Origin of the sequence: Pseudoxanthomonas sp. LH2527 (assembly GCF_022539275.1) — a bacterium.
Classification (GTDB): domain Bacteria; phylum Pseudomonadota; class Gammaproteobacteria; order Xanthomonadales; family Xanthomonadaceae; genus Pseudoxanthomonas_A.
The window spans coordinates 1-113,987 of record NZ_JAKZBW010000005.1; the positions used below are offsets into that span (position 1 = coordinate 1).

Sequence of the window (113,987 nt, forward strand, 5' to 3'; positions counted from 1 at the left end):
TCCGGCGCCCCCGCCCTCCCGCCGCCGCGGCCTGCCGCCGCTGGCATGGGCGGCGGTCGTGCTGCTGCTGGGCCTGGCGTGCACGGCGGTCGTCGCCCACCGCGAGTGGCGCGACCTGCAGCAACGCACCGAAGACGACCGCCGCGCCCTGGCCGACGCCGGCGCCGCACGGCTGCGCGTGCCGCTGGAGCAGGCCGCGTCGATGCTGCGCGCCATGCAGACCGTGTTCCTGGCCAACGACCAGATGGACCAGGCGCGCTTCAGCCAGTACCACGCCAGCCTGCGCAGCCCGCTTGCCCCCGGCACCTACACCTCGGTGGCCTTCGCACGGCGCTCGCCGGCGGACCAGCCGCTGGCCGACCAGGTGTCGTACCGCTACGAATTCGTCGCCCCCTACCAGCACAACACCTCACTGGTCGGCTTCGACATGGTCACCCAGAAGGCCAATCTAGCGGCCCTGCTGCGTGCCCGCGACACCGATACCGTGGTGATCTCCGCGCCCTTCGCGCTGCGCCAGACCACGCCCGCCGGGCAGAATCCGCTGGGCGTGACGCTGCGCCTGCCGGTGTATTCCGACGGCCCCACGCCCACCTCGCCCAACCAGCGCCGCGCGCGAGAGATCGGCGCGCTGGCCATCGGCATCCGCGTGCAGCCGCTGGTCGAGGCCGCCATGGCCGGCACGGTGCTGGACGCCTTCCGGGTACGCGTCTACGACGCCACCGCCGGCGCGCATCCGTTCTACGACTCGTCCAGTCCGGTCGCGGCCGACCTGCCGTTGCAGGTGCGCCGGCTCGACTTCGGCGGCCGGCAGTGGCGCATCGAAATGCAGCCGCGCCCGCAGCCGCTGGACACCGGCCGCCTGCAGGCCGTGATTGCAGGCGGTGGCGTCATCAGCCTGCTGCTGGCGGCGCTGGCGTGGTCGCTGGCGACCACGCGCCGACGCGCGGTGGCGCTGGGCGAACAGATGAGCCAGCGCTACCGCGAGAGCGAACTGCGCTTCCGCGCGCTCAACGAACTGCTGCCTGCACTGGTGCTGCTGGCCGATGCCCGCGACGGCCGCATCGTCTACGCCAACCAGGCGGCCCGCCTGCGCCTGGGCGACCCCACCGGCCTGCCGCTGTCCACGCTGTTCTCCGACCCGCAGCTGCAGGCGCGCGCCCGCGATGCGGCGGCCATCGGCAACGACTGGGGCAACCTGGAAGCGGTGCTGCTGAGTCCGGAAGGCGGCGCGTTCTGGGCCAGCGCCTCGATCGCGCAGGTCGACATGGAAGGCGCGCCGCACCTGTTGATGGTGGCGACCGACATCTCCGAGCAGCGCGAGCTGACCGAACGCCTCAGCTACCAGGCCACCCACGATGCGCTGACCGAGCTGTGCAACCGGCGCGAGTTCGAGCGCCGCGTCGAGGAAGCCCTGAGCGAACGCAAGGGCCGCGCGGTCTGCGATCCGTGCGCGCTGCTGTACATCGACCTGGACCAGTTCAAGCTGATCAACGACATCTCCGGCCACATGGCCGGCGACCAGTTGCTCGCGCAGCTGGCGCTGGCGATGCGCCAGCAGCTGCGCGGCGGCGACGTGCTGGCGCGGCTGGGCGGCGACGAGTTCGGCCTGATGGCCTTCCACGTGGATGCCGAAGGCGCGCAGGCGCTGGCCGAACGTCTGCGCGAACGCATCGAAGCGCTGATGTTCGTCTGGCAGGACCGCACCTACACCGTCAGCGCCAGCATCGGCGTGGTGGTGGTCGACCAGCAGGAACCCACGCTCAAGGATCTGCTGGCGTGGGCGGACACCGCCTGCTACCTGGCCAAGGAGAACGGCCGCAACCGCGTGCACCTGTACCGCGAGGACAACGAGACCACGCGCCGGCACGGCGAGATGGAATGGGCCAACCGCCTGCGCTGGGCGATGGAACAGGACCGCCTGCTGCTGGACTACCAGGAGATCGTGCCGCTCGACGGACGCGACACCGCCACCAGCATCGAACTGCTGCTGCGGCTGCGCGACGAAGACGGCGGCATCGTGCTGCCGGGGGCGTTCCTGCCGGCCGCCGAGCGCTACGGCCTGATGCCGGCGATCGACCGCTGGGTGATCCGCAATGCGCTGGCGCACTTCAGTCACCTGCACCACTCGGGCATGCGCCTGGGTACCTGCGCCATCAACCTGTCCGGCGCCAGCATCGAAGACGAAGGCCTGGCCGACTTCATCCTCGCCCGCATCACCGAATACGCGGTGCCGCCGCACGCGCTGTGCTTCGAAATCACCGAGACGGTCGCGGTGCGCAACCTGCTGAAGGTGGTGAGCGTGATCGAGCGCCTGCGCCGGGTGGGCTGCCGCATCGCGCTGGACGATTTCGGTGCCGGCATGTCCTCGTTCGGCTATCTGAAGAACCTGCCGGCGGACCTCATCAAGATCGACGGCAGTTTCATCCGCGATCTCGAAACCGACCCGATGAGCCGCACCATCGTCAGCGCCATCGCGCAGATCGGCCACCAGCGTGGCCTGAAGGTGGTCGCCGAATGGGTCGCCAGCCCGAAGATCTGCGATGCGCTGCGTTCGCTGGGCGTGGACTACGGCCAGGGCTACGCCCTGCACCGCCCGGAACGCGTGCTGTTCCAGCGCGAGGAACCGCCGCCGCGGCGCTTGGCGGTGGTGCGCTGAGACGCGCGCGGACGGTGCCGCACCTCGGCGCGCGGCGGACCTACTCCCGTTCCACCCGGTTGCGGCCACCGTGCTTGGCGCGGTACAGCGCTTCGTCGGCGAGCAGGAACGCCTGCGCGTAATCGGCGCCCGGGTCGGCGCGCACCCAGCCCACGCTGACGGTCAGCACGCCCCATGGCGAATCCGCGTGCGCGATCGCCAGCGCCTGCACGGCCGAGCGGAGGTGTTCGGCGATCGCGGCGACCTCGCCGGCCTCGGCCTGCGACACCAGGATCAGGAACTCCTCGCCGCCGGTGCGTGCGGCGGCGTCCTGCGGCCGGCGCGGCGCACCGGCGACCACCGCCGCGACCCGGCGCAGCGCGCTATCGCCGGCCGCATGGCCATAGCGGTCGTTGAAGGCCTTGAAGTGGTCCACGTCCAGCGCGATCACCGCCAACGGTGCGAGCAGCTCGCCGGCCTCGTCGCCGAGCGGCGCCAGCGCATGCTGCAGGCCGCGCCGGTTGAGGCAACCGGTCAGCGGATCGATGCGGTTGAGCCGGTCCAGTTCGGCGTTGGCCATGCGCAGTTCGGCGGTGCGGCGCTCGACGTCCTGCTCGCGCCGTTCGAGCGTGCGCTGCAATGACAGCGACAGCTCGCTCTGTTCGTCCAGCGCGCGCTGCAGGTCCGCGTGCGCGGCTTCGAGCTGCTCCGACAGCTCGCCGACCGCGCGTCCCATCGGCTCGAACTCCTCCGGCAGCCGCGCCGTCGCGCTGGGACGCCGGTGCACCGCCAGCGCCTGCAACGCCTCCGCCAGTTGCGCGAGCGCGCCGTCCAGGCGCCGCATCTGCCACGCGTACGCGAGCCAGACGCCGGCGGCGATCAACATCAGCAGGCCCGCCGTCGCCAACGCCCGGCGGCCCACCGCCCCCATCAGCTGGGTGTCCGGTACCAGCAGCACCAGGGTCCAGCCGGAGGACAGCGTGGCCTGCGACACCCAGGCCGCCCGGCCATCGGCCATCGCGTCGTGCAGCCGGCGCGATTCGGTCTCGCGCACGCCCTGTCCGGCACCGGCCAGCAGCGGGCTGCCCGCCAGCGATTGCTGGAAGCGGTAAGGCAATCCTTCGGTCGCACGGATCACGCGCCGTTCGCGGTCGAGCAGCAGCATCTCCACGCCACGGCGCCGGATGGCGGCGACACGCGAATCGGTGAAGGTGTCGACGCGGATGGAGCCTTGCACCACCCCCGCGAACGCGCCCTCCGCCTGCCACGGAGCGGCGACCGCCACCAGCGGATCGTTGCTGAGGCGGCGGCCGCGGAACGCATCGGACACGAACGGCGCAGCCGTCTGGCGGGACATGCGGAAATAATCGCGGTCGGCCACGTTGATGGCCGGCCCGCGCGGCGGTACCGGCTGCGATGCCTGCACCGTACCGTTGGCATCGGTGACCAGCACGCTGCTGAAGCCGGGATAGCGTCGCCGCAGTTCCGCCAGCCGCGCAGGCCAGTCGGTGTCCTGGCCGCTCATCGACGCCACCAGCGCCACGCCGGCCTGGTGCATGCCGACGAAATCCTCCACCGCCGTGGCGCTGAGGATGGTGATCACTTCCAGGCGTTCGCCGACATGGCGCTGCTCGGCCTGGTAGAAGCGCACCTGCTCCACGACGCCCAGCACGGCGGCGGGCAACAGCGCCGCCAGCACCACCGCGCGCGCGAACTGTCGTCTCAGCGATGAGGGACGCGGCACGCGGCCGGTGGGCGGATCAGGATCGGTCATGCGTTGAGGCAGCGTCGCAGTCGGAGAACTGCGACGCACTATCCCGCATTTCCGCGTGGAATTCTGCGCCCGGGTCGGCGCTATCCAACCCGTCAGGGCGTTGCCGCGCCCGCCTCGCCGATCCCGGCGCGCGGCCGCACGTGCTGCAACAGGCTGACCAGGGTCTTGCCCGGCTCCTCCCACGGGATCATGTGCGCGGAGTGCTCGAACCACACGCCCTGCTTGTACGGCGCGCGCACCTTCGCCAGCCACGTTGCGGTCGGTTCCGATGGCGTGGTGTAGTCGTGGCGGCCCATGAACATCACCACCGGAATGGGGAAATCCTCCACGCCGGTGAAGTCGACCTGCAGGAATTCGTCCAGCAACCGACCCAGGGTGAACACGCTGCCCGCGTTGATCGCGCAGCGCGCGGCATCGTCATAGTCGGGCGAGAGGCGCGGGCCCTGGAAGAAGTAGGTCGACTCGGCCCTGTACGCCGTCAGCCCGCCGTAGAACTGCGGCCACTTGCGTGCGATCACGATGCGCTCGCGGGTGATGGGCTGGTCGCCGGGATACGGCGCGATCGCTTCCATCTCGCGCACGGCCTCGGTATTGCCCTTCGCGCGCGCCGTCCGCAGGCCGTAGTCGAAGCTGACCTGTTCATTGGTGCGCACGTTGATCACCTGGCCGATGCCGACATAGGCATGGAACAGGTCCGGCCGCTGCAGCGCCGCGTGCATGGCCACCACCGTGCCCCAGCTGTGCGCCATCAGCACCAGCTTGCGCTGGTGGTAGCGCGTGCGCAGGTATTCGGCCAGCGCGATGGCGTCGTCGACATAGCGCTGGATGTGCAGGGTATCGGCGACGGCGTCCTGCGGATTCAGCAGCAGCGTCCTGCCCGCACCGCGCTGGTCGTAGTTCACCACCGTGAAGTATTCCTCCAGCGGACGCTGGAACTGCCACAGCGTGGGAATGACCGGCGAGGCCGGACCGCCGTGGACGAACAGGATCATCGGATTGTCGCGATCCTGTCCGCGCACGTTCACCCACTGGCGGATGCCGCCGATCTCGACCGCGTACTCCTCCTGCACGCCCTCGGGCGCGGTGATGCGCTGCAGGTCGGCGACGATCTCCCGCGCCGGCGCGTAGGCGCTGCGGTCGGGGCAGGCGTCCTGCGCGCGGGCCGGATGCGGCGCGCACCACAGCGCGAGCAGCAGCAACGAGGAGAGGGCGGTTTTCATCGGCGCGGCTCCGGTGGGGGACACCAGTGTCGCCGCCACGATCGTCGCGGGCGTGTGTCGATGGTCGTGGCGCGTGTGGCACCGGTCACGCCCTGCGCGCGCCAGGCCCGGCGTCAGGCGTGCGCCATCCATTGTCGTAGCAGCGCCTGCAAGGCGGCGCCGTGCGTCGCCACGTCCTGCACACCGCTGAACGACCACGTCGCGCGATCGGCACCCAGCCAGTCCAGTTGCCCGCCCGGATCCACGATCGCACCGGCCGGCATGGTCCGCTTGCCCGCGCCCAGGTGCAGCACCAGCAGCATGCGGTCGGCACGCCGCAGCTGCATCGTCGCGAAGTGGCGGCCCTCGACATGGAAGCTCGGCGCATTCCACTTGATGCCCTCGCCGATGCGCGGGTCGGCGGCGAGGATCACCCCGCGCAGGCGGCGGGCCGCGGCTTCCTGTGCTGGCGCAAGCGTGGCCAGGAACGTCTCCACGTCGGTCGATGGCGTGCGTGCGGCCATGGAACGGCTCCTGTGCTGCGTGCGGGGATGTCGTTGACGGTAACCGGAGCCGCTGCCGATCTCCATGCCGCCCTCGACCGACCGACGGTACCCCGTTTCCACGCCGGATTGATCGCAATCAACGTGGGCCTCATCCGGTTCGACGTACGGTGGACTCCCAGCCACACGAGGATGTCGCGAATGGACAGCACCATGAAAGCCGCCGTCGTGCGTGCGTTCGGCACGCCGCTGGTGATCGAGGACGTGCCGGTGCCGCGTCCCGCGGCCGGCGACATCCTGGTCAAGATCGAAGCCTGCGGCGTCTGCCACACCGACCTGCACGCCGCCGAAGGCGACTGGCCGGTGAAGCCCAGCCCGCCCTTCATTCCCGGCCACGAAGGCGTGGGCCATGTGGTTGCGGTCGGCGCCGGCGTCCGCCATGTGAAGGAAGGCGACCGTGTCGGCGTGCCGTGGCTGTATTCGGCCTGCGGCCATTGCGAACACTGCCTGGGCGGCTGGGAAACGCTGTGCGAAACGCAGCAGAACACCGGCTATTCGGTCAACGGCGGCTTCGCCGAGTACGCGCTGGCCAACGCGGACTACGTCGGCCACCTGCCGGACAACATCGGCTTCGTCGAGATCGCACCCATCCTGTGCGCCGGCGTGACCGTCTACAAGGGCCTGAAGGTCACCAATACGAAGCCCGGCGACTGGGTGGTGATTTCCGGCATCGGCGGGCTCGGTCACATGGCCGTGCAGTATGCGAAGGCGATGGGACTGAACGTGGCGGCGGTCGATGTGGACGATGGCAAGCTCGACCTCGCCCGCCGCCTCGGCGCCACGGTGACCGTCAACGCGACGACCACCGATCCGGCGGCCTGGCTCAAGCGGGAGATCGGCGGCGCGCATGGCGCGCTGGTCACCGCGGTGTCGCCGAAGGCGTTCGAGCAGGCCATCGGCATGGTCCGCCGCGGCGGCACGGTCTCGCTCAACGGCCTGCCGCCGGGGCAGTTCCCGCTGGACATCTTCGGCATGGTCCTCAACGGCATCACCGTGCGCGGCTCCATCGTCGGCACCCGACTGGACCTGCAGGAATCGCTGGCGTTCGCGGCGATGGGCAAGGTGGCGGCGACGGTGGCGACGGAGCGGCTGGAGAACATCAACGACGTGTTCGCGCGCATGCGCGCCGGCACGATCGAAGGCCGCATCGTGCTGGACTTCGCTGGCTGAGGCAGCCGGTACCGGCGCAGCCTCAGTCCTCCCGGGGCAGTACGCCAGCGCCCGTATCGCGCTGCGCGGCCACTACCGCCTTCGTCTCCCTCGACGGCAGCGGTTGGATGCGCAGCCCGCGGTGCCGGCACAGGTCGAGCGCGGGATACAGCGCACGCCGGCCGTTGGCGAATTCCACCTTCACGTCGTGCAGGCACTGGTCGCTGGCGAGCTGCACCGTGGCGGTATCGCCGCCGCCGGCGAGGGTGCCACCGTGCAGCAGCTCCTTCCACGACGTGCCCCCGGCGGGCGCGGCCGCGACAGAAACGATCCGGTCGTGGGCGCGGTTGACGAGATCCAGGTAGTGCGTGCGCTCGCCCGCGTGGGCGTGGGCGATCGGGGCGACGGCGACGAACAGGGCGAGGGCGGACAGACGGCGCATGGCGTGATCTCCGGTGGGAAGGGCGCCCTGGCGACGCGGGATTGCGTGCGGGGCCATCGCATCTCGCGCCCGCACGGACCGCCCGGCAACGGATCCGGGACGAATCGTCGTGCCACCGTGACCAATCGTAGTGGGTGCCTTCTGCGCCTTCCCGCGACTGCCGCGGCGACCTACGATGCGGTCGCTGATCAGGAGCCGCGCATGAAAATCCGTCTGGGCACGCTGGAGGTCCGCCTGTCCCGTTACCTGGGCCTGTGGTCGCTGGTGGTGCTGGTGTTCGCCATGCAGGGCTGCGTCAACGACGCGGTCAACGCGCACCTGTGGTCACCGGGCACTTACCTCCGCTGGTCGGCGGTGCAGTGGCTCACTTGGGCGGCGCTGGCGCCGCTGGTGTTCCGGCTGGGCGAGCGTCACCCCATTCCGTTCCCGCTGCGGCTGCGCGCACTGCTGCGGCACGTCGGCTACAGCCTCGGCGTCACCCTGCTCGCGATGGTGATCGGCGCATTCGTATCGTCGCTGTTCGAGCCTGGCGGCATCGGCGACCAGTTCACCCAGTTCGTCAGCAAGCATTTCGCCACCGGCCTGCTCGCCTACTGGGCGCTGCTGGCGGTGCAGCAGCTGCTGCATTTCCAGGCGGAAAAGGCCCGCCGCGAACTGGAAGCCACCCGCCTGGCGACCGAACTCGCGCAATCGCGCCTGCAGGTGCTGAAGACCCAACTGCAGCCGCACTTCCTGTTCAACACGCTGCACGCCATCATCACCCTGCTGGACGAGGACAAACTGTCCGCCGAAGACATGCTGCTGCGCCTGAGCGAACTGCTGCGCGCGTTCCTGGAGGACTACGACGGCCAGGAGATCCCGCTGCGGCGCGAGCTGGAACTGCTGGAGCTGTACCTCGGTATCCAGCGGCACCGCTTCAAGGACCGCCTGACCACGCGCATCCATGTCGCCCCCGACGTGCTGGACGCCGCCGTGCCCAGCCTGGTGCTGCAGCCGATCGTCGAGAACGCGATCCGCTACGGCATCGGCCAGCACGTCGGCGACGACTGCATCGAGGTCGACTGCCGGCGCGAAGGCGGCGTGCTGTGCATCGACGTGCGCAACCACAACAGCACGCTGGATGAAGGCGGCCATGCCGGCGGCCATGGCATCGGCCTGTCCAACACGCGCCTGCGCATGCGCGAGCTCTATGGCGACGACGCCAGCCTGCGGCTGGACCTGATGGTGCCGCGCGGTGTCGCCTGCCGGCTGCGCCTGCCGTTCCACGAACTCGACGACGACGTGCTGCCCGAGCACGTGCCGGCATGAGCCTCACCGCGCTGGTGGTCGACGACGAACCGATCGCGCGGCATGCGGTGGTGCGGCTGTTGCGCGACGATCCCGACATCGCGCTGGCCGGCGAATGCGGCGACGGCGTGTCCGCGGTGACGGCCATCCGCGACCTGTCGCCCGACCTGGTGTTCCTGGACATCCAGATGCCGGCCATCACCGGCCTGGACGTGGTGGCGACGATCGGCGCCGCACGCATGCCGGCCACCATCTTCGTCACCGCCTACGAGCAGTTCGCCGTGCGCGCGTTCGAGGCGAACGCGGTGGACTACCTGGTGAAGCCGTTCAGCCGCGAGCGCTTCGCCGAAACGCTGCGCCGCGCGAAGCAGCGACTCGCCACCGCGCGTGGCACCGATGCGGACACCTCCGCGCGCATCCTGCAGGCGCTGGCCTCGCTGCAGCAGCGCGACGCCTACCTGGAACGCGTTCCGGTGCGCGAGGACGAGCGCGTGGTGCTGGTCGACGTGGACGACATCGTCTGGATCAAGGCCAGCGGCAACACCGTGCGCCTGCACCTGGCCGACCGCGTGCACGACCTGCGCGAGACCATGTCGGCGCTGGCCGCGCGGCTGGATCCGCGCCGCTTCGCCCGCGTGCACCGCTCGGCGATCATCAACGTCCGCCGGGTCAAGGAGATCCATCCCTGGTTCAACGGCTACCACGTGGTGACCATGGACACCGGCCAGCAGCTGCGCATGAGCCGCTACCAGCACGAGGCCTTCCTGAAGCTGGCGACGCTGCGACGCGATGATTAGCCGGTGCCGGTCTGCCGTTGCGCGTCGATCACGCGCTGCGCCTGCGCCTTGCAGGCGGCCAGCGCGTCGTAGCAGGTGAAGTAGTCGCGCTGGTCGGCCACCCACAGATCCTCGCTCCAGCCGCCGCCCGCGGCCGGGCGCACGCGCACCGCGGGCGACCACGGCTGGCGCTCGTCGACGCGCTCCAGCACCACTTCCACCAGATGATCCCGGTAGCTCGACAGGTCGACCTTCTTCTGCATGCGTCCGCTACTCCGCGTCCACGCCGGCCAGCGCCAGCACCCAGCCCGGCACCACCGGTTCGCCGGCGTAGAAGTCCTTTGGCTTCTTCTCCGCCATCGCCCAGCGATGCAGCCAGCTGGGACCGTAGCGGCCGTTGTAGCCCTCTTCGCCACGCGCGTAGGCGGAGTCGCGCAACGCCTCGTCCAGCGTCACCACGCGGTAGCCGCGCCGCTGCACGCCGGCGACCAGGTCGGCATAGGCGACGGCGTTGAGTTCGTTGGCATGCAGCAGCCACACCTGCGGCAGTGCGTAACCCAGCAGCGCCTGCGACTGCGCTTCGTAGTAGTCGACCTTGTTGAGCATGTACGGGATGTACCCGCGCCGCAGCCGCGCCAGCGTGGCCGCGCGTGCAGGCGTATCGGGCTGGCCATCCAGCACGTTGGCGTAGGCGAACGCCCACACCCATTCGCCGTTGTCGACGGTCACCGGCGCGATGCGGTAACCGTGCCCGCCGAGGAAGGCCGACAGCACCGCGCGATCCTCCGGCGTGCGGCCGGCGCGCAGGTAGGGATGACGGAACCAGCGCGGCACCTGCCCGCGCTCGGCCAGCAGCGGCCGCAGCACGCGCTCGCCGTCCAGGATGTCCTGCTGGAACGCCGGCAGTCCCACCGCATGCAGGTCGAGATGGCCATGCGTGTGGTTGCCCAGTTCATGGCCGGCATCCCGCCAGTCGCGCAGCATCGCCACGCGGGCCGGCTGCGCCTGGCCGTCGATCTCCAGCTTGCCTTCGTTGACGAATCCGACCACCGGCACGCCGGCCTGTTCCAGCTGCGCCATCAGCTGCGCATGGCGCGCGCCCAGTTCCGCCGGCGGCGTCTTGTCCATCCGCTGCCACGGCAGGTCGTCGATGGTGATGGCGATGCGGCGGTCGGGAGGCGATGCCTGCGCGGCCAGCGCCAGCGTCGACAGCAGCAGGACTCGCAGGAAGAAGCGCACGCGCGATCCCGGGCGATGGAGGGGAGCCGCGAGCTTACCGCCCGCATCCCGCACGCCGCCACTGCGCCCGACCATGTCCATACCTTCAAACCGCGTGACGACGCCCTGTCCTGCCGATGCGGCATGATGCGTATGAACGAACACCGCCCTCCAAGGATCTGCCGATGCGTGCATGGCTGTTGCTGCCCCTCCTGCTGCTGACCTCCGCTGCCGCCCACGCGGCCGATGCCTGCCCGCAGTTGTCGCAACAGACGCCGTCCGACGTCGCCACCCGCATCGCCGCGGTCGCCTGCCGCGAGCACCTGATGTGGTATCGCCCCTTCATCGACCGCAACGGCCGGCTGGCCAACGCGCCGGTGATGGAAGCCGAGGCGTCGCTGCTGTCGATCGGCGACGACCGCGCCTGGCAGCGCGTCGCGCGCTACTGGCGCGACAGCGGCCTGCTCGCCGCGATCGGCCATCGCCGCGGCGCCACCGACTGCCTGTACGCGTCGGCGACCGGGCCGCAGGCCGAGGCCTGCCGCGGTTTCGTGGTGGACACGCCGTGGTCGGCCGCCTTCATCTCGTGGGTGATGCGCGAAGCCCGGGTGCCGGGCTTCCGCGGTTCGGCCCGCCACTTCACCTACGTGCAGGCGGCCTACCAGCAGCCGACGACGAATGCCTTCGATGTCATCGACGTGGCGAAGGCCAAGCCGGTGGTCGGCGACCTGATCTGCTACGTGCGCCAGTCCGGCCGCCTGTTCGGCCACGAAGGGCTGCTGCCGTTGCTGCGCAGCGGCAGCTCGCTCGACATGCATTGCGACATCGTGGTGGCGGTCAATCCGAACAACGACAGCACCGCCTACGCGATCGGCGGCAACGTGCAGCAGGCGGTGACCATGCGGATGCTGCCGCTGAACCGCAACGGCGAGTTCTGGGGCGGGCTGCCGCTGCGCATCGGCGACGGCACGCTGTGTGCGCCCGACAACGAGGCGGCCTGCAACATGAACCGCCAGGACTGGGCGGCGATCCTGCGGCTGAAGTCGCCGGAGCAGCTGGCCAGGCTGCCGGGCTTCCTGCCGCCGGCGCAGGAAACGCCGGGCAGCGAGTCGACGGAGAAGCAGGAATGCTGCATCGCCTGTGTGGTGGGCTCGGGCGTTCCGCGCTGCCCGAAGGATGCGGCCGCGCCGGCCGGGACCACGACGGAGCCGTAACGCACGCGACGGACAATGCGCCCGCCTTCCACGGAGTAGCCTGATGACCGCACGCCTGATCAATCCTGTCCCGCTGCGGAACCTCCGCGCCCTTCCCTTCGCCGCGCTGCTGGCGCTGACCGCGTGCGCGACCACGCCCTCAGCCACCAAGGCCGGTGGCGCGTTCACCGCCGGCGAGCAAGCCACGGTCAGCGGCAGCATCGTCAGCGTCGACACCACGCCGTGGACCTACGATGGCAGCGCGGTGGTGAAGATCGCCAGCGCCAACGGCCAGGTCGACGTGCACCTGCCGGCGCGCTGGAACCTGTGCAAGGCCCCGCCGCCGGACGAGGTGCAATCGCTCAAGACCGGTGATCGCGTGCAGGCTACCGGCACGGTCACCGAAGAAGGTGCTCTGGTGGTCTGCGAGAACGCGGATCACGCGCTGCGCAAGCTGCCCTGATCCGCGGCTTCCGCGCTAGTCGGCCTTCATCCATCGCCCGCGACCCTGGGGCACCACTTCGAAGCGCGCCCATGCGCGGAACTCGTCGGCGCTGCAGACGCCGGCCTGGCCGACGTGTTCGCCGGCGATCACCTGGTAGTACAGACGGTCGGCTGCGGCATCCGCCGGCCGTTCCTCCTGCGTCAGCACGCGCCGCACGCTCCACAACTTGCCCAGTTTGCCGTTGCTGTAGGCGTGGCCGGGAAGGATGTCCTGCGGGTGGGTGATGTTCTTCTCGGCGTGCTGCTTGGCCAGTTCCAGCAGTTCGGTGAGGTTCTCGGTGGTGATGTCGACGTAGGAATTGAGTTGTTCCATCGCCGCGGCGAAGTCTTCCTGGGTCAGCTCGAACTGGCGCTGCGCGGGCTGGGTGATGCGCGAGGCTTCGCGACGACGATGCAGGTGCGCCGGGTAGCGGCGCCAGGGGAACAGCGCGTTGAAGGCAATGGCCATCGCCAGGATCGCCACGACGTTGATCAGGATCGGCATCAGCACGTAGTGGTAGCCGAGCGCGTGCACGTCCGGGCCGCCGATCACCGCCGCCAGCGCGGTGGCGCCGCCGGGCGGGTGGATGCAGCGCAGGTAGTACATGCCCAGCACGGCGAGGCCGACCGCGAGGGCGGCGGTCCAGGCGTGGCCGGGAAACAGTTTCTGGCAGCTCACGCCGATGACGGCGGACAGCAGGTGGCCGCCCACCACGGCCCACGGCTGCGACAGCGCGCCCTGCGGCACGGCGAACAGCAGCACGGCGGAGGCGCCCATCGAGGTGACCATCAGTGCGCCGCCGACGGCGCCGGCGGCGTGTTCGGGGAACGTCCAGCGGGTCAGCGCGTACACGGCCATGATGCCCAGCAGTGCGCCGAGGCCGGAGATCCACTTCTCGCCGTGGCGGGTGGTGTTGCGCTCGATGCCCAGCAGCAGGCGCAACTCGGTCAGACGGGAAGGCGGGCTCATGGATGGTCGACCGATGGGGGCGGCGACGCAGTCTATGCGAAGGACGCGCCCCATCCGCATCGTAGGGCGGGCCTCGGCCCGCCACCTCGCGATATCAACCACGCACGCCGAGCAACCCGATACGCCGCAACCACTTCTCCAGCGGCACGGTCACCAGTGGCCGCTTGGTAGTTCGTCTGCTGTCGCTGCAATCCCAGGCCAATGACGGGTACAAACGGATCCACTATCCTGGAAAGCGGGGCCGGGAGTGGACGCATGGCAATCGAAGACGGGGTAGCGGGGGAGTCATGGTCGGCGGCTGAGGTCGAGGTCACGGTCCTTGCCTACTTGCGCATGCTCCGGATGCAGGAACTGGGACAGACCTTCGTCAAGGCCGAGATCATTCGACAGCTCGCCAGCCAGATCCCGGCGCGGAACATGGGCGCCATCGAGTAAAAGTTCCGCAACATCAGCGCCGTCCTTCACGCGCTGGGTGTGCAGGCCGTGTCGGGTTACAAGCCGCTCGCCAACGTTCAGAAGCTTCTGATCGATGTTGTCGGCGAACTGTTGCCGCGGGATGCGGCGCTAGACCAAGCTGCCATCCGCAGTGTTGAAACCGCAGCCGAACCGCCCTTGATCATTGATTTCTCCGATTTCGTGGTCGGGGTTCCGGCGCCGAAGTATCGCGTCAACGATGCAGCCGCCGCAGCCATTCAGCGCATTGCGATCAAGCGGGATTACCTGGAGCGTGAGGCCCGGAATCGCTCACTTGGGCATGCAGGCGAACTGCTCGTCATGGAATTTGAAGCCCGCAGGCTCTTTGACGAAGGCGCCAAGCAACTCGTCGATCGGATTGAACATTCGTCCAAGGTGAAGGGCGACGGGCTCGGCTTCGACATACTTTCATACGATGCCGACGGCCGCGAAAGGTTCATCGAGGTAAAGACCACGTCCTATGACCCGGAGACGCCCTTCTTCGTGAGTTCAAACGAGGTTGGCTTCTCGGAAGAGGCTGTTGACCAGTTCCACCTCTATCGCCTGTTCAACTTCCGCAAGAGTCCACGCATGTTCTCGCTCAACGGCCCGATTGCAGCAAGTTGCCTGCTCGATCCTGTGAGCTACCGCGCAACGCTCTTAGGCAGTTGAGCAGGGCAGCGACGTAGGGCGGGCCCAGGCCCGCCACCACCTCCGGATGTCAGGCGCGTGCGCTGAGCAACCCGATCCGCCGAAACCATATCTCTAGCGGCACGGTTACCAGCGGCGGCACGGCGGCGATGACCGCCAGCAGCGTGGCCCACCACGGCCAGCGCAGGCGCAGGGCCGACAACACGGTGACCACGACGTAGAACATGAAGCCGCCACCATGCAGCGGCCCGAAGATCTTCACGCCCAGCTCGTTGCCCACCGGCCCGTACTTGAGCCACTGCCGATCAGCAACCCGGCCCAGGTGAAGCCTTCGATGAAAGCGGCGACAGCGAACAGGCGCCCGGCGGGCGCGAGGGGACGGGACATGTAGGAACTCGAGTGAGGGGATGCCGCGACGCGATAGCGGCGCCTGCCGAAGTCCCACCAACGAAGCATCTAGTGAGGCGTCAAGCGTTAGCGAGGTTTCGTCTTGCTCGGTGCGGCGAACACACCACTTTGCGCGAGCCTACGATCCACAGCTTGGCTATGGGGATCTCGAACCGAAAATGTCGCTTTAACAACCTTTCCATTGTCGCTTGGCTCTTTGAGAGCTAATGACACTTGACGACTGTCTTTGCGATTAGAGTTCATGACTTCCCCGTTTGGCTCTAATTCTACGCGAACTCAACGACATCGTGCACCACCTTATCTTCGTATAGCGTGAAGCTATCGAGATGTCTCCGATAGATTGGAGACGCTGTCTTGCTGTCAATTTTTATGACTCGCCCGGCGCTCTTCCGCTCTCTTTTCCCTGAGAAAAGATCGAGAATGTGGCGGGGCGCAAACCCTTGAAACTGCTTGAAGTGCACTCTGTCCAAGTCACGCTCATCCTCAGACACCGCATCAGGATGGAGGTGGATGGCCAAGCTCTTCTCGTAAGGTTCTAAGTAGATGACAGACACGACCCCCGCAGCGACGATGTGTCGAGCACAGTTGTGGCAGGGATAAGTGGTCACAACCATTGAGCTACCCTTCAGACTATGCCGCTTGTCTCGGGCAACCGACAGAATTGCTGCCATCTCAGCATGGATTGCTCGCGAAAACTCGATCAATGACGATATTCCAGAGCTTTCCAAAGCCCTTTTGATATCGGCATCATCCAATTGAACGGGAACTTGTTTCTTGCCGCCGACTAGAGGCGCCTGGGCAGCCTTCTTCGCAATTTCCGCTTTTATGCCGTAGATGATGCGATCTTCGATTCGACGCTTCTCTAAGTCATTGTGGCAGTCCTTCTCTCGCCACATGTAGCAGCGGTTGTCCCCGTCGCTGCTTGCTTCCCCATAGAGCCCCCCTCCGAATCGTGGCACATCGTTCCACCCTACGGAGATCAGCTCCCCTTCCGCATTGATCAAGGCAGCACCCACTTGCCTCGATAGGCATGCAGACTTTGCGGCAGCGGACGTCGCATTGAACATTGCAGATTCTTCGGAAGTTGGATTCCTTATCTCAACTCCAAAGAGAATCTCCAGGAATCTGTCGACGCTCTTCTCAATATTCCCAGTGTTCTCCCCGTCATTTCGGATGAAGAAATCTGATGAAGCGAAAGCTTTTCTGACCTTCTGACCAAATTCCGCTGACTCGCCCATATCCCGCCTGAGCAGAGAGATCGCTTCGCCTCGCTCAACACCAGCACTAATCAGTCGACGCTCCCGAACATGATCAGCGGCGGATACACCAATCGTCCAGAAAATGTCCCCGTAAACTTCGCGGAGTTGCGCTAGCTCTTCCGGATGCTTCAAGGATTCCACAATGTAGATGCGTCGCCTAGGCATGGGTACTTCTTTCAGATCATCACCAACCTTGACCTTGGCGAATCCGTCCTTCTGCCTGATTGATGAAATGCTTCTGATAGCCAGCTTGGCAAGGATGGCGTTACCAAAGGTCTGCCTGAGCTTATTTCCCACTTCCTGATACGAACTTATTCGCTTAGAGAGCGGAGCATCGGTTATCGTCGCTTCGACTTTGTTCGCATTTGACTTGATAAAGCTACTTAGCTTAATTACCTCTGGAACATCATATTTGTAGATGTCCTCAAGCTTCCTCTTGAGAATCCCAGCCGCCGTGGAGACACCTGATCCGACTGGACCAATGAAGGCGATCACTAACTCCTCTGACAGCCTATCCTTGATCTCTGTGGCGACAGCGCCATCCGTCTCGTCCAGGGCGTCTTGTCCTATTCCTTGCACAATCACCGGCTTCATAGCTTCCCCTTGAGCACCCCAGCGCAGAACCGGAGATTAGCCAAAATTTGCTGCTCGAAACGAAGCCCCTGACTGACAGAGCTTCGCACCTCATTCAAATCCCCAACGAGTTTGGCTCCTCCAAGTCGGTGCCGCGCTGCCTGGGCGCGCGATACGCGCTCACTGCTGGACAGAGTCGCCTTGGTCAGCCAGATCATCCGCCTAAGCCCAGGAACGTGTGGACACGACCCAACTCCCGCTCAAGCTCAGTCCGAAATAAGGCATTCCGCGCCCCACGCCCATCCACATACCCAAACGTCGACCGCAACCCCCCATCGACCACACTAAGATTCGCCCACCCAACCACGCGATCCTGCCACAACACCGGCAGCGCGTAATACCCCAGCTTCCGCTTCGGCGCCGGCGTATACGCCTCGAACCGATACGTCCATCCCCAGAACATCTCGAACCGCCGCCGGTCCCACACCACCGGATCGAACGGCGTCAGCAGGCGCACCTGGTCATCCGGCTTCCAGCGCCGCGAGCGCGGCTGCTCGTCCGCCGGCCAGTACCAGTCCACCCCCTCGACCCTTGCCGTACCCAACCGCTGGCGCGCCCGCTTCAGCACCCCCGCCCGCAGGCCTTCCCACTGCGGCACCCCGCGACGCAGATAGCCCAGCAACTGTCCCAGGCTCGCCGCCGGCAACGGCGCGTACTTGCGCACGATGATGTCGAGCAGCGCATCCATGCGCGCCTCCGCCTCGGACATCGCGACAGGTACCGCATCACCGATGCGCGGCGCATAGACCCGCGTGCCACCCTCGCGGCGTGCCACCCGCAGCAGGCCGCGGTAATGCATCCCATCCAGCAACTGCGTGCTCGCGTTCGACGAACCGCCGAACCAGTTGGTCGTCTTGCCATGCCCGAAATGCGCATCCACCTCGCGCGGATGCGCCGTGCTGCGCTCGCTGACGAAGGCCAGCACCGCCTGCGCCTGCTTCCGGCGCGCGGGCGTCCACGCCTCGCGCGCCGTGCGCGGATGCATCAGCTGGTGATGCTCGCGCGGCAGGAAGCCGTAGTTGACGAAGAAGTCTTCTTCCAGCGGCAGGCGCGGATACCGCCGTTCTAGGTCACCAGCCCGATAGCCGGCGACACGGTGGCGCAGCGTCAGGTCCTGCGCACGTGCCGGCGCCCGGATCGGGTCCGCCTGCACGAAGCCCAGCCGCTGGATCGCACGCGGCAGCGTGGTCGGCTTGAACAGGCTGCGCGCGATGGCGTAGCGGCGCAGGTGGTCGAGGGTCAGCGTCATGCCGAAAGGGCACGCGGCCGGACGGTGTTGGCCCTCATCCCTGCTTGGCCTGCGCGGCACGCCGCCTGCCTGCACTGGTCGGCGTGTCCGGTGCCACGGTCCGCTTGCCCGTCCTGCGGCCCGGCTTGGCTCGCTTGCTGACCAGCGCAAAGCGGTAGCCCATTGCATCGGCCACCTTCAGCACCGTGCCGAAGCTGGGGTTGCCGCTGTGGGACAGTGCCTTGTACAGGCCTTCGCGCGTCAGTCCGGTGTCGCGCGCCAGCTGGCTCATGTTGCGTGCCCGCGCCGCCACACCCAGCGCATGCACCAGGAAGGCCGGATCATCGCCGGCCTCCTCGAAGCACGCGTCCAGATAGGCGGTGATGTCCGCCTCGGTCTTGAGGTATTCCGCCGAATCCCAGGGCGTGGTCTTCAGTGCCATGTCAGTTCTCCAACGCGTTCGCCAACGCCAACGCCGCCTTGATATCGGCACGCTGCGATGCCTTGTCGCCTCCGCACAACAGCACGACCCATGCATCACCGTGGCGGGTGAAATAAATGCGATAACCCGGACCGCAGTCGATCTTCATCTCGCACACCCCGCCGGTCAGCACACGGTGCTGCCCCGGATTGCCGAAGGCGAGCCGATCGATCCGCGCCTGTATGCGCATCCTCGCCTGTCGGTCGCGCAGCGAAACAAGCCAGTCCTCGACCACCCGCGTCTTCCTGACCTCGATCATGCAGCGTCATCCATGACGTCGACCTGGTCCGGACTGTGAACCCTGGTTCACGACCTGTCAATCGGCCGGCCAACAAAAAAGCGGCCGAGGCCGCTTGTCTGATCGTAGGCGCACTGGTCGTGCCGGTTTTCTTGCCCCGCTTCACTTCGTCAGCGCGCACTCACGCCGCGACGTCGATGTACTCCACCTGGCTCGACGGCATCGGTATCGCCAACCCATCCTCGCGCATTCCAGCGAGATGCAAGGCAATCGCGTCGTGGATCAGCGCTTCCACATCGGCCTTGGTCGCGCCGGTGGCCACGCAGCCGGGCAGGTCCGGCACATAGGCGGCATAGTTGCCGCCCGCTTGCTCGATGACGATGGCGTAGCGCATGGAAGTCACCTCTTGATGGCCCGGCTCAAGGCACGGAGTCCCTGACGTAGAGTCGAGCTTGCTCGACGCCGCGATGGCGTCCGCGACGCTGAGGGACCACGAAGCAGCGGAGCAAGCTCCGCTCTACGACAGCGAGCCGGCGGCACGTTCGCATTCCTTGCGAAGGGTTTTCATCGTCCTGACCAACCACCTTCCACGTCTCCCTCCCCCGCACGCGGGAGAGGGAGTGCGCGGACTCACACCCCGATGGGGTTCGCCTTCTCCACATCGATCTTGTACTGCTTGATCGCGCGGGATACGTCCTTGGCGGTCATCTTGCCTTCCTTCGCCAGCGCGGCGATGGCGGCGTGGGCGATGTAGTAGCGGTCCACTTCGAAGTGACGGCGCAGGTTGGCGCGGGTGTCGCTGCGGCCGAAGCCGTCCGTGCCCAGCACCGTGTACGAGGCCGGCACGAAGGCGCGGATCTGGTCGCTGTAGGCGCGCACGTAGTCGGTCGCGGCGATCACCGGGCCCTGGCGGCCTTCCAGCAGCTCGGTCACGTACGCCTTGCGCGGCGACTTGGCTTCCGGATTCAGGCGGTTCCAGCGCTCGGCGTCGAAACCGTCGCGACGCAGCTCGTTGAAGCTGGGGCAGGACCAGATGTCGGCAGTGACGCCGAAATCCTTGTCCAGCAGCTCGGCCGCCGCGATCGCCTCGCGCAGGATGGTGCCGCTGCCCAGCAGCTGCACGCGCAGCTCGCCCTTCTTCGGCTTGCCCGCGTCGGTGAGCAGGTACATGCCCTTGATGATGCCCTCGGCGGCGCCTTCCGGCATCTCCGGGTGGGTGTAGTTCTCGTTCATCAGGGTGACGTAGTAGTACTCGTCCACCTGCTCCTGCAGCATCTTCTGCATGCCGTGCTGCAGCACCACCGCCACCTCGAAACCGAAGGTCGGGTCGTAGCTGCGCACGTTGGGGATGCTGCCGGCGATGACGTGGCTGAAGCCGTCCTCGTGCTGCAGGCCTTCACCGTTGAGCGTGGTGCGGCCGGCGGTGCCGCCGAGCAGGAAGCCGCGCGTGCGCATGTCGGCCGCCTGCCAGGCGATGTCGCCGATGCGCTGGAAACCGAACATCGAGTAATAGATGTAGAACGGCAGCATCGGCACGTTGCTGACCGAATAGCTGGTGCCCGCGGCCATCCACGACGACATCGCGCCCGGCTCGCTGATGCCCTGCTGCAGCACCTGGCCGGACTGGTCCTCGCGGTAGTACATCAGCTGGTCGGCATCGACCGGCTTGTACTTCTGGCCGAACGGCGCGTAGATGCCGATCTGGCGGAACATGCCTTCCATGCCGAACGTGCGCGCCTCGTCGGCGACGATCGGCACCAGGCGCGGACCCACCTGCTTGTCGCGCAGCGCGATGTTCAGGCCCTGCACGAACGCCATGGTGGTGGAGATCTCGCGCTCACCGGTGCTCTTGAGCAGGCGGTCGAAGGCTTCCAGCTTGGGCGTCTCGAACGACTCGCTGGCTTTGCGGCGACGCTGCGGCAGGTAGCCGCCCAGCGCGGCGCGGCGCGACTTGAGGTACTGGATTTCCGGCGAATCCTCGCCCGGGTGGTAGAACGGTACCTGCGCCGATTCTTCCAGCTGCTTGTCGCTGACCGGGATGTTGAAGCGGTCGCGGAACGTGCGGATGGCCTCGTCGTCCAGCTTCTTGGTCTGGTGGGTCGGGTTGAGCGATTCGCCCGCCGAGCCCATGCCGTAGCCCTTCACCGTCTTGGCCAGGATCACCGTGGGCATGCCCTTGGTGTTCACCGCCTCGTGGTAGGCCGCGTAGACCTTGTGCGGATCGTGGCCGCCGCGGTTGAGGCGCCAGATGTCGTCGTCGGACAGGTTGGCGACCATCGCCGCCGTCTCCGGGTACTTGCCGAAGAAGTTGTCGCGCGTGTACTTGCCGCCGAACGCCTTGCAGTTCTGGTACTCGCCGTCGACGGTTTCCATCATCAGCTTCTTCAGCATGCCGGTGGTGTCGCGGGCGAGTAGCGGATCCCAGTAGCTGCCCCACAGCAGCTTGATGACATTCCAGCCGCCACCGCGGAACACGCCTTCCAGTTCCTGGATGATCTTGCCGTTGCCGCGCACCGGGCCATCCAGGCGCTGCAGGTTGCAGTTGACCACGAAGATCAGGTTGTCCAGGCCTTCGCGGCCGGCCAGCGCGATGGCGCCGAGGGTTTCCGGCTCGTCGCTCTCGCCGTCGCCGATGAAACACCACACCTTGCGGTCGGACTTCTCGATCAGGCCGCGGTGCTCCAGGTACTTCATGAACTGCGCCTGGTAGATCGCCGCCAGCGGGCCCAGGCCCATCGACACGGTCGGGGTCTGCCAGTAGTCCGGCATCAGCCACGGGTGCGGGTAGGACGAGATGCCCTGGCCATCGACTTCCATGCGGAAGTTGTCGAGCTGCTGCTCGCTGATGCGGCCTTCCAGGAACGAGCGCGCGTAGATGCCCGGCGCACTGTGGCCCTGGATGAAGAGCAGGTCGCCGGGATGGTTGTCGCTCGGCGCGCGCCAGAAGTGGTTGAAGCCGACGTCGTACAGCGTGGCACCGGAGGCGAAGCTGGCGATGTGGCCGCCCAGGTCGCCGGGCTTGCGGTTGGCGCGCACCACGGTGGCCATCGCGTTCCAGCGGATGATCGAACGGATGCGCCATTCCAGCGCGGCGTCACCGGGGCTCTTGGCCTCGTTCTGCGGCGCGATGGTGTTGACGTATTCGGTGGTGGGCGAGAACGGCAGGTAGGCACCGGCGCGGCGGGTGACTTCGACCATGCCTTCGAGCAACTGGTGAGCACGCAGGGCACCGTTCTTCTCGATCACCGCCTGCATGGAATCGATCCATTCGCGGGATTCCTGCGGGTCCGGATCGCTCTGCAACATCTCGTTCAACCAGTTCATTCCCACTCCTGTTGCGCCGCGCGTGGGCACGGCGTTGCCGTTTCTTGTAGAGCCTTGAAGTGTAACGCACGCACCCCGCGCGGGACCTGGCTACGCAGGCGTATGGAAAGGACATTGCGTGCCTGTCCCGGGACAACCACCACACCAAAATCAGACCTTTGGGTTATTGCGATGCAGCACGTCGCGCGGGCGTATGATCGGCCTCCAGGGGAAGGCAGCGATCGGGATCGGCATGCGTGATGCAGTGCCCAACGATGTCGTGCCAGTGCAGGATGCCGGTGCCGCGCACTGGCGCAGCAGCCTGCGCACGCGCATCGCCCTGTGGGCCGGCCTGGTCAACGTGGTGCTGCTGGTGCTGCTGGTGCTGGCGCTGGCCTGGTTCGCACGCCGCATGATCCTGGAGGATGCGCGCCGCGACACCCACGCGACCGCGCAGGAAGCGGCGCAGCGGCTCGACGGCGCACTGCACGTGGTGACCATCACCACGCACGGCATCTCCGACCTGGTCGGCAGCGCGCAACTGTCACCCGACGAACTGGTCACCACGCTGCGCGCCATGGTCAAGGCCACGCCCGGCTGCGTGGGCGGACTGCTGATCCTGGAACCGCGCGAACGCGGCGACGCGCCGTTCGCCCGCTACGTGGCCCGCAACGGACGCGACCGCGATTTCGTCGCCGACGGCTATCCCTTCCGCGACCAGGGCTGGTACCAGCGCACCGTCGCCTCGCCCGGCGGCTGGTGGTCCGAGCCCTACCTCAACCGGACGGCGGGCGACGTATGGATGGTCACCTACAACATGCCGCTGCGTGAGCCCGGCCGCGGCGCCCGCACGCGCGGCATGGTCAGCCTGGACCTGCCGCTGGCCGGCCTGACCGACCTGGTCGACTCGCTGGCGCACCTGCCGGGCTGGCGGCTGTCGCTGGTGGCGCCGGGCGGCACGCTGGCACTGAATCCCGACGTGGGCGTGGAACGGCTGGAAACCCTGGACGGCCTGATCGCCCGCGCCGGGCGCAGCGACCTGCTCGCCGCCGCGCAGGCGGTGCGCCTGCGCCAGCACCTGCAGTACCTGCACGAGGACGCGGTGATCGGCGAGCGCCGCTTCACCGTGGTGGAGCCGATCGGCGACACCGCCTGGACCCTGCTGGTCGCGCAGTCCTACGACCTGATCATCGATCGCCTGGCGCAGGCGCTGTGGCTGCTGGTTGCGATCGGCACGCTGCTGGCGTTGATCTGCATGCTGGTGGTGAGCCGGCTGGCGCGCCACATCAGCCAGCCGGTGGAAGGCCTGTCGTCGGCCGCGGCGCGGCTGGCGCATGGCGACTACGGCGTGCCCGTGCCGCACCTCGCCCGGCGCGACGAGGTGGGCCAGATGGCGCGCACGCTGGAACAGGCGCGCGGCTCGATCCGGCAGCAGCTGCGCGAGATCGAGGACATGACCGCGGCCCGGCAGAAGCTGGAGAGCGAACTGTCGATCGCACGCGAGATCCAGCAGGCGATGCTGCCGCCCGGCCTGGTGATCGACCGCGAACACGCGCACCTGGAAGCCTATGCGCGGCTGGAACCGGCCAAGGCGGTCGGCGGCGACTTCTACTGCTTCATCCAGACCGATCCGGACTGCCTGTGGTTCGCCATCGGCGACGTCTCCGACAAGGGTGTGCCGGCGGCGCTGTTCATGGCGCGCACCGTCACCGTGCTGGAAGTGGCGGCCAGCACCCATCCCTCGCCCGAACGCGTGCTGGCCGAAGCCTCGCGCCGGCTGGTGCAGGGCAACGACGCCTGCATGTTCGCCACCGTGCTGTGCGGTCGCGTGGACGTGCGCAGCGGGGCCTGCGTGCTGGCCAGCGCCGGCCACGACGCGCCACTGCTGCTGCATGCCGACGGCCGCCACGAACTGCTGCCGGTGCCGCCCGGTCCGCCGCTGGGCTTCGAGGTGGAGGACGCCTTCCCGCTGTGGTCGGGGCTGCTGCCGGCGGGCGCCACCCTGCTGGCCTGGACCGACGGCATCACCGAGGCCTTCGATGTCGACAACCTCGCCTTCGGCGCGGAACGCATTCCCGAGGCATTGCAGCCCGGCGTCACCGCCGGCGAACAGTGCGAGGCACTGATCGCGCGGGTTCATGCGTTTACCGATCCCGCCCCGCAATCGGACGACATCACCGCCCTGGCCATCCGTCGCCGGCTGGACAGCGGCCCCGCTTCCCCCGAAGCTCCGCCAACCCAGGAGAATGCAGATGCAGATGCGACTGTTCATCCCGCGTGAGCACGCGCGCGTGGACGACCTCAATGCCTCGCTGGAGGCCGTGCTGGCCAACAACGGGGTCAGCCGCGCGATCCAGGGCGACGTGCGGCTGATCGTCGAGGAACTGGCCAGCAACGCCATCGAGCACGGCGTGCCGCAGGGCCTGGACGAAGAGGAACGCGAGCTGCGCGTGGACATCGCCATCCGCGGGCAGGTGCTGACCCTCGAGTTCCGCGAGAGCGGCGCCCCCTTCAATCCGTTGGAACAGCCCGCACCCGACCTGGAGGCCGACATCCTGGACCGCCCGATCGGCGGCCTGGGCCTGCACATGATCCGGCAGGTGGCCGAAATGGCCACGTATCAGCGAATAGGTAACTACAACATCCTGCGTCTGTCCCTGCGTATCCCCACCGAGGAGACCTCCGCATGAGCCTGGACATCACCTTCCATCCCCCGGGCACGGGCAGCCAGCGCGTGTCGGTGCGCGGACGGCTCGACACGCACACTTACGAGGACCTGGACGAAGCCCTGGCGCCGTTGCTGAATCGCCAGATGCACTCGCTGGTGCTCGACCTGTCGGGGCTGGACTACATCAGCAGCGCCGGCATCCGCTCGATCTTCAAGGCGCGCAAGGCACTGGCCCCGCACAGCGGCAAGGTGCTGCTGGTCAATCCGCAGCCGCAGATCCAGAAGGTGCTGGACATGGTCAAGGCGGTGCCGCTGAACGAGATCTTCTCGTCCACGGCCGAAGCCGATGCCTATCTCGACCTGATGCAGCGCCGGGTACTGGATGCCGCCGAGGACGACGACTGACCCGTCCGCGCCACGCTCACCGCACTTCGCCTCACATTTGATTTACGATCCAGCGTCATGCCATGCCGCGCCGGACACCACCTCCGGCAGACCCGCGACGACGAGATGCCTGATGACGCTGGAGATTGAGGTCTACCCGCCGGTCAACGGCAACCAGTACGTGCTGCTCGGCGGCCGGCTGGACACGCAGAGCCATGCCCAGCTCGACGACGCGCTGGCGCCGATGCTCGCCGCCCGCCCGCAGGCACTGGTGCTCGACCTGGCGCACCTGGACTACATCAGCAGCGCCGGCGTGCGCAGCATCCTGAAGGCGCGCAAGGCACTGGCCCCGCACGAAGGCCGCCTGCTGGTGGTGCATCCGCAGGAACAGATCCGCAAGGTCATCGAGATCGTGCAGGCCGTGCCGATGGACGAGATCTTCGAGTCCAGCGCCGACGCCGACGCCTACCTGGACGCGCTGCAAAGGCGGATCCTGGATGGCGAGGAAGAAGCCTGACGGCGTCTGTAGGAGCGACGTCAGTCGCGACCGCACGAATCAAACGTCCATGGTGTTTCAGTGCATCCGGTCGCGACTCACGTCGCTCCTACAACGGTCACAGCGGCACTCAACAGAACACTCCGCATGCAGGGCGTTTTCTTTCACCGGCACAACCCCTCACTCCAGTCCATTGCGCCCGGCTTCGCGGCGAGATCTTCAAATCCAGCGCCGACGCCAACCTGGATGCGCTCGCGCAGCGGATCCTGGATGGCGAGGGAGAAAGCCTGACGGCTTCTGTAGGAGCGACGTCAGTCGCGACCGCATGAATCAAAGGTCCATGGTGTTCCGGGGCATCCGGTCGCGACTCACGTCGCTCCTACAACGGCCACAGCGGCGCCCAACAAAAACGCCCCGCATGCTGGGCGTTTTCTTTCGCCGGGACAAGCGCTCAACCCGGCCCGTTGCGCTCGGCTTCGCGCTGCAGGCGGATCTGCGCATCGACGGCGGCGATGGCGGTCATGTTGATCACCCGGCGCGGGGTGGCGCTGGTGGTCAGGATGTGCACCGGCTTGGAGATGCCCATCAGGATGGGGCCGATGGCCACGCCGTCGGTGACCACGCGCACCATGTTGTAGGCGATGTTGGCCGCGTCCAGGTTGGGCAGCACGAACAGGTTGGCGCGGCCGCTCAGCGTGCTGCCCGGCATGATGCGGTTGCGCAGGATCTCGTCCCACGCGGTGTCGCCCTGCATCTCGCCGTCGACGTTGAGGTCGGGCTTGCGCTTCAACAGCAGCTCGCGGACCTTGCGCATCTTCAGCGAGCCCGGTGTCTCGTGGCTGCCGAAGTTGGAGTGCGACAGCAGCGCGATGCGCGGCTCGATGCCGAACAGCTTCAGCCGGTACGCCGCCTGCAGCGTGGCCTCGGCGATCTGCTCGGCGGTCGGGTCGTCCTGCACGTGCGTGTCCAGGAAAAAGTACGCGCCCTGGTTGTTGATCACGCCGGTCATCGCCGAGGTCGACTGCACGCCCGGGTCCAGCGGGATGACGCTGCGCACGTAGCCCAGTTTCTTGTGGAAGCGGCCGACCAGGCCGGTGATCATCGCGTCGGCTTCGCCGCGCGCCACCATCACCGCGGCGATCAGCGTGGGCCGCGAACGCATCAGGTTCTTCGCCGCTGCCGGCGTCACGCCGCGGCGCGAGGTCAGCGCGTGGTAGTGCTGCCAGTAGTCGTTGAAGCGCGGATCGTCGTCCTGGTTGGTGATCTCGAAGTCGATGCCGGCGCGCATGCGCAGGCTCAGGCGCTGCAGGCGCGCCTCGATCACATCCGGACGGCCGATCAGGATGGGGAACGCCAGGCCTTCGTCGATCACCGTCTGCACGGCGCGCAGCACGGTCTCTTCCTCGCCCTCGGCGTAGACCACGCGCTTCTTGTCGGCGCGGGCGCGGTCGTAGACCGGCTTCATCATCAGGCTGGTGCGGTAGACGAACTGGCCCAGCTTCTCGCGGTACGACCACATGTCGGCGATCGGACGCAGCGCGACACCACTGTCCATCGCCGCCTGCGCCACCGCCGCCGCCACTTCCACCAGCAGGCGCGGATCGAACGGACGCGGAATCAGGTACTCGGGACCGAAGCACGGCACGTCGTCACCGTAGGCGCTGCCCAGGTCGGAGGCCTCGCGCCGCGCCAGCTTGGCGATGGCGTGCACGCAGGCGACCTTCATGTCCTCGTTGATGACCGTGGCGCCGACATCGAGCGCGCCGCGGAAGATGTACGGGAAGCAGAGCGCGTTGTTGACCTGGTTCGGATAGTCGCTGCGGCCGGTGCCGATGATGACGTCCGGACGCACGGCCTTGGCATCGGCCGGCGAGATCTCGGGATTGGGATTGGCCAGCGCGAAGATGACGGGTTTGTCCGCCATCGTGGCCACCATCTCCGGCTTGAGGATGCCGCCGGCCGACAGGCCCAGGAAGATGTCCGCGCCCTCCACGATCTCGGCCAGCGTGCGCTTGTCGGTCGGGCGAGCATAGCGCGCCTTGTCCGGGTCCAGGTTCGGGCGACCGCTGTAGATCACGCCGTCGCGGTCGAAGGCCAGGATGTTCTCCGGCTTCAGGCCCAGCGCCACCAGCATGTCGAGGCAGGCGATGCCGGCAGCACCGGCGCCGCTGGTGGCCAGCTTGACGTCGCCGATCTTCTTGCCGATCACTTCCAGCGCGTTGACCACCGCCGCGCCGACGATGATCGCCGTGCCGTGCTGGTCGTCATGAAACACCGGGATCTTCATCCGCTCGCGCAGCTTGCGCTCGACGATGAAGCACTCCGGCGCCTTGATGTCTTCCAGGTTGATGCCGCCGAAGGTCGGCTCCAGCGAGGCGATGATGTCGACCAGCTTGTCCGGGTCGGTCTCGTCGATCTCGATGTCGAACACGTCGATGCCGGCGAACTTCTGGAACAGCACGCCCTTGCCTTCCATCACCGGCTTGCCGGCGAGCGCACCGATGTTGCCCAGGCCCAGCACGGCGGTGCCGTTGGTGACCACGGCCACCAGGTTGCCGCGCGCGGTGAGTTCGCTGGCGGCCTTCGGGTCCTCGACGATCGCCTCGCAGGCGTAGGCCACGCCCGGCGAGTAGGCCAGCGCCAGGTCGCGCTGGGTCAGCATCGGCTTGGTCGGCGCGACCTTGATCTTGCCGGGCGGAGACACGCGGTGGTATTCGAGCGCGGCCTGCTTGAAATCGTCGTTCGTCATTGCGGAAACGGTGCCTGTGATGAAGGCGGGGGAGTGGCGATTCTACCCCTTCCCCGCCGAAGCCGGACCCGGCCGGTTGCGGCGCTGCATCACGCCACGCGTGCGCGGCGCGCGCTCACGGGGCGAGGAAGCGGCAGTCCTCGCGCGTGCGCGACAGCGTGCCGCAGGCGGCGCCGAACGCCTGCGCGGACGGGCGCGTGCCGGTATCCAGCCACTGTTCGAGCACCTGCAGTGCGCTGGCGTATGTCGCATCGCGCAGCCGGCTGTGGTCGCGCTCGTCGGTCAGCGCCTGCAACAGCAGATGGCCACGGCCGGCCACCTCCACCGTGGCCTTGTAGGCCGCTTCCGCCTCGTACGACACGGTCGGATCGTGGCGTGCATGCACGGTGACCGTGGGCAGCACGATCAGGCCGGACAGGTCGGCGTCGTAAGCCAGCGCCGCGACGGCGGCGGGATCGGCGCTGAAACGCTCGACGCCGGCGTTGAGCGCGGTGTCGTCGTGCGAGCCGCGATAGACGGTCTTCGCGTTGTCGAACGGATTGCGGCCGCCGAGCCGCTTCTGCACCACGTCCTGGAAGTGGAACGTGCCCCACGCGAGGTGTGCGACCAGCTGCTTTTCGGCCACGCCGGTGACCGCGAGGAGGTCGCGCAGCGTCGCCGCCTGCGCCGGCGTGCGCTTCGCGGCCGGCTGGTCGACGCCGGTGCACGCGTCCACACGCCTGCGCAGCTCGTCGCGCGTCATCTTCGTGCCGGCCGGCAGCCCCTGCCAGACCGGGTACTGCGCTTCATCGGCCGCCGGGTGGTTGCGGCAGTAATACTGGTAGACCGCACGCAGGTCGGCGCGGAAACCGTAACCGCGCGTGCCGCCGAACAGCAGGCCGTTGGTGGTCAGCACGCCGTCGTAGTTCGGGCGCCCGTCGAGGTCGAGCGCATGCAGCTCGGCCAGCTTCGCCACCACGTTGCCGCCCCACGACTGGCCATGCAGCAGCGTGCGCTGCGGGCGACCCCAGCGCGCCCAGAACGCGCGGCGGCTCGTCTCCACATCGGCCGCCGCCATCCGCACGCCATAGCCGCCGCGACGGTAGGTGCTGCCGATCCACGCATAGCCGCTGCGCACCATCACCGCGAAACGGTCCAGGTCTTCTGCCGAATCGCCGGCCTCGGGTTCGCCGAGCCGCGGCCCGCCGTGCGCGTGCACGATGAGCCGGCGGTTCCACGTCTTCGGCATCGCCACCAGCAGCCAGGCGCCGTTGCCGTCCTGCGCCTCGTGGCACTCGACCTGCGCGCCGACCGAGGCCGGACAGGCGACCGGCGCGAACGTCGCTTCCGCCTCGGCCGCCGCCACGCCGCCCGGCAATGCAGCGGCGACCAGCACGGCGAACGCGGCGATGAGGCAGTGGCGGCTCAGGCGCATTGCAACGGTGTCCTCAGAACGAGCGGCTGATGTTGACGTACCAGTAGCGGCCCCACGGATTGTGCAGCGAACCGCGGTAGCCGCCATCGGCCAGCGACGGACCCTCGTCGGTCAGGTCGCGCACGCCCAGGCGCACGGCGGTGCCGTCGGCGAAGCGGTACTGGCCGTACAGGTTGTGGGTCAGGCGCTGCTCGACCACCCACGGATCGCCCGAGATGCCCAGCAGCTGCGGCTGCTCGAACGAGCTCATGTACTGCGCCGAGTAGCCGACGCGCCAGGCGGACGTGTTCCAGGTCAGCGAGCCGCTGGCACGCCATTCCGGGCGGCCGTTCTGGCCGATCAGCTGGGTGGAGTCCGGCAGCGGAGTCAGCGGATCGATGGTGCCGGCGGCGCGCGCCGCGTACAGCGCGTTGACGATATCGCCCGGATCGCGGGTGAACTCCAGCAGGCGCGTGGCATTGAGGTTGACCGAGAACGAGCCGAAGCGCGTGCGCCGCAGCGACCAGTCCACGCCGAAGTCCAGGCCGCCGGCGGTCTGCGGCTGCAGGTTGATGAAGCGGTCGTTGATGGCGGTCACGCGACCCACCGGATCGATGCCGGTGCCGGCGAAGGCGTCGATGTCTTCCTGCGTGGGCGCCTCGCGCACGACCAGCGGATTGCTGCCGCCGCCCACGCGCGCCAGGTAGTCCACCGTCAGCGCGGTCTGCGCCCCCAGCAGACCGACGATCTGTTCCTGCTTGATCTTCCAGCGGTCGACAGTGAAGGTGAAGTTGCCGAAGCGCTCGGGGATGAAGGTCGGCTGGAACACCACGCCGAACGAGGTGTTGGTGCTCTCTTCCGGCTCCAGGTCCGGATTGCCGGCCACCAGCAGCGACGCGCCCGAGGTGCTCTGGCCGCACTCGCTGAACGAGGCGATGCGGCCGGCACGCAGGTCGGCTTCGCAGCGGATGTGGTCCACGCCGCTGGCCAGGCGCGCGTACTGGGTGGCGTTGGTCTGCTCCAGGTTGGGCGCGCGGAAGCCTTCGGAATAGGAACCGCGCAGGCGCACGCCGTCCACCAGGTCCCACGCCAGCGCCACCTTGGGCTTGGCGACCGAACCGAAGTCGGAATAGTGCTCGTAGCGTCCGGCCAGCTGCATGTCCAGGCGATGCACCAGCGGAATGCCCATCTCCTCGGACACCAGCGGCACCGCGAATTCGACATACGCCGAGCCGACGTTGCGCGAGCCGCGCGTGTCCGGGTTCGGGCTGACCGCCGCGACGTTGCTGAGGTTGGTCTCGCCGGTGACCAGGTCGGTGAAGGTGTTGGTACCGTCGAGGTTGGCGTCGCGGTCGTCGCGCTGGGTCTCGCGGCGCGCTTCCGCACCGAACGCCATGCCCACGCTGCCGGCCGGCAGCGAGAACAGGTCGCCGCGGCTCATCTTGAAGTCCGCCATGGTCAGCGTGGTCCGCGATTCGCGTACCAGGTCGAACACAATGCCGTCGATCGCCGCCTGCGAGCTCGGCGAGCAGTCGCCATAGGTCGGCGTGGACACGCAGCCGCCACTGAACGGGTTGTACGCATCCGGCGTGGCGAGCGCCAGCTGCTGCTGCAACAACGTCATGTTGATGTTGGGCGAACGGTCCTCGGCTTCGGCTTCGGAATACAGCAGCGCGGTCTCCCAGTTCCAGCCGTTCCAGTCGCCGCGCAGGCCGGCGAGGAAGCGCGCCTGGTAGTTCTCCACGCGCACGCGCTGGAAGCCGGTGTCGACGTAGCGGTAGTTGCTCATCTGCACCGGCAGGCCGGCGGCGGGGACGTTGGTCAGGCCGGGCAGGCGGTTCGGGTTGGGCGTGCCATCGGGCAGCGTGGCGGCGCCGAACGGGTTCCAGTAGTTGGTCGCGGGAATCCACAGGCTGTTGAGGTTGACCACCGGTGGCTGCGTGGCCTCGCTGACCGCGTGGTAGAAGCCGATCTCGCCGAAGGCCTCGACGTTGTCGGCCACGTCGTAATGGCCGGTCAGGAACAGGTTGATGCGCTCCACCGACGGCCGCACGCTGGTGCCATGGCGCGTGTCGTAGCGCATCTCGCGGTTGGTGGTGTTGAAGTTGTGGTTGCCGCTGGACAGACACAGGTCGTTGCCCAGGCTGACCCCGCAGCCGAAGCTCGACGGCTGGATGCGGAAGGCACCGGAACTGTTGGTCACCGCAGTGCCGTTGGAGCGGATCACCGCGCGCGGCCCCACGTTCAGGCGCGCCCACGGCGTATGCGACGAGCGGCCATCCAGCGCGGACAGGCCGGCGAAATCCGGATAGTCGGCGAACAGCGCACGCAGGTCGTCGGTCGCGGTGAAGTCCTGGTCTTCCGCCATCAGTTCGGAGCGGTCGGTGTAGTTGACGAAGGCCGACACGTTGCCGCGGTCGAAGTTGCGGCCGGCGAACAGGTTGACCTCGAACTCGTTCATGCCCGTGCCTTCGGCACCGCCGTAGCGCGTGCTGGCGCTGACGCCGTCGAAGTCGGTCTGCAGCACGGTGTTCACCACGCCGGCCACCGCGTCGGCGCCGTAGATGGCGGCCGCGCCATCCAGCAGGATCTCCATGCGGTCCAGGCCCGACACCGGCAGCGCGTTCGAGTTGAAGCTCTGCACCGGCACCGTGCCAGTGTCGGACGTGCCCTGGCTGGTCGGGTGCTGCACCAGCCGGCGGCCGTTGAGCAGCACCAGCGTGTTGCCGACGCCGAGCGAGCGCAGGTTGACCGAATTGACGTCGCCGCGCGCGGCGTTGCTGGTCTGCGGATTGTTGGACGCATCGAACAGCACGTCGCCCATCTGCGGGATGGTGCGCATCAGCTCGTCGCCGGAGATCGCGCCGGCGGCGTCGATCTGTTCGGCCCCCACCACCAGCACCGGCAGCGCGTCGGTGGTGGACGCGCCCTGGATGTGCGAGCCGACCACGACCACCGCGTCGAGGTTGGTCGCCTCCTCGGTGATCGCCGATGGCGGTACGGGTTCGGCCGGCGGCGCGGTGTCCTGCGCCGCGGCGGCGTGGATCACCGCCAGCAAGGCGAGCGTCAGGCTGCTGCGCAACGGGGCGCGGCGTGGGTTCAAGGTATGCATCGTTCAGTCCCTCCTCTGAAGACGTGGTGTGGCCGGCGTCAGTCGGCCGTGAGTCGTGTCGGGTCGCCCGGGCCCGCGGCCGGATCCGGCGCGGCGGCAATCGGGGCGGATGGTCCGCCCAGTGCGCGCGCCAAAGCATCGCGGTCCAGCGCGTTCTCCCAGCGCGCAACCACCAGCGTGGCCACCGCATTGCCGGTGAAATTGGTCAGCGAGCGGCACTCGCTCATGAAGCGGTCGATGCCCAGGATCAGCGCCATGCCGGCGACCGGCACTTCCGGCACCACCGCCAGCGTCGCCGCCAGCGTGATGAAGCCGGCGCCGGTGACGCCGGCGGCGCCCTTCGAGCTCAGCATCGCCACCAGCAGCAGCATGATCTGGTGGCCCAGGCTCAGTTCGGTATTGGTGGCCTGCGCGATGAACAGCGCGGCCAGCGTCATGTAGATGTTGGTGCCGTCGAGGTTGAACGAATAGCCGGTCGGCACGACCAGCCCGACGACGGACTTCGACGCGCCGGCGCGCTCCATCTTCTCCATCAGCGACGGCAGCGCGGATTCGGACGACGACGTACCCAGAACCAGCAGCAGTTCCGCCTTGAGGTAACGGATCAGGCGGAAGATCGAGAACCCGCACCACCACGACACCAGGCCGAGGATGACGATCACGAACAGCAGCGAGGTGAGGTAGAACGAACCGACCAGCCAGGCCAGGTTGACCAGCATGCCCACGCCGTACTTGCCGATGGTGAAGGCGATGGCGCCGAATGCGCCGATCGGCGCGGCGCGCATCAGGATGTGCACCAGCCGGAACACCGGCGTGGTCAGCGCCTCCAGCAGGGTCAGCACCGGCCGGCCCTTCTCGCCCACCAGCGCCAGCGACAGGCCGAACAGCACCGCCACGAACAGCACCTGCAGGATGTTGTCGCCCACCAGCGGGCTGACCAGCGTCTTCGGGATGATGTCCATCAGGAAGCCGACCAGCGACAGTTCGTGCGACTTCTGCACGTAGTCCTGCACCGCGGACTGGTCCAGGTCGGCCGGGTTGATGTTCATGCCGGCGCCGGGCTGCACCACGTGCGCCACCACCATGCCGATCACCAGCGCCAGCGTGGAGAAGAACAGGAAGTAGGCCATCGCCTTGGCGAACACGCGGCCCACCGTGCGCAGGTGGGTCATGCCGGCGATGCCGGTGACGATGGTCAGGAAGATCACCGGCGCGATGATCATCTTCACCAGCTTGATGAAGGCATCGCCCAGCGGCTTCATCGATTCGGCGAATGCGGGCTCGAAGTGCCCCAGCAGCGCGCCCAGCACGATCGCCACGATCACCTGGAAGTACAGCTGCTTGTACAGCGGCTGGCGCGGCGGCGGCACGAAGGGGGTATCGGCCAGATGCATGGCAGGACTCCGGGGCGGATGGCGTCGCCCACGGAACCGGGGCCGACATGTTGTAACCCCGCATCGCCGCGGCACCGATAACCTATTGGTACTAGCCGGCGCGGATGCAGCGGCAGGCCCGTAGACTTGCCCCATGCCGCGCGTCCGCCGCCACCGCCTGATCCTGCTCGTCGCACTGGCGATCCTCGGCGGTGCCGGCGTGGTCATGGCGCTGGCCTACCACTGGGCGGGCGCCCGCGCGCAGCGCGCCGAGACCGCGCAACTGGAACGCCAGCTCGACCTGCACGCGCAGGCACTGCAGCAGCGCATCGATCGCTACCGCACGCTGCCGCAGGTGCTGGCGCAGGACCCCGACCTGCGCGCGGCGCTGACCTCGCCGGTGGACGACGTGCGCCGCAACGCGCTCAACCAGCGCCTGGAAGACGCCAACAGCGTCACCCGCTCTTCCACGCTGACGCTGATCGACCGCCGCGGCATCGCGCTGGCGGCCAGCAACTGGCGCGAGCCCACCAGCAACGTCGGCGAGGACTACAGCTTCCGGCCGTACGTGAAGCAGGCGCTGCGCGACGGGCGTGGCCAGTTCTACGGCATCGGCCTGACCACCGGCGAGCCAGGCTACTTCCTTTCGCAGGCGATCACCGGCGACGACGGTGCGGTCGCCGGCCTGGTCGTCATCAAGATCGAGCTCGACGCGCTGGAACAGGAATGGCTGCAGACCCCGGACATCGTGCTGGTCAGCGACGCGCACGGGGTGATCTTCCTGGCCAGCCAGGATGCCTGGCGCTATCGCACGCTGCGGCCGCTGAGCGACGCCGACCGCCGCGAGCTCACCGCCACGCGCCAGTACGCGCGGCAGACCCTGCGTCCGCTGCAGGTGCAGGACCTGTCGGCGCCGGGCGAGGGCGCGCGGCGCGTGCAGCTGCGCGATCCGCTGCTGCCCGGCGCGGTGCTGTGGCAGTCGATCGCGCTGCCGGAAGAAGGCTGGCAGCTGCACCTGCTGCACGACGCCTCGGCGATCACCGCCGCCGGACGCAGCGCCGCGCTGGCGGCCGGCGGCGGCTGGCTGGCGCTGGCGTTCCTCGCACTCTTCATGCAGCAGCGCCGGCGCATCGCCCTGCTGCAGCGGCGCAGCCGCGAGGAACTGGAAGCGGTGCTGCAGCAGCACGCGCAGGAACTGCGCACCGCGCAGGACGGCATCGTCGAAGCCGCGCGCTCGGCCGACGCCGGTCTCAGCCGCAGCCTGGAGCACCTGCCGCAGGGCGTGGTCATCATCGACGCCGACCTGCGGCTGGTGGCGTGGAACTCGCGCTACATGGAACTGTTCCGCTTCCCGCCCGACCTGATCCACGTCGGCCGGCCGATCGAGGACGTGTTCCGCCACAACGCGCGGCGCGGCCTGCTCGGCCCCGGTCCGGTGGAAGACGCGATCCAGCGCCGCCTCGACCACCTGCGCAGCGGCAAGCCGCACATGCGCGAGAGCGAGAAGGACGATGGCGTGGTGCTGGAGATCCGCGGCAACCCGCTGCCGGATGGTGGCTTCGTCACCAGCTACGCCGACATCACCAGCTACAAGAACGCCGCGCGCGAACTGCGCTCGCTGGCCGATGCGCTGGAGCACCGGGTCGAGGAGCGCACGCGCGCCTTGGCCGACGCCACCCGCGCCGCCGAGAACGCCAACCGCTACAAGACCCGCTTCGTCGCCTCGGCGGTGCACGACCTGCTGCAACCGCTGAACGCCGCGCGCATGTTCGTCTCGGCGCTGCGCGGGCGGCTGCACGACGACGAGGCGCGGCGCATCGCCGACCATGTCGACAACGCCCTCGCCGCGCAGGACGCCATCCTCAACAGCCTGCTCGACATCGCCCGGCTGGAGTCCGGCGCGCTGCCGACCCGAGTGCGCGATTTCGCGCTGGCGCCGCTGCTGGAAACGCTGGCGCGCGAGTTCGGCATGGTCGCCGGCGAGCGCGGACTGGTGCTGGACGGCGTGCCCACCCGCGCCATCGTCCGCAGCGACGAAGCGCTGCTGCGCCGCATCCTGCAGAACTTCCTCTCCAATGCGATCCGCTACACGCCGCGCGGGCGGGTGCTGCTGGGCGTGCGCCGCAGCGCCGACCGCGTGCGCATCGAGGTGCACGACCAGGGACCGGGCATTCCCGAGAGCCTGCAGGCGGAGATCTTCGAGGAGTTCCGCCGCCTCAACGACGGCGTGGCCAACGACCGCGGCGCGGGCCTGGGCCTGGCCATCGTGGAACGGATCGGCCGCCTGCTGGGGCACCGCATCGGCCTGCGCTCGCAGCTGGGGCGCGGCAGCGTGTTCTGGGTGGAACTGCCGCGCGGCGTCGCCGGCGCCGTCATCGCCGATGCCACGCCGATGCCGGCCGAGGTCGACGACGGCTCGCCACTGCGCGGCCGCCACGTGTGGTGCGTGGACGACGACCCGCGCGTCTGCGACGCCACCCGCGCGCTGCTCGAACGCTGGGATTGCGAGGTGGACCTGGCCGCCGGTCCGGACGCCGCGATAGCCGCGGCGACCCCGGGCGCCTCGCCCGACCTGCTGCTGCTCGACGTGCGCCTGGGCGACACCGACGGACCGACGCTATATGCGAGCCTGTGCGAACGCTGGGGCACGGCGCCGCCGGTGATCCTGGTCACCGCCGAGCGCGACGAGGCCCTGCGCGCGCTGGCGCTGGAGCGCGGCTGGGGCTTCCTGGCCAAACCGGTGAAACCCGCGGCGCTGCGCGCACTGATGACCCAGCTGCACGTGCGCCGGGCGCGCTGAGGAGCCGAGGATGCGGTTGCGATGCTGAGCTACGTCATTCCCGTCCTCGCCATCATGCTGCTCGGCGCCGTGCTGCGGCGGATGCGGCGCGTGCCCGAGAGCCTGTTCCCGGCGATGGAGTGGTTTTCCTTCTATGTGGCCTTCCCCGCGCTGCTGTTCGTCGGCGCGGCGCGACTGAAACTCTCCGCCAGCGACGCGCTCGACCTGTCGCTGGCCGCGCTGTTGCCCACGCTGCTGCTGACGGCGGTGATGCTGCTGGCGCTGCGGTTCGCGCCGCGCCTGTCCGGCCCGAGCCGCTCCTCCGTGGTGCAGGGCGCGGTGCGACCGAGCAGTTACTTCGGGCTGGCGGTGGCGGCGTTGCTGTTCCCGCCGGAGACCACCGCCATGGTGATGCTGGCGCTGGCGATCTGCCTGCCGGTGGTCAACGTCATCGCGGTGGTCGCGCTGGCGGTCTGGGGCAACGGCGACGCCAGTGCGCGTGGCATCGCCCGGGCGCTGGCACGCAATCCCATCATCCTGGCGACGCTGGCCGGCCTGCTGTTCAACCTCAGCGGCCTGCCGCTGCCGGTGCCGCTGGCGGCCGCGCTCGACATCCTCGCCGATGCAGCACTGGCACTGGGCCTGCTATGCGTGGGCGGTGGCCTGCAGTTCCGTCGCGACCACCTGCGTCCGCTGCTGCTGGGCGCGACCTCCGCATTGAAGCTGCTGGCGCTGCCGTTGCTGGCGGTGCTGGTCTGCCGTTGGCTGGACGCCAGCGCGCCGGTCACCGTTGCGGCCTGCTTCTACGCGGCCCTGCCTACCGCCTCCAACGCCTACATCATGGCGCGGCAGATGGGCGGCGACGCCCCGCTGATGGCCTCACTGGTGACCTGGCAGACGCTGCTGGCCGCGGCGACCGTGCCGCTGGTGATGCAGCTGCCGGCCTGGCTGGCCTGAGCCTCACTCGACCGGCGGACCTTCCGGTTCCAGCGACTTCACCAGCACCGCCGCCTGCGTGCGGCTGTGGCATTCCAGCTTCTTCAGGATCGCGGTGACGTGCACCTTCACCGTGTTCTCGGCCAGGCCCAATTCGTGCGCGATCTGCTTGTTGAGCAAGCCGTCGGCCAGGCACAGCAGCACGCGAAACTGCTGCGGCGTCAGCTGCGCCAGGCGCGCGGCGAGCGCGGCATCCTGCTCCGAGCGTTCGACGGTCAGCGGCGGAAACCACGCGCCACCGTCGAGCACCGCCGCCACCGCCTCGCCGATGGTCTCGGCCGGCGAGGACTTGGGAATGAAGCCCGCCGCGCCGAACTGCTGCGCACGCCGGATCACCCGCGGGTGTTCGTTCGACGAGATGACCACCACCGGCACCTCGGGATGCTCGCCGCGCACATGCAGCAACGCGGAGAACCCGTGCGCGCCCGGCATGGTCAGGTCCAGCAGCACCAGGTCGGTGTCGGGCCGCGCCTCCAGCGCCTGCCCCAGGCTGGCGGCACTGGCGGCCTCGGTCACGGTCGCGCCGGGCAACGCCTCGCGCAGCGCATGGATCACCGCGGTGCGGAACAGCGGATGGTCGTCGGCAACGAGGATGGCGGGCGCGCTCATGCCGCCAGTGTGCCATCGGCGCGCGCGGCAGCGGGTAGCACTTTGTGGCTAGGGCCACGGCGGCGACCACCGCGTGTGCGGCAGTGCCCGCAACGCGCGGTGCGGCTCACGACAGCGTGGGCGCGTCTTCCGACAGCTTGTCCAGGCGGATGCGGTTGGCGAACAGCGAGAACGCCAGCATGCCGGCCAGTCCGTTGGCGCGGCTGACCCAGCGCGGCAGCCAGCGCGGCGGCGCCAGCACGCCGGCCTCGAACATCGGCTCGAACGTGGCCACGTCGTCCAGCGTCATCTTGCCGGCGAACAGGCGCCGGCACAGGCGCAACCGGTCCTGCTGCAGCGAATGGCGGAAGAACGTGTGCACGCCGATCAACCCGCGCAGGTACACGGTGTCCTTGGTGAACGCCGCACCGCCGGTGGTGGGCACGCCGCGGAACACGCGCTGCGCCGACGAAAAACTCTCGGCCGGATTCTGCCCCGCGTCGATGAAGTAGCGGAAGACCTCGATGAAGTCGGCGCCGGCCAGCGCCATCGCCACCGCCTCGATGCGCAGGCTGATCCGCTTCATCCGTTCTATGTCGATGCTGCCGGTGATCTGCTCGGCGAACGTCGCCAGTCCTTCCTGGGTGGCGGTCACGCGCGGCGAGGCCAGCGCCAGGCTGGGCAGCACGGTCTGTTCGCGTCCGTTCAACGCGGTCAGCGAATGCACCAGCGCCTCGTGCTGCAGCAGTTGCCGGCGGTCGTAGTCGCTGAAGGCGGCGCCGTGGCGCAGGCGGATGCGCGTCGCCCCGGCGGCGGCCTTGGCGATCAGCTGGCGGTCCAGTTCCACCGTGATGACGCGGCCGTCGAAGAAATCGTCCAGGTCCGCCTGCAACTGCAACTGCAGCGCGGTGGCCGACACCGGCACCTGTTCTTCCGGCGCCAGCAGCTCGTGGTCCAGTTCGTTGGCGATGGCGATGAAGTGGCCGGCGGCATCGCGCGTGGTCGGGCCGTCGCCGGGCAGGCATTCCTCGGGCGTGCCGAACAGCGCGACCGAGTGCGTGGTGACGGCTGCCGTGCCCAGCGATTCCAGCAGCTGCGCGGCGATGTCCCAGCTGTGCACGGAATCGCGCAGGTAGCCGCCCAGCGGGTGATGCTCGTCGGCTGCGGCGGCGATGGCGGCCAGTTCGCGGCGCGCATCGCCGAAGTCCAGGCGCGGATACGCGATCGCCGGCAGCTGCGCTTGTCCGCGCGCGAACCCGTCCAGGAACGGCGCCTGCACGTCCGCCGGCCAACTCGCCAGGCTGAGCAGCTTGATGCCGCGCACGGCCTTGACCAGGCGCGCATCGAGCGCGGCGTGATGGGCGATGTCAGGCTGCATGGGGCTCCTCCCTGCCGACACTCTAGCGCGCCGGTCCGCACAAGCGGTGGAAGCCAGGGCCTGCTAACGCGCATGACCCCTGTCGCACCGGTCCTGCGGGCGTGCGCAGCAAGGAAGAGCGAGGGCGCGTATGTCGATACGCAACAGAGCGATGACGCCGCCGCGTGCGTCCGCAGGGTCGGCCCGGAGGGTGTCGCACCGATGGCCGTCGGGCGGCGTCGCGCGGCTTGACCTGACGGCCATCGGAGCGGCATGCGACAGGGGGCATGCGCGTTAACAGGCCCTGGACTATGCTCGGGGCTCTTCCAACAGTTGCGGGGGCAGCATGCTGGAGCTCGATGCCGTACAGACACTGGCCTTCGCCGGCCTCGCCCTGTTCCTCGGCTATGCGCTCTGCCGCGTGGTCCCGCCGTTCTCGAAGTACAACCTGCCCGCGCCGGTGATCGGCGGCCTGGCGGTGGCATTGGTCGTGCTGGCCGCACGCAGCCGCGACATCACCCTGTTTACGCTGGACACCAGCCTGCAGTCGCCGCTGATGATCGCCTTCTTCACCACCATCGGCGTCAACGCCAGCGTGGCCCTGCTGAAACTCAGCGGCCGCCAGGTGGTGGTGTTCCTGCTGCTGGCCAGTGCGTTTGCGGTGGCACAGAACCTGCTGGGCATGGCGGTGGCGATGGGCTTCGGCCTGCATCCGCTGTTCGGCGTACTGGCCGGGTCCACCACGCTGACCGGCGGACCGGCGACCGGGCTGGCGTTCGCGCCGCTGTTCGAACAGGCCGGCGTGGCCGGCGCGGAATCCATCGCGGTCGCCTCGGCGATGGCCGGCATCCTCTGCGGTGGCCTGCTCGGCGGACCGGTGGCCACCGTGCTGATCCGCCGCCACAAGCTGTACGGCGGCGTGCGCCTGGGCGCGCCGGACGAATCCTCGGCCGAGCCCGCCGGTGCGCGCGACACGGTCGACTTCGCCTCGCGCGAACACGCCGCGCTGAAGAGCATCGTGGTGATCCTAGTGGCGATGTGGGCCGGCGCCGGCGTCAGCCAGGGCCTGGCCGCGCTCGGCCTGACCCTGCCGGCCACCGTCGGCGCGATGATGGTCGGCGCGGCGCTCCGCTATCTCGACGATCGCACCGGCTGGATCGGCCTGCCGGTCGCGACCACCGACCTGATCGGCAACGTCTGCCTGGCGCTGTTCCTGGCGGTGGCGCTGATGAATCTCAAACTGTGGGAACTGGCCGGCCTGGCCGCGCCGCTGCTGGTCAACCTCGGCTTGCAGGTCGCGCTGGTGGCGCTGTTCTGCGGCGTGGTGTTCCGGGTGATGGGCCGCGACTACGACGCCGCGGTGATGGGCGGCGGCTTCATCGGCTTCATGCTCGGCACCACGGCCAACGCGATGGCGGTGATGCGCACCCTGGTCGAACGCTACGGCATGGCCCCGCGCGCCTTCCTCGTCGCCCCGCTGGTGGGCGCGTTCTTCATCGACTTCAGCAATGCGCTGATCATCACGGGGTTCATCAATCTTTGGGATTGATCGAACGCTGGAACCTATCAGCCGTCACGATCCATCCACCGTCATCCCGGCGCAGGCCGGGACCCAGTGACTTTGATGTTTGGATGACGGTAGACGTGCAGAAAGACCCTGGGTCCCGGCCTGCGCCGGGATGACGGTACGGTGTGTTGCTAACGCTTGCCGTACTTGTCCGTCAGCCGCTTGTTCAGCGCCTTGCCCTGCACGCGGGCATTCGATTTGTCGGCCAGGCGCGAAGCGAGCTTGTCGGCCGCCGCGGCGACTTCATCGCGCAGCTTGAGGTAGTTGAGGAAGCGGCCTTCGTCCAGCGCCTCGCTGTCGATCGCCGCGCGCACCGCGCAGCCCGGCTCGCGGTCGTGCGAGCAGTCGCGGAACTTGCACTGCGCGGCCAGCGCCTCGATGTCGGCGAAGCCGCCGTCGGCCAGGTCTTCCTCGCCGGTGGGCTTCAGCTCGCGCATGCCGGGCGTGTCGATCAGGCAGGCGCCCGCCGGCAGCGGGATCAGCGCGCGGTAGGTCGTGGTGTGGCGCCCGCGCGAATCGCTCTCGCGCACTTCGCCGGTCTTCATGCGCTCGTCGCCGAGCAGCGTGTTGGTGATCGTTGACTTGCCGGCACCCGACGAGCCGACCAGCACCACGGTGTGGCCGGGTTCCAGCCAAGGTTCGAGTTGCGCGACGCTGTCCGGATCCTTCGCGTTGACGGTGAACACCGGCACGCCCTGCGCGGTGAGGTCGGCCAGCACCTCGACCGCGTCGTCGGCGTACTCGGTGCGGTCGGCCTTGGTCAGCACGATCACGGGTTCTGGAGCCGCCGTCTGCGCGCCACCGCCGCCGACCAGCAGCAGATAGCGCTCGATGCGGCGCGGATTGAAGTCGGCATCCAGGCCGCAGACGATGAACACGGTGTCGATGTTCGCCGCGATCACCTGCTGGTGGTAATGCTCGCCGGCCGCACCGCGCTTGATGCCGGTATGGCGCGGCAGCAGGGCGACGATGCGCGGCCGCTTGCCGGTGGCGTCTTCCAGCAGCACCCAATCGCCGACCGCGGGACGTTCATGTGCCGGGAACCGCGGGCGCTGCCATTCCGGCAGCGATTCGGCCTTCACGCCCACGCCGGGCGCATCGGCGACCACGTAGCCGGAGCGGTGCTGTTCGATCACCCGCGCCGGGGTGGCCTGCGGATGCGCGGCCAGCGCCTCGCGCCATGCCGCATCCGTCGGTTCCCCCGTGTACGGCCAGCCGATGGCGCGCAGAAGGGTGACGTCGGACACGCTGGGGAGGGGGGGTTCGGGCATGGCGCGCATTCTAGACGCGGGCTGGCGCCAGCGGGGCCGGGCAGGCGAAATATCCGTTAAGCTGCCCCTCCTTCCGTTTTTCCGCCCCCTGCGGTCGCCGCCATGCCCACTCCGCCCGTCAAACCGCTCGCCACGCGCGAACGCCTGTCCGAAGTCCGCTACGAGATCCGGGGCGAACTGGCACGGCGAGCCCGCGAGCTGGAAGCGCAGGGGCAGAAACTGATCAAGCTCAACATCGGCAACCCGGGCGCGTTCGGTTTCCGCGCGCCGGAACACCTGCAGCGCGCGATCGCCGACGACATGGGCCGCACCGATCCGTACACGCACCAGCAGGGCCTGCCCTCGGCGCGCGATGCCATCGCCGCGGCCTACGCCAAGCGCGGCACGCCCGATGCGCACCCGGACCGCGTGTTCGTCGGCAACGGCGTGTCGGAATTGATCGACCTGTCGCTGCGCGCCCTGCTCAACCCCGGCGACGAAGTGCTGGTGCCCTCGCCCGACTACCCGCTGTGGTCGGCGGCGACCATCCTCAACGACGGCCGCCCGGTGTACTACCGCTGCGATCCCGACAACGACTTCCTGCCCGACCCCAGCGAGATCGAGCAGCTGGTCAGCTCGCGCACCCGCGCCATCGTGCTGATCAACCCGAACAACCCGACCGGCGCCACCTATCCGCGCGAGCTGCTGGAACGCATCGTCGCCATCGCCGCCAAGCACCGCCTGCTGCTGATGGTCGACGAGATCTACGACCAGGTGCTGTACGACGGCGCCACCTTCGTCCCGGTCGCACCGCTGGCCGGCGACGTGCCGTGCATCACCTTCAGCGGCCTCAGCAAGGTGCACCGCGCCTGCGGCTGGCGCGTGGGCTGGGGTGTGGTGTCCGGCCACGGCGACGTGGTGCGCGACTTCCTGCACGCGATGGACCTGCTCAGCGCCCTGCGCCTGTGCGCCAACGTGCCCGGCCAGTACGCGATCGACGCCGCGGTGAACGGCCCCGACACGATCAGTGCTTTGTGCGAAGCGGGCGGCCGCCTGTACGAAACCCGCCGCGCGGTGATCGAGGCCTGCGAGGCCAGCACGCACCTGCAGCTGGTGAACCCGGCCGGCGCGCTGTACGCGTTCCCGGCCGTGGTCGGCGACGCGGCGAAGAACTTCGACGACCACAGCTTCGCCCTGGAACTGATGGAAACCGAAGGCGTGCTGGTCGTCCCCGGCTCCAGCTTCAACGTGCCCTACCGCCACCACTTCCGCGTCACCCTGCTGCCCGAAGCGGCGACCATGCGCGAAGTCTTCGCCCGCATCGACCGCGCCCTGACGCGCCGTGCGGAAGCGGCCACCAAGGTGGTGCCGATCAAGGGCAAGTCGCGGCCGGCGGCGGCGTAAACCGGATCGCGGTTGCTGTGCGGCTGCTGTGGGAGCGACGCAAGTCGCGAGACGGCATCCGGATGGCCCATCGCGACTTACGTCGCTCCCACAGGCAGGCTCCATCCCTCAGGCAGGCAGGGGAACGCGGATGACCTTGAACATGTATGACATCGTCCGCGTGATCGCGCCGATACCCTCCGAGCGGGTCGACGCAAGCGCATCCAGAGCGAAGGACGTCCGTGTCGGCGACGTGGGGGCGATCGTTATGGCTCTGGCCGCGTCCGAGGCGCGTACCGCGTATGAGGTCGAGTGTGTCGACCCCGACGGTCACACCCGCTGGCTGGCGACGCTGTTCGCAGACGAGATCGAGCGTGTGGCCCCTGTGGGAGCGACGTAAGTCGCGACCCCACGCTACAACGCGCCTGTTGAACCCCATCGGGGGACAACCAAGGGCAGCCGTGACCCTGCGCCTAGGATGACCGATATTTCGCTGCAGGGTTGAATTCCCGGTCGCGACTCACGTCGCTCCTACAACGGACCGGAAGGGCGCATCATGCGTCCATGACGACGCTCTCCGCCCCCCACACCACCGCCCTCACCACCGAGCTGCGCTACCTGGCGCTCGGCGACTCCTACACCATCGGCGAAGGCGTGGACGCAGCCGGCCGCTGGCCGACGCAACTGGCGCGCCTGCTGCGGATGGAGGGCGTGCTGCTCGGCGATCCGCGCATCATCGCCACCACCGGCTGGACCACCGACGAACTGGACGCCGCGATCACCGCCGCCGAGCCGCTCGGCGAGCACGACTTCGTCACCCTGCTGATCGGCGTGAACAACCAGTACCGTGGCCGCAGCGTCGAGGAGTACCGCACCCAGTTCGCCGCCCTGCTCTGGCGCGCCATCGGCTTCGCCCGCAACCGCCCCGACCGCGTGCTGGTGCTCTCCATCCCCGACTGGGGCGTCACCCCGTTCGCCGCGCAATCCGGCCGCGACGCAGCACAGATCGCGCGCGAACTGGATGCCTACAACCTGGCCGCGCGCGAGGTCTGCGCGCAGCGCGGCGTCTCTTTCGTCGACATCACCCCGGTCAGCCGTGCACGCGGCGGCGAAGCGGCGATGCTGGCCGATGACGGCCTGCACCCCTCCGCCGCGATGTACGCCGAATGGACGCGGCTGGCGTTTCCGATCGCGCATCATTTGCTCGCTTGAGCCCCTCTCCCGCCGGGAGAGGGGTTGGGGTGAGGGTACGGCGGAGTGGCGAAGGTTCGGCGGCTCGCACACCCTCATCCGGCGCTGCGCGCCACCTTCTCCCGAAGGGAGAAGGGTCCGGCGCGGTGATAGGTCCACGCGCATTGGCGACAGATCCCTGCGTCGTGCGCGCGGCGCACGCTACGTCCGCATCGCGCCTCAAGCCCCTCTCCCACCGGGAGAGGGGTTGGGGTGAGGGTCGGCGGAGTGGCGACGGTTCGGCGGCCCGCACACCCTCACCCGGCGCTTCGCGCCACCCCGTATCGGGTACGGGGCAGGCTCTTCTCCCGAAGGGAGAAGGATCCAGACCCACCAGCTGCGGGATCGCCAACGTAGCGTGCGCCATGCGCACGAAGCGCGGTGACGGATTCATGCGCAGCACTGACAGATCCATGCGTCGTGCGCGCGGCGCACGCTACATCCGCGGCGCGCTTGAAGCCCCTCTCCCACCGGGAGAGGGGTTGGGGTGAGGGTCGGCGGAGTGGCGATGGTTCGGCGGCTCGCACACCCTCATCCGGCGCTTCGCGCCACCCCGTATCGGGTACGGGGCAGGCTCTTCTCCCGAAGGGAGAAGGATCCAGACCCACCAGCTGCGGGATCGCCAACGTAGCGTGCGCCATGCGCACGACGTGCGATGCCGGATTCATGCGCAGCGTCGACAGATCCATGCGTCGTGCGCACGGCGCACGCTACGCGGCGGCGGCGACCAGCGGCGGCGCATCCGACTCGGGCAGCACGGTGCAATAGCCCTGGGCATCAAGCCATGCCAGCAGCTGCGCCAGGATGGCGACGTTGTGGCCGTGCGCGGCGCCTTCGTGCAGCAGCACGATGGCGCCGGGGGCGATGTCGCGGGTGATGCGCGCCAGTACCTGGTCGGGCTGGCAGTCGATGCCGTCGAACCCGCGCGCGCTCCATGCCACGCGCGCCAGGCCGTGGCGCTTCAGCGACAGGCCGACGAAGGGGTTGGTCATGCCCACGACGCTGCGGTACCAGCGCGGGGTGTCGCCGGTGATCGCGGTAAGGATGGACTGGTTGCGGCCGATCTCGTCTTCCATCGCACCCGGTCCCAGCCGCCAGAATCGCGTATCCGGATGACTCGCGCTGTGATTGCCGATGCCGTGGCCGCGGTCGCGGATGGCCTGCACCAGCGCCGGCTGCGCCAGCGCGCGTTCGCCGACCAGGAAGAAGGTCGCCTTCGCCCCATGGCGGTCCAGCAGGTCGAGGATCGCCGGGGTGTCGGCCGAGGGGCCGTCGTCGAGGGTCAGCCACACCACGCGCTGCTCGGTCGGCAGCCGCGACAGCGCCGGGCAGAACACGGTGGCGCGCGGATACAGCGTGGCCCACACCACCAGCAGGTGGGTGGCCATCATCGCCGGCAGGCCGACGGTCCAGCCGGACCGCCACCACAGCCAGGCCACGCCCACTTGCGACAGCGCCAGCAGGCCCAATATCAGTCCGGGATGGCGCGGCGGACGATGCAGTGTTCCTGTCGTGCTCATGCCCCATGATGCCACGGGGCGTAAAATCCCCCTCCGCTTTTCCTTCCGCATACCGGTGCCTGTCCATGTCCCTTGATCCCGCCCTGCGCTCGCGCATCGAATCCCTCCTGCAGTCCAACCGCGTGGTGCTGTTCATGAAGGGCCAGCCGACCATGCCGCAGTGCGGGTTCTCGGCCAAGGCGGTGGGCGCGCTGTCGGCGCTGGGCGTGGACTACGCGCACGTCAACGTGCTGGCCGACCAGGAAATCCGCGAAGGCATCAAGGTCTACGGCGACTGGCCGACCATCCCGCAGCTGTACATCGACGGCGAACTGGTCGGCGGCAGCGACATCATCGAGCAGATGACCAACTCCGGCGAACTGGCCACCGTGCTGGGCCTGCAGGCGCCCGACCGCACGCCGCCGGCGATCACCATCACCGCCGCCGCCGCCGAGATGCTGCAGAACGCGGTGGCCGACGCCGGCCCGGGCGCCGCGCTGGCGCTGGGCATCAACGCGCAGTTCCAGCCCAACTTCCAGCTGGCCCAGTTCGACGCCAACGCCATCGCCAGCGAATCCAATGGCGTGCGCGTGCAGTTCGACCTGGCCAGCGCGCGCCGCGCCGACGGCATCACCATCGACTGGGTGGACGACATCCGCGGCAAGGGCCTGGCCATCGACAACCCCAACGCGCCCAAGCCGGTGCAGGCGCTGTCGCCGATCGATGCCGATGCCAAGGTCCGCGCCAGCGAAGTGCTGCTGGTCGACGTGCGCCCGGCCGACGAACGCGCCATCGCCTCGGTGAAGCTGCCCTTCAAGACCTTCGACGGCAACGGCCGTGCCGAGCTGGAAGCGCTGCCGAAGGACACCGCCATCGCCTTCCTGTGCCGCAGCGGCGGCCGCAGCCAGCAGGCCGCGGAGGAATTCCGCGCGCTCGGCTTCGCCAACGTCTCCAACATCACCGGCGGCATCAACGCCTGGGCCGATGACGTGGATGGCACGCTCAGCAAGTACTGAGCCGGCACGACGCGAGCGATCCATGGTAAAGCGGGCTTCGGCCCGCTTTCTTTTTGCTTCACCTATGAGGTGTGCCGCGTAGGGTGGGCCTTGGCCCACCGCCAGGGGATGCGAACCACGCGCCATGTCATGGGGCTCGCCCCGAAAGGCAACGGTGGGCCAAGGCCCACCCTACGTCATCCCGAGAAACCCCCGCTCGCCAGGTAATCGCGCTCTTCCTGCGTGGCGACGCGCCCCATCGCCTCGTTGCGATGCGGGAAGCGGCCGAAGCGGGCGATCAGGTCGTAGTGCAGCTGGGCGTACTTGATGTAGTTCTCGTCGCCGGTGGCGTGGAACAGGTCCAGCGAGCGTTGCTGATCCTCCAGCGCCTCGGCGTGTTCGTACGGCATGTAGAAGAAGATCTTCAGCGCCGGATCGACCTGCGCGTCGAAACCGGCCTCGATGGCGCGCGCGGTGTAGTGTCGCGCCAGCCCGTCGGTGGCGTAGGAATGCGCGCTCTGGCGGAAGCAGTTGCGCGGAAACTGGTCCAGCAGCAGCACCAGCGCCAGCGCACCCTCGGCATCGCCCATCCAGCCTTCCAGTTCGCGCCGCGCTGCACGGAAATGCAGCCCGCGGAACCGCTGGTCGAACTCGGCGTCGAACGCATCGTCGTTGGCGAACCACTTCTCGTAGCCGGCGTTCTTCCAGAAGGTGATGACGTCGTTGGATTCGTTCATGCGCGTGCGTACTCCGGCATGGCGTCCCAGGTGCGGCCCAGCAGCTCGCGTCCGTTGGACTTCTTGTCGCGCTTGATGCCGTCAGCGCCAAACGCACCCCATTGCTTGAAGAAAAAGCGGACACCCTGCTCTTCACATTGCCGCTTCACGTTCAACGCCCATGCTTCTTTCATCGGCCGGGCGCCATGACCGGATTCGCCCCCCACGATCACCCAGTCGATGCCGGTCAGATCAAGTGGGCCGACATTCTCAAGCAATGGCTCAACGCTGAGGAACTTGACGCTCGCCTTGGCGGATTGGAGATGTGCGATGCGCGGCACACCGTGACGCTTGTTCTCGACGGAAACCCCGATCCAGACATTGTCCGGAATCACACGCTCCTGACTGTACTCGGATATCCGCTCCGCTCGCTTGGTGAGCACTTGGAACGTATGCTGCGGACAACGCGTCATGACGTCGAACACACGGTCAATGAAGCTTTCCGGCACCGCCGTGTGGAACAGGTCGCTCATGGAGTTGACGAAGTAGACCGTCGGCTGTTTTTTCTTCAGCGGCTCGTCAAGGCGGAACGGGAGTGTCCGCACCTCCTTGAATCCCTGCTCGTAGCCGACAACACCCATGGCCTGCAGGCGCCGCGCCATGGTCTCCGCGTAGCAGTGCTTGCAGCCTGCGCTGAGCTTGGTGCAGCCAACCACCGGATTCCACGTGCTTTCCGTCCACTCAATTCTTGATTTTGTGGTCATCAGAACTCGAATCCTCTCTGAGAGTCTCTCGCCTGAATATCATTCCAGATGTTTAGCGCAGTCTGGTTACCCGTAGCGTGGATTAGCCAGTACATATTCTTTCCCTTGTCCCTGACCATCTCTACATTGCTGGAATGGTAGCCCTTAGCAAGCAAAGCTTGATACCAGATCCCAAAAGCCGAACGCCTGTTCTCTCGCAAAGACTTGTTTTTCCGGTAAGCGAGGGAGGCTCCAGGAATGTATTGATCTATGGTCCCGGCAAGGAGCAACTTTTCATAGTTCCTCACGAAATCCATGACGCTGAAATGGATTAGGAAATCAATCTTCCTGAAGGCCGAGAGCTGATCTATTACCGAAAAAGGAAGCGCGTGAAGCGAGAAGGGGTCCAGAAAGGCGAGATGCAGGGCTCCGCGATCCATCTTCTTCACAACCTCGTGGACAGTGTCCTCTGCCTTGCCTACAAATACATCCGGACTGACTCCCAAACACTGCAGGCGCGCCTCGCATGCTCCTACGTTTTCTCGCGAGAAGTCCGAAATGTACATCGCTGTGAATGGCGCCCTAGATGACGCTTTGAATGCCGCCACAGGGCTTCCATCGGAAAAGCCACCACTTTGATTCAAACATCTGCCGGGGCCGCAGTACAGATCAATATACGTGCGTCTTGGCCAAGACTTTCTTGCTTGCGAGCTTGCTTCGATGTACTGAGTGAGCAATCGATGTTTTCGTTGCGCCCACTCCTGAACTTTCAGGCAGGGGAGTCCATCCGCAGGATCATTCTCGTACTCCGCTTTGCTTGCCATTCCCACTCCTTGGTTGTCACAGCTTGACTACTCATCAAACCGCAAATGCCGCACCGACTTCCCGTTGCGTCGGATCAGCTTCAACGCTTCGATGCCGACGGTGATGTGGTTCTCCACGAACGAGGAGCTGACCTTGGCGTCGCTGGCTTCGGTCTTGACGCCTTCGGGGATCATCGGCTGGTCGCTGACCAGCAGCAGGGCGCCCACGGGGATGCGGTTGGCGAAGCCGGCGGCGAAGACGGTGGCCGTTTCCATGTCGATGGCCATGCAGCGCATGGCGCGCAGGCGTTCCTTGAACGCGACGTCGTGTTCCCACACGCGGCGATTGGTGGTGTAGACCGTGCCGGTCCAGTAGTCGTGGCCCAGGTCGCGGATCATGGTGGAGACCGCGCGCTGCAGCGCGAACGCGGGCAGCGCCGGCACTTCCGGCAGCAGGTAATCGTTGCTGGTGCCCTCGCCGCGGATCGCCGCGATGGGCAGCACCAGGTCGCCCAGCTGGTTCTTGCGCTTCAGCCCGCCGCACTTGCCCAGGAACAGCACCGCCTTGGGCATGATGGCCGACAGCAGGTCCATCATGGTGGCGGCATTGGGGCTGCCCATGCCGAAGTTGATCATGGTGATGCCGTCGGCGGTGGCACTGGCCATCGGCCGGTCCAGGCCGACGATGGGCGCGCCGGTGAGCTGCGAAAACACGTTGAGGTAGCCGCCGAAATTTGTCAGCAGCACATGCTCGCCGAACTGGTCCAGGGGCACGCCGGTGTAGCGCGGCAGCCAGTTGTCGACGATCTCGCTCTTGTCCTTCATGGAAGCCTCTTTTTCTTGTTGTTGTGCGGCGATTCTGGCACGACTGCGACGCACGCACTTGGCAAGGCGCGCCGCGGCCGGTTAGGTTTCGGGTCTGTTCCGGGGGATACACCATGCGAATGACCTTGTTGGCCGGGCTGGTCCTGGCTGCGCTGGGCAGCGGCGCGCACGCCGCCACGCCCGCGTCCCGCTTCACGCAGGACCCTTACCCCAGCACCTACCGCGCCCTGCCGGGCGGACCGGTGCTGCTGGCCAACGCCACCGTGCTGACCGGCACCGGCGAGCGCCTGGACGGCGCCGACGTGCTGCTGGCCGACGGCAAGGTGGCGGCCGTGGGCCGCGGCCTGTCCGCACCGGAGGGCACCACCCGCATCGACGCGACCGGCAAGTGGGTGACGCCGGGGTTGATCGACGTGCATTCGCACCTGGGCGTGTATCCCAGCCCGGGGGTGAAGGCGCACAGCGACGGCAACGAGGCCACCGCGCCGGTGACGGCGAACGTGTGGGCCGAGCATTCGATCTGGACGCAGGACCCGGGCTTCCATACCGCGCTGGCCGGCGGCGTGACCTCGATGCAGATCCTGCCGGGTTCGGCCAACCTGGTGGGCGGCCGCGGGGTGACGCTGAAGAACGTGCCGTCCACCAGCTACCAGGGCATGAAGTTCCCCGGTGCGCCGTGGGGCCTGAAGATGGCCTGCGGCGAGAACCCCAAGCGCGTGTACGGCGGCAAGGCCGGTCCGGCCACGCGCATGGGCAACGTGGCCGGCTACCGCGCCGCCTTCATCGATGCCAGCGAATACCTGAAGAAGAACGCACCCAAGCCGCAGCAGCCGAAGAAGAAGCGCTGGTGGGACCGCGCCAGCGGTGGCGAAGGCACCGACAGTGGCGGTGATGCCGGCGGCAAGCGCGACCTGAAGCTGGACACGCTGGCCGGCGCGATCAACGGCGAGATCCTGGTGCACATCCACTGCTACCGCGCCGATGAAATGACCACGATGCTGGACCTGGCGAAGGAGTTCGGCTTCAAGGTCGCCGCGTTCCACCACGGCGTGGAGGCGTACAAGCTGGCCGACCGGCTGGCGCAGGACGGCGTCTGCGGCGCGCTGTGGGCCGACTGGTGGGGCTTCAAGATGGAAGCCTTCGACGGCATCCAGGAGAACATCGCCCTGGTCGACCGCCCGGCCAACGGCTGCGCGATCGTGCATTCGGATTCGGACGAGGGCATCCAGCGCCTGAACCAGGAAGCGGCGAAGGTGATGGCCAGCGCGCGCCGCGCCGGCATGGGCGAGATCGCACCGGAGCGCGCCATCCGCTGGGTGACCAGCAATGCGGCCAAGTCGCTGGGCATCGCCGAGCGCACCGGCACGTTGGAGGCCGGCAAGATGGCCGACGTGGTGCTGTGGAACCAGAACCCCTTCAGCGTGTACGCCAAGGCCGAGCAGGTCTACATCGACGGCGCCCGCATCTACGACCGCCACGACCGCAGCCGGCAACCGGTGTCGGACTTCATGCTGGGCCAGGAGGTGATGCCGTGAAGCGCGCTCGCATTCTTCTTTCCCGTCATCCCGGCGAAGGCCGGGACCCCGTGCCTCTTGCTGTCGGCCCTGCGGATCGCGCGCAAAGTCGCTGGGTCCCGGCCTTCGCCGGGATGACGGTGAAATCACTTGTCGTGGCGATCACACTGGCATCCACTTCCTTCGCTGCCCTCGCCCAGGACGTGCTCATCCGCAACGCCACCGTGCATACCGCCGGTGCGCAGGGCACGTTGCAGAACGCCGATGTGCTGGTGCGCAATGGCGTGATCCAGTCCGTCGGCAGCGGCATCGCCGCGCCCGGCGCGACGGTGGTGGAGGCCAGCGGGCGGCCGCTGACGCCGGCGTTCTTCGGTGGCATCACCGAGATCGGCATCGAGGAGGTGTCGGGTGAATCCTCGACGGTCGATGCGGCGGTGACGCTGGAAGACCAGCCGATGCGGCCGGAGTTCGACGTGACGCTGGCCTACAACCCGGCGTCGGTGCTGATTCCGGTGACGCGCGTGGAGGGCATCGGCTTCACCTTGCTGGCGGCGTCGACGGGCGGTTCCTTCATCGCCGGCCAGGGCGGGGTGATACGGCTGGACGGCAGTGCCGATCCGGTCGGGCCGCGCGCGCTGTTCGTGCGGTTGGGCAGTGGCGGTGCGGAACTGGCAGGCAAGTCGCGCGCGGCGCAGTGGATGCTGCTGGACCAGATGGTGGCCGAGGCGCGTGGTCGCGTGCCGGCCGACTCGCCGCATGCGCTGCTGACGCCGGCGGGACGCGCCACGCTGGCGCGCTACCTGGCCGGCAATGGCCGCATCGTGGTGCAGGTGCACCGGGCCGCCGACATCCGCCAGCTGCTGCGCTGGGCGCAACGCGAGAACGTGCGCATCGCCATCGTCGGCGGTGCGGAAGCGTGGAAGCTGGCGCCGCAGCTGGCGCAGGCCAAGGTGCCGGTGTTCGTCGATGCGCTGGCCGCGCTGCCGGCCGACTTCGACCAGATCGGCGCGTCGCTGGAGAACGCGGCGCGGCTTGACGGCGCCGGCGTGAGCGTCAGCTTTTCGCAGGCCGGCGATGCCTCGCACAACGCGCGCAAGATCCGCCAGCTGGCCGGCAATGCGGTGGCCAACGGCCTGCCGTGGGAAGACGGGCTGGCCGGCCTGACCCGCGTGCCGGCGGAGGCGTTCGGCGTGGGCGACCGGGTGGGCACCATCGCGCCGGGCAAGCTGGCCGACCTGGTGCTGTGGAGCGGCGATCCGCTGGACGTGGCCCACACGGCGGAACAGCTGTGGCTGGGTGGACGGGCGATCCCGATGCGCTCGCGCCAGACCGAACTGCGCGACCGCTATCTGCAACAGCCGGGTCCGTTGCCGCGCGCGTATTCGAAATAGGCGGCGCCGCGCGGCGTCATTCCACGGAGGCGCCTGCGGGCGCCTCCGTGCATTCTTCGCCATCGCACGGCGCATCTTCGGCGACGATGCGGTCGCCGCCGGCGCGCTTGGCCACGTACATCGCCCGGTCGGCGCGCGCGACCAGCGAGGCTACGGTATCGCCGTCGCGCGCCTGTGCGGCGCCGATGCTGGCGGTCACGCCCACGGCCACGCCTTCGACCTGCGCGCAGTCGTGGCGGATGCGCGCGCAGACTTCTTCGCCGATGCGCATGGCCGCATGAAGTTCGACGCCGGACAGCACCAGCACGAATTCCTCGCCGCCCAGCCGGCCGAGCTGGTCGCCGTACTGGAACTGCTGGCTGACCACGCGCGTCACCGCGCGCAGGCAGGCATCGCCGATGGCGTGGCCGTGGCGGTCGTTGACCTGCTTGAAGTGGTCCAGGTCGATGAACAGCAGCGACACCGGGATGTGTTCGCGCGGGCGTTCGATCAGCGCCCAGTCGAGGCGGTGCTCGATGGCGGCGCGATTGAGCATGCCGGTCAGGCCATCGCGCTCGGCATGCGCCTTGGCGCGGTCGCGCTCGCGGCGGAAAGTCAGCATGCGGTCGGCCAGACCCAGCGCCAGCACCACGGCGGTGAACGCCAGCACCCACGGCAATCCGTATTCCAGCCACGGCTCCGGCCGCTCGCCGCCGCTGAAGCGGAACGCGCGCATCATGGTGAACACCAGCAGCGGCACCCACGCGATCAGGACATACGCCGCGTGGCGCTGGCCGCGGCACCAGGCCACCACCAGCGTGACCAGCGCGATCGCGTTGGTCAGCAGGAACAGGGCATTGGCAATGTCGGGAAACCACGCCTTGTCGGCCGGCCAGGGCGACAGCAGCAGAACGAGGGTCGCGCCGCAGCCGTAGACGCCGACGGCGCGCATCGCCAGCGCCAGCCGTGGCGTGGTCCGGCGCAGGGCGGCGTAATCCAGCCACAGCAGGACCAGCAGGATGGTGGCCAGCGAGCCGGAGAGCCAGATGCCCTGCGCACCGAAGCGCGCCAGCACCGACAAGCCCGGCCACGCATAGGCTTCGCCGTACGAGCACAGCGCGTACAGCAGCTGGAACAGCATGGCGCCGGCGTACAGCAGGTAGACGCGGTCGCGCAGCATGGCCCAGAACAGCAGCACCGCCAATGACACGCCCAGCACCATGCCGATCGCCGGCAGCACCAGCCGCACATGCCAGAGATCGGCGGCGGCGTAGGCCGGGGCGGATTCCACCGCGACCCGCAAGGGATAACGCGCGCCCTCGACCGTCACGTCGACCGGACCATCGACGGTCAGCGGGAACACCAGTCCGCGCCGGCTGTACTGCGGCTCCAGCTCGGCGCTGAAGATGTCCTGCCGGCGTGGCGGTCCGCCGCTGCCGTCCTGCACGGTAACGCGCGCGGTGTACGGGTGGTAGAACACCAGCAGCGGCTGCGCCACGCCCGGCGCGGGGTGCACCCGCCACGTACCGTTGCCGATCACGCGCACATCACCGGCGTCGCCTTCGAAGCGACGTTCCGAAAACAGCCCCGCGCGCTGTCCGGCCTGCTGTTCCAGCGCCAGTGGCTGGAGGCGGTCGATCCGCGCGATGTTCTCCCCGTGCGCGCCCACCGGCAGCAGGGCCAGCAGCAGCAGTAACGACCACCCCCGCTGTGTCATGTTGCCCCTTCCCTATGCGGCGAGTGTCGGGCCGGGCCTAGGGCGGGACAAGCCGCAAGCGGAGCAATTTGTGACTTGGTTCACATAACTTGTGCGCACGGCACCCCGCCGTACACCTGACCGCGACCGCGTTTTGTCGGCCGAATCACGTCACAAAAGGGTGACGTGCCGCACACTTCATGCGTTTATCCAGCGACTTGCCCGCTGTTCTCCGCTAGTTTTCCGGCGTTAGCTGCACATGCGACGAATGCCGGGAGGGGCTAGATGCGCATTGGGATAGTCGTCGATTCGGCGTGCGACCTGCCGCTGGAATACCTCGAACAACACAACATCGTGATCCTGCCGATCACGGTGCGCATCGGCGAGGCCGTGCTGGCCGACCATCGCGACGAGCAGGCCACGCTGAGCTTCCTGCACGCGCACGTGGCCGAGCGCGGCCACGAGGCCGAGACCACGCCGTTCACCGTCAACCAGATCCGCGACCTGTTCCTGGGCCGCCTGGTGATCGACTACGACCACGTCTTCTGCATGACGATCACCAAGACGCGTTCGCCGATCCACGAGAACGCGATGCAGGCCAGCTTCGCCATCCTCAACGACTACAAGCCGGTGCGGCAGGCCGCGGGCCACAACTCGCCGTTCGCGTTGCGGGTGATCGACACGCAGAACCTGTTCGCCGCGCAGGGCATCACCGCCGTCGAAGCGGTGCGCATGCGCGATGCCGGCGCCAACGTGCAGCAGATCCGCGTGCGGCTGGAGGAACTGGCCAACCACACGCACGGTTACATGATCCCGCGCGACCTGTACTACCTGCGCAACCGCGCGCGCACCAAGGGCGACCGCAGCGTCGGCCTGCTCAGCGCCGCGCTGGGCAGCGCGCTGGACATCAAGCCGGTGCTGTACGGCCACGCCGGCAACACCGAGCCGGTGGCCAAGATCAAGGGGTTCGAGAACGCGGTGGAACAGATGTTCAAGTTCACCGGCAACCGGGTGATGGCCGGCCTGATGACGCCCACCGTATGCCTGAGCTACGGCGGCGAACTGGCGGAACTGCGCGCCCTGCCCGGCTACCAGCGCCTGCGCGACATCTGCGAGAACAACAAGGTCGAGGTGTTCGAGAGCGTGATGAGCCTGACCGGCATGGTCAACGTGGGCAAGGGCGCGGTGGTGGCCGCCTTCGCCGCGCCGCCGGCGCCGTTCAAGCCGGCATAACGGCGGGCTAACGCGTCGGCGATACGCTATCGCCCTGGTTTCAACCGGGGGTGCCATGGCCGTCCGTTATTACATCAGCCTGCCGGATCCGCGCCGCGCGCGCGGCGGCGATCCGGCTTTCAGCTTCGATGCGCACGGCGCGGACGAATTCGCCGCGCAGTTGCAGCACGCGCTGCGCACCAGCAGCCTGTTCGAGCGCTGGCGCGCGCGCCAGGAAGAACCCGATGAAGTCGATCCCGGCCTCGGCGTGACCGACGACGATGCCACCGTGCGCGGCCAGCAGGACGACCTGAGCATCCTGCTGGTGGCCACGTCCTCGATCCCCGGCCAGGTGCTGAAGCATCGCCTGCGCCTGCTGGCGGGCAGCGCCTGGGAACTGCGTGACGTTTCCGCGGCGTAGCCGTTCCGCGGCCCGCATCCGCGCGGCTCCCCGATGACGGCCCGCCTGCCGGTCCTGCTGGCGTGGAGCGGCGGCAAGGACGCGGCGTGGACGCTGCACGTGCTGCGCCAGCGCGATGACGTGGAGGTGGTCGGCCTGCTGACCACGATCACCCGCGAGTACGACCGCGTCTCCATGCAGGGCATCCGCCGCCGCGTGCTGCATGCGCAGGCCAGCGCTACCGGCCTGCCGCTGATCGAAGCGATGATCCCGGCCGCCTGCCGCAACGACGACTACGAACGCGCGATGGCCGACGCCTTGGCCGCGGCCGCACGACGCTGGCCCAGCCTGCGCACGGTGGCGTTCGGCGACCTGTTCCTGGAAGACATCCGCGCGTACCGCGTACGCAACCTGGCGAAGCTCGGCTGGGAAGTGCTGACGCCGCTGTTCGGTGCGGACACCGCCGCGCTGGCACGGGAGATGATCGATGGCGGTTTGCGCGCGCACCTGTGTTGCGTGGATACGCAGCAGCTCGATGCGTGCTTCGCCGGTCGTGCGTTCGATGAAGCCCTGCTCCGCGAACTGCCGCCAACCGTCGACCCCTGCGGCGAGAACGGCGAGTTCCACACCTGCGTCTCGGCCGGCCCGATGTTCGCCGCGCCACTGCCGCTGACACAGGGCGACACCGAACTGCGCGACGGACGCTTCGCCTACACCGATTACGCGTAGCGTGCGCCGTGCGCACGTGGCGCGGTGTTGGATCACTGCGGTCGTGCGCGGGGCGCACGCTACGCGATGCCGCTGGTCTGCAGCGTCGTAGGGTGGGTCCTGGCCCACCGTGGACATTCCGGCCAACCGCACACACGGCGGGCCGGGGCCCGCCCTACGGTGTCAGTTCGCGGGCCGGACGTAGCGTGCGCCGTGCGCACGTGGGCGCTGTCTTGAGATCCCTGCGGTCGTGCGCGTGGCGCACGCTACGCGATGCCGACGGTCTGCAGCGTCGTAGGGTGGGCCTTGGCCCACCGTGGACATTCCGGCCAACCCAATGCACGGCGGGCCCGGGCCCGCCCTACGGTGTCAGTTCGCGGGTCGGACGTAGCGTGCGCCGTGCGCACGTGGGCGCTGTGTTGAGATCCCTGCGGTCGTGCGCGCGGCGCACGCTACGCTTTCAATGCGTTCGCGTGGTGGGCGATGTGCTCGCCGATGAAGCTGGCGATGAAGTAGTAGCTGTGGTCGTAGCCGGGCTGCAGGCGCAGGGTCAGCGGGTGGCCTGCGGCTTCGGCGGCGGCCTGCAGCAGCTCCGGCTTCAGCTGGGTCGGCAGGAATTCGTCCGCGTCGCCCTGGTCGACCAGCAACGGCAAGCGCTCCTGCGCACCGGCGATCAGCGCGACGGTGTCGTACGCCTTCCACGTGTCGCGATCTTCGCCCAGGTAGGCGCCGAAGGCCTTCTCGCCCCAGGGCACCTGCGTCGGCGCCACGATCGGCGAGAACGCCGAGACGCTGCGGTAGCGACCGGGATTCTTCAGCGCGATCGTCAACGCACCGTGCCCGCCCATCGAATGGCCGCTGATCGCACGCGCGTCGTTGACCGGGAAATTCGCCTCGACCAGCGCCGGCAGTTCGTCGACAACGTAGTCGTACATCCGGTAGTGCGCTGCCCACGGCGCCTGCGTGGCATTGACGTAGAAGCCGGCGCCCTTGCCCAGGTCGTAGCCGTCGGCGTCGGCCACGTCGTCGCCGCGCGGACTGGTGTCGGGCGCCACCAGGATCACGCCATGTTCGGCGGCATAGCGCTGCGCGCCGGCCTTGGTGATGAAGTTCTGCTCGGTGCAGGTCAGGCCGGACAACCAGTACAGCACCGGCAGCGTCTGCGTCGCGGCCTGCGGCGGCAGGTAGACAGCGAAGCGCATGGTGCAGCCGAGCGTGCGTGAGGCGTGTTCGTAAACGTCCTGCCAGCCGCCGAAGCAGGCGCGGTGTTCGATGCGTTGGAGTGTCATGACGAGAGCCTGCTGTAGCCCCTCTCCCAGCGGGAGAGGGGTTGGGGTGAGGGTACGGCGGAGCCACTGCGGCCCGAGGCATGCGGACGTTGCCGCACCCTCATCCGCCCTACGGGCACCTTCTCCCGGAGGGAGAAGGGAACAGCATCAGTAATGCACCACGCTGCGGATCGACTTGCCTTCATGCATCAGGTCGAAGGCGTCGTTGATGCCCTCCAGCGGCATGGTGTGGGTCACGAACGGCGCGAGTTCGATGTCGCCCTTCATCGCATCCTCCACCATGCCCGGCAGCTGCGAGCGGCCCTTCACGCCGCCGAACGCGGTGCCCATCCACTTGCGCCCGGTGACCAGCTGGAACGGACGCGTGGAAATCTCCTGCCCGGCACCGGCGACGCCGATGATCACGCTCTGGCCCCAGCCGCGATGCGCGCATTCCAGCGCCGCGCGCATGACGTTGACGTTGCCGATGCACTCGAACGAGTGGTCCACGCCCCAACCCGTCATTTCGACGATCACCTGCTGGATCGGCTTGTCGAAATCCTTCGGGTTGACGCAGTCGGTGGCGCCGAACTGCCTGGCCATGTCGAACTTCGACGGGTTGGTGTCGATGGCGATGATGCGGCCGGCCTTGGCCTGGCGCGCGCCCTGGATCACCGCCAGGCCGATGCCGCCCAGGCCGAACACGGCGACCGAATCGCCCTCCTGCACCTTGGCGGTGTTGTGCACGGCGCCGATGCCGGTGGTCACGCCGCAGCCGAGCAGGCAGACGTGTTCGGGGTTCGCATCCGGGTTGATCTTCGCCAGCGACACTTCGGCGACGACGGTGTATTCGCTGAAGGTGGAGCAGCCCATGTAGTGGTACAGCGGCTGGCCTTCGTACGAGAAGCGCGAGGTGCCGTCGGGCATCACGCCCTTGCCCTGGGTCGCACGCACCGAGGTGCAGAGGTTGGTCTTGCCGCTCGTGCAGAACAGGCATTCGCCGCACTCGGCGGTGTACAGCGGAATCACGTGGTCGCCCGGCTTCACGCTGGTCACGCCTTCGCCGACCTCGACCACGATGCCGGCGCCCTCGTGACCCAGCACGACGGGGAACAGGCCTTCCGGATCTTCGCCCGACAGCGTGAACGCGTCGGTATGGCAGACGCCGGTGTGGGTGATCTTCACCAGCACTTCGCCGGCCTTCGGCGGGGCGACGTCGATCTCGACGATCTTCAGCGGTTCGCCTGCGGCGAAGGCGACGGCGGCACGGGATTTCATCGGAGGCACTCCTGCTTACTTGAGATAGGAACGGACCAGCGCGATGGCGGTATCGATACCGGTCTCGCGTTGTTCGGGGGTCGAGGCCGGATGCGCGAACTCCTCGCGCAGGTGGCTTTCCAGGATGTCCGACATCAGCCCGTTGACCGCGCCGCGCACGGCGGCGAGCTGCTGCAGCACCGGCCCGCAGTCGGCACCCTCTTCCAGCGCGCGCTCCAGCGCATCCAGCTGGCCGCGCATGCGGCGCACGCGGGTCAGGGCTTTCTTCTTGTCCTCGGGCGAGTGCGGCACGGCGACTTTCCTGATAGTGGGGGGGAGTATACGAGGGTCCGTCCGTCGGGGCAAAGCGGGACGGCGACCGGCGCGGTGTGCCCGGTGCGTGTCCGCTGTGGATGCGTTCCTTCGCATACCACCCCATCGCCTTCATCAGGAGCTTGCCGCCATGCGCCGACCGCCACTCAAACCCATCCTCGCCACCGCGCTGATCGTCGCTGTGCCCGCCAGCAGCGCGCCGCCCGCCGGTCCTGAAACGCAGGTCTGGATCGACGTCGCCACCCACTCGATGGCCGGCATGCCGGACCTGGGCGCACTGGGCGGCCTGGCCGGCCGGATGATGGGCGGCGAGAAGGGGCCGCAAGGCTATCCGCAGTCGCGCAACATCCCGGCCGGACAGGGCCGGTTGCTCGACATCGCGATGCACAACCGCCTGCAGCCCGGCACCCCCGCCGAACAGGCGGTGCCGGCCGGACTGGGCGTGGGCAAGTCGCTGTCGTTGCTGCCGCCACTGCCCGGCAGGAACGTCGAGGAAACGGAGGATCACGAGCTGCATGACATCGAGGTGACGATCCGGCAGTACTGGGGCTGCGGCGCGAGCGTGCGCGCCGGCCAGCCGAAGGTGATGACGCTGAAGATCAGGAACGGGCAGTTCCAGCAGAACGGTGCGATCGCGCCGGGCCTGTTCGTCCCCGATCGCGATATCGACGTCAATCCCAGCTACGCGCTGTGGCCGAACCAGAAGAACAGCCGCCGCGTCGGCGAGCGCGCGTCGATGGTGGGCCAGCACCGGATCACCGGCGCCGGCGTCCCCGCGTCGCTGCAGTTCGAGCTGGGCCAGAACGCCGACTTCATGCCGAAGATCGCCCTGCAGACGCGCGGCGAAATGACCGACAGCATCGGCGTGAGCTGGCAGCCGGTGGATCGCGCCAAGGCCTACTTCCTCAATGCCATGGCGATGCAGGACGAGCGCAACTTCACCGTGTGGAGCAGTGCCGAGGTCCCCGGCGCCGGTCATGAGCTGGTCAACTATCTGACGGGTTCGTACATCGACAAATGGCTGAAGCAGAAGGTGCTGCTGGCCCCCGGCACCACCAGCTGCGCGATTCCGCAAGGCATCTTCAAGTCCACCGGGAAGGGCGAACACGGCGGGATGGCCTCGCTCAACATGATCGCCTACGGGCCGGAGACCAACCTGGTGTGGCCGCCGAAGCCGACGGACCCGAAGCAGCCATGGGATCCGGAATGGAACGTGCGCGTGCGCACCAAGGCGACCACCGTGGCGATGCTCGGCATCGACCTGGGCGAGATGGGCGGCATGCCCACCGACACCGGTGACGAAGCCGGCAAGCAGGACCCCGACAAGAAGGAAGAAGGCGGCGCGAAGAAGCTGTTGCGCGGCCTGATGCGCAACTTCTGACACCCGCCAAGGCAGGCGATGCGCCTGCCTTCCGCCAAGGACGACATTCCCATGAAGCCCCTCCTGCTGCTGTTCGCTCTCATCGCACTGCTGTTCGCGCTGCCGGCCCATGCCGGTGATCCCTGTCCGCACCTGCGCACGCAGATCGCCGCCTCCGATGTCGCCACCCGCATCGCCGCCATCGCCTGCCAGGAGAACCACGCGTGGTTCCGCACGTTCATCGATGCCGATGGCCGGGCGGGTGGGCAGGCGGTGTACGAGGCCGAGAACGATGCCCTGGCCGATGGCACGCAGGCCTGGCGCAAGGTCGCCACGTACTGGCGCGGCAGCGGACTGGCGGGTGGTTGCGGCAACGCGGGCGCGGCGTGCCGCAGCTTCGTGGTCGACACGCCGTGGTCGGCGGCGTTCGTGTCGTGGGTGATGCGGCAGGCGGGGATACCGGGCTTCACCGCGTCATCCCGGCATGTGGACTACGTGCGCGCGGCAGCGCGAGCGTCCTCCGGTCCCTACCGTCTCGTCGCGCCGCAGCAGGCGCCTCCCGCAGCTGGCGACCTGCTGTGCTACGTGCGCGGGCAACCGCGTGCGATGGGTCATCCGGGACTGCTGGGCGTACTGGGCCGTGATGCCGCAGGGCTGCCGATGCACTGCGACATCGTGGTGGCCGCGCAGGACGGCATGGCCTGGCTGGTCGGCGGCAACGTGCAGCAGTCGGTCGCACTGCGGATGCTGCGGCTGGATGCGCAGGGACGCTTTGCCGACCTGCCCACGCGCGTCGCCGGCGATGCACCTTGCAGCCCGGACGTACCCGCGCATTGCAACCTCAACCGGCAGGACTGGGTGGCGCTGTTGAAGCTGTACCCCGAGGCGAGGGAGACCGCTGCCATGACCCTGGCCCGCGTTCCGTGAACCTTCATCCACTTCCCTCGGGGGACACGCCGTCATGAACCGATCCGTCGCGTTGCTCGTGTCGAGCGCCCTGATGCTGGCGGCGTGCTCGCCGTCGCCCGACCCGGCAGAGCCGGTGGAAGCGAAGCAATCCAACATCCCCACGCACGTCGACATGGACAAACTCCTCGCCGAAGGCATGGAGCCGTCGCTGCGCGAGATCGCCAGGCTGGATTACTGGCTGCACTACAAACTCATGAAGGCGACCGGCATCGAAAAGGAACTTGGTGGCGAAACGCAGGCGCTGGCAGCGCTCCAGGCGCTGGGCGATGCCTACGAAAAGCAGCTGCGCGGACCGCAGGGCGAGATCCCGAGGATGGTGCCCGCCTCGTTCACCGGGGAAGGCATGGACAGCGGCCTGACCGGCACCGCGCTGGCGCTGACGCCGGCGATGATCGCCAGCCTCGGCGCCACCAGCGCGATGTCCAACCTCAGCGCAGCGGACCTCGAAAAAGCCATCGCTGCCGGTCCCATGCCGCTGGCGGGAAAGGACGCGCCGCCTGGCGGTGGCACGGCCACCCAGCAGTACACGTCGACCGACGTGACCACCGTGGTCGAGATGGACGTCGAAGCGGCAGGGCTCAAGGGCAAGACACGGTCGAAGGTGCGCATCGACACCTGCCCGGACGCTTCAGGGACGATCACCGCCGACATCAGCATCGACTCCAGCATGCAGGTCGCAGGCAAGTCCGGCACCGGTGGCGGCGTCTCCACCCACATGCGTCTCGTGCGCCACCTGGACGACAACGCGGAATTGATGGCGGGTGAAGACAAGGATTACCGCCGCTCGACCGACATCCGCGTCGGCGGCCGCGAAGGAGGCGATGGCGGCCGCATGATCGACCTGACCCTGGATTCGGCCACGGGTGGCGACATCAACGACACCAGCGGCATCGGCCTGTTCGAGTCCGGCGAAGCCGCGCAGGTCGTCGGCTACGCGCGCCAGGTGGAAACGACGATGGCCACGATCGTGGAAGCCATGTTGACCGGCGTGGACGGCGTGCTGGGAAAGCCGCCCTGGGAAAGCGGTCACTGCGTGGACCTGCAGGTGACCAGCAGCCCGGGCAAGCGCAAGGGCGTAGCGCCGGGTACGACGTTCACGGTCGAGGCCAAGCCGCGCGCGAAGTCCGACGGCGCGCCGACCGGAGGCTCGGTCACCGCGACCCTGAGTGGTGGCGCCAGCCTGGACCCGGGCGGCAAGGTGCGCGCCGATGCCACCTACACCTACAAGGCGCCGGACGAGAAGGACAAGTCGGCCAGCATCGCCTTCGAGGCGCGCAGCAGGCGCGGCGTGGGCAGGGCCAGCGCCGAGTTCGACACCAAGACACAACGCGCGTATCGCGTGTCCGGTGGCGGCGGGCAGTTCCATGGCAGCGGCACCATCTGCGACCTGGAGAAGCCCTTCACCATCAGTGGCAGCGGCGTGACGGTCCAGTTCACGCCGTCCAGCGCGCAAGGCGGCAGCTATACCTACAGCGGCAACATGAGCGGCTTCGCCGTGTGGGGCGGCACCAGCTATACCGTGTCCGCCGACGAGAACGGCGGCAGCATGACCGGCACCGGCAACGGCTGCGTGCGGACCCCCATGGGCACGCGGTGCAGGGGCGGAACGGAGAAATACACGCTGGTGCCGACCGAGCCTTGCGGCTAGCTAGGCGCCGAGTTGCCGGGCCAGCGCCTCGGCCGCGGCGCGGCTGGTTTCCTGCGGCAGCATGGCCGCACGCAGCGGTGGCAACGCCTGCGCGAGCAGTCGGCGCGCTTGCGCCTTGTCGCCACGGGCCGCGACGTACTCGGCCAGCTGCGCGCGCACCACGGCGACATCGGTCGCGTTGGCGGCCGATGCGAGGCGCTGCAATGCGTCACGCTGGAGCCGCTCGGCGGCCACCGCATCGCCACGCTGCCAGGCGAAGCCGGCCTCGAACCGCAGGAAGTGGGCGAACTGTTCGTGCGTCTCCGGCACGCCACGCTTCGCCATCCGCGCACGCGCCTCCGCCAGCAGCGGCAGGCCCCGTGCCTGGTCGTTGCCGCGAAGCGCCAGGATGAGTTGCTGGCCCACCAGCAGCGCGTACTCCTCGGCGTCCTCGCCGTCCAGGCGGCGCGCGCGTTCGCGGAGATCCCGCAACAACGCTTCCGCCTCCGGCAGCCGCTTGTTCGCCATCAGCACGGTGGCGTGCGAACGCTCGATGGTGCGCCCGAAGAGGTCGTCGGCATCGATCTTTTCCTCTCGCAGGATGTCGATCGCCCGCTGCGACAGCGTCATGGCCGCGGCGTAGTCGCCGACCAGCGTATGCACCACCGCACGGTTGCTCGATGTCATCGCGCGGTTGCGCGGACCCTCGCCGCCACGCTCGGACTCCCGGGCACTGGCTTCCAGGGGCTCCAGCGCTTCCCGGTAGCGGCCTTGCCGGAGCAGCGTCTCGCCCAGCGTCTGCAGCAACACGCTCAGGCTGGTACCACCGAATCCGCCGGTCTTGCCGGCGGACGCCAGCGCCTGTCGCACCACGCTTTCCGCCTCGCCCGCCTTGCCTTCCATCAGCAGTCCGTTGACGAGGCCACGCAGCAGGGTCAACCGCACCGGCGAATCGGCGGGCACCTGGTGGGCATCGGCGAATGCGAGTCCCTCACGGCTCACCGCGAGCTGTCGGCGGCGGTCGTTCTGGAAGTTGGCGGCGGTGCTGAGATCGGAATAGATGTCGAGCACGATATCGACCGGCGGTTGCGGCAGGCGCTTGGCCAGCGCCAGTGCCTGTTCGGCCTGTTGCCTGCACGCTTCCAGGCCGTACTTTTCGACGTGCCCCAGGGTGAGGTGCGCCAGCGAGCGCAATTGCTGCTCGGGATCCTCCGGCGCAAAGCGTGTGCGCAGCGCGACCGCCTGTTCGGCCACCGCCAACGCCTCCGCGTTGCGCTCCAGGAAACCCAGCGCGTCCGAATACGCCACCATGTCGTCGGCCAGGGCGAGCGCGTCCTCGCGCTGCTGCGGCGCGACGCCGGACAGCCCCGCCTTCAACAACTCGACCGCCAACGGGTTGTCGCCCAGCGAAATGTAGAGGCGGCCCAGCATGCGCTGCACCGGCTGCCGCACCTGCGGATCGATGGAGGCGCGCTGCTCGAGTTGCGCGCGGGCCTTGTCGAGCAGCTCGCGCACGCTCACTTCGCGGCTCAAGGCCTGTTCCGGCGCGGCGGCCCCCAGGGTGTCGGACAGGAACGCGAGCGTCGCACGCGCGGTCGCACTCTCGCGCTCGGCGATGCGCGCCTGCGCACGGGCTTCGTGTGCCTGCCACAACGCCACGCCGGTGCCGGCGAACAGCGCCACCGCGACCATGCTGCCCGCCGCGGCCAGGCCACGGTTGCGCCGCAGCCACAGTCGCATGCGATCGGCACGCGACAGCGGCACCGCGCTGATCGGGCGATCATCGAGCCACGCGCGCAGGTCGTTCGCCAGCGCATCGGCCGAGGCATAGCGCGTGTCGGGATCGCGGCGCAGGCAGGCCTGCACGATCTGCGCCAGGCTCCCGCGCAGCGCGCGCGCCAGCGATGCCGGCGTATGCCCACCGCGTTGGGCGGCCTGTTCGCGACTGGACTGCGATGCCGCGCGGGTCAGCGGTTCGGGATCGCGCTCCAGCTGGTGCAGCTGGTGCGCCACCGGCGTTTCCCGCGTCACCCCGAACGGATGCGCGCCGGTCAGCAGCCGATGCAGCACCACGCCCAGCTGCCACAGGTCGGTGGCGGTGGTGATGGGTGCATCGAGCAGCTGTTCCGGCGAGGCGTATTCGAAGGTCAGCGCGCGATCGACGGTCAGCTCGCGGCGGGTATCGGCAAGCTCCTTGGCGATGCCGAAATCCAGCAGCTTCACCCGCCCGTCGCCGTCCACCAGCAGGTTGGAGGGCTTGAGGTCGCGGTGCACCACCAGGTTGCGGTGCGCATGGCGGACCGCATCGACCACCTGCAGGAACAGCACGATGCGCTGGCGCAGGCCCAGCTGGCGCGCATCGCACCAGCGGTCGATCGGTTGGCCGTCGACCAGTTCCATCACGAACCACGGATCGCCATCGCCGCTGATGCCGCCATCCAGCAGCGTGGCGATGTTGGGGTGCCGCAGGCGGGCGAGGATCTGCCGCTCGCGCAGGAAGCGTTCGCGCGCGGCCTGCGAATCGGTGCCGGCGCGGATCAGCTTCAGCGCGGCATGTTGCGTGTACGCGCCATCATCGCGGTCGACGCGGTACACCGCCCCCATGCCGCCATGCCCGAGAATGCCGGTGATGCGCCACGGCCCGATGCTGCGGCCAACCAGGGCGTCGCGCGCGACGTCGCCGTGTTGGTCCTGGAAGGCGCGCCCCCACGCCAGCGCATCGCCTGCGAACGGCTCGGTGCCGCTCGCATCGGCCGCCAGCAGCGCATCGACCGCCTCACGCAGCGCGTCGTCGTTGCCGCAGGCATGGTCCAACCAGGCTTCGCGCTCGGCCGGCGCGATCTCGACCGCCTCGCGGAACACGGCCAGCGCGCGCCGACGGCGCTCGATGCCGGCGTCGCTCACTTGCCCAGTTCCGCCAGCAGGAAGGCCCGCGCCGTTCGCCAGTCGCGCCGCACCGTGCGCTCGCTGAGGCCCAGCATCTGCGCGATCTCGGTTTCCTCGTAGCCGCCGAAGTAACGCAGCTCGACGATCTGCGCGGCCCGCGGGTCGGCCTGTTGAAGCGCGTCCAGCAGTTCGTCCAGCGCCAGCACTTCGACCACCGCACGCTCGTCGCCGCCCAGCCGCGCGGTCAGGGTCAGCGCGTCGACGCCGCCGCCACGCTTCTGCGCATGCGCGATGCGCGCGTGGTCCACCAGCACCTGCCGCATGGCGCGGGCCGACATCGCCAGCAGGTGCGCACGGTCGTTGGCGGCCAGGCGTTCGCCGGTGGCCATCTTCAGGTAGGTCTCGTGCACCAGCACGGTGGTGTCGAGCGGATCGTGGTGCCGGCGCAACTGCAGGTGCGCGGCCCGCTTGAGTTCGTCGTACAGGCTGGCGAACACCGCATCGGCGGCGCGCACGTCGCCTTCGCGCGCGCGTTTCAGCAACTGGGTGACCGGTACCTGATCCATGCGTTGCTCGCGAGACCCGTTGTATGCCACGGCATCCCGCCGCAGCCCCCTGTGGCCGGGCAGGCCGGGGCCTGCACGGTGGCTTTCAGGGAAACAACGCGAAAGTGCGGCGACCCGGGACAGGGTCGCCGCCGGCACCCTGCCCTAGTAGGCGAACTCGCGGAACACGCGGTCGATGTCGCCCTTCCACTCGCCGTGGAACAGGGCCAGCTTGCGCTCGGCGGGTGTCTCGTCCGCCTCGACGATCTCGACCAGCGCGTCGAGGAAGCCGCTTTCGTCCACGCCCTTGCTGTTGAGGCGCGCGCGGCGCTGCAGGCCGCCGATGGCGATCTTCACCGCCTCGCGCGCCAGGTCGCGCACGCTGCCGCCGCGGAACGGCAGCTTCAGCGCGTGCTTCGGCACGCCGTCGCGCAGCGCATGGCGTTCCTGCAGCGAGAAGTCCTTCACCAGGTCCCATGCCGCGTCGAGCGCGGCATCGTCGTACAGCAGCCCCACCCAGAACGCGGGCAGCGCGCAGATGCGGTTCCAGGGGCCGCTGTCGGCGCCGCGCATCTCCAGGAACTTCTTCATCCGCACTTCCGGGAAGGCGGTGGTCATGTGGTCGGACCAGTCGCGCAGCGTCGGCAACGCGCCGGGCAGCACGTCGAGTTCGCCGCGCAGGAAGGTGCGGAACGACTTGCCGCTGGCATCGTGGTAGATGCCGTCGCGGTAGGAGAAGTACATCGGCACGTCGAGCAGGTAGTCGACGTAGCGCTCGTAGCCGAAGCCGTCCTCGAACACGAAGTCGAGCATGCCGGTGCGGTCGCCGTCGGTATCGGTCCAGATGTGCGAGCGGTAGCTCTGGTAGCCGTTTGGCTTGCCTTCGGTGAACGGCGAATCGGCGAACAGCGCCGTGGCCACCGGCTGCAGCGCCAGCGACACGCGGAACTTCTTCACCATGTCCGCTTCGCTGGCGTAGTCCAGGTTGACCTGCACAGTGCAGGTGCGCGTCATCATGTCCAGGCCGAGCTGGCCGACCTTGGGCATGTACGCCTTCATGATCTGGTAGCGGCCCTTGGGCATCCACGGCATCTCGTCGCGCCGCCACTTGGGCTGGAAGCCCATGCCGAGGAAGCCGAGCTGCAGTTCGTCGGCGACCTGCTTCACTTCCTTCAGGTGCGTGCCGACTTCGACGCAGGTCTGGTGGAGGGTTTCCACCGCCGCGCCGGACAGTTCCAGCTGGCCCGCCGGTTCGAGCGTGACCGAGGCGCCGTCCTTGGACAGGGCGATGACGCGCCCCTTCTCCTCGATCGCCTCCCAGCCGAAGCGGGTCAGGCCCTTCAGCAGGGCCTCGATGCCGCGGTCGCCGTCGAAGGTCGGCGGGCGCAGGTCGTCGAGGCGGAAGCCGAACTTCTCGTGCTCGGTACCGATGCGCCAGTCAGCCGCGGGCTTCTCGCCCGAGGCGATGTAGTCGACCAGCTGGGTACGGTCGGTGATCAGCGTGTCGGCGACGTGGCTGGGACTGGACAAGGGCGGGACTCGCGAGGGGGAAGTGCGGTGCCGGGCCGTCGGCCCTGCGTCGCAAGGCCGGCACTATAGCGTGACCACCCGCACGCGTTCATCGCCACCGGAACGCCGCAGCATCCCATCCATGGAGGCGAAGGGGCGCGCTTGCGTCACCGAAGGCGTACGCTGCACGCATGCCTCGCCACCCCCGCAACGCCACGCCGCGCCATCGCGAACGCCACCGTACCGATCGCGTCGGCTGGTTGCGTGCCGCTGTGCTGGGCGCCAACGACGGCATCGTCTCGGTGTCGGGCCTGGTGGTGGGCGTGGCCGCCAGCGGTGCGTCGGCGTCCACGGTCCTGATCACCGGCGTCGCCGGCCTGGTCGCCGGCGCCATGTCGATGGCGGCCGGCGAGTACGTGTCCGTGCAGTCGCAGGCCGATGCCGAAGCCGCGGACCTGGCCGTGGAAACGCGCGAGCTTCAGGAGATGCCGGACAGCGAACTGGCGGAACTCACGCAGATCTATACGGAGCGCGGCCTGGAACCGGGTCTTGCACGGCAGGTGGCCGAACAACTTACCGCGCGTGATGCCCTGGCCACCCACCTGCGCGACGAGCTCGGCATCACCGAGGCCCTGCGCGCGCGGCCGTTACAGGCGGCGCTCGCGTCAGCGGCGGCCTTCACCGTGGGCGCGCTGCTGCCGATCGCCACCACCGTGCTGGCCCCGCCGGACCGCGTGGTACTGGTCACGACGGTGGCGACGCTGGCCGGCCTGCTGGCCTCCGGTGGCGTGGCCGCGTGGGTGGGCGGTGCGCCGGTGCTGCGGGGCGCCTGGCGGGTCGGCTTCTGGGGCGCCATGGCCATGGCCGCGGCGGCGCTGGTCGGCCGCCTGTTCCATGTCAGTGTCTGAGCATCCGCTCAGGACAGCTCCAGCCAGTTGCCCACGACCATGCGGGCCTCGTCCACGCCCTGCTTGGACTCGGCGGAGAAGGTCTGCACGCTGACGGTGTCGCCGAAGGCGGAGAACAGGTCCTTCTTCACCGCCTGCAGCGCGTTGCCCTGCTGGCCGCGGCCCAGCTTGTCGGCCTTGGTCAGCAGCGCGTGGGCGGGCAGGCCGCGCTGCACGGCGTAGCCCAGCATCTGGCGGTCGTAGTCCTTCAGCGGATGGCGGATGTCCATCACCACCACCAGCCCCCTGAGCGCCTCGCGGGTGCGGAAGTAGCGGTCGATGAACGCCTGCCAGTGCGCCTGCAGGTCCTGTGGCACCTTGGCGTAGCCGTAGCCGGGCAGGTCGACCAGGTAGCGCTCCGGCTGGACCTGGAAGAACACCAGCTGCTGGGTGCGGCCAGGGGTCTTGGACACCCGCGCCAGACGATTGTGGTTGACCAGCGCGTTGAGAGCGCTGGACTTGCCGGCGTTGGAACGGCCGGCGAAGGCCACCTCGAATCCCCCGTCCTCCGGCAACTGGCGCGGGGTATGGGCGGAGAGCAGGTAGGTGGCGGTATTCAGGGGGTTCGACATGGCACTAGGATCGCACGGGCCGGGCCGCCCGCAGTGCTGAATTGACCGCAAGCGGCCGCCGCGACGATAATTCGCGGGTTTCGCGGCCCCTCCGGGTGCCGCCTCAGTCAAGGGTTTCGGAGCTTCAGCATGCGCCACGCTCGCGTTATGGGACTTGCCGGACTGGCCGTGTTGGCCGTGGGCGCAGTCGCTTTTGCACAGACCACGGTCGTTCCCGTGCCCGACAACGCGCCGGTCGAAACCGCGCCGCTGGACATCAACCTGGCCAAGACCACCTGGGGCGATGCCAAGGCCGGCCAGACCAAGGCGGCCGCCTGCGCGGCCTGCCACGGCGCCGACGGCAACCCGACCGACCCGCAGTACCCGCGCATCGCCGGCCAGAGCGAGCGCTACGTCGCCCAGCAGCTGGCGCTGTTCGCCTCGGGCGAGCGCAACACCGGCATGGCGGCGGTGATGGCCCCGTTCGCCCAGACCCTCAGCGCGCAGGACATGCGTGATGTCGGCGCGTACTTCGCCACCCAGAAGTCGGGCGCCGGCCTGGCCGACGACAGTGTCGTCGCCGACGGTCCGTACAAGGGCATGAAGTTCTATGAAGTCGGCCAGCAGCTGTACCGCAACGGCGACGCCGCGCGCGGCGTGCCGGCCTGCCTGGCCTGCCACGGCCCCACCGGCGCTGGCAACCCGGGCCCGGCCTATCCGCACATCGGCGGGCAGATGCAGGACTACACCGTGCGCCGCCTGACCGAGTACAAGGCCGGCACCACCACGCTGAAGGACGCTGCGCACTTCAACATCATGGCGCAGGTCGCCGGACCGCTGACCGAGCAGGAGATCCAGGCGCTGGCCAGCTACCTGCAGGGCCTGCACGCCCGCGCCGACGACATCGCCGCCGCCAAGGCCGGCAGCAAGTAATCGCGGACGCCGGCCGCACGCGCGGCCGCACGTTCAAGCTCCTGTTCATCGCGCCGGCCCCACCATGGCCGGCGTTTCTTTTTTCCGCGAGGCCCGATCGCCGGGCACCGCACGTAGAGGAAGAGTGCCGATGGTGTCGCGTCTGCTGCCCGTGCTGATCACCCTGGTGGCCCTGCTGCCGGCCGCCACGCTCGCCGCCCCGCCGGCGCCCGCCCCGCTGGTCGAAGGCCGGGACTACGAGGTGATCCCGGACGGCAAACCGTTCGCGCCGGCCAAGGGCAGGATCGAGGTGGCCGAAGTGTTCGGCTACACCTGCATCCACTGCGCCCACCTGGAGCCCATCCTCGCCACGTGGAAGAAGACCCTGCCGCGCGACGTCAAGCTGACGCCGGTCCCGGCGGCCTTCGGGGGCTACTGGATCCCGTACGCCCGCGCCTTCTTCGCCGCGCAGCAGCTGGGCGTGCAGGAACGCACCCACCAGGCGGTGTTCGACGCCCTGCACGCGACCGGCAGCCTGCCCATCCAGAACGCGTCCGCCGACGAGATCGGCGGCTTCTATGCCAGCCAGGGCGTGGACCGGGCGAAGTTCATGGCCGCCCTGCGCGGCCCCGCGGTCGATGCGCAGCTGGCCAGGGCGCGCGACTGGGTCGCCGCCGCCGGCGTGGAAGGCACGCCGACGCTGATCGTCAACGGCAAGTACCGCGTGACCGGCGGCGGCAACTACAGCGACCGGCTGGCGATCGCCGAGCGCCTGGTGGCCCGCGAGCGCGGCCGCAAGTGACGATTCCGTCATGGCGACCGCCACGGCCGCCATGCAGAATGTGATTCAACCGGCCATGCCGGCACCTCTTTCCTCTGATCCATTGGAGTTCGCGCGATGAAATCCCGCCACGTCCTGATGCTGTCCCTGCTGCTGCCGCTGATGGCCGCCTGTGGTCCGAAGCCGGCCACCGACGCCACCCCGGCCGCCGAGACGCCCGCCGCCACGACGACCGATGCCACCGCCGCGCCGGCAACGGACGCAGCGGCCGCGCCTGCCGACGCCGGCACGGCCACGCCGGCCGAGGGCACCGACAGCGCCGCCGCCGCCAACACCAATCCGGTCGTGCCGCCGCAGGGCCCGGCACCGGTGGCCGGCACCGACTATGTGGTCATCCCGAACGGCCAGCCGTACGCGCCGCTCAACGGCCAGATCGAAGTGGTCGAGGTGTTCGGCTATGTCTGCCCGGGCTGCGCGCGCTTCGCGCCCGAAGTCTCGGCATGGAAGAAGAAGCAACCGGCGGACGTGCGCGTGAGCTACGTGCCGGTGGTGTTCCGCGACACCTGGGAACCCTACGGCAAGGCGTTCTACGCCGCGCAGGCCAAGGGCCTGGTCGACAAGACCCACGACGCCGTCTTCGCCGCCATCCACCTGCAGCGCGCGCTGCCGGGTGAGGGCCAGCCGCCGGCGGACCCGGCGCAGATCGCACAGTGGTACGCCAAGTACGGCGTGGACGCGAAGGAATTCGTGTCGCTGATGAACAGCTTCGGCACCAACTCGCAGATCGCCCGCGGCATGCAGTTCGCCAAGAGCACCGGCGTGGAAAGCACCCCGACCATCATCGTCAACGGCAAGTACCGCGTCACCGGTGGCCAGACCTACGCCGACGTGCTGCGCATCGCCGATCACCTGGTCGCGATGGAGCGCGCGCAGCGCTGAGTCGCGGCGAAGCCCCCACGTCGATGACCGACACCCCGGCCACGCGGCGCCTGCGCCTGCTCAGCGCCAACATCCAGGCCGGCTCCAGCACCCGCCGCTACAGCGACTACGTGACCCGCAGCTGGTCACATGCGCTGCCGGCGGGCAACAAGCGCGGCAGCCTGGATGCGATCGCGCAGCTGGCCGGCGGGCACGACATCGTCGGCCTGCAGGAAGCCGATCCCGGCAGCCTGCGTTCGGGCTTCACCAACCAGACGCATTACCTGGCCGAGCGCGCCGGCTTCGATTACTGGACGCACCAGCCCAATCGCAACGTGGCGCGCGTGGCGGGCAGCGCCAATGGTCTGCTCAGCAAGCTGGAACCGGTGGAAGTGACCGACCACAGCCTGCCCGGCCGCATCGGCGGCCGTGGCGTGCTGATGGCGCGCTTTGGCGACGGCGACGAGGGCCTGACCGTCGCCGTCGCGCACCTGTCGCTGGGCGCCAACTCGCGCCGCTCGCAGCTGGCCTTCATCGGCGAACTGCTGTCCGACCACCCGCATGCGGTGCTGATGGGCGACTTCAACTGCGTACCCGACACGCCGGAAATGGAGCTGCTCTACAAGCGCACGCGCCTGCGACCGCCGGCGTTCTGCGTGCCCACCTTCCCCAGCTGGCGGCCGCAGCGCGCGATCGACCACATCCTGCTCAGCGAGGGCCTGCGCGGCGACAATGCGCGCGCCATGCCTGCGGCGAACTCGGATCATCTGGCGCTGGCGATGGACATCGACGTGCCGGACAGCGCGCTGCGCTGAATTGCCGGCGCCGGCCGCCTACGGCGCCCTCATGCGCTGGCGGAACGCGGCAGCCTCCATCGGCCTTCCGAACAGGTAGCCCTGGAACAGCCGGCATCCCTGTTCTCCCAGTAGCGCGAACTGGTCGTCCTGCTCGATGCCTTCGGCGATCACGTCGATGCCCAGGTCGCGGCCCAGTTGCAGCAGGTTGCGGGTGATCGTGGCCGCGTGCGCGTCGCGGACGATCCCGCGGGTGAAGGCGCGGTCGATCTTCATCTCGGCGAACGGCAGCTCCCGCAGGTACGACAGCGAGGCGTAGCCCGCGCCGAAATCATCGAGCGACAAGCGCACGCCCATCGCGTGCAGCGCGCGCATCTTGCCGACGGCATCGTCCATGTCGTGCACCAGCACGCTTTCGGTCAGTTCAAGCGTCAGCAGGCCGGCGTCGACACCGCTGCGCGCCACCGCCTCTTCCGCCTGCTGCACGAAATCGGGTTGCCGCAGCTGCAACGCGCTGACGTTCACCGACAGCCGCAGGTGGCGCAGCGCGGGGTCCGCTCGCCAGTCGGCCAGCTGCCGGCAGGCCTCCTGCAGCACCCACTGCCCCAGCGGCAGGATGAAGCCGGTGTCCTCCGCCGCCTGCATGAAGTCGGCAGGGCGGACCAGGCCGCGTCGGGCATCCCGCCATCGCAGCAGCGCCTCGGCGCCGACGACGTGCCCCTGTGCATCGACCTGCGGCTGGTAGAACAGCTCGAAGCGGCGATGCGACAGCGCATCGCGCAACGCGCGATGCAGTGCGCGGTGTTCGGCGATATCGGTTTCGGCCAGTCGCAGGACGATCAGGAAGCTGGCCACCGCCGTGGCCAGGTTGACCCAGATGCCGACCCGCCGCACGTCGTCGGCAATGGCGAAGGGATAGGGCGCCCGCACCGGTGCCGCCGCGAACACCGCAAACGCCACCAGCAGCACCACGACCACGCCGTAGCGGAGCCATGCGTGGGTATCGCGGAAGACATGGTGCGCGCACAGCGCGAGCACCAGCAGGAAGACATGGCTGGTCCGCGGCACTGCGTCGGTCGAGACGTCGAGGAACGCCGAGAAGAAGCACAGCAGCACCGCCATGCCGACGAGCGCCAGCCACGACGCGGCGCGCGGCCGGCGCAGGCGGGCCATCACCATCACCGCTACACCCAGGGCCGCGATCGCCAGCTCCACCGCCGCCACCGTCCATGCCCCGCGCCAGGCGAAGAACGCCCCCCATCCCAGGCCCAGCGACAGCATCACCAGACCGATCGCCAACAGCAGATGGAACACGCGCCGCCGACGCCGGCGCTCCATCATCCCGGACCACCCCACGCCGTGCGCGTTGTCCACTGGCGCATCCATCCGATGGGCCTCCCTCCGCCTGCCCGCATCGTACTCCCGCCTTGGCGGAAGTCACGGCAGGTCGTGGCAGGCATCGCGGTGCCGACACCACGGTGCGAATCCCGGACGTGATGCGCGGCTCAGCCGCAGCGGGCACGCACCCAGGGCGAGAGCAGCCGCAGCCAATGCGGCTGCCAGGCGAGCGTCATGCCCACACCGACCGCCGCAGCGGTCAGCCCCATCACCCAGACCAGGCTGGCCATGGTGGCGTGATCGACGACCAGACAGAGCACCAGCGCCCCCAGCAAGGCCAGGACACCGGCGATCCTCAGCCCGCGCCGCGTCGCCGCCGTGGGGGGTTCGCCCCACACCTGCTGGGCGTGGACGGGCATCGACAAGGCCAGCCATCCCATGCCGGCCACGCTCGCCACCAGCGCGGCCAGCAACAGCAGGGCGGCAGGCACGCCCTCATGCATGGGTCGTCTCCGCCCCCGCCAGCGGCGAGGCCGAGGCGGTCGCCGCGCGGCGCTTCAGCAGGCGCGCGGTCAAGGCGGCCACCACACCGCCTGCCAGCAGGGTCAGGTCCACGCCCGCGACCGGCCAGTAACCCGCGCCGATCGTGCGCAGCAGGTGATCGCCGGTGGTGATCCAGTTCAGCAGCACCGCCGCCAGCGCCAGCAGCGCGATCATCGCGCACTGCTCGCGCCATGCCGGATTGGCCAGGCCACGCGCGACCGGCGCACTGCGCCACGCCGCGTGCAGCATCGCCAGCAGCCAGGTGCCCCAGAACGCATAGCGTTCCCAGTCGCCGCGTGCCGGCAGGTCTTCCGGCAACAGCCGGTTGGCGACCAGGATGCCCAGCGCCGCCAGCACCATGCCGGTGACCGTGGTCACCGCCAGCGCATCGACTACGCGCGCCCCCTGCTGGCCCTGCCGCGCGTGCTGCCGCTTGCGCTTCTCGACGAAGAACAGGAAGCCGGTCGCAATGCACACCGCGCCGAGCAGCCCGCCCAGCACGTACATCCAGCGCAGCAGCCAGTGGCGGAAATGCTGCAGGTGCAGGCCGGTGAGGAATTCGGCGACGCGGCCTGCGGCGCTGGACGCCGGGTCCTCGTGGATCAGCTCGCCGGTGGCCGCGTTGTAGTGGATGCCGTCGCCGACCAGCGCGATGCGGTCGGTGCCGGCGCGATACACGCTGACATAGCCGTTCGCGTCGCCGACATGCTGCAGCACCAGGAAGCCGACATCGCCGGCCTTGTCCTGCGCCTGCCAGCGCCGCTGCGCGTCCGCCACCATCGCATCGACGTTGGCGAGCCCGGCGGGCACGCCCGCGCGCGTATGCGGCAGGCCGGTCTCGCGCGCTTCCACTTCCGCGTGCAGGTCATGCAGGTCGTGCAGCTGCGTGTGCCCGACCGGGAAGTAGTACGTCGCCGCGAAGATCAGCAGGCCGGTGAAGGCGAAGAAGAAGTGGAACGGCAACGCCACCACGCCGGTCAGGTTGTGCAGGTCCAGCACGCTGCGCAACCCGCCCTTGGCCGGCCGGAAGGTGAAGAATTCGCGGAAGATCTTGCGATGCATCACCACGCCGGTGACCAGCGCCACCAGCATCATCAGCGCGGAGAACCCGACGATCCAGATGCCCAGGTTCTTCCAGTCCAGCGTCAGGCCGTAGTGCATCGGATAGAAGAAGCCGCTGCCGACCTTCAGGCGGTCGTTCGGCAGCAGCGTGCCGTCGCGCGGATCGATGGTGGCATCGGCCCAGATGGCCTCTTCCGGGTCCTTGGCGTTCGGCACTTCGTAGCCGGCGAACAGCTGCAGCACCGGATCGCGGTGGGTGGTGTAGGCACTCCAGCTGACCACCGCGTCGAAGCGCTCGGGCATCGGCCCGTCCACGCGGGGGCGCATCGCGTCCACCGTCGCCGGCAGCGGTTGCATGCGTTCAAATGCTGGCCGCAGGATCTTCTCGTACGACGGCATCGGCTGCGGCTCGAAGCGCGTGGACGGAATCGCCCAGCGGTCGATCTCGCGGTCGAACACCGACAGCGCACCGAAGAAGAACGCGGCCATCAGCACGAAGCCGAGGACCAGCCCGAACCAGGTATGCAGCCAGGCCATCGCCTGGCGGAAGCTCTGCATCATGATGACGTCCTCCGCCTCAGACCAGCCGCGATTGCACGAACGAACCGACGGCGGCCAGCAAGGCGCCACCGCCCACGAGCACCGTCCACACCAGCCACAGCCGGCGCGCCGCGAAGGTCCACAGGAACACCACCAGGAACGCCAGCACGCCGAACAGGCTGGCGAGGAATTCCGCATCGTGGAAGTCCATGCCGGCGGCGAACATCAGGCTGGCGCCGGCGGCGACGATGCCCCAGGCGAAGCCATAACCGCCGAAGATGGCGGCGACGATGCGGGCCGCCAGATGCAGGCGCGGCGAACGGGGAGCGACGGAATGCGGGATCGTGGACATGGTGGCGGCGGCTACCGTGGCAGGACAGGCGTGGCGGGCATCAGAAGCGGTATTCCAGGCTCAGCGACCAGTGGCGCGGCGCGCCGTAGTAGCCGATCTGGTACAGCGTGTTGATGTACTTCTCGTCGGTCAGGTTGCCGACATTGGCGCGCAGCGTGGCATTCTCCAGGAAGTTCCAGGCGGCGAACGCATTCACCACCGCATAGCTGCCCTGCCGCACGGTCTGGCCGCTGTAGCTCTCGGTGTTGGAGATGGCGCTCTGCCAGCGACCGCCGATACCGAACGACAGCGCCTCGTAGCTCGGCAGGCGTGCGCTCAGCATCAGGTTCGCGGTGCGGCGCGGCACCCAGTTGTAGGTCAGCGTGCCTTCCTCGCCGTCCATCTTCAGATGCGTGTAACCGAACACCAGGTCGGTGTACGCGTTGAGCCTGCCGGTGGCCTCGAACTCCCAGCCCTTCGACTCCACGTCCTTGGGCACGTAGTAGTTCAACAGCGTGTCGGCGTTGTAGCCGGCGAACGTCGCCAGCCCTTCCTGCTTGGCGGTGAAGTACGCCAGCGTGGTCAGCAGGCGCTTGTCCAGCCACTCGGCCTTGACGCCCACTTCGTAGTTCACGCCCTTCGACGGCGCCAGGTAGAAACCGTCGAAGTCGCGCTGGTCCTGCGGCTGGTAGATGTCCGAGTAGCTGACGTAGCCCAGCAGGTCGTCGGTGAAGTCGTAGGTCAGGCCGGCGTAGGGGCTGGTGTTGCTTTCGGTCTCGTCGAACGGCTCGATGCCGTTGGCGCCGTCGCGGTGGTACTCGGCGTAGTTGACGCCGAGGACCGCCTTGAAGTCTTCCGTCAGCGACAGGCGGGTCGCGCCGAACACACGGCGCAGGCGCTGGTTGAAGAAACTCGACCGTTCGCGCGGGCCCCAGGTCGGCTCGGGCACGGCATCGCCCGCGTACGGGAACGCAGGCAGCGGATCGAAGACCGACAGCGACGGATTGAACGAATACGTCTGCTCGCTTTCCGCCTGGCTGAGGCCGAACATCGCCTCGTGCTCGCGGCCGAACAGCTGGAAGCGGCCGTTGAGGCTCAGGTCCACCAGGTCCGAGGTCAGTTCGTCCTGCCCCTTGTACGCCCACCCCAGCAGGCCCGTGCGGGTGACCGGATCGAGGCCGGCGAACGAGTATGCGAAGAACAGCTGGTCGTCGTTCTCGCCCTTGCGGTGGTTGTAGGTCGCCTTCAGCTGCCAGTCTTCGCCCAGCTGGTGCGTGTATTCGACAAACGCGGCCTGCGTGTTGGTGTCCCAGTACGCCCAGTCCACCGTGGTCGACGCGCCCACGTCCCACGACGGCTGCGTGCCGTCGGTGTTCACGAACGGCAGCGCACCCCACATGTTGCCGGTGGTGTCGGCCTGCTGCCACGAGTAGCCGAAGGTCAGCGTGCCGTCGTCGCCCACCTGGCCATCGATCACCGCATAGCCGAAGGTGCGCTCGCTCTCGAAATCGCGCAGGTAGGAATCGGCCTCCTCACGCGCCACCACCACGCGACCGGCCCAGGTGCCGTTGTCGGTGAACGGCGTGGAGTAGTCGAACTCCACGCGACGCTCGCCCCACGAACCCACCTTCACGCCCACCGATCCCTCGGCGTCGTTGGTCGGACGCTTGCGCACGTAGTTGATGGTGCCGGCCGAGTTGCCCACGCCGGTCAGCAGACCGTTGGCGCCGCGGATCACTTCCAGCTTCTCGTAGCCGAATGCGTCCATCGCGCCGGTGGCGATGCCCCAGTCGTTGGGCATGCCCACGCCATCGACCTGCGTGCTCTTGATCTCGAAGCCGCGCGCCAGGTAATTGGTGCGGTTGGTTTCCCATTCCTCCACCTGGATGCCGGTGGCCAGCCGCAGCGCGTCATTGAGGCTGTCGGCGCCGAACTGAGCCATCTGCTCGCTGCTGACCACGCTGATCGACTGCGGGGTTTCCTTGATGGCCAGGTCCAGGTTGGTGGCGCCGTTGCTGACGCGGTTGGCGCGCTGGCCGACCACCAGCACCTTGTCCAGATCGGTGGCGCTGGCATCGCCGGCGGCCGGCGCGGCCTGCTGCGGCGCCGCCAGCGCCGTGCCCGTCAGGCACAGCAGCGCCAGCCCGATGGCGGCGGGCAGGCGGCGGGACGGGAAGGAAGGCCGGACGAGGGCGGAAGACGGCAGGGACGGACGCAGACGACGCATGGAGGGACCTGGGGGAGGACATGGAGGAGGAAGGCGGCATGCAGCACCGCAGGGCGGCGAGGCACCACGAGGGCACGGCCGCCACGCGGCGGTGCATGCGGTCGAGGACCCGGAGGACCCTGCCGCCAGGCGCCTATTAAATGCGAATGATTCTTGTTTTTCAAGTCACAGGAACGCTTCGCGCCCCGCGACCGATCGTCGCGACCCCTCCCGGGACCTGCCTGCTGCCCGGCCCACGCGCGCGCCGGACCCCGCAGACGAAGAAGCCGGCTTGCGCCGGCTTCCCGTCTGTCCTGTCCCGAGAACTCAGAACCGCAGGTTCGCCCGCACGTAGAAGAAGCGGCCGCCGGGGATGTCGTAGGTCGACGCCTCATAGCCGTTGAGCGAGCACGAGGTGCAGACCGGCGGCTCCTCGTCGAACACGTTGTTGACGCCGCCGGTCAGCTGCAGGCCCTTGAACCACTCGAACTCGTAGCCCAGCTGCAGGTCGTGGTAGGTCGTCGCGGCCAGCGTGTTGGTGGTGGCGGTGCTGCAGTAGGCCGCCGGATCGGCCGCCAGGCAGGCCTCTTCCATCTCGGACAGGTGGCGGATGCTCCACGCGGCATTCCAGTTGCCGAGCCTCCAGTCCAGCGTGGCCGTCGAGGTCCATTCCGGAATCGCGGTGTCGTTGACCACGATGCCCGGGCCCTGCGGCTGCGCCTGGCCACCGGCACCGCGCGCTTCGTAGCGGGTGACGAAGGTGTTCTGCCAGCTCAGCTTGAAACGGCCGATGCTGGACTCGGGCAGGGACCAGAACACGTCCGCGTCCCAGCCGTCGGTCTTGATCGAGCCCAGGTTGATCAGGAAGTTGGCGAACGTGTCGATCTCGCCCGAGGCCAGCCGGCTGATGCCGGTGCAGTACTGCGGATCCTGCGTGGTCGCGCACAGGTCGAGCTGGGTCTGCGCGTCGATGGCCTGGATCGCACCCTCCAGGTCGTGCCGGTAGAAGGTCAGCTCGACATCGAGCTTGTCCGACCATGCGACGTCTTCGGCAAACGACGGACTGAATACCAGGCCCGCGCTGAAGCTGCGCGCGGTCTCCGGCTGCAACGCCGGATTGCCGCCGGTCAGCACCGGAATCTGCGGGTCGTTCTGGCGCGCGCCTGCCGGCACGCCCGGGCAGGCGACAGGGGCGAGCGAGCCAGCCGGCGCACTCGGCGGCACCAGGCAGGGATCGACCAGCAGCGCGTCGAAGCGGCTCTGCGAGCCGTACAGCTCGCCGATCGACGGCGCGCGGAACCCTTCCGCATACGTCGCGCGCAGCAGCAGATCTTCGGCCACCTGCCAGCGCAGGCCGTACTTCGGGGTGAACTCGCCGCCGAAGGTGGAATAGTCCGAATAGCGCCCGGCCAGGCTCAGGTCGATCTTGCCCGCGCCGTCCTGCTGCGCATACAGCGGCACGTTGAATTCGACGTAGGCTTCGTTGACGTCGTATTCGCCGGACGTCGGCAGCGAGGGCACGCCGTTGTATTCGCCGGCCACGGTCTGCGGATCCGGGTTGTAGCTGCCTTCGTACTTGCGGTACTCGTAACCGGCGGCGAACTCGACATCGCCCGCCCACGCCGGGAACAGCGCACCGCTGAGGTTGGCGGTCACCTGGGTCAGCTTCTGCTCGCTGCGGTCGCGGAACAGCGGGCTGATGTAGGCCAGCATCGCCGGGGTGATGGTGTCGAAGCCGAAGATGTCCAGCGGCGTGCACCCGCTGGTCGCGGCGCACACGGCCGGATCGCCCAGCGCGATGGCGATGTTGCGCGCGTTGTAGCTGCCGCGGTTGGTCTGTTCGGCCTCGTTCTTGCTGAAGGCGGCATTGACGTCCCAGAAGAACGTGCGCTCGCCGCCGAACGATCCCTCCAGCCCCGCCGCGATGTACTGCGTATCCACTTCCTGCTCGAAGATGCGCGGACCGCCCTCGTTCGGCCGGCGGCGGATGGTGCCGATGTTGGCGTTCGGACCACTGCCGATCAGGTCGAAGCCGAACGGATTGAACGGATGGTTGGCGGGAATGACGAGATCGGCGGTGTAGCTGGTGCCTGCACCGGGACCCAGATCGATCGGCTCCGGCGCCGCCTGGTTGGTGGACTCGCGCCGGTTGTACAGCGCCTTGGCGTAGAAGTTCAGCTCCTCGGTGATCGAGAAGCGGTACTGCGCGAACGCGCCCATCCGCTTGGACGGCGTCATCAGCAGGTTGAACGGCGCGTAGTTGAAGGCATCACGACCGAAGTCGAAGCACTGGAAGCCGTCGCTGCGCGTCACGCCCGGTGCGCAGGCGGGCAGGCCGGGGGTGTACACGGGGTTGGTCTGTCCCGGCTTCACCGACAGGTCATAGGCGACACCGTTCGGATCGGTGAACGCGTAGCGTCCACCGAGGATGCGCGAGCTGCCGCCCTGGATCGGGATGGACGAGATGTCGCGGTCGGCGGAGCTGACTTCCTTCTGCTCGGTATAGCTCAGGCTGAGGAACAGGTTGCTGCGCTCGTTGTCGAAGCCCCAGGCGAGGTCGGCGCCGGTGACTTCGCCATCGCCCTTGTCGAACTGGCCGTAGTTCAGGGTGACCTGCCCGCCGTCGAAGTTGCGGCGGGTGATGATGTTGACCACGCCGGCGATCGCGTCGGAGCCGTACAGCGAGGACGCGCCGTCCTCCAGCACTTCGATCCGCTCGACCAGCGCCAGCGGGATCGTGTTGAGGTCGACCGCCGCACTGACTCCGGACGCGGACGACTCGTTGACCCAGCGCATGCCATCGACCAGCACCAGTACGCGCTTCGGCCCCAGGTTGCGCAGGTCCACCTGCGCCGAGCCCGCACCCACGCCGTCGCCATTGGGCGAGAAGCCGAAGTTGCCGGACGAGTTGAACTTGGTGTTGAGCGCCGAACCGGAACCGGTCAACTCCTGCAGGATGTCGCCGATCGAGGTCAGGCCGGTGCGTTCGATCTCTTCGCGCGACAGCGTCTGCACCGGCACGCGGCCTTCCATTTCGGCGCGCTTGATACGACTGCCGGTGACGGTAAGCGTGTCGAGCGTGGTGGCTTCCTGCGCCACCGCGCCGACGGGCAGGGCGAGGAGCACGGCAATGCGGATGGCCGAAGCCAGGGTGCGGCGGCGCGCTTTCATGTGGGTCTCTCTCCGAAGGGGTGGGGCCGCGCGGCGAACGCCTAAAGCGGCTTGCCCTTCGTTGTAAAGAATATGTAAAACACCCACAACGGAAACAAGTCACCCTTTTGAAAATGGTAACGACGATTATCTGCGGGTAAATACGATTACCCGGAGTTTATGCACGCCATCGTCACGAGGATTAACAACTAAATGCGTGTAGCACGCATGCGACTCAGCCGCTGGCGATGATCGCGATCCCCATCACCACCATGAAAGCCGCGAACACGCGCTTCAACGCCTTGCCGCCGATATGGTGGGCGAGCCGCGTGCCATAGGGCGCCGCCAGTACCGAAGCGATGGCGACCCCGATGGCCGCCGGCAGATAGATGTAGCCCACCGCGTGCGCCGGCAACGCGCCCGGCGGCGCATGCACGGCATAGCCCACCGCGCTGGCGATCCCGATCGCGACGCCGCAGGCACTCGATGTTCCCACCGCCCGCACCGGCTGCACGCCACGCCACACCAGCAGCGGCACGGTCATGCTGCCGCCCCCGATCCCGACGACGGCCGACACGGCACCGATGGCGGAGCCGGCCACGCTCATTGCCGGTCCGCGCGGCGCGGGCACGCCCCGTCCTTCCGGATGCGCATGGCCGCCCAGCAGCATCTGTGCGCCGGCGATGAAGCAGTAACCCGCCACGATCCAGCGCAGCACCCCATCATCGAGATGGACCGCCAGCCCACTGCCCAGCCAGCCACCGAGCAGCAGCCCCGGCACCATCCAGGCCACCGTCGGCCACAGCACGCTGCCGCGACGGTGGTGCGCGTACGCCGACGACGTGGCCGTCAGCACGATGCTCGCCAGTGAACTCGCCAACGCGGCATGCATCGCGGCGTCGGCGGGAATCCCGTGCATCGGCAGGAGCCACGCCAGCGCCGCGACCAGTACCAGGCCGCCACCGATCCCGAGCAGGCCGGCGAGCAGGCCGGCCAGCACGCCGAGCAACGGAAACATCCACACACCTTCCACGCGCCACCTCGTTGTCATGGCCTGTCTACAGGCCGGTTCAGCCGGCTTGGGTATAGTCCCGGCATGATCCGTCCCTCACCTTTCATCGTACTCGTTGCCCTCGCCGGCCTGTGCTCCGCGCCGACCCTGCATGCGCAATCCCTCGACACCCAGCGGCCCGCAATGCGCGATGCGCTCGCGGCCGCGGAAGCCGGCCGCTTCGATGCCGGCACGGCCGCTGCACTCGCCCGCCACCCGCTGTACGGCTGGCTGGAACTGGCCTCGCTGCGGCGCGATCCGGATGCCATCACGACCACCCAGGCGCAGGCGTTCCTGACGCGCTACGACGGCCAGGCCGTCGCCGTGCAGTTCCGCAACCTCTGGCTGGCCGCACTCGCACGGCGCCAGGACTGGCCCACCTTCCTCGCCGCGTGGAAGCCGACCGACAGCGTCGCCCTGCAGTGCGCGCACCTGCAGGCACGGCAGGCGACCGGCCGCACCGATGCGGCGTGGACGGAACAGGCGCAAGCCCTCTGGCGCAAGGGTGCCAAGTCGCTGCCCGACGGCTGCGATCCGGTGTTCAACGTGCTCGCCAGCCAGGGCGGACTGACACCGGCATTGCGCTGGGAACGCATCGAGGCCGGGGCGGCCGAGCGCCAGACCGGCGTGATGCGCAGCGCCGCCCGCGGCTTGCCGGGCGATGATGCCGCACTGGCCAACGACTACGCCGCCTTCATCGACGCCGTCCATCCGCGTGCGCTGAACTGGCCGAAGACCGAACGCAGCCGCCGGATGGCCGCGCATGGCCTGGCGAAACTCGCCCAGAGCGATCCCGACACCGCCGAACGCCTGTTGCCGCAGTACGCCGACGCGCTGGCCATGGGCGAAAGCGAGCGTGACCAGGTGCTGTACCAGGTCGCCTTGTGGACGGTGGCCTCGTACGGACCGGATTCCGCGCGCCGGCTCGGCAACGTGCCGGCGTCGGCGTACGACGAGCGCCTGCACGAATGGCGTGTGCGCGACGCGCTGTCGCGCGGCGACTGGCCGGCGGCGCTGGCCGCGCTGAGGAAGATGCCGGCGACGCAGCGCAATGATTCGCGCTGGCGCTACTTCGAGGCGCGCATGAGCGAGAAGACCGGCGACCGCGCCAGCGCGCAGCGGCTGTTCCGCGAGACCGCGACCAGCCCCACCTTCCATGGCTTCCTCGCCGCGGACCGGCTGGAACAGCCGTATGCGCTGTGTGCCTGGATTCCCAACGACGCCACCACCGCGAAACAGGCCGTCGCCCGCGACCCCGCCATCGTGCGCGCGATGGAACTGTGGCAGCTGGAGCGGCCGGGCTGGGCGACGGCGGAATGGAACGAGGCGCTGTCGCGCTTCGACGACACCCAGCGCCGCATCGCGGTGGGCGTGGCGCAGGACAACGGCTGGTTCGACCGCGCCGTGTTCTCGCTGGGCAAGCAGCCGGACGAACAGCGCCTGTACCAGCTGCGCTTCCCGCTGCACCACGGCGACACCATCCGGCGCGAGGCGGCCAAGCACGACATCGATCCGGCCTGGGTCGCCGCCGAGATCCGCGCCGAGAGCATCTTCAATCCGAAGGCGCGCTCGGGCGCCAATGCGATGGGCCTGATGCAGGTGCTGCCGTCCACCGGTGCGGGCGTCGCCAAGCGCTGGAACATCCCGTACACCGGCGCGGCCAGCCTGTACGACGCCGACACCAACATCGCCATCGGCACCGCCTACCTGCGCGAGATGGAAGACAAGTACGCCGTGCCCTACGTGGCGATCGCCGCCTACAACGCGGGACCGGCACCGACCGCGCGCTGGCAGGCGCAGCGGCCGGGCTTCGATCCGGACATCTGGATCGAGACGATCAGCTACAAGGAAACGCGCGAATACGTGGCGCGCGTGCTGGCCTTCAGCGTGATCTACGACTGGCGCCTCAACGGCACCGCGTTGCCGGTCAGCGACCGCCTGATGGGCCGCGTGCAGGCCAAGCGGAAGGCCTTCACCTGCCCGACGGCGGAGATGCCCAAGAGCTGAGACGCAGGATTCATGTAGGAGCGACGTCAGTCGCGACCGCGTAAACAGAACAAGCACGATCCCGCACCACGACGCCATGTCATCAGCGGACCTTCTGCGCACGATCGCAAGGCCCATGGCCTGCACCGGCCGCGGTCGCGACTGACGTCGCTCCTACAGAAGGACCGCATGACGTCTCCGATCCGGCATCATGCCGGCATGAAGATCTATCTCGTCGGCGGCGCGGTACGCGACCGGTTGCTGGGCCTGGCGCCCGGCGACCGCGACTGGGTCGTGGTCGGCGCCACGCAGGGGGAAATGGAAGCGCAGGGGTTCAAGGCGGTCGGGCGCGACTTTCCGGTGTTCCTGCATCCGGATACCGGCGAGGAATATGCGCTGGCACGCACCGAGCGCAAGAGCGGGCGCGGCTATCGTGGTTTCGTGGTCGATGCCGATCCCTCGGTGACGCTGGAAGAGGACCTGCAGCGTCGCGATTTCACCGTCAACGCCATCGCGCAGGACGAAGACGGCACCCTGGTCGATCCCTGTGGCGGTGCGCGCGACCTGGAAGCGCGCGTGCTGCGCCATGTCGGCCCGGCCTTCTCCGAAGATCCGTTGCGTGTGCTGCGCGCGGCGCGCTTCATGGCCCGCTTCGCCTCGTTGGGTTTCACCGTCGCACCGCAGACGATGGCGCTGATGCGCGCCATGGTCGCCAGCGGCGAGCTGGACACGCTGGTCCCCGAACGCGTCTGGCAGGAACTGCGGCGCGCGCTGGCATCGGCCACGCCGTCGGCTTTCCTCGCCACGCTGCGCGCCTGCGGGGCCCTGGCGGTGGTACTGCCGGAAGTCGATGCGCTGTACGGCGTGCCGCAGCGCGCGGAATACCACCCGGAAGTGGATACCGGCCTGCACCAGGAAATGGTCAGCGACATGGCGGCGCGGCTCGCGCCCGCTGACGCGCGCATTGGCTTTGCCGCGCTGGTGCACGACCTGGGCAAGGCGCTGACGCCGGCCGACGTACTGCCCAAGCACATCGGTCACGAACACGCGGGCGTGGCGCCGGTGATCGCGCTGTGCGAGCGCCTCAAGGTGCCGCTCGATCATCGCGAGCTAGCAGTGATGGCCTGCCGCGAGCATCTCAACATCCATCGCCTGTTCGAGCTGCGCGATGCGACCGTGGTCGAGCTGCTCACCCGCTGCGATGCGTTCCGCCGGCCGGAACGCATCCCGTGGCTGGCCACCGTCTGCGAGGCCGACAAGCGCGGCCGCGGCGGCCAGCAGGAAGCCGACTATCCGCAAGGACGGACGCTGGTGCGCCTGCACCAGGCCGCCCTGCAGGTCAGCGCGCGCGAGGTGGTGCGCGAGGGCATGACCGGGGTGCAGATCGGGGAAGCGCTGCAGGCGGCGCGGGTGGTGGCGGTCAGGCAGCAGCGGCAGACGGACGGCTGAGGGCTCGCCTCACATTTGGCGGCGTCCCGCGGTATCGTGGCCGCGCGGCCGGACAGGCCGCGCCCTCCCGCCGCCACACGAAGGACCCGTCATGGAACGCACGCGCATCTTCCTGTCCGCCTGTCTCGCCGGTGCCGGCCTCTGGGCCGCCGACGCCCGCGCCGATGACTACGTCACCTGCGAGAGCCGCAACGACCGCTACCAGAGCTGTCCGATCGATACCGCCGGCTACGTGACGCTGGACCGCCAGCTGTCCGGCACCGCGTGCACGCAGGGCCGCACCTGGGACTACAACCGCCGCGAGATCTGGGTCGACGACGGCTGCCGCGCCACGTTCCGCGTGCATACCAGCTCGTCGGGCCACCACGACGACAACCACGACGCCAAGGTCGCCGCCGGCGTGCTGATCGGCGCGGCCATCCTCGGCGCCATCGCGCACAACGCCAACAAGAACGACGACAAATACGAAGACGACCGCTACCAGGGCGCACGGCACAGCTCGTACGTGCCGTCGTGGATGATCGGGACGTTCGAGGGCTACAACCCGGTGTACGACCGCGACGTCACCCTGACCGTCAGTGCCGACGGACGCGCCACCGCGCGCACGCGCGACCAGACCGTCAGCGGCTGGATCAACGACGGCCGCCTCAACGTGGGCAACACCTCGTTCGACATCGACCAGTCGCGCGACGGACTGGTGACCACCCAGGTCGGCGACCGCCACAACGAAGTGCGCTACCGCCGCGTGCGCTGAGGCGGCCGGCGGGCGCAGGCGCAGCCGCCCTCGCGGCGACCGCGCCCGTCACGGCGTCACGGCACCGGCTTGCAGCTCAGCTTGTTGCCGAAGAAGTCCACCGAGGCCTCGCCCTGGTGTTCCCAGTATTCGATGCCGACGCGCCCGTACTTGGCGCCGCTGGCGGCCGGCTGCGGGAACACGATCGCCTGGTCGTTGCCCCAGGTCATGACGGCGGCGGCCGGATCGATGTCGTTGTAGTAGACCATCGTGAACGGCAGGCGGTTGTCGCTGCAGCGGTACTCGACCGGCGTCGGCACCACCATGCCCGGTGCACCGATGGCCAGTTCGACCAGGCGCGTGCGGTAGGCCTCCTGCACGCACAGGCGCAGGTCCGGCTGCTTCCAGCATTCGTCGCGGCCCTTGGCCCAGCCGCGCTGCACAGCCGGGTCGGCGTCCTTGCGTTCGGCGTAGCGGGCGGCCAGCTGGCGGTCCAGCGCCGCGAGTTCGGCGTCGCTGCACACCAGTTTCTCGGCAGCGCTCTGGGCCTTGGCGCAATCGAAGGACGGCGGCGCCATCGCGGGGATGTTCGCCACCGGCGCGGGCGATGCCTCCGGGGCGACGGTGGGCGGCGGCTCGGCGACCGCCGGCGCGGGCGGCGGCGGCGTGGCGGGCTTGCAGGCCGCCAGCAGGAGCAGGGCCAGGCAGGGCAGCGACCGCTTCATGGTGATGTCCTCGTGAGGGGTGATGGATGCTAAGCCCGGCGGGGCGAAAGACAGCGTCAACGCGCGATCCGGAGACGGCTGATCGTGCCGCGTCCCGGCGCCGACTGGATCGACAGCGTCCAGCCGAGGTGTTCGCACAGCCGTGCCAGCAGGTCCAGGCCGATGCCGCCGCCCTCGCGGCCACCGCCGCGCGCCATCTGCGCGTACAGGCGGCTGATCTCTTCCGGCGTCATGCCATGGCCGGGATCCTGAACGGTGACGGTCGCGTCCGCATCCAGCCCCACGCGGATCTCGCCGCTGTCGCTGTTCTCGATGGCATTGCGCAGCAGGTTGCCGATCGCCGACTGCACGATGTGCAGCGGCGCGGACACGCTGCACGGCGCCAGCGTTTCCACCACCACCTGCAGATCCTTGCCGGCCATCAGGTGGCGGTGGTCCTCGATGATGTCCGGCAGCAACTCGTGCAGGTGCACGCGTTCGTTGCTGCGCGACAGCCGCGCGGGATCCTTCGCCAGCGCGAGCAGCAGGGCGATCAGCCGTTCGACATCGCGCGCGGTGCGGTGGATGCGCTGCACCTGCTGGCGCGCGGGTGCCGGCAGCGCGGGCTGGTCCAGCGCCAGTTCGCTGGCGCCGGCGATGATGGCGATGGGCGTGCGCAGTTCATGGCTGGCGGTGTCGATGAAGACGCGTTCGCGCTCGACGAAGGCGTCCTGCCGGCGCAGGTAGTCGTTCAGGGCGCTGGTGATGACGTGCAGCTCGGAGCTGGCGCCGGGACTCACGACGACGCGCTGGCCGGCGTGGTCGGGCGACAGCGCACCGATGTCGCCGGCCAGGTCGGACAGCGGGCGCAGCGCATTGCGCACGCCGCGGGCGGCCAGCACGCCGATGACCGCCAGCGCCACCAGCGCCAGCAGCAGCGAACCGGCGATCAGCATCTCCTCCACGGTCTCGATGCCGGTGATGTCGCGCACGACGAAGTAGTCCACGCCGCGCACCCGGGTGACCAGCACCACGTTCTCGCGCCCGCCGAACCAGAAGTCGTCGTGCACGCCCTGTGGCAGCATCGACAGCCCCGGCGGCGGCGGACGGCCGGGCAGCTGGTACAGCTGCATCGATGCGGTGTCCTGCCACGCGTATTGCGGGTCGGCATCCTGGCGCTGCAGGTGCTGCACGATTTCCCGCTGCAGCAGCGACTTCCAGATCCGGTCCTCGAGGAAGTCGTCGGCGAAGACCAGCACGATGACCACCGCCAGCAACGCGGCGTAGCCACCGAGCAGGCGCCGGATCTGCGCATGCAGGCTGCGCCGCGGCGTCATGCCTGCCGCGCCTCGTGCGGCACCGCCAGCCGATAGCCGGTGCGCGGCAGCGTCTGGATCAGCTTGACCGGGAACGGGCCGTCGATGCTGCGCCGCAGTTCGTAGATATGCGAGCGCAGCATGTCGCCGTCCGGCGGATCGTCGCCCCACAGGGCGTGCTCCAGTTGCTGGCGGGTGACTGCGGCGGGACTGGCCTGCATCAAGGTCTCCAGCAGCTTGCGGCAGGCCGGATACAGGTGCAGCGGCTGGCCGGCGCGGGTGACTTCCAGCGTCGCCAGGTCGAGGGTCAGGTCGTGTACCTCCAGCACCTTGCGCCGCTGCCGGCCGTGCACGCGGGCGAGCAGCGCCTCCAGCCGCACTTCCAGTTCGGGCAGCGCGAACGGTTTGGTCAGGTAGTCGTCGGCGCCGGCACGGAAGCCGGAAATCTTGTCAGGCAATTCATCGCGTGCGGTCAGCATGATCACCGGCACGCTGGCATCGTGCTCCTCGCGCAGGCGGCGCAGCACTTCCGGCCCCTCCATCCGCGGCAGCATCCAGTCCAGCACGATGGCGTCGTAGGCCTGCGTGGTGGCCAGGTGCAGCCCGGTAATGCCATCGGGCGCGGCGTCCAGGGTGTGGCCGCGCGCCTCGAAATAGTCGAACAGGTTCGCCACCAGGTTCCGGTTGTCTTCGATCACCAGCAGCCGCATCGGCAGGACCCGCGCCAGGAAGAGGGACCGGCAGCATCGCCGGGCGGACGTCGAAGCGACGTCGGAGCTCCGACGAAACTCCTACGCCGCATCATCCACGATCATGCGCCCGACTGCAGACGGGCATGCCGCCGATGCGACCGACGCCGTTCCGACACGCCCCCCGCTGGCAGACGCCGCTGCTGGCCGTCCTGCTGGTATGGGCGCTGCTGGCCGGCCTGGGCCTGCGCGAGCCGATGCCGGCCGACGAGCCGCGCTTCGTGCTGGCCGCAAGGACCATGATCGAGACCGGGCAGTGGCTGTTCCCCCATCGCGGCATCGAGCTGTACGCCGAGAAACCGCCGACCTTCATGTGGCTGCAGGCCGCCAGCTATCGGCTGGTGCGCGACTGGCAGGTGGCCTTCCTGCTGCCGTCGCTGCTGTCGGCGCTGCTGACGCTGTGGCTGGCGGGCGACCTGGCGCGCCGGCTGTGGGGGCGTCGTGCCGTGCCGTACGCGGTGTTCGGCCTGTTCGTCTGCCTGCAGTTCGCGCTGCAGGCCAAGCGCGCGCAGATCGACATGGTGCTGGTGGGCATGACCACCCTGTCGCTGTGGGCGCTGCTGCGCTACCTGTTGGAGAAGCCGAGCGCATGGCTGCTGGCGCTGGGCACGTTCGCCGCCGGACTGGGGACGGTGACGAAGGGCGTGGGCTTCCTGCCGCTGCTGGTGTTCCTGCCGTGGCTGTGGGTGCGCGTGGCCTCCCGACGTGCACTGCCGTCCCATCGCGGCCTGCATGCGCTGGCCGGCGTGGCGGGCTTCATCGCGGGCGCGGGCGTCTGGCTGGTGCCGATGCTGGCGGTCGCGCTGTCGTCGTCCGACCCCGCCCTGCACGCCTATGCGCGCGAGATGCTGTTCAAGCAGACCGGCACGCGCTACGCCAACGCCTGGCACCACGTGAAGCCCGCCTGGTACTACCTGCAGACCATGCTGACGCTGTGGCTGCCCGGCGTGCTGCTGGCGCCCTGGCTGCTGCCGGCGTGGTGGCGACGGCTGCGCCGCGCCGATCCGCGATACGCGCTGCTGCTCGGCTGGGCGCTGCTGGTGCTGCTGTTCTTCAGCGCCAGCCCGGGCAAGCGCGAGGTCTACATCTTCCCGATGCTGCCGGCGCTGGCGGTGGCGGCAGCGCCGTTGCTGTCCGGTCTGCTGCGGCGTCGCGGCGTGCGTGCGGTGCTGTGGAGCTACCTGGCCGTCCTGGCGACGGTCGCCGGTGCGCTGGGACTGTGGCTGCTGACGGCTTCGCCCGCGCGCGTGCAGGCGCTGGTCGACGGTCGTGGCATGGACATCGATACGGTCGCGCAGCTGGGCCGGTGGCTGATCGGCTTCGCCGCCATCGCGATGGTCGTGATGATCGTCGCGCGGCGGCAGGTGGTGGTGGCGCTGGTCGCGGTGACGGCGGCGTTGTGGACCGCGTACGGCATGGGCTTCATGCCGGCGCTCAGTCCGGACAGTTCGGCCAGGGCGCTGATGCAGCGCGTCGGCGAACGCATCGGCCCGGACGCGGAACTCGCCCTGCTGGGCTGGCGCGAACAGCACCTGCTGCAGGCCGACCGGCCGGTCACCGAGTTCGGCTTCAAGCGGCCCTGGGTCGAGCAGTGGCAGCACGCGCATGCGTGGCTGCTGCAAGCACCGGACAGGCGCTGGCTGTTCCTGCGCAAGGACGCCATCGGCCCGTGCCTGGATCCGGCCCGGGTCATCGACATCGGCGCGTCCAATCGCCGCGCCTGGATCCTGGCGCCGGGCACGGCGTGGATCGCCGGCTGCGACGTGCCGGACAGCTGGTCCGCCGACGTCAGCGAAGACTGAACATCGCCCAACATCGTAGCGTTCCAAACACCGACACTCACCGCGCTTAACGCGGCTCCGACACCGGTCCGACCGCGCTACGACAACGTGATGGCGAGCATGCGCGCACCCTGTGCCGCGCGCTCCGCATGTCCGCCTCCCCGACGTCCCTTTCCGCTTTTTCCGGGCAGCGCTTGCCCGGCCTGCTGCCGGTTTCGCTGATCCTGCTGGCGGCGGCGTGGATGGCCGCGCAATCGCTCGACCAGCCGTGGGCATCGTGGCTGTTCCACCAGCAGGGCGACACGTGGTCGCTGAAGCGCGACTTCATGCTGGAGACGGTGCTCCACCGTAGCGGCCGCCTGGTGAGCCAACTGGCATGGGCCGGCGTGTTGATGGCGACGCTGGCGTACTGGCGCACACCCTCGGCGCACGCGTGGACGCGTCCTGCGGCGCGCCTGCTGGTGTCCGTGCTCGCTTCCACCGCGTGTGTGGCCTGGCTGAAAGCCACCACGCACATGGACTGCCCATGGGATCTCGTCGGCTTCGGCGGCGAACGTCCCTTCGTTCCCCTGTTCGCGCACCGTCCGGTCGAACTCGGCACGCCGGCCTGCTTTCCCGCCGCGCATGCGGCCGGTGGCTACGCGTGGGTGGCGCTGTACTTCTTCTGCCTGCATGCCGCGCCGCGCTGGCGCCATGCCGGACTGGGCGCAGGGTTACTTGCCGGCATCGTCTTCGGCCTTGCGCAACAGCTGCGGGGCGCCCACTTCCTGTCGCACGACATCGCCAGCCTGGCGATCTGCTGGGCGGTGGCCTGCAGCGTCGATCGCATCGGGACATGGTTCGCATCGCGCAGCCAGGGGCAGGATCGCGCATGAGTGCCTCGGTTCTCGACCATGCCGCGCTGCCATCCCGCTGGCGGCGCCTCTGCGCGCTGCTGGCTGTCCGCCCGCGGATGTCGGCGGAAGCGCTCATCCTGCTCGCCTGCCTTTACTTCACCCTGTTCGCCAACGCGGAGTTCTGGCGGTCGGCCGCGCCGCAGCCCTGGCAGCAGGGGCGATGGACGCTGTCGCTGTTCCTGCTGGTGACCGCCGTGCATGGCGTATGGCTCTCGCTGCTGGTCTGGCGGCGCACGGCGCGGATCGTCCTGTCGCTGCTGGTGCTGACGGCTGCGATGGCCGGCCACTACATGTCGGCGTACGGCATCTACATCGACGCCGACATGGTCCGCAACGTGCTGCACACCGACTGGCGCGAGGCCAGTGACCTGGTGGGTGCCGACTTCCTGCTGCCGTTGCTGGCGGCTGTTCCTGCGCTGCTGGTGATCTGGCGCGTGCGCGTACGGGAGCGCCGCTGGACACGGACGCTGTCCGCACGGGCGCTGTTCCTCATGGCCATGGTGGGCGTGGGTGTGCTCGGCATCCTGCCATCCACCCAACAGCTGACCGCGTTCCTGCGCAACCAGCGCGAGGTCCGCTATCTGGTCACGCCGGCGAACGTGCTGGTGTCGCTGGCCAAGGTGGTCAGTGAGGAACCGCCCGGCCACAAGCGCGCATTGCGGTCCATCGGCGAGGATGCCGTGCAGTCGCCTGCCGCCACCATGCGGCGGCCGCGGCTGCTGGTGCTGGTCGTGGGCGAGACCGCGCGTGCGGCCAACTGGGGCCTCAACGGCTATGCACGCCAGACCACGCCGGCACTGGCGAAGCGCGATGTCCTCAACTTCCCGCATGTGGCCGCCTGTGGCAGCAGCACCGAAGTGTCGCTGCCCTGCATGTTCTCGCCCTGGGGACGCGAGCGGTACGACGAAAAGGAGATCCGCAGCCATCAGTCGCTGCTGCACGTACTGCAGCGCGCGGGCGTGGCCACGCTCTGGCGCGACAACCAGTCGGGCTGCAAGGGCGTCTGCGATGGCCTGCCGGTCGAGGACCTGCACGCGCGCAGCGATGCCGGCCTGTGCAACGGCAAGCGCTGCCATGACGGCATTCTGCTCGCGGGCCTGGCAGACGCGGCGCGCCGCCAGAAAGGCGACCAGGTCATCGTGCTGCACATGCTGGGCAACCATGGACCGACCTACTCCGAGCGCTATCCCCCGGACTTCGGCGTCTACACCCCCGTCTGCACCACCTCCGACCTGGAACGCTGCACGCGCGCCGAGATCACCAACGCCTACGACAACGCCCTGCGCTACACCGACCACGTGCTGGCGTCCGCGATCGACCAGTTGACGGGCCTGGAGGGCTACGACACCGCCCTGCTGTACGTCTCCGACCACGGCGAGTCGCTGGGCGAGAAGGGCCTGTACCTGCACGGCATGCCGTACTCCATCGCCCCGCGCGAACAGCTGGAGGTGCCGATGGTCGCCTGGTTCTCGGCGGGATGGCGCCAGTCCACCCATCTGGACGACCGCTGCCTGCGACGGCAGGCGACGGCCGAGCACACGCACGACGACCTGTTCCACACCGTCCTGGGCCTCGCCGACGTGAAGACCACGCTGTACCGCCCGGACCACGACATTTTCCTGACCTGCCGGAGCGCACGCTGATGACTCTTCCATCACCCTCGCCTGACATGAGTCTGTCCGTCGTCATTCCGGTCTTCAACGAGCGCGACAACATCGGTCCGCTCGTGCACGAGGTGGTGCGCCACCTGCGCGGCCGCGTGGCGTTCGACGTGATCTGCGTGGACGACCATTCCGAGGACGACACCCGCGACGTGCTGGCGGCGCTGAAGGCCGAGGTGCCGGAGCTGCGCGTGCTGCTGCACCTGCAGCGCAGCGGCCAGAGCGCGGCGATCCGCACCGGCGTGAAGCAGGCGCTGTCGCCGTGGATCGCGACGCTCGACGGCGATGGCCAGAACGATCCCGCCGACATCCTCAAACTGTTGGCCGCGCGCGAAGCCGCCGACCCGCGGACCCGCCTCTTCGCCGGTTGGCGCGTCGACCGCAAGGACACCGCCAGCAAGCGCTGGGCATCGCGCTGGGCCAACCGCATCCGCCAGTACCTGCTGCGCGACGACACACCGGACACCGGCTGCGGCATCAAGCTGTTCGAACGCGCCACGTTCCTCGAGCTGCCCTACTTCGACCACATGCACCGCTACCTGCCGGCACTGATGCAACGCGCCGGCTGGAAGACCGTCAGCGTGCCGGTCTCGCACCGTCCACGCCGTTCGGGGCAGTCCAAGTACACCAACCTCGGCCGCGCGCTGGTCGGCATCCGCGACCTGATGGGCGTGTCGTGGCTGATCCAGCGCAGCCACGTGACCCCGATCAGCGAACTCAGCGCCGGGCGCAAGCCATGAGCGCGATGGACCAGGAACTGCTGTGGCTGGGCTGGACCGGCCTGCACATGACGCCGTGGAAGCTGATCGGCCTGGCCGGCGCCGGCATGTTCGGCGCACGCTGGGTGGTGCAGTTCGTCGCTTCGCGGCGTGCCCGGCGCCCGGTGATTCCGCGGCTGTTCTGGTACATGAGCCTGGCCGGCAGCCTGATGGCGTTGAGCTACTTCCTGTTCTCGTCGAAGCAGGATGCGGTGGGCGTACTGCAGAACCTGCTGCCGGCGTTCACCGCCGCCTACAGCCTGTTCCTGGACGTCCGCCATGGCCGCGAGCAGAAGCTCGCCGCCCACGACAGCGCGGCGCATCCGGCGCGCTGATCAACTGCGGTTGGGCGTGAGCTTCAGCAGGCGTCCGCCGCTGCCGTCCTCCAGCAGCCACAGCGCGCCGTCGGGCCCCTGTTCGACTTCGCGGATGCGCCTGCCCATCGGGTAACGCCGCGACTCGCGCGCCTGCGTGCCGGTGAACTCGATCTCGACCAGCGCCTGCGACGCCAGCCCGCCGATGAAACCCTTGCCGCGGAACCACGGAAACAGGTTGCCGGAGTAGATGACGAAGCCCGCCGGTGCGATCACCGGTGTCCACCACGCTTCGGGCGCATTGAAGTCCGGACGCGTGGGGTGGTCGGGGATGTTGGTGCCGTCGTAGTGGTTGCCGTTGGAGACCACGGGCCAGCCATAGTTGCTGCCGCGCTCGATCAGGTTCAGTTCGTCGCCGCCCGCCGGTCCCATCTCGTGCGTCCACAACCGGCCGGCGTTGTCGAAAGCGATGCCCAGCAGGTTGCGGTGGCCCAGCGTCCATACCTGCGCCGCGATCCCGCCCTGCGCAGCGAACGGATTGTCCGGCGGCACGCTGCCGTCGTCGTTGAGGCGGATCAGCTTGCCGAGCGAGGACTGCAGGTCCTGCGCCGGCGTCATCACCTGGCGGTCGCTCGAGGTGATCCACAGCTTGCCGTCGGCACCGAAGGCCAGCCGGTGCCCGTAGTGGGCATCGCCGTTGACCTTGGGCAGCTGGCGCCAGATCACCTGCAGGTTCGACAGGCTGCCGCCGTTGCCGCTGGCGTCGAGCTGCAGGGTCGCCCGCGCCACCGCCGCGCCGCGCGTGCTGTTGCTGCCGGCCTCCGCATAGCTGAGGTAGACCAGACGGTTGTCGGCGAAGCGCGGGTGCAGCAGCACATCGCCGAATCCGCCCTGTCCGCCGTACGCCACGGCCGGCACACCGATGATCTCGCCCACCTGGCCGGTGGCGACGTTCGCCAGCCGCAGCTTGCCGGACTTTTCGGTCACCAGCAGCCGGCCATCGGGCAGGAACGTCATCGCCCACGGTTCGTTGAACGTGGCCACCGGCGTGCTGGTAAAGGGCGGGTCTGGCACTGCTCGGGCGCGTGAAAGACCCGCCATGACCCGGCCGCCATCGGGCTCTGCGGCCGGTGTCGACACGGGCGACCGCTGCGCCGGTGATCCGCCCACCACCGTGGTCGCGGTCCTCGCCGCCACGACGGCGTTGATTCCCTCCTGGTCCACGGTCGCCCGTTGGCAGGCCGTCAGCAGTAGGCAGCAAGCCAACAACGAAGAAATTCTCATCGGGGGAACTCCGAAGGGGTCCTCGCCTTTTTACTCCAACGACGCGAAGAAGACGTGATATCCGGGAAGCCCAGAAAACCGACGCGCGTTCATGCACTCAATTAAGGGACGGAGCCAATCTCCATAACCGTGCTTCAGCCCCAGACTCCATGGCCCATACAGATCCGTCCGGCGCCTCTTCGATCTCTTTGATTGGCCTAAGCATCCCGATACGGGATATCTCACTCACCTCATCACCGCTCAACTTCACATGGATGATGCTGGAAACCAGCTCGCCACTTATCAGTGCATTCCCCTGCAACTCAGGGAACATTTTTCCCGAGTGTACAATCATGCTCGCAGGACCAATACGGTCCCTCCACCAGAGTTTCGGCGCAATGAAGGATGGCTGGGTCTCGTGCTGGGGCAGCGTCGGACTATCCTTGGCTGCTATCGGATATCCGTAATTTCCCGCGCGTTCCAAGAGGTTCAATTCATCTGCAGCATTTCCACCATGCTCCAGCACCCAGACACGTCCGGTTGCGTCCGCCGCCATTGCATCGGGCCGACGATGACCCAGCGACCAAAAGTACTTCGCGTAATAGTCATTAAGTTCGATGAACGGATTGTCCGCAGGAACTCGTCCATCGTCTTCTACGCGGAATATCTTGCCGTCGTCCAATGTCAGGGATTGGGTTCCGCCCCGGAATGGCCCGGATATATACAGCTTTCCGTCGCGGCCAAACGCCATGCGGCAGCCGTACTCTTGAGAAGGGAATCCAGCGATGCTTGCCACAACATCCTGCAGGCCGACCAAGTAATAAATCCCGTCTTGGCCAAGAATTAGCCGCGCTCGCTTAACTCCAAGGGAGTCGCGACCACTCGCGCCGCGTACGATCGTACACAGATAAACAGTCTCGTTTTCCGAGAAATTGGGGTGCGCCACGACATCGGCAAGCGAGTTTATGAAGTACTCGTCGGGCACCCCCGTCACTCTGTGCACGCTACCATCGGCGACGCGCATGAGTTTCAGGGTCCGCGGAAATTCCGCGACCAGCAACAGATCCTCGTTAAGGAACGCCATTGCCCTGGGCTGCCTGAATCGCCCTTTTTCAGTCATTGAGAATCGCGAATCCGGCATCGCCATCACCGGTGAGTTTCCGCCCGTGACTCTGACCTCTTGCTCTGTAGCCAACGCCGGCTGCTCGGCCGCCACGGTCGTGCCCGCATCGAATCGAGGAAGCCGCGAGGGAAGATGCGCGGGCATCGCAGCCCCGTCAACTGGCTCTGTAACCAGCGCCCTGATCTTGTCGTCACCAGAAGGCTCTGCAGAGCACGCCGCCAGCAAGAGCCCCACGACCAAGAAAGCCAGCATCCGATTAGCCATTCTTCACTCCTTGTGAGATCCCATATCAGGCCAAGCGCGCTTGTCCATCATCCGCGCTTCGTCAAGATTCAGATTTTAAGATACCACCCACGCCGGTCCAAGATCGCCAGAAGCACCCACCACACGCCGACGAAGGCCAGTGCGAACGCAAGCGAGGGTACGTAGGCGCCGAAGCGCGGCGTCATCCAGTCGGCGAAGCCCTGCTGGTACAGCGGCCCCATCCAGCCCAGGCCGAGCAGCACGTAGGTCATCACCGCAGCACCCACGTAGGCCGCGATCGCGTTGGCGCCGAAACGGCGACCGATCGCCGGCCAGCCCCGCCGGTCCACCAGCGCATGCGCTAGCGTCAGCGCGAGCGCCGCGCAGCCTGCCGTGAACAGCACGTACGACGAGGTCCACAGCGCCTTGTTCAACGGGAACAGCGGAGACCACGCTAGCCCGAGCAGGATCATGGCGACGCCGGCGGCACCGAGCGTGCGGGTCGCGCCCGCGCGCAACCAGCCGCCGGCACGCACGCCGAGCAAGGTGGTGGCGATGGCGGGCAGCGTGGTTGACAACCCTTCCGGATCCTGTCCGCGCATCGCGGCGGCATCCCACTGATACAGCCAGGGTCCGAACAGCACGGTATCCACGCGCGCGGCCAGGTGGCTAAACGGCGCGTAGCCCCAGGGCGCCATCAGCGCCCAGTAGCCGAGCAATGTCGCCACGATCGACGCCCACTGCGCACGCGGCGTCGTGTACAGCGCGACCAGACCGGCGATGGCGAAGCACAGGCCGATCCGCTGCAGCACGCCCCAGGGACGGAACGAGGGCCGGTCCAGCAGCAGGTATGCCAGCAGGTGCAGCGCCAGGCCCAGCGCGACGATCTTCGCGGCGCGCCACAGCACCGCACGCACCAGTACCGGCTTGGCGATTCCCGCTTCCGCCCGCGGCACCACGCCCAGTGCAATCGACACACCGACGATGAACAGGAAGAACGGGAACACCAGGTCGGTCGGCGTGACGCCATGCCATGCGGCGTGCAGCAGCGGCGGATATACATGCGACCAGTCGCCCGGCGTGTTGACCAGCAGCATCGCCGCGACGGTCAGGCCACGCAGCGCGTCGACGGACGCGAACCGGGCCGGCACGACGCTCATGCGGCGGCGTTCACTCGCCGCCGATCCACGTACCGATCACCTGCAGGTCGGCATCCAGCGCCACCAGGTCGGCGCGATAGCCGGGCGCGATGCGGCCGTGCGTCTCGCCCAGTCCAAGGAACTCGGCCGGATACGTCGAGGCCATGCGTACGGCTTCCTCCAGCGGCACACCGACCAATCGCACGCTGTTGCGCACGGCGGTGGCCATGTCCAGCGCGGAACCCGCCAGCGAACCGGCGGCATTGCGCACCACGCCATCGACGGCGGTGATGGTTTCGCCATACAGGTCGAAGGCGGGATCGTCGGAGCCGACCATCGGCATCGCATCGGTCACCAGGAACACCTTGCCGCGCGGCTTGGCCGCCAGCGCCACGCGCAGGCTGGCCGGATGCACGTGCACGCCATCGACGATCACGCCGCACCAGCAGCCGTCGTCTTCCAGCGCGGCGCCGACGGCACCGGGCTCGCGCCCCTGCAACGGCGACATCGCGTTGTAGAGATGGGTGAAGCCGGACACACCGGCCTCGATGCCATCGCGGATCTGCTCGTACGTCGCCGCCGTGTGACCGGCAACGACGATGGCGCCGCGCGCGACCATCGTGCGGATGGTGTCGGCCGGGACCTGTTCCGGCGCCAGTGTCAGCAAGGTCACCCCGTTGTCGAGCGAGGTGGCCATGGCCACTTCGTCCGCGCCGGGCACGCGGAACTTCGCCGCATCGTGCGTGCCCTTGCGTGCAGGCGCGATGTACGGCCCTTCCAGGTGGATGCCGAGCACGCCAGGCACGCCCTGCGCGATAGCGTCGCGGGTCGCCTCGACGGCACGCGCCATCACCTCGGCATCGTCGCTGATCAGCGTCGGCAGCAGGCCGGTGGTGCCGAAGCGGCGATGCGCCTGCGCGATGGTGCGGATCGCCTCGACGCTGGTGTCGTTGTTGAACAGCACGCCACCACCGCCGTTGACCTGCGCGTCGATGAAGCCGGGCACGAGCGCGGCGCCCTGCAGGTCATGGCGGACGACATCGGCGGAGAGCGCCTCGACCGCGACGAGGTCGGCGATAAGGCCGTCCTGCATCAGCACCGCCAGGCCCTCGACGAAGCCGTCGGGCGTCAGCACGCGCGCATGGCACAGGGCGGTGGCGGGGGGCGCGCTGTTCATACCGTTTCGGTGACCTTGTTGAGGTGCGGCGGCACGTCGGGATTGTGGCCCCGGCGCAGCGCCAGCGCGTTGATCGCGCGGTAGAAACTCTGGATGGTCAGCAGCGGCGCGCACGCAGGATGTGGTGCTTCGACCAGCGGAAGATCGCCCTGTTGCGAGGCCACCCACACCTGCGCACCGCGCCCGCGGAACTCCTGCGCCAGCGCCAGCATGCCGGCTTCGGTCTCGTCCGGCTGCGCGAAGCACAACACCGGAAAGCCGGGCCCGACCAGCGCCATCGGCCCGTGCTTCACTTCCGCCGAGCTGTAGGCCTCGGCATGCAGGCCGCAGGTTTCCTTGAACTTCAGCGCGGCTTCCTGCGCTGCCGCAAGGCCGAGACCGCGGCCAAGGACGAACAGGTTGTGTGCGCCCACCAGTCCTTCCGTCAGCGGCGACCAGTCGGCCTGCCACGCACGCTGCAGCGCCTCCGGCAACGCCAGTGTCGCGTCGTGCAGCGGCGCCTCGTCCTTCCAGTGCGCGGCGAGTTGCAGGATCGCCGCGAGCGAACCGAGGTAGCTCTTGGTCGCCGCCACGCTGCGCTCCGGTCCTGCGTGCATCGGCAGCACCGTATCGGCCAGCTGCGCCAGCGGCGAATCGGCGACGTTGACGATGGCCACCACGCGCGCGCCGGCATCCTTCGCGGCGCTCGCATTGCGCAGCAGGTCGGGACTCTTGCCCGACTGCGAGATCACCAGGTACAGCGCGCCCGCCAGTTGCTGTTTGGCTTCGTACACCGAGCCGACCGACGGCGAGGCGGACGCGGTCACCACGCCGAGCTGCGTCTCGAACAGGTACTTGGCGTAGGTGGCGGCATGATCGGAACTGCCACGCGCGCAGGTCACGACGAATGGCGGCGGCGTGCGGCGCAGATCGGCGGCGAGCGCCTTCACGGTATCGGCGTTGCGCGCGTACTGGTCGGCGATGATCGCGGCGGCCTGGGCGGCCTCCTGGTGCATCAGGGTGTCGGCGGGAGCGGGAAGGGATGGGGTCATGGCGAAGTGGGTTCGGGTCGTTCCGTGCGCGGCCGGACCGGCGCGGTGGAGCCCCGCACCACCAGTTGCGGCACGAAGCCCTGGTTGTGCACGGGGGTGGGGTTGTCGTCGTAGGCGTCGGTGCGCAGGCCGGCGATCAGCAGCCGCGCAGCCTGCTTGGCGATGTCCTGCGTGGCCTGCTTGGCGGTGGTCAGCGGCGGCCACGACTGCTTGGAGAACGGGCTGTCCTCGAAACCGGCGATGGACAGGTCGTACGGCACGTTCATCCCGGCCGACTTGGCGGCGGCCAGCACGCCGGCGGCGATCTCGTCGTTGGAACCGAAGATCGCCGTCGGCGGTTCGCGCAGCGCCAGCAGCCGGCGCGCGCCACGGAAACCGTCGTCGAAGGTGTAGTCGCCTGGCACCACGAGATGCTTGTCGAGGGTGATGCCGTAGTCCTTCAGCGCTTTCTCGTAGCCGGCGTAGCGCTCGGTACTCGACCGGTGCGCCAGCCCGCCCCAGAGGAAGCCGATGCGCTGGTGGCCGAGCTGGATCAGGTGCTCGGTGATCTGGTACGCGGCATCGCGGTCATCCACATAGACGCAGGGCAGGCCGTCTTCCGGGTCCTCGGTGGCGGCGATGATGCGCACCAGCTTCACCCCGCGCGCGGCGAGCGCCGTCACCAGATCGGCCCGTTCGGACATCGGCGCGGTCAGCACCAGCCCGGCCAGGCGCGAGCGCTGCACGAATTCCACCAGTTCCTCCGCCAGCAGCGGCGAGGTGGAATCCACCGGATGGATCTGCAGGCCGAAGCCGGTTTCCTTGCACGCCGCCAGCACGCCGTTCTGCACGCCGATGATGTGGTACGGGTTGGGGTTGTCGTACACCAGCCCGATCACGAACGGCGTGCCGCTGCGCAGGTTGCGCGCGGACTGGTCCGGCTCGTAGTCCAGCTCGGCGATGGCGTGCAGCACGCGCGCCCGCGTGCCCTGCAGCACCGACGGTTCGTTGTTGATGACCCGGGACACGGTCTTCAGCGAGACCTTCGCGCGTTCGGCGACGTCCTTGATGGTGGGTCGGCGCATGGGCGTTTCCGTCATGGAGGCGAGTCCGCCATGATGCCGCGTTCCGGGACGGCCGTCGCCGACGGCTTCGCGACCCCCACCCGGTGGCCGGCCAGCGCGTAGTAGAGGATGTACAGGTAGCCGGGAATGGCCAGCGCGGCGAACACCGCCTGGAAGTCGTAGTGCTGCTTCAGCACCGCGAACGCCTGCGGCAGGATGGCGCCGCCGGCGATGCCCATGATCAGCAGCGCGGAACCGGTCTCGGTATGCCGGCCCAGCCCCTTGATCGCCAGCGGGAAGATCGCCGGCCACATCATCGCGTTGGCAAAGCCCAGCGCGGCGACGAAGCCGACCGACACGTAGCCGTGCGTCAGCAGCGCGCCGAGGGCGAACAGCACGCCCAGCACCGCGGAGATCGCCAGGTAGCGCTCCTGGGAGACGAAGCGCGGGATCGCCACCAGCCCGGCTAGGTAGCCCAGCAGCATCGCCGCCAGCGTGAACGAGGTGAAGAACTTGGTCTGGTCCAGCGACAGGCCGAAGCCGTTGCCGTACGCGCCGATCGCATCGCCCGCCAGCACTTCAACGCCGACGTAGACGAACAGGCACAGCACGCCCAGCCACAGGTGCGGGTACTGCGACAGGCCGCGCCCGCCGTCGGTCGCCTCGGTCACGGGGGCGGCGTTGACCTCCGCCGGCTTCAGCTCCGGCAACGGCGAGAACAGGATGCCGACCGCGACCACGACCAGCACGCCCGCCATCACCAGGTACGGCAGGTGGATCTTCGCCGCGAACGCTTCCAGCAGCGCCGCCTTGCCCGCCGCATCGGCCGCCTCCACCTGCGCGGCCAGGTCGCCCACGCCCTGCAGCACCAGCGTGCCGATCACGATCGGCGCCAGGATGCCGGCCACCTTGTTGCAGATGCCCATCAGCGCGATCCGCTGCGCCGCGCGCTCGATGGGACCGAGGATGCTGACGTAGGGATTCACCGCGGTCTGCAGCAGAGCCAGGCCACCGCCGATCACGAACAGGCCGGCCAGTGCGCCCGGATACCAGCGCTGCGTGGAGAACTCGCCGAACATCGCCGCGCCCACCGCCATCACGAACAGGCTGGCCGCGAGGCCTTTCTTCATGCCGGTGCGCTTGAGCAGCGCCGCCGCCGGCAGGGCCAGGAAGAAGTACGACAGGTAGAACACCATCAGCACGAGGAAGGCGTTCACCTCGTCCAAGTCGAAGGCCAGCCTGACGAAGGTGATCAGCGGCCCATTGATCCAGGTGAAGAAGCCGATGATGAAAAACAGCACGCCGACGATGGCGAGCGAGCGCAAGGCGCTGGCGTTTGGCGCGGTGGTCATGCCATCCCCCTGGTCTGTCGAGGGCCGGCATCCCCCTGCCGGCGATCGGGAACAACGTTGTCAGAGACCTCCAAGCAAGGCCACGCCGGATGGCGCGCATGGCAGCCCTGGCCGCACTTCTGTGAGCCGCACGGCTCGTGCACTGCAGCATAAAGTCCTATGGGACTTGGCGGAATTCGCTTCACCTGAGCACTCATTGCCTACACCTGTGCCGACAATTGATAGCTGAATACGGAGATTGTTTCCATTTCATGACGGTCTCTCGCCTGCTGGACGGCTATTTCATGACAGAGTCTTGACAACGTTGTCAAACCCTTTCCACACTCCGGCCATATCGGGATGCGGGAGTCCCGGCCGCGAACATGTGGGGAGACGTGTGGTCGCCATAGCGAATCCAATGCCGACAGATGCCATCAGCGGGGCGCACGACGCCTTCATCGCGGCGGACGTCGGTGGCACCCACGTCCGCATCGGCCTGGTCCGGGGCAGCCACGATCCGGGCGAACCGGTCCGCATGCTGGAGTACCGCAAGTACGCCTGCGCCGACCATGCCGGCCTGGGCGACATCGTCGCGGACTTCCTCGCCGGCCTGGGCTCGACCCGGGTGACCCGCGCGGTGATCGCCAGCGCCGGGTATGCGCTGGAAGACGGCACCGTCATCACCAACAACCTGCCGTGGCGCCTGTCGCTGGCCGAGCTGCGCGCGCAGCTGGGCTTCGATGACGTGCGCCTGGTCAACGATTTCGAGGCCGTGGCGCATGCCGCCGCGCAGATGGGCGCCAGCGAGGTGCTGCAGCTGACCGGCCCGGCCATCGCGCCGAAGCACGGCCCAACGCTGATCCTCGGACCGGGCACCGGCCTGGGCGCCGCGGTCTGGATTCCCTCCGGCAAGCGCGCCGTGGTGCTGGCGACGGAAGCCGGCCAGGCCGCCCTGACCGCCGGCAACGCGCTGGAAATGGCGCTGCTCGCCGAGATGCTGAAGACCCGCACCCACGTGCCGGTCGAACAGGCGCTGTCCGGCCCCGGCCTGATGAACCTGCACGCCGCGCTCTGCGCCGTGCGTGGCGCAGCGCCGCCGTCCTACACCCACCCGGGCCAGATCACCGCCGCCGCGCAGTCGGGCGACGACGCGCTGGCGCGCGAAAGCCTGGAGGTGTTCTGCGGCCTGCTCGGCAGCGTGGTCGGCGACATGGCGCTGCTGTACGGCGTGCAGGGCGGCGTGTACCTGGCCGGCGGCATCCTGCCGAAGATCCGCGACGTGCTGATCGACAGCCACTTCGTGTCGCGGTTCCTCAACAAGGGCTCGATGCGCGAGGCACTGGAACGCATTCCCGTGAAATTGGTGGAACACGGACAGCTGGGCGTGATCGGCGCGGCCAGGTGGTACCTGGATCGCGACGAAGGCAATTGAAGGAAAGCGCCGGTACAGGCGCGCGCATCAAGGGGCGGGGTGCAGGGGATACGTGCAACGCCAGGCGACAACGAAGTACCAAGCACGGCGGAACAGCGCGAGCGATGGCTGCCGGAACTCTAAAACAATGATGGGAGAGACATCATGAAGTACCGCACCTCAATCCTTTCGGCCTCGATCGCCGCAGGACTCGCGTTCTCGATGCAGGTCAGCGCACAGGAATCCACCACCCCCGACGCCACCGACCTCGACACGGTCGTCGTCACTGGCATCCGCGGCAGCATCGAGAAAGCCCTCGACGCCAAACGCGACGCCGCCACGCACGTCGAAGTCGTCACCGCCGAAGACGTCGGCAAGCTGCCGGCCAAGAACGTGGCCGACACGCTGCGCCAGCTGCCGGGCGTCAACATCGCCTCGTCCAGCGCCAGCGAAGGCGGCTTCGACGAAGCCGACCGCGTCAGCCTGCGCGGCACCAATCCCAGCCTCACCCAGACGCTGGTCAACGGCCACACCATCGGCACCGGCGACTGGTTCGTGCTCAGCCAGGTCGGCAATGTAGGCCGCAGCGTGAGCTACTCGCTGTATCCGTCCGAGATCGTCGACCGCGTCGTCGTCCACAAGACCTCCGAAGCCAAGCTGGTCGAAGGCGGCACCGCCGGCTCGGTCAACATCATCACCCGTCGCCCGCTGCAGTTCGCCGAGCCGCTCACCATCCAGGGCTCCATCGGCGCAGTGCACTCCGATCTGCCGGGCGACACCAAGCCCCAGCTCGATGCGCTGCTGAACTGGCGCAATGACGAAGGCACCGCCGGCTTCCTGGTGCAGGTGTTCAACGAGGAACGCAGCCTGCGCCGCGATGGACAGGAAGTCGTGGGCGGCTACGGCACCATCAGCTCGACCAACCCCGAGCTCGATGGCGTTCTCTACCCCAACCTGATCGGTGCCGCTCTCTTCGAGCAGGTGCGCAAGCGCAAGGGCGGCGTGGCCAACATCGAGGCCAAGGTTACCGACAACCTGACCCTGAACGTCAATGCGTTCTACTCGAAGCTGGAAGCGGACAACTACAACCGCAACTACATGATGTGGGCCAGCCAGTTCGTCAATTCGCAGACCCCGACGAGCTACACGGTGCAGAACGGCGTGCTGACCAGCGCCACCTACGCGCCCGTCACCGGCGGCACGACCGTCACTCCCTACGGCGTGTACGACATGATCTCCCGGCCCGGTGCGGAGTCGACCTCCAAGTACATCGCGCTGGATGCGGAATGGAATGCCAGCGATGCGCTGAAGTTCGTCTTCCAGCTGGGCACCACCAAGGGCAACGGCAGCAGCCCCACGCAGGACGTGCTGGAAACCGGCATCGCCGGCAACGCCGGCGCGAGCTGGAGCATGAATGGCGTCAGCAATCCCATCGACTGGTCGCTGGGCGGCACCAATACCGCCGCGAATCATCTGCCGCAGAGCGGCTGGATCTTCGGTGCGCAGGGCATCGACGTGCTAGACAAGGAAGACTGGGTCTCGGCCGATGGCCAGTTCTTCTTCCAGTCCGACGTGCTGTCCTCGCTCGACTTCGGCTACCGCTACGCCACCCATGAGCGCAGCAACGACTTCTCGCTCGCGCAGGGACCGAACTGGGCCACCAACTGGCAGGACATCACGGCCTATCCGGCTGCCGGCGGCAACTATCCGGGCGACTTCGGCGTAGGCGGCAACGTGCCGTCGGGCATCTGGTACTACACGCCCGGCCAGCTGGCGGAGATCAACGCCCGCTTCGCCAACCGTAACAATCCCGAGCGCTTCTACTTCTCCGACGTATACGGCGTCGAGGAAGACATCAATGCCGTGTACGCGCAGCTGAACTTCCGCGGCGACCGCTGGAGCGGCAACGCCGGCCTGCGCTACGTGCGGACGCAGACGGATGTGCACTACAACCAGGCGCTGGCACCCAACTCCGGCATCCCCGGCGCGGTGGTGGGTTCGGCGTTCGGCGACTACCTGCCGGTCGTGGTCAACAACGACTACAACGAGCTGCTGCCCAGCGTGAACTTCAAGTTCGAGCTGACCGACGACCTGGTGGCGCGCGTGTCGGGCAGCAAGACCATGACGCGTCCGGACTTCTCGGCACTGGCCGGCTCACTGACACTGAACGACCTGACGCACGAAGGGATTGGCGGCAACCCCAACCTCGATCCGCTGGTGTCGACCAACTTCGATGCCTCGCTGGAGTGGTACTTCGCCCCGCGCGCACTGCTCGCTGCCAGCGTATTCTCGATGGACCTGGACGGCTACGTCGACTTCGGCAACGTCATCGTGCAGTACAAGGACCAGCAGGCCAGCCAGGCCGCCGGCACCGACGTCTACAGCGACTACCTGGTGGCGATCCCGGTCAACTCGAACGGCAAGGCACGCGGCGTCGAACTGACCTACGAGCAGCCGATCGGCGAGAACTTCGGCATCAACGCCAACTACACCTATGTGGATGGCGACGCCGACGGCGGCAAGCCGCTCAACGGCACCTCCGAGAACACCTACAACTTCTCGGCGTGGTACGAGAACGCGCGCTTCAACGCCCGCGTGAACTACAGCTACCGCAGCTCGTTCTATGCCGGTGTCAGCCGCGCCGACAACTTCTACCAGGACGACTTCGCCACGGTGTCGGCGTCGCTGGGCTTCAAGGCCACCGACTGGCTGACCATCAGCCTGGACGGCCTGAACCTCAACGATCCCAAGCTGAAGTACTACACCGAGAACGACGCCGTTCCCGGCTATCTACCGCACGCGTTCTACAGCAACGGCCGCCAGTACTACCTGAACTTCCGCTTCAAGTTCTAAGCACCAGATGTAAGGGAACACTCTCCCTCTGCGGGCCCGGAGACATCCTGGCCCGCTTTTTTTTGGGCATGCTGTGCCCACCGCTACCGAGGACTCCGATGAAACGACCCATCGCCCATCGCGCCCTGGCCGGACTGGCCTTCACCCTGCTGGCGCTGGCCGGCTGCAAGAAGCCATCCGGCGATACGGCGGCGGATACCGCCACATCCGCGCCGATCACGCCTTCACTGATTCCGGCGCCCGCCGAACTGAAAACAGGCGAAGGCACCTTCGCCATCAGCGCGGACACGCGCCTGTCCGCCAGTGGCGACGCGGCGACGCGCGTCGCGCAGCAGTTCGCGGCCTACCTGCAATCGGCGGGCGGGCCCGCGCTGGCCACCACGCAGGACGACGGCAAGGGGCTGATCCGCTTCGTGCTGGAAGCCTCCACAGACGCGGCGGCGAATCCCGAGGCCTACACGCTCGACGTCACGGCCGATGGCGTCACGGTGAAAGCCGGCGACGAGCGCGGCCTGTTCTACGGCGCGGTGACGCTGTGGCAACTGGTCACCCAGGGCGACAACGGCCGCGTCACGCTGCCGGCACTGCACATCGAGGACGCCCCGCGCTTCGGCTGGCGCGGTTTCATGCTGGACCCGGCGCGCCACTTCCAGCAGGTCGATGAGGTCAAGAAGATCATCGACGCGATGGCGCTGCACAAGCTCAACACGCTGCACTGGCACCTCACCGACGACCAGGGCTGGCGCATCGAGATCAAGCAGTATCCGAAGCTCACCGGGATCGGCGGTTGCCGCATCCCCGCCGGCGACGGCGGCAAGGATCCGCAGACCGGCGAGCCGCGCCCGTACTGCGGCTTCTACACCCAGGACCAGATCCGCGACGTGGTGAAGTACGCCGCCGAACGCCACATCACCGTGGTGCCCGAGATCAACGTGCCCGGCCATGCCACGGCGGCCATCGCCGCGTATCCCGAGCTGGGCTCGATCGACACGCCGCTGGTGCCGTCGAACGAATGGGGCGTGTTCCCCAACCTGGTCAACGTGGAAGAACCGACCATCACCTTCTTCGAGAACGTGCTGGGCGAAGTGGTCACGCTGTTCCCCGGCACCTACGTGCACATCGGCGGCGACGAAGCGGTCAAGGACCAGTGGGAAGCCTCCGCGCGCGAACAGGCGCGCATGCGCCAGGTCGGCGCGAAGACCGAGATGGACCTGCAGGGTTACCTGGTCGAACGGCTGGAGAAGCACCTCGCCTCGCACGGCAAGCGCCTGATCGGCTGGGACGAGATCCTGGAAGCCAAGCTGCCGCCGGAGGCGACGGTGATGTCGTGGCGCGGCATCGAGGGCGGCCTGCAGGCCGCGCGCCAGGGCCATGACGTGGTGATGTCGCCATCCAACAAGACCTACCTCGACTACCTGCAGACGGCCTCGCCGAACGAACCGCCGGGCCGGCCCGCACTGATCACGCTGCAGGATGTCTATGGCTTCGACCCGGTTCCGCCGGAACTGGAAGCAAGCCAGCACCATCACATCCTCGGCATCCAGGCCAATCTGTGGACGGAGCACACGCGCACCTTCGCCCGCCTGCAGCACAACGCGTTTCCGCGCCTGGCGGCGGTCGCGGAAACCGGCTGGACGCCAGCGGCGAAGAAGGACTTCGCCAGCTTCACCGCCCGCCTGCCCACGCTGCTGAAGCGCTACGACGCCATCGGCCTGGGTTACGCGAAGACGCCGTTCGAGCCGCTGATCGCCACCGGAAACGACCGCAAGGCCGGCACCGCGACGGTCACGCTGTCCAATCCGCTCGACTATCCCGTGCACTACACCACCGATGGCAGCGAACCGACGCCTGCCTCGCCGGCCTTCAGCGCGCCGCTGAACGTAAAGCTGCCTGCCACCGTGCGTGCGGCCGCGTTCGCCGATGGCCGCGCGCTGGCACCGATATCTACGTTCGAACTGACGCAGGCGTCGCTGCTGAGCCGCACGGACGAGGCGATGTCGGTGTGCCCGGATGCCGGCCGCCTGCTGCTGCGGCTGGAGGACGATGGCCCGCTGGAAGGCGAGCGCGCCATCTTCAACACAACGATCTTCTATCCGTGCTGGCAATGGAACCAGGCAGACCTGGAGGGCATCGCGTCGATCAAGGTGCGCGCCGGCCGCATTCCGTACTACTTCCAGCTCGCGCACGACGAGCCGCACCGCACCTTCGAGCCGGCGAAGTCGCCGCTGGGCGAACTGGAAATCCTGGGCGGCGGCTGCAAGGGGCATACGCTCGCCACCGTGCCGCTGCCCGCCGCACCGGACGCCGACGGTTTCCTTGACCTCGAGGCGGCACTGCCGGCCGGCACCACCGGCAGGCAGGACCTGTGCGTCCGCTTCACTGGCGACACCCGCCCGCAGATGTGGGTGCTGGATCGGATCACGCTGCAGCCGCGTTGATCGCGGCACGGGGTGGGCACGTGTCGTTGCCCACCTCGCATCGCGCACCAGGGGCGCGATGCGTTCGCCTTGCGGCCTGCCTCGTGGACAGGCATCGCGCCCGTCGCGTGCTGCTACAGGTTGCGTGCCGGCGTCAGCCGCGCGTCCAGTGCCAGCAGCAGATCGCTCGCCGGCGTGAAACGCGTGGCGAACCCGGCCAGCACGCCCAGCGTATTGGCCAGTGCATCGTGCGCATCGGCCATGCGCGTGGCGGTCAACGTGCCCTGCGCGAACTCCAGTACCACGCCCATCGCCACCAGCAGCAGCGCGACCACGATGCATGCGCGACGCGTGGCGAACAGCTGCATGGCGGACGCCGACAGCAGCGCATACGCCAGGAAATGCTCGACCTTGTCGCCACCCTCGGGCACTGGCGGCAACCCGCTCAGGTTCACCAGCGACAACACGGCCACCGCGACGATGGCCAGGCACCACAGGCCCACCCACAGGCGCGGCCACCGGAACGGCTTCAACACGCCGCCGCTCACAGGCGCCAGCTCAGGTCGTTGAACAGGAACGCGGTGCCGAACTCCACCTCGCTGGAGAAACCCATCACCTGGAAACGCTCGCCCATTTCACTGGGCAGCGTCAGCCGCTTGGCTTCGTTGCGCAGGCGCAACAGCGTGGTCTCGTCCGCGCGCGCCTCGGCTTCGTTCAATCGCTCCTGCAGGCCGTTGCCGAGCAGGAAGTTGGCCTGCGTGGTGTAACCGGCCAGATCGAATCCCGCCTGGGTACCGGCTTCGGCCAATGCGGTGAAATCCACCGACGCGGTGATGTCCTGCAGACCGGGCCACAGGTAGGGATCGTTGTGCACGCGGTGGCGGTAATATGCGCGCAGCGTGCCGGTGTCGCGATCGGGCTGGTAGTACTCGCGCCGCGTGTAGCCGTAGTCGGCGAACAGCATCGCACCGCGATCCAGTCCGCCCATCACCGCCTGGATCCAGTACGGCAGTTGCGGCAGCAGTTCCGAGCGATAGCCGTCGGGAAACGGCTGGCCGAGATAGCGCTCGACATGGCGCACGGCGGCGGCAAGCAAGGCATCGGCCGGGCGGTCGCTGCGGACGAAGCGGCCTTCGGCATCCACCGCCACGCCTTCCTCGAACACTTCGCCATCGCGCAGGGTGAAGCGTGGTGTCGGCAGCGCATCCACCACTTCGTTGGCGAACAGCACGCCGTTCCACGCCTCGGACGGTGGACCGTCCAGCCATTCCACCAGATCGAAGACCGGCGGAATCAGCCGTTGCCCGAGCCGTTCGCGCTGACGCTCGCGCAGGTCGGCGCTGGGCTCCAGGATCGCGTAGCGGGCCGGCAACGCGTCCAGCTCCAGCAGGCGCTTGAGCATGATCTCGGCGAATGCACCGCTGCCGCCGCCGATTTCCAGGAATTCGGCATCGGGGCCGAGCTGCTGCAGTACCGGCGCCACCGCCTGCGCCACGCAACTGGCGAACAACGGCCCCAGCTCCGGCGCGGTGGTGAAATCACCGGCCTCGCCGAACTTGGTGCTGCCGGCGCTGTAGTAGCC

At 68.4% G+C, this 113,987-nt stretch carries 95 protein-coding genes and 2 pseudogenes (1 of these 97 running past the window's edge); 44 read left to right on the plus strand and 53 right to left on the minus strand.

The window, feature by feature from the left end; all coding sequences use genetic code 11:
- Positions 1-2,656: EAL domain-containing protein (locus MMG85_RS04305; RefSeq protein WP_345778835.1), on the plus strand; the 2,656-nt coding region annotated here is incomplete at its 5' end.
- A gap of 40 nt (positions 2,657-2,696) precedes the next feature.
- Here MMG85_RS04305 and MMG85_RS04310 read toward each other — a convergent pair.
- From MMG85_RS04310 to MMG85_RS04320, 3 genes are all read right to left on the minus strand, one after another.
- Positions 2,697-4,409 (minus strand): diguanylate cyclase, encoded by a 1,713-nt coding sequence (locus MMG85_RS04310; protein WP_241044903.1) that lies wholly within the window; start codon positions 4,407-4,409, stop codon positions 2,697-2,699.
- Between the two features lie 92 nt (positions 4,410-4,501).
- Entirely contained in the window at positions 4,502-5,629 is a 1,128-nt protein-coding gene (locus MMG85_RS04315; RefSeq protein ID WP_241044904.1) for an alpha/beta hydrolase, read from the minus strand.
- A gap of 113 nt (positions 5,630-5,742) precedes the next feature.
- Positions 5,743-6,132, minus strand: coding sequence for a DUF1801 domain-containing protein (locus tag MMG85_RS04320; protein ID WP_241044905.1), 390 nt, complete (start codon positions 6,130-6,132; stop codon positions 5,743-5,745).
- Positions 6,133-6,312: 180 nt separating this feature from the next.
- Here MMG85_RS04320 and adhP point away from each other — a divergent pair, with 180 nt between their 5' ends.
- Positions 6,313-7,341, plus strand: coding sequence for an alcohol dehydrogenase AdhP (gene adhP / locus MMG85_RS04325; protein WP_241044906.1), 1,029 nt, complete (start codon positions 6,313-6,315; stop codon positions 7,339-7,341).
- A 22-nt stretch (positions 7,342-7,363) separates the two neighbouring features.
- Here the strand turns inward: adhP and MMG85_RS04330 are convergent, their stop codons facing one another.
- A complete protein-coding gene (locus tag MMG85_RS04330) occupies positions 7,364-7,762 on the minus strand; it encodes a hypothetical protein (RefSeq protein WP_241044907.1) in 399 nt (132 codons plus the stop codon).
- A gap of 201 nt (positions 7,763-7,963) precedes the next feature.
- Here MMG85_RS04330 and MMG85_RS04335 point away from each other — a divergent pair, with 201 nt between their 5' ends.
- Both MMG85_RS04335 and MMG85_RS04340 read left to right on the plus strand, forming a co-directional pair.
- Entirely contained in the window at positions 7,964-9,070 is a 1,107-nt protein-coding gene (locus MMG85_RS04335) for a histidine kinase (protein ID WP_241044908.1), read from the plus strand.
- Positions 9,067-9,846 (plus strand): LytTR family transcriptional regulator DNA-binding domain-containing protein, encoded by a 780-nt coding sequence (locus MMG85_RS04340; RefSeq protein WP_241044909.1) that lies wholly within the window; start codon positions 9,067-9,069, stop codon positions 9,844-9,846. The genes MMG85_RS04335 and MMG85_RS04340 overlap by 4 nt, the downstream gene beginning before the upstream one ends.
- On the opposite strand, the gene MMG85_RS04345 is transcribed toward MMG85_RS04340, so the two are convergent.
- On the minus strand, positions 9,843-10,088 hold the full coding sequence (locus tag MMG85_RS04345) for a hypothetical protein (RefSeq protein WP_241044910.1): 246 nt from the start codon (positions 10,086-10,088) through the stop codon (positions 9,843-9,845). The two genes, MMG85_RS04340 and MMG85_RS04345, sit on opposite strands and share 4 nt — an antisense overlap.
- Positions 10,089-10,095: 7 nt before the next feature.
- Complete coding sequence (locus MMG85_RS04350) at positions 10,096-11,064, minus strand: polysaccharide deacetylase family protein (protein ID WP_241044911.1); 969 nt, start codon at positions 11,062-11,064, stop codon at positions 10,096-10,098.
- Between the two features lie 164 nt (positions 11,065-11,228).
- On the opposite strand from MMG85_RS04350, the gene MMG85_RS04355 reads away from it, so the two are divergent.
- Both MMG85_RS04355 and MMG85_RS04360 read left to right on the plus strand, forming a co-directional pair.
- Positions 11,229-12,257 (plus strand): DUF2272 domain-containing protein, encoded by a 1,029-nt coding sequence (locus MMG85_RS04355; RefSeq protein ID WP_241044912.1) that lies wholly within the window; start codon positions 11,229-11,231, stop codon positions 12,255-12,257.
- Positions 12,258-12,300: 43 nt separating this feature from the next.
- The gene (locus MMG85_RS04360; RefSeq protein WP_241044913.1) at positions 12,301-12,699 is read left to right on the plus strand and encodes a hypothetical protein; all 399 of its coding nucleotides are present in this window, start codon (positions 12,301-12,303) and stop codon (positions 12,697-12,699) included.
- A 15-nt stretch (positions 12,700-12,714) separates the two neighbouring features.
- Here MMG85_RS04360 and MMG85_RS04365 read toward each other — a convergent pair whose 3' ends face one another.
- Positions 12,715-13,689, minus strand: coding sequence for an HPP family protein (locus MMG85_RS04365; RefSeq protein WP_241044914.1), 975 nt, complete (start codon positions 13,687-13,689; stop codon positions 12,715-12,717).
- A 255-nt stretch (positions 13,690-13,944) separates the two neighbouring features.
- Between MMG85_RS04365 and MMG85_RS04370 the strand changes: the two genes are divergently transcribed.
- Both MMG85_RS04370 and MMG85_RS04375 read left to right on the plus strand, forming a co-directional pair.
- On the plus strand, positions 13,945-14,124 hold the full coding sequence (locus MMG85_RS04370) for a hypothetical protein (protein WP_241044915.1): 180 nt from the start codon (positions 13,945-13,947) through the stop codon (positions 14,122-14,124).
- A gap of 48 nt (positions 14,125-14,172) precedes the next feature.
- On the plus strand, positions 14,173-14,814 hold the full coding sequence (locus MMG85_RS04375) for a DUF3883 domain-containing protein (RefSeq protein ID WP_241044916.1): 642 nt from the start codon (positions 14,173-14,175) through the stop codon (positions 14,812-14,814).
- Positions 14,815-14,863: 49 nt separating this feature from the next.
- Here the strand turns inward: MMG85_RS04375 and MMG85_RS04380 are convergent.
- The 7 genes and pseudogenes from MMG85_RS04380 to aceE all read right to left on the minus strand — a co-directional run bounded on the left by MMG85_RS04380 (position 14,864) and on the right by aceE (position 22,364).
- A pseudogene (locus MMG85_RS04380) lies at positions 14,864-15,180 on the minus strand (DUF3817 domain-containing protein).
- 287 nt (positions 15,181-15,467) lie between these two features.
- Positions 15,468-17,054, minus strand: a complete 1,587-nt coding sequence (locus MMG85_RS04385) for an anti-phage dCTP deaminase (protein ID WP_241044917.1) — start codon at positions 17,052-17,054, stop codon at positions 15,468-15,470.
- Positions 17,055-17,247: 193 nt separating this feature from the next.
- Positions 17,248-18,342 (minus strand): crosslink repair DNA glycosylase YcaQ family protein, encoded by a 1,095-nt coding sequence (locus MMG85_RS04390; RefSeq protein ID WP_241044918.1) that lies wholly within the window; start codon positions 18,340-18,342, stop codon positions 17,248-17,250.
- A 142-nt stretch (positions 18,343-18,484) separates the two neighbouring features.
- A pseudogene (locus MMG85_RS04395) lies at positions 18,485-18,763 on the minus strand (addiction module antidote protein); the annotation flags it as partial.
- Between the two features lies 1 nt (position 18,764).
- On the minus strand, positions 18,765-19,061 hold the full coding sequence (locus MMG85_RS04400; RefSeq protein WP_241044919.1) for a type II toxin-antitoxin system RelE/ParE family toxin: 297 nt from the start codon (positions 19,059-19,061) through the stop codon (positions 18,765-18,767).
- A 160-nt stretch (positions 19,062-19,221) separates the two neighbouring features.
- On the minus strand, positions 19,222-19,434 hold the full coding sequence (locus tag MMG85_RS04405; protein ID WP_241044920.1) for a type II toxin-antitoxin system HicB family antitoxin: 213 nt from the start codon (positions 19,432-19,434) through the stop codon (positions 19,222-19,224).
- Positions 19,435-19,670: 236 nt separating this feature from the next.
- Positions 19,671-22,364 (minus strand): pyruvate dehydrogenase (acetyl-transferring), homodimeric type, encoded by a 2,694-nt coding sequence (gene aceE / locus MMG85_RS04410; protein WP_241044921.1) that lies wholly within the window; start codon positions 22,362-22,364, stop codon positions 19,671-19,673.
- A gap of 232 nt (positions 22,365-22,596) precedes the next feature.
- Between aceE and MMG85_RS04415 the strand changes: the two genes are divergently transcribed.
- The 4 genes from MMG85_RS04415 to MMG85_RS04430 all read left to right on the plus strand — a co-directional run bounded on the left by MMG85_RS04415 (position 22,597) and on the right by MMG85_RS04430 (position 25,912).
- Positions 22,597-24,624, plus strand: coding sequence for a SpoIIE family protein phosphatase (locus MMG85_RS04415; protein WP_241044922.1), 2,028 nt, complete (start codon positions 22,597-22,599; stop codon positions 24,622-24,624).
- A complete protein-coding gene (locus MMG85_RS04420; RefSeq protein ID WP_241044923.1) occupies positions 24,596-25,033 on the plus strand; it encodes an ATP-binding protein in 438 nt (145 codons plus the stop codon). Before MMG85_RS04415 ends, MMG85_RS04420 begins: the two co-directional genes overlap by 29 nt.
- Entirely contained in the window at positions 25,030-25,416 is a 387-nt protein-coding gene (locus MMG85_RS04425) for an STAS domain-containing protein (protein ID WP_055937886.1), read from the plus strand. The genes MMG85_RS04420 and MMG85_RS04425 overlap by 4 nt, the downstream gene beginning before the upstream one ends.
- 109 nt (positions 25,417-25,525) lie before the next feature.
- Positions 25,526-25,912, plus strand: a complete 387-nt coding sequence (locus MMG85_RS04430) for an STAS domain-containing protein (RefSeq protein ID WP_241045021.1) — start codon at positions 25,526-25,528, stop codon at positions 25,910-25,912.
- Between the two features lie 430 nt (positions 25,913-26,342).
- Here the strand turns inward: MMG85_RS04430 and MMG85_RS04435 are convergent, their stop codons facing one another.
- From MMG85_RS04435 to MMG85_RS04450, 4 genes are all read right to left on the minus strand, one after another.
- Positions 26,343-28,640 carry an NADP-dependent malic enzyme gene (locus MMG85_RS04435; RefSeq protein ID WP_241044924.1) on the minus strand — a complete coding sequence of 766 codons (2,298 nt, stop codon included), beginning with the start codon at positions 28,638-28,640 and terminating at the stop codon, positions 26,343-26,345.
- Positions 28,641-28,755: 115 nt separating this feature from the next.
- A complete protein-coding gene (locus MMG85_RS04440; RefSeq protein WP_241044925.1) occupies positions 28,756-30,054 on the minus strand; it encodes a hypothetical protein in 1,299 nt (432 codons plus the stop codon).
- Between the two features lie 13 nt (positions 30,055-30,067).
- Positions 30,068-33,145 carry a TonB-dependent receptor gene (locus tag MMG85_RS04445; protein ID WP_241044926.1) on the minus strand — a complete coding sequence of 1,026 codons (3,078 nt, stop codon included), beginning with the start codon at positions 33,143-33,145 and terminating at the stop codon, positions 30,068-30,070.
- A gap of 38 nt (positions 33,146-33,183) precedes the next feature.
- Positions 33,184-34,539 carry a dicarboxylate/amino acid:cation symporter gene (locus MMG85_RS04450; RefSeq protein ID WP_241044927.1) on the minus strand — a complete coding sequence of 452 codons (1,356 nt, stop codon included), beginning with the start codon at positions 34,537-34,539 and terminating at the stop codon, positions 33,184-33,186.
- Between the two features lie 133 nt (positions 34,540-34,672).
- Between MMG85_RS04450 and MMG85_RS04455 the strand changes: the two genes are divergently transcribed.
- The gene (locus MMG85_RS04455) at positions 34,673-37,318 is read left to right on the plus strand and encodes a PAS-domain containing protein (protein ID WP_241044928.1); all 2,646 of its coding nucleotides are present in this window, start codon (positions 34,673-34,675) and stop codon (positions 37,316-37,318) included.
- 21 nt (positions 37,319-37,339) lie between these two features.
- Positions 37,340-38,254: an AEC family transporter gene (locus MMG85_RS04460; RefSeq protein WP_241044929.1), complete on the plus strand. Its 915-nt coding sequence runs from the start codon at positions 37,340-37,342 to the stop codon at positions 38,252-38,254.
- A 3-nt stretch (positions 38,255-38,257) separates the two neighbouring features.
- On the opposite strand, the gene MMG85_RS04465 is transcribed toward MMG85_RS04460, so the two are convergent.
- Positions 38,258-38,902, minus strand: a complete 645-nt coding sequence (locus MMG85_RS04465; RefSeq protein ID WP_055937908.1) for a response regulator transcription factor — start codon at positions 38,900-38,902, stop codon at positions 38,258-38,260.
- 106 nt (positions 38,903-39,008) lie between these two features.
- Positions 39,009-40,259, minus strand: a complete 1,251-nt coding sequence (locus MMG85_RS04470) for a flavohemoglobin expression-modulating QEGLA motif protein (protein WP_241044930.1) — start codon at positions 40,257-40,259, stop codon at positions 39,009-39,011.
- 325 nt (positions 40,260-40,584) lie between these two features.
- Between MMG85_RS04470 and gltS the strand changes: the two genes are divergently transcribed.
- Positions 40,585-41,787, plus strand: coding sequence for a sodium/glutamate symporter (gene gltS, locus MMG85_RS04475; RefSeq protein ID WP_241044931.1), 1,203 nt, complete (start codon positions 40,585-40,587; stop codon positions 41,785-41,787).
- Between the two features lie 149 nt (positions 41,788-41,936).
- On the opposite strand, the gene rsgA is transcribed toward gltS, so the two are convergent.
- Complete coding sequence (gene rsgA, locus MMG85_RS04480; protein ID WP_241044932.1) at positions 41,937-43,076, minus strand: ribosome small subunit-dependent GTPase A; 1,140 nt, start codon at positions 43,074-43,076, stop codon at positions 41,937-41,939.
- Between the two features lie 102 nt (positions 43,077-43,178).
- Here rsgA and MMG85_RS04485 point away from each other — a divergent pair, with 102 nt between their 5' ends.
- From MMG85_RS04485 to MMG85_RS04495, 3 genes are all read left to right on the plus strand, one after another.
- A complete protein-coding gene (locus MMG85_RS04485) occupies positions 43,179-44,459 on the plus strand; it encodes a pyridoxal phosphate-dependent aminotransferase (protein ID WP_241044933.1) in 1,281 nt (426 codons plus the stop codon).
- 130 nt (positions 44,460-44,589) lie between these two features.
- Positions 44,590-44,838 carry a DUF4926 domain-containing protein gene (locus MMG85_RS04490; RefSeq protein ID WP_241044934.1) on the plus strand — a complete coding sequence of 83 codons (249 nt, stop codon included), beginning with the start codon at positions 44,590-44,592 and terminating at the stop codon, positions 44,836-44,838.
- A gap of 164 nt (positions 44,839-45,002) precedes the next feature.
- The gene (locus MMG85_RS04495) at positions 45,003-45,650 is read left to right on the plus strand and encodes an SGNH/GDSL hydrolase family protein (protein WP_241044935.1); all 648 of its coding nucleotides are present in this window, start codon (positions 45,003-45,005) and stop codon (positions 45,648-45,650) included.
- Positions 45,651-46,378: 728 nt separating this feature from the next.
- On the opposite strand, the gene MMG85_RS04500 is transcribed toward MMG85_RS04495, so the two are convergent.
- Positions 46,379-47,203, minus strand: a complete 825-nt coding sequence (locus MMG85_RS04500; RefSeq protein WP_241044936.1) for a polysaccharide deacetylase family protein — start codon at positions 47,201-47,203, stop codon at positions 46,379-46,381.
- Between the two features lie 50 nt (positions 47,204-47,253).
- Here MMG85_RS04500 and grxD point away from each other — a divergent pair, with 50 nt between their 5' ends.
- On the plus strand, positions 47,254-48,183 hold the full coding sequence (gene grxD / locus MMG85_RS04505) for a Grx4 family monothiol glutaredoxin (RefSeq protein WP_241044937.1): 930 nt from the start codon (positions 47,254-47,256) through the stop codon (positions 48,181-48,183).
- Positions 48,184-48,359: 176 nt separating this feature from the next.
- Here the strand turns inward: grxD and MMG85_RS04510 are convergent, their stop codons facing one another.
- The 4 genes from MMG85_RS04510 to MMG85_RS04525 are packed head-to-tail and all read right to left on the minus strand — an operon-like array spanning position 48,360 to position 51,249.
- Positions 48,360-48,899, minus strand: a complete 540-nt coding sequence (locus tag MMG85_RS04510) for a DUF924 family protein (protein ID WP_241044938.1) — start codon at positions 48,897-48,899, stop codon at positions 48,360-48,362.
- Positions 48,896-49,642 (minus strand): phage Gp37/Gp68 family protein, encoded by a 747-nt coding sequence (locus MMG85_RS04515; RefSeq protein ID WP_241044939.1) that lies wholly within the window; start codon positions 49,640-49,642, stop codon positions 48,896-48,898. Before MMG85_RS04515 ends, MMG85_RS04510 begins: the two co-directional genes overlap by 4 nt.
- On the minus strand, positions 49,642-50,445 hold the full coding sequence (tcmP, locus tag MMG85_RS04520) for a three-Cys-motif partner protein TcmP (RefSeq protein WP_241044940.1): 804 nt from the start codon (positions 50,443-50,445) through the stop codon (positions 49,642-49,644). Before tcmP ends, MMG85_RS04515 begins: the two co-directional genes overlap by 1 nt.
- A 27-nt stretch (positions 50,446-50,472) precedes the next feature.
- A complete protein-coding gene (locus tag MMG85_RS04525) occupies positions 50,473-51,249 on the minus strand; it encodes an AMP nucleosidase (protein ID WP_055937943.1) in 777 nt (258 codons plus the stop codon).
- A 113-nt stretch (positions 51,250-51,362) separates the two neighbouring features.
- On the opposite strand from MMG85_RS04525, the gene MMG85_RS04530 reads away from it, so the two are divergent.
- Together MMG85_RS04530 and MMG85_RS04535 are read left to right on the plus strand one after the other, a co-directional pair.
- The gene (locus MMG85_RS04530; RefSeq protein WP_241044941.1) at positions 51,363-52,784 is read left to right on the plus strand and encodes an amidohydrolase; all 1,422 of its coding nucleotides are present in this window, start codon (positions 51,363-51,365) and stop codon (positions 52,782-52,784) included.
- 113 nt (positions 52,785-52,897) lie between these two features.
- Positions 52,898-54,154: an amidohydrolase family protein gene (locus MMG85_RS04535; protein WP_241044942.1), complete on the plus strand. Its 1,257-nt coding sequence runs from the start codon at positions 52,898-52,900 to the stop codon at positions 54,152-54,154.
- A gap of 16 nt (positions 54,155-54,170) precedes the next feature.
- Here the strand turns inward: MMG85_RS04535 and MMG85_RS04540 are convergent, their stop codons facing one another.
- Complete coding sequence (locus tag MMG85_RS04540; RefSeq protein WP_241044943.1) at positions 54,171-55,850, minus strand: diguanylate cyclase; 1,680 nt, start codon at positions 55,848-55,850, stop codon at positions 54,171-54,173.
- A gap of 264 nt (positions 55,851-56,114) precedes the next feature.
- On the opposite strand from MMG85_RS04540, the gene MMG85_RS04545 reads away from it, so the two are divergent.
- Genes MMG85_RS04545 through MMG85_RS04555 form a run of 3 tightly spaced genes read left to right on the plus strand, consistent with a single transcriptional unit; the run spans position 56,115 to position 58,170 of the window.
- On the plus strand, positions 56,115-57,062 hold the full coding sequence (locus MMG85_RS04545) for a DegV family protein (RefSeq protein ID WP_241044944.1): 948 nt from the start codon (positions 56,115-56,117) through the stop codon (positions 57,060-57,062).
- 55 nt (positions 57,063-57,117) lie between these two features.
- A complete protein-coding gene (locus MMG85_RS04550) occupies positions 57,118-57,462 on the plus strand; it encodes a hypothetical protein (RefSeq protein WP_241044945.1) in 345 nt (114 codons plus the stop codon).
- Positions 57,463-57,495: 33 nt separating this feature from the next.
- Positions 57,496-58,170, plus strand: a complete 675-nt coding sequence (locus tag MMG85_RS04555) for an ATP-binding protein (RefSeq protein WP_241044946.1) — start codon at positions 57,496-57,498, stop codon at positions 58,168-58,170.
- Between the two features lie 431 nt (positions 58,171-58,601).
- Here MMG85_RS04555 and fghA read toward each other — a convergent pair whose 3' ends face one another.
- From fghA to frmR, 3 genes are all read right to left on the minus strand, one after another.
- Positions 58,602-59,438, minus strand: a complete 837-nt coding sequence (gene fghA, locus MMG85_RS04560; protein ID WP_241044947.1) for an S-formylglutathione hydrolase — start codon at positions 59,436-59,438, stop codon at positions 58,602-58,604.
- A 147-nt stretch (positions 59,439-59,585) separates the two neighbouring features.
- Positions 59,586-60,695 (minus strand): S-(hydroxymethyl)glutathione dehydrogenase/class III alcohol dehydrogenase, encoded by a 1,110-nt coding sequence (locus tag MMG85_RS04565; protein ID WP_241044948.1) that lies wholly within the window; start codon positions 60,693-60,695, stop codon positions 59,586-59,588.
- Between the two features lie 15 nt (positions 60,696-60,710).
- Positions 60,711-60,986, minus strand: coding sequence for a formaldehyde-responsive transcriptional repressor FrmR (gene frmR / locus MMG85_RS04570; RefSeq protein ID WP_241044949.1), 276 nt, complete (start codon positions 60,984-60,986; stop codon positions 60,711-60,713).
- A gap of 151 nt (positions 60,987-61,137) precedes the next feature.
- On the opposite strand from frmR, the gene MMG85_RS04575 reads away from it, so the two are divergent.
- From MMG85_RS04575 to MMG85_RS04585, 3 genes are read left to right on the plus strand one after another with little or no spacing between them, the layout of a single operon-like run.
- The gene (locus tag MMG85_RS04575; protein WP_241044950.1) at positions 61,138-62,388 is read left to right on the plus strand and encodes a hypothetical protein; all 1,251 of its coding nucleotides are present in this window, start codon (positions 61,138-61,140) and stop codon (positions 62,386-62,388) included.
- A gap of 51 nt (positions 62,389-62,439) precedes the next feature.
- On the plus strand, positions 62,440-63,294 hold the full coding sequence (locus MMG85_RS04580; RefSeq protein ID WP_241044951.1) for a DUF2272 domain-containing protein: 855 nt from the start codon (positions 62,440-62,442) through the stop codon (positions 63,292-63,294).
- A gap of 34 nt (positions 63,295-63,328) precedes the next feature.
- A complete protein-coding gene (locus tag MMG85_RS04585; protein ID WP_241044952.1) occupies positions 63,329-64,984 on the plus strand; it encodes a hypothetical protein in 1,656 nt (551 codons plus the stop codon).
- Here MMG85_RS04585 and MMG85_RS04590 read toward each other — a convergent pair whose 3' ends face one another.
- From MMG85_RS04590 to MMG85_RS04600, 3 genes are all read right to left on the minus strand, one after another.
- Positions 64,985-67,867, minus strand: a complete 2,883-nt coding sequence (locus MMG85_RS04590) for a serine/threonine-protein kinase (RefSeq protein ID WP_241044953.1) — start codon at positions 67,865-67,867, stop codon at positions 64,985-64,987.
- Positions 67,864-68,415, minus strand: coding sequence for an ECF-type sigma factor (locus MMG85_RS04595; RefSeq protein ID WP_241044954.1), 552 nt, complete (start codon positions 68,413-68,415; stop codon positions 67,864-67,866). Before MMG85_RS04595 ends, MMG85_RS04590 begins: the two co-directional genes overlap by 4 nt.
- Before the next feature lie 144 nt (positions 68,416-68,559).
- A complete protein-coding gene (locus tag MMG85_RS04600; protein ID WP_241044955.1) occupies positions 68,560-69,924 on the minus strand; it encodes a glutamate--cysteine ligase in 1,365 nt (454 codons plus the stop codon).
- A 170-nt stretch (positions 69,925-70,094) separates the two neighbouring features.
- On the opposite strand from MMG85_RS04600, the gene MMG85_RS04605 reads away from it, so the two are divergent.
- Positions 70,095-70,811 carry a VIT family protein gene (locus MMG85_RS04605; protein ID WP_241044956.1) on the plus strand — a complete coding sequence of 239 codons (717 nt, stop codon included), beginning with the start codon at positions 70,095-70,097 and terminating at the stop codon, positions 70,809-70,811.
- 8 nt (positions 70,812-70,819) lie between these two features.
- Here MMG85_RS04605 and yihA read toward each other — a convergent pair whose 3' ends face one another.
- Positions 70,820-71,422, minus strand: a complete 603-nt coding sequence (yihA, locus tag MMG85_RS04610) for a ribosome biogenesis GTP-binding protein YihA/YsxC (protein ID WP_241044957.1) — start codon at positions 71,420-71,422, stop codon at positions 70,820-70,822.
- 129 nt (positions 71,423-71,551) lie between these two features.
- Here yihA and MMG85_RS04615 point away from each other — a divergent pair, with 129 nt between their 5' ends.
- From MMG85_RS04615 to MMG85_RS04630, 4 genes are all read left to right on the plus strand, one after another.
- Positions 71,552-72,334, plus strand: a complete 783-nt coding sequence (locus tag MMG85_RS04615) for a c-type cytochrome (protein WP_241044958.1) — start codon at positions 71,552-71,554, stop codon at positions 72,332-72,334.
- A 124-nt stretch (positions 72,335-72,458) separates the two neighbouring features.
- Positions 72,459-73,115: a thiol:disulfide interchange protein DsbA/DsbL gene (locus MMG85_RS04620; protein ID WP_241044959.1), complete on the plus strand. Its 657-nt coding sequence runs from the start codon at positions 72,459-72,461 to the stop codon at positions 73,113-73,115.
- A gap of 96 nt (positions 73,116-73,211) precedes the next feature.
- Complete coding sequence (locus MMG85_RS04625) at positions 73,212-74,033, plus strand: thiol:disulfide interchange protein DsbA/DsbL (RefSeq protein ID WP_241044960.1); 822 nt, start codon at positions 73,212-73,214, stop codon at positions 74,031-74,033.
- 23 nt (positions 74,034-74,056) lie between these two features.
- Entirely contained in the window at positions 74,057-74,827 is a 771-nt protein-coding gene (locus MMG85_RS04630) for an endonuclease/exonuclease/phosphatase family protein (protein WP_055938015.1), read from the plus strand.
- Between the two features lie 18 nt (positions 74,828-74,845).
- On the opposite strand, the gene MMG85_RS04635 is transcribed toward MMG85_RS04630, so the two are convergent.
- The 7 genes from MMG85_RS04635 to MMG85_RS04665 all read right to left on the minus strand — a co-directional run bounded on the left by MMG85_RS04635 (position 74,846) and on the right by MMG85_RS04665 (position 84,994).
- Entirely contained in the window at positions 74,846-76,192 is a 1,347-nt protein-coding gene (locus tag MMG85_RS04635) for an EAL domain-containing protein (RefSeq protein WP_241044961.1), read from the minus strand.
- A gap of 119 nt (positions 76,193-76,311) precedes the next feature.
- Positions 76,312-76,647 carry a DUF3325 domain-containing protein gene (locus MMG85_RS04640; protein ID WP_241044962.1) on the minus strand — a complete coding sequence of 112 codons (336 nt, stop codon included), beginning with the start codon at positions 76,645-76,647 and terminating at the stop codon, positions 76,312-76,314.
- Positions 76,640-78,310, minus strand: a complete 1,671-nt coding sequence (locus tag MMG85_RS04645; protein WP_241044963.1) for a PepSY-associated TM helix domain-containing protein — start codon at positions 78,308-78,310, stop codon at positions 76,640-76,642. The genes MMG85_RS04640 and MMG85_RS04645 overlap by 8 nt, the downstream gene beginning before the upstream one ends.
- Before the next feature lie 16 nt (positions 78,311-78,326).
- On the minus strand, positions 78,327-78,641 hold the full coding sequence (locus tag MMG85_RS04650) for an iron uptake protein (protein ID WP_241044964.1): 315 nt from the start codon (positions 78,639-78,641) through the stop codon (positions 78,327-78,329).
- A gap of 40 nt (positions 78,642-78,681) precedes the next feature.
- Entirely contained in the window at positions 78,682-80,847 is a 2,166-nt protein-coding gene (locus MMG85_RS04655; RefSeq protein ID WP_241044965.1) for a TonB-dependent siderophore receptor, read from the minus strand.
- Between the two features lie 306 nt (positions 80,848-81,153).
- Entirely contained in the window at positions 81,154-83,997 is a 2,844-nt protein-coding gene (locus MMG85_RS04660) for a TonB-dependent receptor (RefSeq protein WP_241044966.1), read from the minus strand.
- A 214-nt stretch (positions 83,998-84,211) separates the two neighbouring features.
- Positions 84,212-84,994: a sulfite exporter TauE/SafE family protein gene (locus MMG85_RS04665; RefSeq protein WP_241044967.1), complete on the minus strand. Its 783-nt coding sequence runs from the start codon at positions 84,992-84,994 to the stop codon at positions 84,212-84,214.
- Between the two features lie 78 nt (positions 84,995-85,072).
- Between MMG85_RS04665 and MMG85_RS04670 the strand changes: the two genes are divergently transcribed.
- The 3 genes from MMG85_RS04670 to MMG85_RS04680 all read left to right on the plus strand — a co-directional run bounded on the left by MMG85_RS04670 (position 85,073) and on the right by MMG85_RS04680 (position 89,216).
- Positions 85,073-87,034: a transglycosylase SLT domain-containing protein gene (locus MMG85_RS04670; RefSeq protein ID WP_241044968.1), complete on the plus strand. Its 1,962-nt coding sequence runs from the start codon at positions 85,073-85,075 to the stop codon at positions 87,032-87,034.
- A 198-nt stretch (positions 87,035-87,232) separates the two neighbouring features.
- Positions 87,233-88,462: a multifunctional CCA addition/repair protein gene (locus MMG85_RS04675; protein WP_241044969.1), complete on the plus strand. Its 1,230-nt coding sequence runs from the start codon at positions 87,233-87,235 to the stop codon at positions 88,460-88,462.
- A 91-nt stretch (positions 88,463-88,553) separates the two neighbouring features.
- Positions 88,554-89,216 carry a DUF3011 domain-containing protein gene (locus tag MMG85_RS04680; protein ID WP_241044970.1) on the plus strand — a complete coding sequence of 221 codons (663 nt, stop codon included), beginning with the start codon at positions 88,554-88,556 and terminating at the stop codon, positions 89,214-89,216.
- 56 nt (positions 89,217-89,272) lie between these two features.
- Here MMG85_RS04680 and MMG85_RS04685 read toward each other — a convergent pair whose 3' ends face one another.
- From MMG85_RS04685 to MMG85_RS04695, 3 genes are read right to left on the minus strand one after another with little or no spacing between them, the layout of a single operon-like run.
- Positions 89,273-89,920, minus strand: coding sequence for an MliC family protein (locus tag MMG85_RS04685; protein WP_241044971.1), 648 nt, complete (start codon positions 89,918-89,920; stop codon positions 89,273-89,275).
- A 56-nt stretch (positions 89,921-89,976) separates the two neighbouring features.
- Positions 89,977-91,236: a HAMP domain-containing sensor histidine kinase gene (locus MMG85_RS04690; RefSeq protein ID WP_241044972.1), complete on the minus strand. Its 1,260-nt coding sequence runs from the start codon at positions 91,234-91,236 to the stop codon at positions 89,977-89,979.
- Complete coding sequence (locus MMG85_RS04695; protein ID WP_241044973.1) at positions 91,233-91,925, minus strand: response regulator transcription factor; 693 nt, start codon at positions 91,923-91,925, stop codon at positions 91,233-91,235. The genes MMG85_RS04690 and MMG85_RS04695 overlap by 4 nt, the downstream gene beginning before the upstream one ends.
- Positions 91,926-92,059: 134 nt before the next feature.
- Here MMG85_RS04695 and MMG85_RS04700 point away from each other — a divergent pair, with 134 nt between their 5' ends.
- From MMG85_RS04700 to MMG85_RS04720, 5 genes are all read left to right on the plus strand, one after another.
- Entirely contained in the window at positions 92,060-93,766 is a 1,707-nt protein-coding gene (locus MMG85_RS04700) for a glycosyltransferase family 39 protein (RefSeq protein WP_241045022.1), read from the plus strand.
- Between the two features lie 128 nt (positions 93,767-93,894).
- Positions 93,895-94,620 carry a phosphatase PAP2 family protein gene (locus tag MMG85_RS04705; protein WP_241044974.1) on the plus strand — a complete coding sequence of 242 codons (726 nt, stop codon included), beginning with the start codon at positions 93,895-93,897 and terminating at the stop codon, positions 94,618-94,620.
- A complete protein-coding gene (locus tag MMG85_RS04710) occupies positions 94,617-96,284 on the plus strand; it encodes a phosphoethanolamine--lipid A transferase (protein ID WP_241044975.1) in 1,668 nt (555 codons plus the stop codon). Before MMG85_RS04705 ends, MMG85_RS04710 begins: the two co-directional genes overlap by 4 nt.
- A 26-nt stretch (positions 96,285-96,310) precedes the next feature.
- Positions 96,311-97,042, plus strand: coding sequence for a glycosyltransferase family 2 protein (locus tag MMG85_RS04715; protein ID WP_241044976.1), 732 nt, complete (start codon positions 96,311-96,313; stop codon positions 97,040-97,042).
- Positions 97,039-97,395, plus strand: a complete 357-nt coding sequence (locus MMG85_RS04720; RefSeq protein WP_241044977.1) for a lipid-A-disaccharide synthase N-terminal domain-containing protein — start codon at positions 97,039-97,041, stop codon at positions 97,393-97,395. Before MMG85_RS04715 ends, MMG85_RS04720 begins: the two co-directional genes overlap by 4 nt.
- On the opposite strand, the gene MMG85_RS04725 is transcribed toward MMG85_RS04720, so the two are convergent.
- Positions 97,396-98,448: a PQQ-dependent sugar dehydrogenase gene (locus MMG85_RS04725; RefSeq protein ID WP_345778836.1), complete on the minus strand. Its 1,053-nt coding sequence runs from the start codon at positions 98,446-98,448 to the stop codon at positions 97,396-97,398.
- Positions 98,449-98,473: 25 nt separating this feature from the next.
- Here MMG85_RS04725 and MMG85_RS04730 point away from each other — a divergent pair, with 25 nt between their 5' ends.
- A complete protein-coding gene (locus MMG85_RS04730) occupies positions 98,474-98,716 on the plus strand; it encodes a hypothetical protein (RefSeq protein ID WP_241044978.1) in 243 nt (80 codons plus the stop codon).
- A gap of 39 nt (positions 98,717-98,755) precedes the next feature.
- Here MMG85_RS04730 and MMG85_RS04735 read toward each other — a convergent pair whose 3' ends face one another.
- From MMG85_RS04735 to MMG85_RS04760, 6 genes are all read right to left on the minus strand, one after another.
- The gene (locus MMG85_RS04735; RefSeq protein ID WP_241044979.1) at positions 98,756-100,024 is read right to left on the minus strand and encodes a PQQ-dependent sugar dehydrogenase; all 1,269 of its coding nucleotides are present in this window, start codon (positions 100,022-100,024) and stop codon (positions 98,756-98,758) included.
- Between the two features lie 68 nt (positions 100,025-100,092).
- Entirely contained in the window at positions 100,093-101,163 is a 1,071-nt protein-coding gene (locus MMG85_RS04740; RefSeq protein WP_241044980.1) for a DUF5009 domain-containing protein, read from the minus strand.
- A 10-nt stretch (positions 101,164-101,173) separates the two neighbouring features.
- A complete protein-coding gene (gene nagA / locus MMG85_RS04745) occupies positions 101,174-102,319 on the minus strand; it encodes an N-acetylglucosamine-6-phosphate deacetylase (RefSeq protein ID WP_241044981.1) in 1,146 nt (381 codons plus the stop codon).
- On the minus strand, positions 102,316-103,350 hold the full coding sequence (locus tag MMG85_RS04750; RefSeq protein ID WP_241044982.1) for an SIS domain-containing protein: 1,035 nt from the start codon (positions 103,348-103,350) through the stop codon (positions 102,316-102,318). Before MMG85_RS04750 ends, nagA begins: the two co-directional genes overlap by 4 nt.
- Positions 103,347-104,414 (minus strand): LacI family DNA-binding transcriptional regulator, encoded by a 1,068-nt coding sequence (locus MMG85_RS04755; protein WP_241044983.1) that lies wholly within the window; start codon positions 104,412-104,414, stop codon positions 103,347-103,349. The genes MMG85_RS04750 and MMG85_RS04755 overlap by 4 nt, the downstream gene beginning before the upstream one ends.
- An 11-nt stretch (positions 104,415-104,425) precedes the next feature.
- Positions 104,426-105,745: a sugar MFS transporter gene (locus MMG85_RS04760; protein ID WP_241044984.1), complete on the minus strand. Its 1,320-nt coding sequence runs from the start codon at positions 105,743-105,745 to the stop codon at positions 104,426-104,428.
- Between the two features lie 397 nt (positions 105,746-106,142).
- Between MMG85_RS04760 and MMG85_RS04765 the strand changes: the two genes are divergently transcribed.
- The 3 genes from MMG85_RS04765 to MMG85_RS04775 all read left to right on the plus strand — a co-directional run bounded on the left by MMG85_RS04765 (position 106,143) and on the right by MMG85_RS04775 (position 112,426).
- Positions 106,143-107,156 carry a glucokinase gene (locus MMG85_RS04765; protein ID WP_241044985.1) on the plus strand — a complete coding sequence of 338 codons (1,014 nt, stop codon included), beginning with the start codon at positions 106,143-106,145 and terminating at the stop codon, positions 107,154-107,156.
- Between the two features lie 144 nt (positions 107,157-107,300).
- A complete protein-coding gene (locus MMG85_RS04770; protein ID WP_241044986.1) occupies positions 107,301-109,988 on the plus strand; it encodes a TonB-dependent receptor in 2,688 nt (895 codons plus the stop codon).
- A gap of 98 nt (positions 109,989-110,086) precedes the next feature.
- Complete coding sequence (locus MMG85_RS04775; RefSeq protein ID WP_241044987.1) at positions 110,087-112,426, plus strand: family 20 glycosylhydrolase; 2,340 nt, start codon at positions 110,087-110,089, stop codon at positions 112,424-112,426.
- A gap of 113 nt (positions 112,427-112,539) precedes the next feature.
- On the opposite strand, the gene MMG85_RS04780 is transcribed toward MMG85_RS04775, so the two are convergent.
- Together MMG85_RS04780 and MMG85_RS04785 are read right to left on the minus strand one after the other, a co-directional pair.
- A complete protein-coding gene (locus tag MMG85_RS04780) occupies positions 112,540-112,962 on the minus strand; it encodes a VanZ family protein (protein ID WP_055938091.1) in 423 nt (140 codons plus the stop codon).
- On the minus strand, positions 112,950-113,987 hold the 3' portion of the coding sequence (locus MMG85_RS04785) for a class I SAM-dependent methyltransferase (RefSeq protein ID WP_241044988.1). 147 nt of this gene lie beyond the right edge of the window; only the last 1,038 of its 1,185 coding nucleotides appear in the window; the start codon falls outside the window, past its right edge — the gene reads right to left on this strand; it ends in the stop codon at positions 112,950-112,952. The genes MMG85_RS04780 and MMG85_RS04785 overlap by 13 nt, the downstream gene beginning before the upstream one ends.

Bases quoted from the DNA above. Each gene is read 5' to 3' on its own strand.
- MMG85_RS04760 (WP_241044984.1), bottom strand. From the start codon at position 105,745: ATGACCACCGCGCCAAACGCCAGCGCCTTGCGCTCGCTCGCCATCGTC.
- MMG85_RS04640 (WP_241044962.1), bottom strand. From the start codon at position 76,647: ATGCATGAGGGCGTGCCTGCCGCCCTGCTGTTGCTGGCCGCGCTGGTG.
- MMG85_RS04330 (WP_241044907.1), bottom strand. From the start codon at position 7,762: ATGCGCCGTCTGTCCGCCCTCGCCCTGTTCGTCGCCGTCGCCCCGATC.
- MMG85_RS04720 (WP_241044977.1), top strand. From the start codon at position 97,039: ATGAGCGCGATGGACCAGGAACTGCTGTGGCTGGGCTGGACCGGCCTG.
- MMG85_RS04515 (WP_241044939.1), bottom strand. From the start codon at position 49,642: ATGACCACAAAATCAAGAATTGAGTGGACGGAAAGCACGTGGAATCCG.
- MMG85_RS04555 (WP_241044946.1), top strand. From the start codon at position 57,496: ATGACGGCCCGCCTGCCGGTCCTGCTGGCGTGGAGCGGCGGCAAGGAC.
- MMG85_RS04580 (WP_241044951.1), top strand. From the start codon at position 62,440: ATGAAGCCCCTCCTGCTGCTGTTCGCTCTCATCGCACTGCTGTTCGCG.
- MMG85_RS04735 (WP_241044979.1), bottom strand. From the start codon at position 100,024: ATGGCTAATCGGATGCTGGCTTTCTTGGTCGTGGGGCTCTTGCTGGCG.
- MMG85_RS04605 (WP_241044956.1), top strand. From the start codon at position 70,095: ATGCCTCGCCACCCCCGCAACGCCACGCCGCGCCATCGCGAACGCCAC.
- MMG85_RS04460 (WP_241044929.1), top strand. From the start codon at position 37,340: ATGCTGAGCTACGTCATTCCCGTCCTCGCCATCATGCTGCTCGGCGCC.
- MMG85_RS04705 (WP_241044974.1), top strand. From the start codon at position 93,895: ATGTCCGCCTCCCCGACGTCCCTTTCCGCTTTTTCCGGGCAGCGCTTG.
- MMG85_RS04400 (WP_241044919.1), bottom strand. From the start codon at position 19,061: ATGATCGAGGTCAGGAAGACGCGGGTGGTCGAGGACTGGCTTGTTTCG.
- MMG85_RS04585 (WP_241044952.1), top strand. From the start codon at position 63,329: ATGAACCGATCCGTCGCGTTGCTCGTGTCGAGCGCCCTGATGCTGGCG.
- MMG85_RS04650 (WP_241044964.1), bottom strand. From the start codon at position 78,641: ATGTCCACGATCCCGCATTCCGTCGCTCCCCGTTCGCCGCGCCTGCAT.
- MMG85_RS04770 (WP_241044986.1), top strand. From the start codon at position 107,301: ATGAAGTACCGCACCTCAATCCTTTCGGCCTCGATCGCCGCAGGACTC.
- MMG85_RS04490 (WP_241044934.1), top strand. From the start codon at position 44,590: ATGACCTTGAACATGTATGACATCGTCCGCGTGATCGCGCCGATACCC.
- MMG85_RS04685 (WP_241044971.1), bottom strand. From the start codon at position 89,920: ATGAAGCGGTCGCTGCCCTGCCTGGCCCTGCTCCTGCTGGCGGCCTGC.
- MMG85_RS04365 (WP_241044914.1), bottom strand. From the start codon at position 13,689: ATGAGCCCGCCTTCCCGTCTGACCGAGTTGCGCCTGCTGCTGGGCATC.
- MMG85_RS04420 (WP_241044923.1), top strand. From the start codon at position 24,596: ATGCAGATGCGACTGTTCATCCCGCGTGAGCACGCGCGCGTGGACGAC.
- MMG85_RS04530 (WP_241044941.1), top strand. From the start codon at position 51,363: ATGCGAATGACCTTGTTGGCCGGGCTGGTCCTGGCTGCGCTGGGCAGC.
- MMG85_RS04670 (WP_241044968.1), top strand. From the start codon at position 85,073: ATGATCCGTCCCTCACCTTTCATCGTACTCGTTGCCCTCGCCGGCCTG.
- MMG85_RS04390 (WP_241044918.1), bottom strand. From the start codon at position 18,342: ATGACGCTGACCCTCGACCACCTGCGCCGCTACGCCATCGCGCGCAGC.
- MMG85_RS04405 (WP_241044920.1), bottom strand. From the start codon at position 19,434: ATGCGCTACGCCATCGTCATCGAGCAAGCGGGCGGCAACTATGCCGCC.
- MMG85_RS04370 (WP_241044915.1), top strand. From the start codon at position 13,945: ATGGCAATCGAAGACGGGGTAGCGGGGGAGTCATGGTCGGCGGCTGAG.
- MMG85_RS04465 (WP_055937908.1), bottom strand. From the start codon at position 38,902: ATGAGCGCGCCCGCCATCCTCGTTGCCGACGACCATCCGCTGTTCCGC.
- MMG85_RS04385 (WP_241044917.1), bottom strand. From the start codon at position 17,054: ATGAAGCCGGTGATTGTGCAAGGAATAGGACAAGACGCCCTGGACGAG.
- MMG85_RS04615 (WP_241044958.1), top strand. From the start codon at position 71,552: ATGCGCCACGCTCGCGTTATGGGACTTGCCGGACTGGCCGTGTTGGCC.
- MMG85_RS04470 (WP_241044930.1), bottom strand. From the start codon at position 40,259: ATGCAGCCTGACATCGCCCATCACGCCGCGCTCGATGCGCGCCTGGTC.
- rsgA (WP_241044932.1), bottom strand. From the start codon at position 43,076: ATGCCCGAACCCCCCCTCCCCAGCGTGTCCGACGTCACCCTTCTGCGC.
- MMG85_RS04535 (WP_241044942.1), top strand. From the start codon at position 52,898: ATGACGGTGAAATCACTTGTCGTGGCGATCACACTGGCATCCACTTCC.
- MMG85_RS04425 (WP_055937886.1), top strand. From the start codon at position 25,030: ATGAGCCTGGACATCACCTTCCATCCCCCGGGCACGGGCAGCCAGCGC.
- MMG85_RS04550 (WP_241044945.1), top strand. From the start codon at position 57,118: ATGGCCGTCCGTTATTACATCAGCCTGCCGGATCCGCGCCGCGCGCGC.
- MMG85_RS04340 (WP_241044909.1), top strand. From the start codon at position 9,067: ATGAGCCTCACCGCGCTGGTGGTCGACGACGAACCGATCGCGCGGCAT.
- MMG85_RS04635 (WP_241044961.1), bottom strand. From the start codon at position 76,192: ATGGATGCGCCAGTGGACAACGCGCACGGCGTGGGGTGGTCCGGGATG.
- tcmP (WP_241044940.1), bottom strand. From the start codon at position 50,445: ATGGCAAGCAAAGCGGAGTACGAGAATGATCCTGCGGATGGACTCCCC.
- MMG85_RS04690 (WP_241044972.1), bottom strand. From the start codon at position 91,236: ATGACGCCGCGGCGCAGCCTGCATGCGCAGATCCGGCGCCTGCTCGGT.
- MMG85_RS04445 (WP_241044926.1), bottom strand. From the start codon at position 33,145: ATGCATACCTTGAACCCACGCCGCGCCCCGTTGCGCAGCAGCCTGACG.
- MMG85_RS04750 (WP_241044982.1), bottom strand. From the start codon at position 103,350: ATGACCCCATCCCTTCCCGCTCCCGCCGACACCCTGATGCACCAGGAG.
- MMG85_RS04310 (WP_241044903.1), bottom strand. From the start codon at position 4,409: ATGACCGATCCTGATCCGCCCACCGGCCGCGTGCCGCGTCCCTCATCG.
- MMG85_RS04455 (WP_241044928.1), top strand. From the start codon at position 34,673: ATGCCGCGCGTCCGCCGCCACCGCCTGATCCTGCTCGTCGCACTGGCG.
- nagA (WP_241044981.1), bottom strand. From the start codon at position 102,319: ATGAACAGCGCGCCCCCCGCCACCGCCCTGTGCCATGCGCGCGTGCTG.
- adhP (WP_241044906.1), top strand. From the start codon at position 6,313: ATGGACAGCACCATGAAAGCCGCCGTCGTGCGTGCGTTCGGCACGCCG.
- MMG85_RS04510 (WP_241044938.1), bottom strand. From the start codon at position 48,899: ATGAACGAATCCAACGACGTCATCACCTTCTGGAAGAACGCCGGCTAC.
- MMG85_RS04335 (WP_241044908.1), top strand. From the start codon at position 7,964: ATGAAAATCCGTCTGGGCACGCTGGAGGTCCGCCTGTCCCGTTACCTG.
- MMG85_RS04540 (WP_241044943.1), bottom strand. From the start codon at position 55,850: ATGACACAGCGGGGGTGGTCGTTACTGCTGCTGCTGGCCCTGCTGCCG.
- MMG85_RS04675 (WP_241044969.1), top strand. From the start codon at position 87,233: ATGAAGATCTATCTCGTCGGCGGCGCGGTACGCGACCGGTTGCTGGGC.
- MMG85_RS04435 (WP_241044924.1), bottom strand. From the start codon at position 28,640: ATGACGAACGACGATTTCAAGCAGGCCGCGCTCGAATACCACCGCGTG.
- MMG85_RS04320 (WP_241044905.1), bottom strand. From the start codon at position 6,132: ATGGCCGCACGCACGCCATCGACCGACGTGGAGACGTTCCTGGCCACG.
- MMG85_RS04730 (WP_241044978.1), top strand. From the start codon at position 98,474: ATGACCCGGCCGCCATCGGGCTCTGCGGCCGGTGTCGACACGGGCGAC.
- MMG85_RS04740 (WP_241044980.1), bottom strand. From the start codon at position 101,163: ATGAGCGTCGTGCCGGCCCGGTTCGCGTCCGTCGACGCGCTGCGTGGC.
- MMG85_RS04440 (WP_241044925.1), bottom strand. From the start codon at position 30,054: ATGCGCCTGAGCCGCCACTGCCTCATCGCCGCGTTCGCCGTGCTGGTC.
- yihA (WP_241044957.1), bottom strand. From the start codon at position 71,422: ATGTCGAACCCCCTGAATACCGCCACCTACCTGCTCTCCGCCCATACC.
- gltS (WP_241044931.1), top strand. From the start codon at position 40,585: ATGCTGGAGCTCGATGCCGTACAGACACTGGCCTTCGCCGGCCTCGCC.
- MMG85_RS04345 (WP_241044910.1), bottom strand. From the start codon at position 10,088: ATGCAGAAGAAGGTCGACCTGTCGAGCTACCGGGATCATCTGGTGGAA.
- MMG85_RS04450 (WP_241044927.1), bottom strand. From the start codon at position 34,539: ATGCATCTGGCCGATACCCCCTTCGTGCCGCCGCCGCGCCAGCCGCTG.
- MMG85_RS04315 (WP_241044904.1), bottom strand. From the start codon at position 5,629: ATGAAAACCGCCCTCTCCTCGTTGCTGCTGCTCGCGCTGTGGTGCGCG.
- MMG85_RS04415 (WP_241044922.1), top strand. From the start codon at position 22,597: ATGCGTGATGCAGTGCCCAACGATGTCGTGCCAGTGCAGGATGCCGGT.
- MMG85_RS04625 (WP_241044960.1), top strand. From the start codon at position 73,212: ATGAAATCCCGCCACGTCCTGATGCTGTCCCTGCTGCTGCCGCTGATG.
- MMG85_RS04680 (WP_241044970.1), top strand. From the start codon at position 88,554: ATGGAACGCACGCGCATCTTCCTGTCCGCCTGTCTCGCCGGTGCCGGC.
- MMG85_RS04710 (WP_241044975.1), top strand. From the start codon at position 94,617: ATGAGTGCCTCGGTTCTCGACCATGCCGCGCTGCCATCCCGCTGGCGG.
- MMG85_RS04655 (WP_241044965.1), bottom strand. From the start codon at position 80,847: ATGCGTCGTCTGCGTCCGTCCCTGCCGTCTTCCGCCCTCGTCCGGCCT.
- MMG85_RS04755 (WP_241044983.1), bottom strand. From the start codon at position 104,414: ATGCGCCGACCCACCATCAAGGACGTCGCCGAACGCGCGAAGGTCTCG.
- MMG85_RS04545 (WP_241044944.1), top strand. From the start codon at position 56,115: ATGCGCATTGGGATAGTCGTCGATTCGGCGTGCGACCTGCCGCTGGAA.
- MMG85_RS04775 (WP_241044987.1), top strand. From the start codon at position 110,087: ATGAAACGACCCATCGCCCATCGCGCCCTGGCCGGACTGGCCTTCACC.
- MMG85_RS04485 (WP_241044933.1), top strand. From the start codon at position 43,179: ATGCCCACTCCGCCCGTCAAACCGCTCGCCACGCGCGAACGCCTGTCC.
- MMG85_RS04660 (WP_241044966.1), bottom strand. From the start codon at position 83,997: ATGAAAGCGCGCCGCCGCACCCTGGCTTCGGCCATCCGCATTGCCGTG.
- MMG85_RS04525 (WP_055937943.1), bottom strand. From the start codon at position 51,249: ATGAAGGACAAGAGCGAGATCGTCGACAACTGGCTGCCGCGCTACACC.
- MMG85_RS04630 (WP_055938015.1), top strand. From the start codon at position 74,057: ATGACCGACACCCCGGCCACGCGGCGCCTGCGCCTGCTCAGCGCCAAC.
- MMG85_RS04595 (WP_241044954.1), bottom strand. From the start codon at position 68,415: ATGGATCAGGTACCGGTCACCCAGTTGCTGAAACGCGCGCGCGAAGGC.
- MMG85_RS04360 (WP_241044913.1), top strand. From the start codon at position 12,301: ATGACCGCACGCCTGATCAATCCTGTCCCGCTGCGGAACCTCCGCGCC.
- MMG85_RS04565 (WP_241044948.1), bottom strand. From the start codon at position 60,695: ATGAAATCCCGTGCCGCCGTCGCCTTCGCCGCAGGCGAACCGCTGAAG.
- grxD (WP_241044937.1), top strand. From the start codon at position 47,254: ATGTCCCTTGATCCCGCCCTGCGCTCGCGCATCGAATCCCTCCTGCAG.
- aceE (WP_241044921.1), bottom strand. From the start codon at position 22,364: ATGAACTGGTTGAACGAGATGTTGCAGAGCGATCCGGACCCGCAGGAA.
- fghA (WP_241044947.1), bottom strand. From the start codon at position 59,438: ATGACACTCCAACGCATCGAACACCGCGCCTGCTTCGGCGGCTGGCAG.
- MMG85_RS04575 (WP_241044950.1), top strand. From the start codon at position 61,138: ATGCGCCGACCGCCACTCAAACCCATCCTCGCCACCGCGCTGATCGTC.
- MMG85_RS04765 (WP_241044985.1), top strand. From the start codon at position 106,143: ATGCCGACAGATGCCATCAGCGGGGCGCACGACGCCTTCATCGCGGCG.
- MMG85_RS04715 (WP_241044976.1), top strand. From the start codon at position 96,311: ATGAGTCTGTCCGTCGTCATTCCGGTCTTCAACGAGCGCGACAACATC.
- MMG85_RS04695 (WP_241044973.1), bottom strand. From the start codon at position 91,925: ATGCGGCTGCTGGTGATCGAAGACAACCGGAACCTGGTGGCGAACCTG.
- MMG85_RS04495 (WP_241044935.1), top strand. From the start codon at position 45,003: ATGACGACGCTCTCCGCCCCCCACACCACCGCCCTCACCACCGAGCTG.
- MMG85_RS04645 (WP_241044963.1), bottom strand. From the start codon at position 78,310: ATGATGCAGAGCTTCCGCCAGGCGATGGCCTGGCTGCATACCTGGTTC.
- MMG85_RS04700 (WP_241045022.1), top strand. From the start codon at position 92,060: ATGCGACCGACGCCGTTCCGACACGCCCCCCGCTGGCAGACGCCGCTG.
- MMG85_RS04355 (WP_241044912.1), top strand. From the start codon at position 11,229: ATGCGTGCATGGCTGTTGCTGCCCCTCCTGCTGCTGACCTCCGCTGCC.
- MMG85_RS04665 (WP_241044967.1), bottom strand. From the start codon at position 84,994: ATGTTTCCGTTGCTCGGCGTGCTGGCCGGCCTGCTCGCCGGCCTGCTC.